Genomic DNA, 115,343 nt, shown 5'->3' with positions numbered 1-115,343 from the left:
CAGGTTGCTTTCGGCCCTCGTTTTTTCCTCGCTGATGGTCGCCGGACCTGCCTCCGCCCAGGACAACGGCCAGTACACGATGCAGGAAATCGTCGATGCCGGCCACTCCTTCTTCGGCTCCGCCAGCGGCGGACTTGCCAAGGTCGTCGAGAGTGCCTTCCAGAAATACGGCCTGCCGAATGGCTACATTCTCGGACAGGAAGGCGGCGGTGCCTTCATCGCCGGCCTTACCTACGGCGAAGGCCAGCTGAACACCAAGAATGCCGGCGAACATAATCTTTATTGGCAGGGCCCCTCGCTCGGCCTCGATTACGGGGGCCAAGGCTCACGCGTGATGATGTTGGTTTACGATCTGCCCTCCGTCAACGGCATCTATGCCCGCTTCGGCGGCGTCAGCGGCTCGGCCTATGTGATCGCCGGCTTCGGCATGACGCTGCTCAAGAACAATGACGTGCTGGTTGTGCCGATCCGCACCGGCGTCGGCGCTCGCCTGGGTATCAATGTCGGTTATCTCAAGATCACCCAGGCGCCGACCTGGAACCCCTTCTGAGGCCGAAAAGCCGCTGCAAAGCGCCGCCGTCCGCATCGGCGGCCTTGCCCATATGCGTCATGCGTGCTTAATCATCGCGGCTGACCTCTTATCAACCTTCGAATCGATGGCCGCGCCGTGATCGAATACGCTCTCTTGTTCGGATTGGGCTTCCTGACCGCGGCCTTCCTCGTCTTTCTGGTTTCGCCCGCCGTTCACCGACGTATCGTCTGGTATACCGAGAACCGGCTGAAGGCGACCATGCCGCTCAGCCCGCAGGAGGTTCGCGCCCAGAAGGATATGGTGCGCGCGCTCTATGCCGCCGAAAACGCCCGGACCACCCAGGACCTGCTGCGTGAGCGCGAGAAATCCCTGTCGCTCCAACTTCGCCACGACGCGCTCGCCGTCGATGCCGGCAGGCTTGCAGCCGAGATCAGCGAATTGCAGGCCCAGATCGGCGAGATGCATGTCGAGGCCGCCGAGCAGCGCTCGCGTTTGCGCAAGGATGAGAATTATATCAGCCAGCTGAAGACCAATCTGCATATTGCCGAACAGTCCGCGGCCAACAAGGAGAGCGAACTGGCGGCGATGAGGACGCGGCTGAGCAAGCTCGGTGAACAGACCGATGGGCTGAGGATCGATCTTGCCGCACGCGACACTGAGGCGGAGAGCCTCAAATTCCGCGCCAACGCGCTGCGCGACGAACGAGACACGTTGCGCCAGGACGTCAACCTCTTGCAGAAGCGCGCAAGGGATGCAGAACAGAAACTGACGCAGCAGCAGCACATGGTGATCCGCCTGGAGGACAAGGCCGCGCGCGACAACGCTTCCGCCGCCGAAAAGGAAACCCTGGTCACTCGCCGCCAGCAGGAGATCGCCAAGTTGAAGGAGCAGTTGAAAGCCGCCAATGCCGAGATCCGCAAGGTTAACCGCGTGCTGCGCGACGCCGGCCTAGCCGGGATGGCGGCGGAATTGACGGCTGAAGACACGACAACACTTACGCACGACAGCGCCGTCATGACGGCTGAGATCGGCGAGGATGTCCGCAAGCGCAGCGTCGCCCTTGCCGAGCGCCTGGAGAAGGCAAAGACCGTGACCGGAAGCGATGGTGCAATCCGTGAGGAGATCGCCTCGATCGCCGCCAACATGGTGGCGCTGACCGCACTCAACGAGGGTCCCTCCTCGCCGATCCGCGCACTTCTGCCGGATGCGGCGGAAACGTCCCCGAGTGATCGCGTCAGCCTTGCCGACAGGGCGACCGCCGTCATTGCCCATTCCCAGCGCTAACGCATGTCGCCCGGAAGCGTCCCACGGTTCCGGAATGACGATAGGCATCAAAACAAAGTACTGCGCGTTGCATCATTTAAATCGATGCGACGCGCTTTAAGATCGTAATTTAGATCCGACCCATCGCCGACGCCATGGAAAACAGCGCGATGCCCGTTGCCGTCGCGGCATTGAGGCTGTCGAGTTCCTCCGATTGCGGGATGTGCGCGCTCTGGAAGCGCGCCAGCAGCGCCTCCGGCAATCCCGCCCCCTCCGTACCGATGACGAGCGCCATGCGCGTTGAAGCCGGAATGGCACGGATATCGATCTTGCCGTGCGGCGAAAGCGTCCAGATGGCAAAGCCGCGTTCGGCAAGCGAAAGCAGCACATCCAGCGCCTTGCCGCCGCGCCGGTGCGGAACGCTCAGCACCGAACCGACCGAGACGCGCAGCGCCTTGCGATAGAGCGGATCACAGCAGGTTTCGTCGAGCAGCACCGCATCCGCCCGGAAGGCGGCCGCATTGCGGAACATCGAACCGGCATTGTCATGATTGGAAATGCCGCAGCCGACAAGCACCAGCGCCCGTTCCGGCAGCGCCCCGAGAAGGGCCGCCTCTCCGCGGGCCTCCCGCCGGCCGAGCGCCAGAACGCCGCGATGCAGATGGAATCCGACGACGCCGTCAAGCACACCGGCTTCGGCGACATAGACCGGCACATCGGCCGGGAACCGCTCCAGGATCGGCAGGACGCCGTCGACGCGGTTGCGCAGCAGCAGGATCTTCTCGGCAAAAAAGCCGCGGTCTTGCGCATGCGCCTCCGCCAGCATGCGCAGCACGACGGTGCCTTCCGCGATGAAGCGGTTTTCGCGGCCCGTTAGGTCGCGCTCTCTTATATCGCGGAATTCAGCGATGCGCGGATCGTCGGCGCTGTCGATGGCGATCGGGACGGCGGCCATGCCGGCCTCAATTGCCCGCGATGCTGACGTCGGCGACGGTGCGGCCGGTCACGACGTCGAAGACCAGCGCCTTGCTCTTGCCATCGACCGTTTCGCCGTAAAACAGGATCTGCCCTGCCGAAAACGAGGTGGACTGCACCTTGAAGCCGAGCGGCAGGGAAACTGTTGCCGCAAGCGGCGCATCCGAGGGCACCCCGGAGGCGGAAACGGCCGCCGTCTCCTTCGGTTCGCTGTGCATCGCCTTGTAGACAACCGCGCCGAAGACCGCCATAAGGCTCACGAACATGATGGCGCCGGAAACGATCTGCAGGCGGACCATCTTGCGCCGGACACTTTCCATCGCCGGATCAAGGGGCTTCTCTTCCTGGTCTTCTGGCTCGATTGCTGTCATCTGTGCGTCCCGTTCTAAAAAATGCGTCGGAGAAGAAGCGTCTTGAGCGACCCCTTTAAACAAGCCGCCGGCAATAGAAAAGTCCTGACCGCCGATGAAACCGCCGAAGGCCGGCTCGACGCCTGGCTGACGGCGCAACTCGGCGAGGAATTTTCACGCAGCCGCATCAAGGCGCTGATCAAGGACGGCCAGGTTTTCCTGCGCGGCGAACCCGTCACCGACCCGCAGCGTAAGGTGCGCAACGGTGACAGTTTCGAGATCACCCTGCCCGAGCCGGAAGACCCGACGCCGCAGGGCGAGGATATCCCGCTCGATATCCTCCATGAGGATGAAGACGTGATCGTCATTTCCAAGCCTTCCGGTCTCGTCGTCCATCCCGGCGCCGGCAACTGGACGGGGACGCTGGTCAACGCGCTGATCTATCATTGCGGTGACACCCTCTCCGGCATCGGCGGCGTGCGCCGCCCCGGCATCGTCCACCGTCTCGACAAGGACACGACGGGGGTCATGGTCGTCGCCAAGAACGACATTGCCCATCGACATCTCTCGCTGCAATTTGCCGATCATGGCCGCACCATGCCGCTGGAGCGGGCCTATCAGGCGGTCGTCTGGGGCCGGCCCCGCTCGCTGACCGGCACGGTCGACGCACCGCTCGGCCGCGCCACCGGCGATCGCACCCGTCGCGCCGTCAAACGTCCCGACAGTCATGATGCCGACGAGGCGATCACCCATTACGAGGTGATCGAGCGTTTCCAGGAAAATCCGGACGCGACGGCGCTTGCTTCCTTGGTCGAGTGCCATCTCGAAACCGGCCGCACCCACCAGATCCGTGTGCATATGGCCCATATCGGCCATCCGCTGCTCGGAGACACGGTTTATGGCGCCGGCTTCAAGACCAAGGCCAACCGCCTGCCCGAAGACATCCGCAAGGTCGTCAACGGTTTCAACCGCCAGGCGCTGCATGCCTTCATGCTGCAGTTCGAGCATCCCCGCACCGGCGAAATCATGCATTTCGAAGCGCCGCTGCCGGAGGATATGGTGGAACTGGTCGCGGCATTGCGGGGGTAGAGGCGTCGTCTCCGACCCCTCTCACACTCACGTGAGCGCCACCTTGAACCGCCGTTTCGCCACACTTATCTGTATATTGACTTAGTGCGGGCTCGCAATCAGAGCCGCATGTCCCGGTCTGCCATTTTTAACGCGAACGCGTTTCCAACGGGGGCCGGAATTCACTTTAGGAGGGTGCACTATGGCCCGAAATACCTTGCCGTCCATTACCGCCGGCGAAGCCGGTCTCAATCGTTACCTCGACGAAATCCGCAAGTTCCCGATGCTCGAGCCGCAGCAGGAATACATGCTCGCCAAGCGTTATGCCGAGCATGGCGATCGCGACGCCGCACATAAGCTCGTCACCAGCCATCTTCGCCTCGTCGCCAAGATCGCGATGGGTTATCGCGGTTACGGCCTGCCGATCGGCGAAGTCGTCTCCGAGGGCAATGTCGGCCTGATGCAGGCCGTCAAGAAGTTCGATGCCGAGCGCGGCTTCCGCCTTGCCACCTATGCCATGTGGTGGATCAAGGCCTCGATCCAGGAATATATCCTGCGTTCGTGGTCACTGGTGAAGATGGGCACGACCGCCAACCAGAAGCGCCTGTTCTTCAACCTGCGCCGGCTGAAAGGCCGCATCCAGGCGATCGATGACGGCGACCTGAAGCCGGAACACGTCTCCGAAATCGCCACCAAGCTGAAAGTCTCGGAGGAGGAGGTCATTTCGATGAACCGCCGCCTGTCCGGCGACGCCTCGCTGAACGCGCCGATCAAGGCGGCCGAAGGCGACAGCGGCCAATGGCAGGACTGGCTGGTGGACGACCATGACAGCCAGGAAGACGTGCTGATCGAACAGGACGAGCTCGACACCCGCCGGCGGATGCTGGCGAAAGCGATGAGCGTGCTGAACGAGCGCGAACGCCGTATCTTCGAAGCTCGCCGCCTCGCCGAGGATCCGGTGACGCTGGAAGACCTGTCGACGGAATTCGACATCAGCCGCGAACGCGTCCGCCAGATCGAGGTTCGCGCTTTCGAAAAGGTGCAGGACGCCGTTCGCAAGGAAGCCCAGGAACGCGCCAAGGCCGTGCGCGTCGTCGAAGCGACGGCCTGACAAGGCTGCCTCCTGTGAAAATTGAAAAGGCGGGTCCTTGCGGCCCGCCTTTCTGTTTCTTTTCTTTCGCAACGTCGTCCCCGTCGAAGGTCGGGAGTGCCGGTATTGCGGTTCATCGTCACTGGCTCGTCGACACATCCCCGAGCGCGGTCCATTCCTTGATCGCAGTATTGAAGGCATCCGTTCCCGAATTGCCCTTCTCCATCGTCAGCAGGGCGCGGCGACCGTTGCGGTAAGTGACCGGGATATCGATCCAGCTGCGGGTCGACATCAGGTCGAGATTAGCCTTGCGCGCATCGGGATAGTCATTGAGCGCGATCATATGGAAATCGTCAGTGATCTTGGCAGGAACCGCGATCAGCGCGTCACCGCGGTCCTGCTCGGTGCGCTTCATCGAGATGCGCTGGACGCTGTCGATACTTCCGCCTTCGAAATTCGGCGGCAGCGAGAAGACGATCTCGACGAGATGGCTTGCCGGCAGCGACGGATCGGAATTGCGTTTGAAGGTGACGAGAGCCGAGAGATTGCGCTCCGGCACGGTGACGTTGCCCTGCACCGTCGCCTCCTGCCGGCCGTTCTGGCCAGCCTCGTGCTGCACGCTCCAGACGACCGATCCCTCGATCGCCGTCGGCGAGCTTTGGCCAATGCGCTCCTCATAGAGGAACATCTTTTGCGACGAGCCGACGGGAGCGGCCTGCTGCGGCGATGCCGCCGAGCTGTTCGGCGTTGGCGTTTCGGCTGGTGCGACATCGCCCTGCGCGGCCGCCGGCGGCGTATCCGCTGCCGCGACATTCTGCTCGGCGACCGATTTTCCTTCCGCGGTCAGCGTTCCCGGCACCGTCGCCGGTCCGCTGTCGACCTCAGTGCCATCGGTCAGCAGCCGCTGGGTGAATTTCGAATTGGCCGCGGCGCCGTCATTGTTCATTGACGCCACCTGCGGGTTCGGCTGCGCCGGTGCCGCTGGCGTATTCTGCGCTTCCGGCGTGGTCGGCTGGGCCGGCGTTGCCGCGTCCGGCTCGGCAGGCGTCGCGGAGCCGGCCGGCGGCGTCGCCGCCTCGTTCCTGGTCGCCTGCGACGGTGCCGAACTGACGAGCCCGTCGACCATCGCCACCAGCGCCTCTCTGTTCATCCAGCCGGCATAGGCGCCGCCGCCGATCAAGATGAGCGCGAAGATGAGCGTGATCACGGTACCGATGCCGAAGCGGCGACGCTTCGGCTCCATCCGGAAACTCTTGCCCTGCAGCTTGGAAGCGACCATCTGATCGATATCCATCGCCGGATTGGCGTCATCGTCGTCAGCCGCAACCGAGCCGCGGCGGTCGTAGCCGCGTAGCGCCTTCGCCTCGCGCCAGTCCTCGCTCGGCGCGCCGCTGGCAGCCGCCGGCTTACCGTTGTGCACTTCCGCGAAGATATCGACATCGTCGAAATGCGAGGCGACCGGCGCCTTCTTGTTGCTGCCGGCCTCGATCGGCGGCAGATCGTCGAAGGCTGCGGTCTCCCAGGAGAAACTTTCCTTGGCCGCCGGCATGACGGCCGCCGGTGCCGCTTTTTCGAGGCTGGATATCACCTCTTCGAAGGCGCGCGCCGAGGTATCCGGGGTGATCGGCGCCGTCTGCGAATACTGCCGGAGTTCCTCTTCAGCCCATTCGGTCTCCGCATCCTTCGGCGCCGGAGCCGGCGTTTCGGCGGCAGGCTCGGCCCAGATGGGATCGAAATGCGCCGCCGCCTCGGCCTGTAGCGGCTCCTCGCGGCTGTGCTCGACGAATTCCTGCGGACGATCGAAATCGGCGACCGGCTCCACCAGCCGGTTGGATGCGTGCTCTATGCCACGTGTGATCGGCTCGAGCGGCGCGACGGGCTCGTTGGCCTCTTCGACCTCCGGCTCCTCGCTTTCTACTGCCGCCGGCTCGGCGGCGGTCTCATCCACCGGATGCTCGTCAGCATGATATTCGTCGGCTTCTTCGCCGCGATGCCCCGCAGTCGGCTGCCAGTCGTCATGCTCGGTTGTCGCCTCTTCGGCAGCAACGGCGCGCGCCTCGCTGGCATGCCATTCCTCGGCCGGCGCTTCCTCCTCATGCGAGGGGTGCCAGTATGTCTCGACGGGAGCGGCTTCCTCCGGCAAAGCCGATGCCTCGGCGGAAACAGTTGTTTCCGGTGAAACAAGTGTGTCTTCGGAGGGTGGCTTCTCGGCGATGACTTCTTCCGCGGCGTCCTCGGGCGCGGCGGCGGCTTCCGCGTGATCGGGCTCGCCGGCGGCCCCGGCCACCTGCGGTTCCGCATCGACTTCGTAGGCCGGCTCCTCGACCGGCGGCTCCTCGACGACCGTCTCCGGTGCAGGCGCCGGTTCGACTTCGTCGTGAACCGCTTGCTCTTCCACGGCCTCCGACGCGACTACGGCGGTAACCGGCTCATCGAGCGGCAGCGCCTCGGAGTGTTCGCCTTCCACTTCGCGGATGGCGGCCTCGAGCTTTTCGAGCTGGCGTTGCAGCATGGCTTCCGGCGGACGCGGCTTCATGTTCTCGAGCTGCCGCTGCACTGCGCCGCGGGCACGTTCATAGACCTTCACCCGCATCTCGGGGGTGTTTTCAGCCAGGCCGTCGACGGCCCGCCGAATAACTGCAATAAAATCCGCCATCAGTACTTTCTCAAGAAGTCCGGCACCCTACCGAACTGTCCTCCACAGTGACCCGTGAGCTTAATCCTCAAACGGATCGGTCACAAGTATGGTGTCATCCCGCTCCGGGCTGGTGGAAAGGAGCGCGATAGGCGCCCCGATCAACTCCTCGACCTGGCGAACATATTTGATCGCCTGTGCCGGCAGGTCCGCCCAACTGCGGGCGCCGACAGTCGATTCCTTCCAGCCTTCCAGCGTGATGTAGACCGGTTCGACCCTAGCTTGCGCTCCCTGGCTTGCCGGAAGATGATCAATCTGTTCGCCGTCCAGCATGTAACCGACGCAGATCTTCAGTTCCTCGAGGCCGTCAAGGACGTCGAGCTTGGTGAGTGCGATGCCGGTGATGCCGTTGGTGGCGATCGATTGGCGCACGAGTGCGGCGTCGAACCAGCCGCAGCGGCGCTTACGCCCGGTCACCACCCCGAACTCATGACCTTTTTCGCCTAGGAACTCACCGATCGCATCCTTCAGCTCCGTCGGGAACGGGCCTTCGCCGACACGTGTCGTATAGGCCTTGGTGATGCCGAGGATGTAGCCGAGCGAGCCTGGCCCCATGCCGGAACCGGCCGCGGCCTGACCGGCCACGGTGTTCGACGAGGTCACGAACGGATAGGTGCCGTGGTCGATGTCGAGCAGGCTGCCCTGGGCTCCTTCGAAGAGGATGCGGGAGCCCTTGCGGCGCTCCTTGTCGAGGAACAGCCAGACGGTGTCACGGAACGGCAGCACCCGATCGGCGATCGAGGTCAGTTCGTCCATGATCGTCTGGTGGCTGACTTCGGCGACGCCGAGGCCGCGGCGAAGCGCATTGTGATGGGTCAGAATACGGTCGACCTTGCCGGCAAGGCTGTCGAGATCGGCCAGATCCATCACCCGGATGGCGCGGCGGCCGACCTTGTCTTCATAGGCCGGACCGATGCCGCGGCGTGTCGTGCCAATCTTGGTACCGCTGTTCGACGCCGCATCCTCGCGCATCGCGTCGAGCTCGCGGTGCAGCGACAGAATGAGCGTCGCATTGTCGGCGATACGCAGATTTTCAGGCGTCACCGTCACGCCCTGCGCCTCCAGCCGGCCGATCTCGGCGATCAGCGCATGCGGATCGACAACGACGCCGTTGCCGATCACCGCCATTTTGCCCGGGCGCACGACGCCGGACGGCAGCAGCGACAGCTTGTAGCTGGTGCCGTCGATGACGAGCGTATGGCCGGCATTATGTCCGCCCTGATAGCGCACAACGATATCCGCGCGCTCCGAAAGCCAGTCGACAATCTTGCCCTTGCCTTCGTCACCCCATTGCGAACCGACCACGACTACGTTCGTCATCCAACTCTTCCTGTTACCGGCGGAAAACCGCGCACCTGCTCAAACCCGCGCATCTATAAAGCTTTGTTTTTGGGAAAGCGACCCTGTTGTCACAGTAGATTGGGCTTTTTACGTGACAAATCAGCAGCCGGCAGGCTATTGCCCGTCACAAAACGCCGCTTGGCGGTCGCGGAAAGACGGGAAGAACGCTCTTGCAAGCCACGGCCTACATCTGCCTCGTTATCGCCACCCTCTGCTGGGGCGGCAACTCCGTCGCCGGCAAGCTCGCAGTCGGGCATATCAGCCCGATGATGCTGACCTTCCTGCGCTGGTTCATCGCCGTGGCACTGATCGCCCTGATCTCGGTACCGCAACTCAGGAGGGACTGGCCGGTTGTCCGGAAGAACCTGCCGCTGCTGTTCTTCTACGGCGTCATCGGCTACACGCTTTTCAACGCCATGCTTTATTCGGCCGTGCAATATACGACGGCGATCAATGTCGCCATCGAGCAGGCCGGCATCCCGATGCTGATCTTCCTGTTGAATTTCATGTTCTTCCGCACCGGCATCTCGCTGGCGCAATGTCTCGGCTTCGGCATGACGCTGATCGGCGTCGCGCTAACCGCCGCTCACGGCGACCTGACAACGCTGTTGCAACTAAGCCTCAACCGCGGCGACGGGCTGATGCTGATCGCCATTGCCGCCTATTCGGTCTACACGATTTTCCTGCGCTGGAAGCCGCCGCTCGACTGGCGCACGCTGATGGCGTTCCCAGCGCTCGGCGCCATGCTGACCTCGGTGCCTCTGCTCCTTTGGGAAGGCAGCCGCGGTGCCGCGCTATGGCCGGACCAGGCCGGCTGGGTCATCACGTTCTACACGGCGACCTTCCCGTCGCTGCTGGCGCAGATCCTCTATATCAAAGGTGTCGAGGCGATCGGCGCCAATCGGGCCGGCCTGTTCATCAATCTCGTGCCGGTGTTCGGAACTTTGCTTTCCGTCGCCCTCATCGGCGAGAGGTTGCAATCGTTCCACGTGATCGCGTTGGCACTGACCTTGGGCGGCATTGCCATCGCCGAAAAAGGCCGGCCGAAAGCTTCGACTCCTGCCGTTCCGGCCTCACCTGTGGATTAGAACTTTCCTGGTCAGGAAAGCCTCTAACCAAGCTCCAGCGTCGTCACGCCGAAGACGTGCTTCAGCGGAATGGCCGGCGCTGGCCCACGATACATGCGCGTCGTCTCGAACACCTGCCGAAGGCCGAGGCCCTCGGCAAGCGCCACCGCCTCATGATTGTCGGCGGGGATATCGATGAAAACAGCCGCCCCTTTGGCTTCGGGGATCAATTCGGCAAGCAGTGCTGCGGCGCTGTCGGCATCGTTGGCAAAGAGCGGCCCGACCTTGTAACCCTCGTAGCAGCGGCGAATCGTGCCGTAACCGCGGATCTTGCCGCTCTTGCGCACCACAGCCGAGCGGCGGCCCTTGCGACCGGTGCACCAGGCGGCAAGGAAGGCATCCCGCGGCTGCGGAAAGATCGCCGAATCATAACGCTGCAGGCCTTCGAGACGCGAATCCATCACCGGCTGCGCGGCAAGCGCCGAGACCGGCGAACTGGTGGCGACGCCGCCATAGCGAATGGTGGAATAGGCGGGTTCGAAGCCGGCCTTGCGGTAGTTGTCCTGTTGTGCGGCCACGCCGTCGAGACCGATCGTGCGCACCCCCGCGCTGGCAATGCCCGTCTCCCAGATCGCCTTGCCGTATCCCTTGCCCCGGAAATCGGGATGGACGATGTAGAGGCCGAGGAAGGCGAAACTCTCGCCGTATTTGACGACCGAGATCGAACCGACCGGGACTTCACCGATGGCGCCGACGAAAAATCCCGACGGATCAGCCTCGATGAATGCGAGCGAATCGTCGAGGCCCGGGTTCCAGCCCTCCTGACGCGCCCATTCGAGCACGAGCTCGAGTTCGCCGGGCCGCATTGAACGAACGGCAAATTCCGAATTCATGCGACTTTCCCAGATTGAATGTCCCGCAAGTCCATCCCGGCAACGGCAAAGCAATTGTCAGGTCCCCAGTTCCCCGATTGCACCTGCGAATGATGGAGAGCCGCGCTCATGATCTTGATCACGCGTATAATCATTTTTCGATGCAATGCAGAAAGCTTCGTTTCCGCATTAGCATGAAACAATGCCGATGCAAGCTCAAGAAAATTACTTGCGCGCCATTTATCTTCCCTCGGCCGCGAAAGTGCGGCGGCGGGCTCCCGCTGACGGCTCACCGGGCCTTTCCGCTCATCGCGGCCTTCTGCTTTTCGGCCCCGCCCACTGGTGAGAAAAGACGAGCCGTCTCGGCCACCGGTGCAGGATAACCAAATGCGTAACCCTGCAGGCCATCACAGCCGAGTTCCGCCAGCACGACGGCATGCGCCTCGGTCTCGATGCCCTCGGCGATCACCTCGACATCGAGCGCCTTGGCGATTTCCACGATCGAACCGACCACGCGCCGCTGCTCGGCGGAACTGACGACTTCGGCGATGAGCTGCCGGTCGATCTTCAGCCGCTTCGGCCTGAGCTTGACGAGACCGATGAGCGAGGCATGGCCGGATCCGAAATCATCGATCTCGATGTCGATGCCCATCTGTTTGATATCGCCGATATGATCGAGCAGTTTTTCGTCGCTGTCGTCGAGGAAAATCGTCTCGACCAGTTCGAAGACGATCACGCCGGGCGGAATGTCGAGTTTCCTCAGCTTGCCGAGCAACGTCGGATCGGCAAGGCGCGACGCCGAGATATTGACGGCGATGCGCGGAACCGCAAGACCGCGCAACAGCCAGAACAGCCGGTCTTGAAGAACACGTTTGAGGATCGCCGCATCGATCTCCGCTGCAAGCCCGTGCTCGTCGGCGATCTTCAAGAATATCCCCGGGGCGAGCACGCCCTTCTCCGGATGCTTCCAGCGCGCCAGGGCCTCGAAGCCGATAACTTCCCGCGTCCGGGCGTCGAGCTGCACCTGATAATAGGGAACGATCTCGCCGCGCTCCAGCCCGAGCTTCAGCTCTTCGGCGAGGCGACGCTGGGCGCGCAGATCCTCCTGCAGTTGCCGCGTGAAGAATTCGACGCGGTTGCGCCCGAGCTTTTTGGCCTGATAGAGCGCCAGATCGGATTCGGCAAGCAGGTTGCGCGCCCGCCGGTCGCCGCTCCAGGAAACGCCGATCGAGGCGCCGGATTGCAGCATCTCCTGACCGAAGCGGATCTTCTTCCGCAGCCGGCGCTGAAGGTCGTCGGTAATCAGTTGCAATTCGGCGAGATCGCTGAAATTGACCAGCACGATGACGAACTCGTCGCCGCCTACGCGCGCGACCATGCCATTTGCGGGAATGGCGGCGGTAGTGCGAAGGGCCGCCGCCCTGAGAACCGCGTCGCCTGCGGCATGGCCGTGACTGTCGTTGATCTGCTTGAACTGGTCGAGATCGAGATGCAGGACGCCAAGCGTCGTGATACTCCTGTCGGCCGGCAGTTCCGCGAGCCGCTTGTCCAGCAAACGCCGGTTCGGCAGGCCGGTGAGATAGTCGTGATCGGCGACATGTTCGATGCGCGCATTGCTTTCCTCGAGCGCCAGCGCCCGCGCCTCAGCGACCATCTTCTGCCCTGCGAGTTCAGCGTTGAGCAAGACATCGGCGGTGACATCCCATTCGGCGCCGATGAAGGAAGGCAGCCCCTCCGCATCCACGTAGAAATGTGCGCGCGAACGCAGATGGCGGATTTCGCCGCTCGGCAGCACGATCCGAAATTGCGAATTATAGGCGCCCCGGGTCGCAATCGCCTCATCGAAGTCGCGTTCGGCCCGCTCGCGATCGTCGGGATGGATGGCGTTCGACCAAAGCAATGCCGGCACCAGGCGGCAGGTCTCGCCGGTCTCGTAAAGACGATGCATCTGCGCGTCCCACAAGATCCCGTCCTGCTCGATGCTGTGCTCCCAGACACCGATCTGGGATGCGTCGAGAGCGAGTTCGAGCCGGCGCAGAAGATCCTGAAACTCTCGTTCGGAGCGTGTGGCTTTGTTCTCTGGCAACGCGGTCTCGGCCTTAGAAGCTTTTCATAACGGCAATATGGTCTCAAGCCGGCATTAATGAAGCCTTCTCCCAATGACCGAACTAGTGACTAGGTGAACCGTTCGTTACGACTTCCTCTTTTGGATCAAGAGGCTCGCAGTTTCCAGCACGTCAGGATTAGTGGTTGTGCCGCGGCGGGTTTTTCGCGATCCGGCGGAATTCCGTCGCCCCCTCCAGGACCGCGCCGTCCGACAGTTGCGTCACCGAGCGGCGGTAGATCTGCTGCCACGGTGTCGCGTCCGCCGGCACCGGCGGAATACCCTCGCCCTTGCGCCGTTCGATCTCGGTCTTGTCAACCAGCATGTCGCAGCGCCCGTGATTGAAGTCGATACGGATGACATCGCCGGTGCGAAGCCAGGCAAGGCCGCCGCCAGCAGCGCTTTCTGGCGAAGCGTTGAGGATCGACGGGCTGTCCGCCGTGCCCGATTGACGGCCATCGCCGATCGTCGGCAGGCTGCTGATGCCGCGCTTCAGCAGATGATCGGGCGGCTGCATGTTGACGACCTCCGCTGAGCCCGGCCAACCGAGCGGCCCGGCGCCGCGAATGACCAGGATGGTATTCTCGTCGATGCCGAGTTCGGGATCGTTGATGCGCTTGTGATAATCCTCCGACCCGTCGAAAACCACCGCCCTGCCCTCGAAGACACCTTCTCGCCCAGGCTCCTGAAGGTAGCGCCGGCGGAAATCCTCCGATACGACGCTCATCTTCATGATTGCGAAATCAAAAAGATTGCCCTTGAGAACAAGGAAGCCGGCCCGCTCCTTCAGCGGCATCTGGAATGGCCGGATAACCTCGCGGTCGCGGGCTTCCTTGCCCTGCAGGTTCTCGGCCATCGTCCTGCCCGTCACCGTGGGACAGTCGCCATCGAGCTTTCCGGCCTGCAGCAGTTCCCACATGATCGCCGGCGTGCCGCCGGCGCGATGAAAGCGCTCGCCGAGATAGGCGCCTGCCGGTTGGACATTGGCTAGCAGCGGAATGTCGAAGCCGTGCACCTGCCAGTCATCGGGATGAAGTTCGACGCCGGCGTGCTTGGCCATCGCAGCCAGATGCGGCTGTGCGTTGGTGGAACCGCCGATCGCTGAATTGGTGCGGATGGCATTGAGGAATGCCTCGCGGGTCAGGATATCCGAGGGCTTCAGATCTTCGAAGACGATCTCGACGGCGCGCCGCCCGGTGCGATAGGCCATCTGGCCACGTTCGCGGTAAGCGGCCGGAATGGCGCCGCAGCCCGTTAGAGACAGGCCGAGCGCTTCGGCGAGCGCATTCATCGTCGAAGCCGTGCCCATCGTATTGCAGTGGCCGACTGATGGAGCCGAGTCGAGCGCTGCCTGCAGGAATTCTTCCCGGTCGATCTCGCCAGCCGCATATTTTCGCCGCATCCGCCAGATCACGGTGCCGGAGCCTGCCAGTTCCCCCTCGTGCCAGCCGTCGAGCATCGGGCCGCCGGAGAGCACGATCGCCGGAATATCGACCGTCGACGCCGCCATGATCGCCGAAGGCGTGGTCTTGTCGCAGCCGGTCGTCAGCACGACACCGTCGAGCGGATAGCCGTAGAGGATTTCAACGAGGCCGAGATAAGCGAGATTGCGGTCGAGTGCCGCCGTCGGACGTTTGCAGTTCTCGAAGATCGGATGTGTCGGAAATTCGATTGGAATGCCGCCGGCGTCGCGAATGCCGTCGCGCACGCGCTTGGCTAGCTCGACATGCACCCTGTTGCATGGCGTGAGATCGCTGCCGCTCTGGGCTATCCCGATGATCGGCTTGCCGGAGCGCAGTTCCTCCGGGGTGATGCCGTAATTCATGAAACGCTCGAGATAGAGCGCGGCCATGTCGATGTGGTCGGGATTGTCGAACCAATCCTGCGAACGCAGGCGCCGCTTCGGTGAATGGCTGTCGGTCACCTCTTACCTCCGGGCAAAGCATTCTTCTCCTCGAGATGCAGAAGCAGGCCACTATGATCCTTTTCGCCATGGCCGTTTGCGACGAATTCGCTGAATTCGGCGTGCACCGCCGCAGTCAGCGGCAGCGTCAGCGACAGGGCGTTGGCGGTCTCCATGGCCGCGTTCAAATCCTTCAGCTGGTTGCTGGACGAACCGCCTGGCGTAAACTGCCGCTCGACCATGCGTTTACCGTGCAGATCGAGGATACGGCTCTCGGCAAAACCGCCGCGAATGGCGTCGCGGAAGGCTGCCGGCGAGCCGCCGCCGGCCGTAATCAGCATCATCGCTTCGGCGACGGCGCCGATCGTCACCGCAACGATCTGTTGGTTGGCAAGCTTGGCCAACTGGCCCGCCCCGCTTGGGCCGACGCGGGTCACGCGCCCCATTGGCGCAAAGACATCGGCAAGCTTCTCGATCACCTCCTGGTCACCGCCCGCCATGATCGCCAGCGTACCGGCATCAGCCCCGACGACACCCCCGGAAACCGGCGCATCGACATGAGCAATGCCGCGCTCGGCGAGCCTGGCAGAATGGTCGCGGGCAAAATGCGGGGCGATCGAACTCATGTCGATAACGGTGGCGTCCGCCGACATCGCATCGGCCACCCCGCGGTCGAACAGTACGGTTCCGACCGCGTCGGCATTGGTCAGCATGGTGATGACGACGTCGGCGCCCGCAACGGCATCCATGGGTGTTTCCGCAAGGACCGCGCCATCCCCCGCCAGCGCCTCGGCTTTGCTGGGATCGCGATTCCAGACGATGACGGCAAAGCCCGCGCCCAGCAGCCGGCGAGCCATCGGCGCCCCCATCAAGCCGGTGCCGAGAAAGGCGATCCGCCTGCCGTGCTGACCTCTGCTCGAACCTGTCATTCAGTCCTCCCAACTGTTGTCCGTCTTTGATAGTCCCCTCGTCCACCGATGCAAATCGTTTTAATCGGCAGAACGCATTTTGTCGGGTGCCGAAGCATGCGCGAAACGATACGGGCGAGAACCGAAGTTCCCGCCCGATTTACTCGACAAAGGAAGGTTGAAATCCGTTTATTCCGCTGCGAGCCGGATGACTTCCGCCTCTTCTTCCTTGTGTTCGTCCGGCTTGTGCTGGACGAGCGGACGGTTGCCCGTCAGCCGCCGCAGCAGCACGTAGAACACAGGCGTCATGAAGATGCCGAAGAAGGTCACCCCGATCATACCCGAGAAGACCGCGACACCCATGGCCGCGCGCATCTCTGCGCCAGCGCCGGTGGAGAGCACGAGCGGCACCACACCCATGATGAAGGCGAGCGAGGTCATCAGGATCGGGCGAAGACGAAGGCGGCTGGCCTCGACCGCGGCCTCCCGCGGCGTCCTGCCCTCGAACTCCAGTTCGCGGGCAAATTCCACGATCAGGATCGCGTTCTTCGCCGATAGACCGACGAGCACCACAAGACCGATCTGGGTGAAGATATTATTGTCTCCACCGGTGAGCCAGACACCCGTCAGCGCGGCCAGCACACCCATCGGCACGATCATGATGATTGCAAGCGGCAGCGTCAGGCTTTCATACTGGGCGGCCAGCACCAGGAAGACGAGCAGCAAGGCCAGAGGGAAGACCACGATGCTCGAATTGCCGGCAAGGATCTGCTGATAGGTCAGATCCGTCCATTCGAAGTCGATGCCTGCGGGCAGGGTCTCATGAAGGATCTTCGTGATAGCCGCCTGCGCCTGGCCGGACGAGAAACCCGGTGCCGGACCGCCGTTGATATCGGCAGCGAGGAAGCCGTTATAGCGGTTCGCGCGCTCCGGGCCGGTGCTCGGCTCCACCTTAAGGAGAGCCGAAAGCGGAATCATCTCGCCCGATGCCGAACGGACCTTCAACTGGCCGATATCTTCCGGCTGGGCGCGGAATTTCGCGTCGGCCTGCACCCGGACGCTGTAGGTGCGGCCGAAGGCGTTGAAGTCGTTGACATAGAGCGAACCGAGATAGATCTGCAGCGTCTGGAAGACGTCGGTGACGGAAACCCCAAGCTGCTCGGCCTTGGCGCGGTCGAGATCGGCATAGAGCTGCGGCACGTTGATCTGGAAGCTGGAGAACAGCCCGGCCAGTTCCGGCGTCTGGTAGGCCTTGGCAAGCACCGCCTTGGTGGCCTCATCGAGCGCCTGGTTGCCAAGGCCGGCGCGATCCTCGATCTGCAGCTTGAAGCCGCCCGTCGTGCCGAGACCGTTGACCGGCGGCGGCGGGAACATGGCGATGAAGGCATCCTGGATGGCACCGAATTTCTGGTTCAGCGCCATCGCGATTGCTCCGCCTGCGAGATCCGGCGTCTTGCGCTCCTCGAAGTCCTTCAGCGTCACGAAGACGATGCCGGCATTGGACGAGTTGGTGAAGCCGTTGATCGACAGGCCCGGGAAGGCGATCGCATTGGCAACGCCCGGCTGGGCGAGTGCGATGTCGGTCATCCGCTTGATCACATCTTCCGTGCGGTCGAGGCTGGCAGCATCCGGCAACTGGGCGAAGCCGATCAGATACTGCTTGTCCTGAGACGGCACGAAGCCACCGGGAACCGTCGTGAACAGGCTGTAGGTCGCACCGACCAGCGCCAGATAGATCACCATGACGATGCTCTTGCGCGACAGCAAGCCGCCCACGCCCTTGCCGTAGGCATTCGAGCCCGCGCCGAAGACACGGTTGAAGCCACGGAAGAACCAGCCGAAGATGGCGTCCATGAACCGCGTCAGCCAGTCCTTCGGCTCATGATGGCCTTTCAGCAGAAGGGCTGCCAGCGCCGGTGACAGCGTCAGCGAGTTGAAGGCCGAAATGACGGTCGAGATCGCGATCGTCAGCGCGAACTGGCGATAGAACTGGCCGGACAGGCCGGAGATGAAGGCGAGTGGCACGAAGACCGCGACGAGAACCAGTGCGATCGCGACGATCGGTCCGGAGACCTCCCTCATCGCCTTGTAGGTCGCAGCCCGCGGCGACAGCCCCTGTTCGATATTGCGCTCGACGTTTTCAACCACCACAATCGCATCGTCGACGACGATACCGATCGCCAGCACCAGCCCGAATAGACTGAGCGCGTTGATCGAGAAGCCGAAGACATACATGACCGCGAAGGTGCCGATGATCGATACGGGAACTGCGATCAGCGGGATGATAGAGGCGCGCCATGTCTGCAGGAACAGGATGACGACAAGAACAACAAGCGCGATGGCTTCGAGCAGCGTGTCGATGACCTTCTCGATCGAGGCGCGCACGAATTTCGTCGTATCGTAGACGATCTCGTATTTGACGCCCTCAGGCATGCCTAGCTGCAGCTGATCCATCGTGGCGCGCACATTGTCGGCGATTTCGATGGCGTTCGAGCCAGGCGCCTGAAGCACGGCAACGGCAACCGCCGGCTTGCCGTCAAGCAGCGAACGCAGCGTGTAGTCCGCGGCGCCGAGCTCGATGCGGGCGACATCGCGAAGGCGGGTGATCTCGCCACTGGCGCCCGTTTTGACGATGATGCTGCCGAACTCCTCGGGCGTGCGCAGGCGGCCCTGGGCATTCACGTTGAGCTGCAGATCCACACCCGGCTGGCTAGGCGACGCGCCGATAATGCCGGCGGCGGCCTGGACGTTCTGGGAGCTGATGGCGCTGCTGATGTCGCTGGCGGCGAGATTATGCTCGGCCGCCTTCTGCGGGTCGATCCAGACGCGCATCGAATAATCGCCGGCGCCGAAGACCTGCACCTGACCGACGCCTGCGATGCGGGCGAGCCGGTCCTTGATATTCAGGGTCGCGTAGTTGCGAAGATAGGTGATGTCGTGATTATCGCCGTCGGAGACGAGGTTGACGACCATGATGAAGTTGGGCGAACTCTTGACCGTCGTAATGCCGAGCGAACGGACTTCCGCCGGCAGGCGCGGCTCGGCTTGGCTGACTCGGTTCTGCACGAGCTGCTGCGCCTTGTCGGGGTCAGTGCCGAGCTGGAAGGTGACGGTCACGTTGAGGACGCCATCGGATGTCGCCTGGCTGGACATGTAGAGCATGCCCTCGACGCCGTTGATCTGCTCTTCGAGCGGCGTCGCCACCGTTTCGGCGATGACCGACGGGTTGGCGCCGGGATAGGTGGCGCGCACGACGATCGACGGCGGCACGACCTCCGGATATTCGGAAATCGGCAGCGCCCGCAGGCCGATCAGGCCGGCTACCACGATGAGGACCGAAAGAACGCCGGCAAAGACCGGGCGGTCGACAAAGAATCTGGAGATGTTCATATCAAAGCCCTCTCCGGGGTGAACATGGATGCAACGTCCCTCTCCGGCGGTTTGGAAGCCGCCGGCGGGTCATATCATTTCGGCTATTGGCCCTCCCCCGCGGGGGAGAGCGAAGTCTTATTGAGCGGTCGCGACCTTCTCTTCCATCTGCGGTATGACGACCGCGCCTGGACGAATGCGCTGCAGACCGTTGACAACGATCTTTTCGCCCGCATTCAGGCCGCTTTCGACCACCCGCTGACCGTCGGCCAGTGTGCCGAGCTGGACCTGCCGGTAGGAGACCTTGTTCTCGCCGTCAACGACGAAGACGAATTTCTTGTCCTGGTCGGTGCCGACGGCGCGGTCGCTGATGACGATCTTGTTCTCGGCCTTCGGCTGGCCCATGCGCACCCGCACGAACTGGCCGGGGATGAGACGCCCGCCCGGATTGTCGAACACGGCGCGTACGGCGATCGTGCCGCTTGATGCATCGACCTCATTGTCGATCAGTTGCAGCTTGCCCTTGATCGGCGTGCCGCTGTCGGCCAGCGTGCCGACCTCGACCGGGATCTCTTCGACGGCAGGCAGGGCGCTGTCCGTCTCAGGAAGCTGGGCAAGAGCGCGCGTCACCATCTCTTCGCTGGCATTGAAGCTCGCATAGATCGGATCGACCGAAACGAGCGTCGTCAGTTCAGGCGAGGCGGAGCCGGCGGCAACAAGGTTACCGGCGGTCACCTCGATCTTGCCGATGCGGCCGGACACCGGCGCCCGCACCTGCGTATAATCGAGGTCGAGCTGCGCCGACTGCAGTGCGGCCTGCGCCGAACGCAGCCCCGCCTGCGCCTCGGCCAACGTGCTCTGGCGCTGATCGAGATCGCTCTGGGAGATGGTGCGGCTGTCGGAAAGCCTGCGGCCGCGATCGAGCTCGGTCTGCGCCAGGCTGACCTTGGCATCGGCCGAAGCGACTTGGCCCTGCGCCTGCGCCACGCTCGCCTGATAGGGAGCCGGGTCGATGGTGAAGAGCAGGTCGCCCTGCTTGACCAGCGCCCCTTCGCGGAAGGCCACCGACAGGATAGCGCCGGCAACGCGCGACCGAACTTGCACACGGTCGACGGCTTCGAGACGGCCGGAAAAACTCTCCCAGGCTGTTACGTCACGCGCCGTGACGACGGCAACCGTCACCGGCACAGCGGGAGGCTGCGCGGGGGCGGAAGCGGCCGTAGCGGTCGTGCTCATCGGCAATTCGAAAAACAATGCGGCGCCGGAAACGGACGCAACAAGGCCTAAGCCGGCGCCCACCAGGGCCCAGCGCTTACTTCTGGACGTCATCAGTGCTCTCCTTGCGGCCCCCCTGGGCCGCCGAAATATTAGATCTTCTTCAATGCAATTGCGGTTGGACGCTTAAATCTCGAAGGAAGCTTCCGAAATGGCGGCTGACGTTTTCCTGCCAGTCGTGCGCTCCGTCGGATTTCCCACCATAAATCGAGGGCCAGCCTGTCCCGGCGGGAAAGACATGCTGGCGCACACCGACGCCGGCCTTTGTCAGGCGAGCACCGTAACCAATTGTTTCGTCGTGCAGCGGATCGTCTTCCGCTGTGAATATCAGCGCCGGCGCGACGCCGGAAATACGCGAACAGAGGCAAGGCGCCGCATAGGGGTGACAACCGCCGCCGCTCAAGTAATGGCTCCAGCCTTCCGTCCAGCGCCGACGCATGCCGATGGCATCCGCCTTGCGGATCGACGACGTGCCCATGAACGGATCGAGCAGCGGCGAAATCAGCACCTGACCGTCGAGCGCATCCGGCATCTGATCGCGTGCCTTCAGCGCCACGCCGGCGGCAACATTGCCGCCTGCTTCTTCGCCGGCGACGAAGAGCAACGACTTGCGGTCGCCAAGACCGGCCCGCTTGTTGGCGAGATAGGTGAAAACCGAAAAGGAGACTTCCAGCGCCTGCGGAAATAGATTGCCGGAAAGGCTGCTGTAATCGGCGGCGACGACGATGGCGCCAGCCTTGGCCAAGCTCATCGCCACCGGCCGGTCGACGTTCGTCTCGCTATCGAGAAAAGCGCCGCCATGCAGGTAAAGCACGATGGGCGGACCCTTGCCGTAATCGGCGCCCTGGTAGATACGTGCGGAAACGGGGCCGATGGCCACCTTATCCAGCATCATATCTTTCCATGCCACCGTCATGCTTCCGGTCTCTTTCGCGTCTCACAAACAGACAACGCCTGCCGCTTGCATTTTGCACAAAAAACATATTGTTATTCCAACCAGGGAATAAGAAGCGATATCGCGATTACACTGTTCCAGATCTCGAACAATGGTGCAACGCAAACTGCGGACTTCAACCGATGGATCAGCTCTCGGCAATGCGCGTCTTCATCCGGGTGGTGGAGACGGGCAATTTCACCCGCGCCGCCGACATGCTCGCCATGCCCAAGGCGACGGTAACCAATCTCATCCAGGGCCTGGAGGCGCATCTGCGCACCAAGCTGTTGAATCGGACGACGCGCCGGGTCATGGTGACCACGGATGGCGCGCTTTATTACGAACGCGCCGCCCAGATCATTTCTGAACTGGAGGAACTCGACGGCAGCCTCTCCAATTCGCAGAGCCTGCCGAGCGGGCGACTGCGTGTCGAAATGGCCGGTGCTTTCGCCGATTGGATCGTCGTTCCCGCACTCTGCGATTTTTACCAGCGTTATCCCGATATCCGCATCGACCTCGGCGTCGGCGACCGCACGGTCGATTATCTTGCGGAAAATGTCGACTGCGCGCTGCGGGGCGGCACGCCGGCCGACCAGTCGCTGATCGCGCGCCGTGTCTCCGAGGTCGAGATGCTTACCTGTGCCTCACCGAGCTATATCCAGAAATTCGGCATGCCCGAGCGGCCGGAGGATCTGGAGGCCGATCATTACTCCGTCAACTATTTCCGCGCCCAGAACAACCGAACGCTGCCTTTCGAATTTCGCCGGAACAACGAGGTGATCGAGACCAGTCCGCGTTACATCGCTTCGGTCAACGATAGCCGTACCTATCTGACGGCTGCGCTCACAGGTCTTGGTATCGCGCAGGTGCCGATCTTCATGGCGCGTGAGCCGATGGCAAAGGGTGAACTCGTCCGCGTGCTCCCGGACTGGCGCCGCGATCCGCTGCCGCTCTACGTCGTCTACCCCCCGAACCGCCACCTCAGCAACAAGGTCCGCGTCTTTGTCGACTGGCTGGTGAAGCTTCTGGTGGAGGCCAGACTGAACGACTTCTGAGCGCAAAAAATACGGCCCGGAGGCAGGAAACCTTCAACGGACCGTAATATGTGCAACTTTGAACATCAAGCCTGTCGCACCGCAGGAAGGGCGCGGCAGGCTCTGGAGGTTCGGAAAAGAGCGGCAGGGAATTCCACTCTCTCGCGATAGAACAGATATACGGACTCTCCGCAGGATTGTAAGCGGAAATGCCGCAAGCCCGTTCACATAATTGCGATCGCGCCGCCTGCGTCAGACCACGCCGCCATTGGCGCGCAGCGCCTGACCATTGATCCAGCCGCCGTCGGGGCCGGCGAGAAAGGCCACCGCGGCGGCGATGTCCTCGGGCTTGCCGAGGCGCTCCAGCGGGTTCATCTTCGCCATGCGAGCGACGAGTTCCTCCGACTTGCCATTGAGGAAAAGATCGGTGGCGACGGGACCGGGCGCGATGGCGTTGACGGTGATATTGCGGCCGCGCATCTCCTTGGCCATGATCGCCGTCAACGTTTCGACTGCGGCCTTGGTGGCGGCATAGACACCATAGGTTTCGAGCTTCAACCCGACGACCGAGGTCGAGAAATTGATGATCCGGCCGCCGTCGCGCAGGCGCTTGGCGGCCTCGCGCAACGTATTGAAGGTGCCCTTGAGGTTGACGGCAATCTGGCGGTCGAAATTGGCATCATCGGCGTCGGCGAGAGAGGAGAGCATCATGATGCCGGCATTGTTGACGAGAACGTCGACCCCGCCGAAAACGGCTTCCGCGGCATCGAACATGCGGCGAACAGCTTGTGGATCGCTGACATCAGCTTTCTCAGTCAGCGCCTTGCCGCCGGCCTGCTCGATCTCCCTGGCGAGTTCCTCGGCGGGCGCCGCATTGCCGGAATAATTGATGACGACGGCAAAACCATCCCTGGCGAGACGTTGGGCGACGGCCGCGCCGATGCCGCGGGAAGCGCCGGTGACCAACGCGACCTTGCCGTTTTGTCTGGAAGCCATTGTCTTTCTCCTTTCATCGCGTTCCGATGAGAGGAAGATAAGCCCTTTCCTTCCACGAATAATCCGCCATCTTACGCCATCACTATCCGGGGACGACGAACAAACAGATGGACAGATTCGATGCCATGCGGGTGTTTTGCCGCATCATGGAACGCCGCAGCTTCACGCTTGCCGCCGAAGACACCGGCCTGCCGCGATCAACCGTCACCGATGCGGTGAAGCAGCTGGAGGCTCGCCTCGGCGTGCGCCTGCTCCAGCGCACCACACGCCATGTCAGCCCGACGCTCGACGGCGAAGCCTATTACCAGCGCTGCCTGTCCATCCTCGCCGATATCGAAGATGCCGAGGGCGCCTTTGCCGGCGCCAAGCCGAGGGGGATGCTGCGGGTCGACGTGCATGGCACCCTTGCCCGCCATTTCGTGCTGCCGAGCCTGCCATCCTTCCTGGAGACTTATCCCGACATCGAATTCTACATGAGCGAGGGCGACCGACTGGTCGACCTGGTGCGCGAAGGCATCGATTGCGTGCTGCGCGTCGGCACGCCCGGGGATAGCGACATGATCATCAGGCGCGTTGCCATGCTGGATGAGATTACCCTCGCCTCGCCTGATTATATCGCCAGCCACGGCCTACCGCAGCATCCGGACCGGCTTGCCGGCCACCGCATGGTCGGTTTCCGCTCCAGCGGCACCGGCAGCCCGCTGCCGCTCGAATTCATCGTCGACGGCGTGGTTCGCGAGATCACCATTCCCGCCACCGTCACTGTCAACGCCGCCGAAACTTATATTTCGGCGGCGAGAATAGGCCTCGGCCTGATCCAGATCCCGCGGTATCACGCCGAAAAAGATCTTGCCGAGGCAACGCTGATCCATGTGCTTGAGGATTTTCCGCTGACCCCGACGCCGGTTTCCCTGCTCTATCCGCGCAACCGCCAGCTTTCGCCGCGCGTGCGGGTCTTCATCGACTGGCTGGTGAAGGTCTTCGCTCGACAAAAGTCGGAAAACGCGCTTTGCTAATATGAGCGCTTGGGGGAACGGCCATGGCACTCAACGATATCACCGTCTACCAGACTGAAGACGGCTTCGTCGTCGAGTTCGGCGGCGAAGGCGTGGACAGCATTGCCGTGACGCTGCGAAGCACGCCGGAATTGACGCCGGAAAACGCCGTTTCGCGGGCCAAAGCCCTGCTTGCGGCGGCGATCGAACCCGCCCATGGCGACGGCGCGCGCGGCAAGGACCCCGCTCTTCTCGAAGAGGAACTGGAGGAAGGCCTGGAAGACTCCTTCCCAGCGAGCGACCCGGTCTCGGTCACATCGTCCTCGATCCCGATGCGCGATCCGAATGCCGGCCGTTAATGCCATGGCGCCAAAGCATGAAGCGGTTTCGGGATGACGGCGGGTGCACCGGATGTTATCTGCATCGGCCATGATCGATGGTGGAACGATATCGGGCGCGATCGGCACCGGCGCGCTGACCGGCGAAAGCCTCAAGGCGTTCTTCGAGCGCGACGCTATCGCCGTTGCCCGGGATCTGCTCGGCTGCCATCTCACAGTCGATGGCTCCGGCGGCCGCATCACCGAGACGGAAGCCTATTTCCCCGATGACGAGGCCTCCCACAGTTTTCGCGGTCCGTCCAAGCGAAACGGCGCCATGTTCGGCCGGCCCGGCAATGTCTATATCTACCGCATCTACGGCATGTACTGGTGCCTGAATTTCGTCTGCCATCCGGGCTCGGCCGTGCTGATCCGCGCGCTCGAGCCGGAAACGGGAATCCCTTTGATGATGGAGCGGCGCGGCAGCGATATACTGACCGCGCTCTGCAGCGGCCCCGGCAAACTCTGCCAGGCGCTCGGCATCGATATCAACCTCAACGACCGGCCGCTCGACCGCCCGCCTTACGCGCTCACGCCCTCCGCGCCTGTGCCCGTCGTCTCGGGAAAACGCATCGGCATCACGAAAAATGCCGAAGCACCTTGGCGCTTCGGCATTCAGGGGTCGCGTTTTCTTAGCAAGCCTTTTCGCTGATTATTCCACGACCGCGCTGTGGTCGACAGCAGGTGCCGCCTTCGGCTTGCGCAGCAGCAGCACCAGCGGAATGACCGCGAGCGACATCAGCATCAGCAGCTTGAAATCGTCCATATAAGCGATGATCGTCGATTGCAGCGTGATGATCTCGTTGAGCGAAGCGCGTCCGGCCGCCGTCAGCGGGCTGAGCCCCTGCGCCGCGACAGCGTTGAAGGCATGGTTGAACGGCGTCACATAGGATGCGATCGATTCATGATTGCTCTGCGTATTCTCGACGATCAGCGCTGAGACGATCGAAATGCCGACCGCTGAACCGATGTTTCGCGACAGATTGTAGAGGCCGGTGCCGTCGCCGCGCATATGAGCGGGCAGCGTGGCGAAAGCGATTGTCGTCAGCGGCACGAAGAGGAAACCGAGGCCGGCGCCCTGGATGAAGCCGACCGAGATGATCGTCCATTGCGAGACATCGGGCGTCCAGCCGGTCATGTCGTACATCGCCCAGGCGGTCAGGCCGAGACCGAGCACCAGCAGCAAGCGCGTATCGACCTTGCCGATCAGCCGTCCGACGATGAACATGCAGAGCATGGTGCCAAGTCCGCGCGGCCCCATGACGATGCCGGCTGTGATGACCGGATAACCCATCAGCGTCTGCAGATAGGGCGTCATCAACGCCAGCGACGCGAGATAGGTGACGCCGACCACGAAGATGAAAATCATGCTGACCGAGAAGTTCTGGTCGAGGAACAGCTTCGGATTGACGAAGGATTTCTCTGCCGTCAGCGTGTGCACCAGAAGCAGATAGAATGCGGCGGCGCAGATGATCGCTTCGAGCATGATCTCACCCGAGGAGAACCAATCGAGTTGCTCACCGCGGTCGAGGAAGAGTTGCAGTGCGGCGATGAACAAGCTCATCATTCCGAAGCCGAACCAGTCAAGTTTGGCGAGCGCATCCCGCTTCGTTTCCGAAACGAAGATGACGATACCGGCAAAAGCCAGCGCCCCGATCGGCACGTTGATGTAGAACACCCAGCGCCAGCTGATATTGTCGGTCAGCCAGCCGCCGATGACCGGCCCGAGGACCGGCCCGACCATCACCGAGACGCCGAAAAGCGCCATGGCCGAACCGCGCTCCTCCACCGTATAGATATCGAGAAGAATACCCTGGGAAAGCGGCACCAGCGATGCGCCGAACAAGCCCTGCAGCAGGCGGAAGGCGACGATCTGGTTCAGCGATTGCGCCAGGCCGCAGAGCACCGAAGCAACCACGAAACCGGCGATGGCGACGAGCAGCACACGCTTGCGGCCGAACTTGGCGGCGAGGAAACCCGAGGGCGGCGTCATGATCGCCGCCGCGACGATATAGGATGTCAGGACCCAGTTGATCTGGTCGGCCGACGCCGACACGCTGCCTTGGATATAAGGCAGCGCCACGTTGGCGATCGTCGTATCCAGCGCCTGCATGATGACAGCAAGGATGACGCAGACCGTGATCGCGCCGCGATTGGCGACCGAGGTCGCCGGAGATGTAGCAACGTTACTCATGGTCCTTGCCCTGAGGCCGGCCCAGAAGCTTGTTGACGAAGTCGGGCAGGCCGCGGGCATGGCCGGTATCGACATCGACGACCGTGCTCATGCCGACGCGAAGCGGCGGCTTGCCTTCGGCATCCTCGATGCTGACGCGCATCGGAATGCGCTGCACGACCTTCACCCAATTGCCCGTGGTGTTCTGCGCCGGCAGCAGCGAGAAGCTGGAGCCGGAGGCCGGGCTGATGCTCTCGACCTTGCCCTTCCACATCACGCCGGGATAGGTGTCGACGTAGATCTCGGCCGTCTGGCCGGGCTTGACATAGGTCAGCTCGGTTTCCTTCGGGCTGGCGGCGATCCAGAGGTGATCGGTGGCGACAAGCGAGAAGGCCTGCTGCGACGCCTGCAGGTAGGAGCCGACCTGCAGCGCATTGACATTGGTGACGATGCCGTCGAACGGCGCCTTGACGATGCTATGGTCGAGTTCACGCTGGGCGTTGTCGACCTGCGATTTGGCCTGCAGATAGAGCGGGTTTTCCTCGATCGGCTGGTCGGCCGAACCGCCGAGCTGGGCAAGCGTCGTTGCCGCTTCCGCCTTGGCGACTGTCACCTTCTGTTGCGCCGCCTCGAGATTGTGCTTGGCCTCGTCATAGGCCGATTGCGTCGCACTGCCATTATTGACGAGGTTCTGCTGCCGGTCGAACTGATCCTGGTAATAAGGCAGATCGGCTTGCGCCTGCGTGATCTCGGCGAGTGATTGCTGGTAGCTCGCCTTGAGGTTCATGATCTGATTGCGCTGCGCGCCGAGTTGCGCCTTGGCGCCATCGAGCGCGATTTTGAAGGAATCGGCTCTCAGGCTGAAGAGCACCTGTCCTGCCTTGACCGCCTCGTTCTCATGCACGTCGATCTTCTCGACGATGCCCGAGACATCGGTGGTAAGCCCGACCATATCGGCCTGGAGATAGGCGTTGTCGGTCGACATCACCTGGCCGCCATTGACGTAATAGTAGCCGCCGACGACGAGCGCCACCGGCAAGAGGGCGAACAGGATCGGCCGCGTGAGACTGCGCCGGCGGCGGACCTTGTTGCTGCCAGGCGCAGCCACGGCGGCAGCCGGCGCTGAATTGGATGAAGGCGCTTCGGCTACCGTTTCCTGCTGTTTGGCTTGGTTTTCTTCGACAGATGTCTTGGCATTGGCGTCGGCAACGACGCGGAGGGAGGGTTGATCAGCCATCGTTCGTCTCATTCTCTTCGACCGGTGTTCGGCAAGCCTGCACCAGGTTCGTCTTCATTACGGATAGGGTTTGGTAAAGCTGCTCGCGCTGCTCGGCCGAGACGCCGTCCAGCGCTTCTGCACGGGTTACATCGCCGAGATCGCGCATTTCGGCGAGCAGCGGATGGGCCTCCTCGCGCATGTAGAGCAGCCAGATGCGCCGGTCGGTCGGGTGCTGGCGGCGCTCGATCAACCCGCGTTCGGCGAGCTTGTCGAGGATGCGCACGAGCGTGATCGGCTCGACTTCGAGTATTTCCGCAAGCCCGCTCTGGTGGATGCCCTCGTTGTTCGAGAGGTAGGCCAGCGTCTGCCACTGCGAACGGGTCAGTCCAAGGCATTTCGCGCGTTGTTCGAACCGCTTGCGCAGCAGCCGTGCAACGTCGTGGAGAAGGAAGCCGAGGGTCGGCGTGGCACTCATGAAAACCTGCGATCGTTAATTTATAAGCATACTTATGATATCGGTAGATATATTGAGCATGCCGGCCACGCAAGGGCACGGCCGAAGGATTTCGCAGACGCCGCCAAAATGCCGCAGGTGCGGCCAGGAGGCTCGCAATCGTCGTGTCTTGCCGTGATGCAAGACTTCCGTCCGGTGGTCACAGCCCAGCTTCAGCCCTAATTTCAAGTAGAGATCGCCTCCGCCGGAGGTGGCAGGAGGGCTCGATGGCGTTCTTCGAAAGCATGCTGACGCTGCTTCTGGTGGCGATCGTCTTCCTGCAGTTTTCCAGGAAATTCCGCATTCCTTATCCAACCATGCTGGCGATCGCCGGGATCATCGTCGCCGCCGTTCCCTGGGCGCCCGAGGTCGCGATCGATCCCGAGCTGGCGCTGGCGCTGCTGATCGCGCCGGTGCTTTTCGACGCCGCCTATGATCTGCCGCCGCGGACGTTGCGACGCAACTGGCTGCCGCTGTTCTCGCTCGCCGCTATCGCCGTTATCCTGACGGCCGCAGCCGTCGCCGCCGTCGGCGTGACCATGGCCGGCCTGCCGCTTGCCGCAGCCGTGGCACTCGGCGCCATCGTCGCGCCGCCGGATGCCGCGGCTGCAACCGCCATGCTCGACCGCTTCGATCTACCCCGTCAGACCTATGTGATCCTGAAGGGCGAAAGCCTGTTGAACGATGCCGTGGCGCTCCTGATCTTCAGCGCCGCGGTGGCCGCCGCCGCAAGCCCCGCCTTCTTTACCGGCGTCCTGGCAAAACTGGCGCTGGCGGTGCCGGGCGGCCTCGTCCTCGGTTACCTCCTCGGCCGTCTCTATATGGTCGTCGGGTTGAAGCTCGCCGGCACGCTCGGCGGCACCCTGCTTGAATTTGTCGCCACCTTCGGCACGTGGATCATCGCCGAACGGCTGCACCTTTCGGCCATTCTGGCGATCGTCGTCTATGCGATGGTGATCGCCCGCTACATGCCCGAGCGCCAGACGGCCCGCCACCGCATTCATTCCTATTCGGTCTGGGAGGCCGCAGTCTTCCTGCTCAACGTGCTCGCTTTCCTGCTGATGGGCCTGCAGGTCCGCCAGATCGTCCTCGACCTCGATCCCGGCCGGCTGAGTTTTGCGATCACCTTGGCCGCTGCGGTCTTCATCACCGTCATCGTCACCCGCCTGGCCTGGGTGCTGTTCTATAACCGCGTCATCACCGTCCTCGCCAAGCGCGGCTATACCAAGCAAGCCGTTCCCACCTTCGCGACCAGCCTGCTTGCCGGCTGGTGCGGCATGCGCGGCCTCGTCACGCTGGCGACCGCGCTCGCTCTGCCGATCGACTTCCGCGATCGCGACATCATCCTGCTCAGTGCGCTTGCCGTTGTTCTCGGCACCCTCATCGTCCAGGGCCTGACGCTCGGACCACTGATCCGCTTGCTGAAATTCGAACCGGATACCTCACTCGACCGCGACCTCACCAGAGCCCGGGTCGCATTGATCGATGCGGCACTTGCCGAACTTGCCGGCGGCGAGGACAAATCCGCCCGCATCCTGCGCGACGTCTACACCTCCGAGCGCGAGATCGCCGCCGACGGCAAACACCCGCGCGAAGTCAGCAGGCTCGACAAGCGGCGTCGTAGCGTCATCGCCGCCAAACGTCGCAAACTGGCGGCAATGCGTCGTGCCGACGAGATCGACGACGATGTCTTCCACATGTTGGAACAGGAGCTCGATTGGGCCGAACTTGCCGTCCTGCCGCCCGGCCGCGACGAGATCGTCGAAAGCTGACACCATCCATGAAGTTTTGATGGATTTTGCAACCGCAGCCAATTGGCATTTGCTATTTTTCGCCGCTGCCGTTTATATCCGGTTCCATAGCGTTACGATTTTTCCGATGTTGCATTGCGTGCCGGCCTTCCTTTCCAAAGGATTGGACACCGGGGGAAATCGCGGGGGCCGAGGCCTTCGTTCTAAGCAAAGACCTGAATAGCATCACTTCATCTTAGCTTCGTCGGCAGTTGATCGGCCGTCGAGATTGGAGGACCGGTATGACTTACGTGCTTCGACAGATGTTGGCGCTTGGCTGCATCGCCACGTTCATGCCTCTGGCCGCGATGGCGCAGGGCGCACCGGCTGCTCCCCCTCCCGTCACCGTCGCAAAACCGGTGGTTCGCGATGTCGTCGATAATGACGAATTCATCGGCCGTTTCCAGCCGGTCGACGAAGTCTCCGTCCGCTCGCGCGTCGGCGGATACCTGCAGGAAGTCCATTTCGAGGACGGGGCCCTGGTCAAGCAAGGCGACCTCCTGTTCGTCATCGACCAGCGGCCGTTCATCACCGCGCTCAACCAGGCAAAGGCCGCGCTAGAAGCGTCGCAGTCGACCCTTGTCTTTGCCGATGCTCAGTACAAGCGCGCCCAGTCGCTCGCTTCGAGCGGCAGCCAATCCGCGCAGACGCTGGACGATCGCCGCCGCGACTTCGATTCTGCTGAGGCCAATGTCCGCGGCGCTCAGGCCGCGGCCGATCGCGCTTCCCTCGATATGGAATATACCGAGATCAAAGCGCCGCTCAGCGGCCGCATCGACCGCCGCCTGCTCTCGACCGGCAATCTCGTTCAGGCCGACCAGACGGTGCTCACGACGATCGTCTCCCTCGATCCGATCGATTTCTATTTCGACGTCGACGAGCGCCGCCTGCTGAATTTCGCCGACACCGCGCGCAAACAGGGCAAAGACCTGCAGCTTGGCGGGGGCGGCGTCGACGTATCGGTCACGATCTCCGACCCCACCGCCAAGCCTTTCATGGGCAAACTCGATTTCGCCGAGAACCGGGTCGACAATGAGAGCGGCACGATCCGCATTCGCGCCCGGCTTGCAAATCCCGATCTCGTCCTGCAGCCGGGCCTGTTCGGTCGTGTGCAAGTCGCAGCCTCCAATACCTACAAGGCTATTCTCGTCCCGGACGAGGCGATCGGCTCGGATCAGAATGAACGCGTCGTTTATGTCGTCGACGCGCAAGGCAAGGTTTCGACCAAGCCCGTGCGGCCCGGACCACGGCTCTACGGCTATCGCGTCATCCGTGAAGGCCTCGACGGCACCGAGACGATCATTGTCAACGGCCTGATGCGCGCCCGGCCGGGTTCGACGATCACGCCGCAGATGAGCGAACTGCCCCAAGAGCGGCAGGACACTCCGCCCGAATCCGCAAACGCGGAGAGCGGACAATGAGATTCGCCCATTTCTTCGTGGACCGGCCGATCTTTGCGGCCGTCATCTCGATCTTCTTTCTCGTGGTCGGTGGCATCGCCTATACGCAATTGCCGGTCTCCCAATATCCGGAGATCGCGCCGCCCACCATCGTCGTGCGCACCTCCTATCCCGGCGCCGACCCGCAGACCATCGCCGACACCGTTTCGACCCCGCTCGAGCAACAGATCAACGGCGTCGAAGACATGCTTTATATGTCTTCCTACTCCAGCGCCGACGGCGCCATGTCGCTGACGATCACCTTCAAGCTCGGCACCGATCTCGACAAGGTCCAGGTGCTGGTCCAGAACCGCGTTTCGATCGCCCTCCCCCGTCTTCCCGAGGAAGTCCAGCGGCTCGGCGTGACCACCGACAAGAGTTCGCCCGACCTGATGATGGTGGTGCACCTCCTGTCGCCCTCGCACCGCTATGACCAGCTTTATGTCTCGAACTATGCCCGCAACCGCATCCGCGACGTTCTTGTGCGCCTTGACGGCGTCGGCGACGTGCAGGTCTTCGGCGAACGCCAGTATTCGATGCGCATCTGGCTCGATCCGGAAAAGCTCTCGGCCTATGGCATGACGTCGGACGACGTCGTCTCAGCCCTGAGGGACCAGAACGTCCAAGTCTCCGGCGGCAAGATTGGGGCGCCCCCCGTCACCGGCAAGAACGCCTTCGAATATACGGTGCGAACGGACGGGCGTTTCTCCGATGTGCGCGAGTTCCGCTATGTCATCGTCAAATCGACGGGGGCGGGCCGGCTTGTGCAGTTGCAGGATGTCGCCCGCATCGAGCTCGGCGCACAGGATTACGTCACCAACAGTTACCTCAACAACGACCCTGCCGTCGCTCTCGGGATTTTCGCCCGGCCGGGAACCAATGCTCTCGATACGGCTCACCAGATCCAGACGCTGATGAAGGATATCTCCCAGACTTTCCCCGAGGGCCTGGAATATCGCATCGTCTATGACACGACCGAGTTCATCTCGGATTCGATCGACGAGGTTTACCGAACCATTGCCGAAGCGGCCATCCTGGTGGCCATCGTCGTTCTTGTCTTCCTGCAATCCTGGCGGACCGCGATCATCCCGATCGTCGCCATTCCCGTCTCGTTGATCGGCACCTTCGCCGTTTTGCTCGCCTTCGGCTTTTCGCTCAATATGCTGACGCTGTTCGGCCTCGTGCTGGCCATCGGCATCGTCGTCGACGACGCGATCGTGGTGGTGGAAAACGTCGAGCGCAATCTGGCGCGCGGTATGACGCCGAAGCAGGCGTCTCACGTCACGATGGACGAAGTTGGAACCGCTGTTGTGGCGATCTCGCTGGTGCTGATCGCGGTGTTCGTGCCGACGGCCTTCATCCCCGGCATATCGGGCCAGTTCTACAGGCAGTTCGCGGTGACGATCTCGGTCACAACGGCGATATCGGCATTGAACTCCCTCACGCTCTCGCCGGCGCTTGCAGGCATATTGTTGAAAGCCCATGATCACGAGACCAAGCGCAAGAGCATCGCCTCACGCTTTGGAAGCGGCCTGGCAAACGGCTTCAATCGCGGCTTCGACCGGATGAGCTCAGGCTATTCGTGGACCGTCCGGCACCTGGTCGGCAGCTGGGTAGGCTTGACCTGCTCGATGCTCGCTTTCGTCGGCCTTCTCGGCGCGACATGGTACATGACCACCCGGGTGCCCTCGGGTTTCATCCCGACCATGGACCAGGGTTACGCGATCGTCGTCGTGCAGCTTCCCGACGGCGCCTCGCTTGCGCGGACCGATGCCGTCGTCAAACAGGTGGGCGACATTGCCCGAACCGTGCCCGGCGTCGGCAATGCCGTGCAATTTGCCGGCTTCAGCGGCGCGACCTTCACCAATGCCTCGAATGCGGGCGTGGTCTTCGTTCCGTTCAAATCCTTTGCCGAACGCGAGGAAGGCGGAGAAAACGCCAACAAGATCATCGGCGAGCTCTTCGGCAAGCTGCAGAGCATCCAGGAAGCCTTCATCATCGCCATCCCGCCGCCATCCGTGCGTGGCGTCGGCAATTCCGGCGGCTTCAAGATGCAGATCTCCGATCTCGAAAACCCCGACATGACCCGCGTGCTCGGCCTTGCCCGCCAGATGATGGGGGCGGCGGCAACGACGGAAGGGCTGACCGGCGTCTTTACGACATTCTCCGATGCCAGCCCGCAATATTTTCTGTCGATCGACCGCGACAAGGCGCGCTTCCTGAACGTGCCGATCCCCAATATCTTCAATGCGCTTTCGATCAATCTCGGCGTCGCCTACGTGAACGATTTCAATGCGTTCGGCCGCGTTTACCAGGTTCGCGCCCAGGCCGACCGGCAATACCGCATGGACAGGGAGGATATTCTCGCCCTGAAGGTAAGATCGGCGACCGGCGCACTGGTGCCTCTCGGAACCCTGATGGATATTCAGGACTCCAGCGGCCCGGCGCTCGTTCAGCGCTACAACATGTATGTCTCGGTGCCGCTTCAGGGCAATCCGACGCCCGGCACCTCGACGGGCGATGCGCTGAAGAAGATGGAGGAACTGGCGGCCAAGATCCTTCCACCCGGAACGACCTTCGAATGGACGGAACTTGCTTATCAGGAGACCCATACCGGCAATACCGCCGTCTACATCTTCGCCCTGTCCGTCATTTTCGTCTTCCTGGCGTTGGCGGCCCAATATGAAAGCTGGGTTCTACCGCTCGCGATCATCCTCATCGTCCCGCTTGCCGTGCTCGCCGCGCTGATCGGGGTCTCGCTGAGGGGGATGGACAACAACGTCCTGACGCAGATCGGCCTGATCGTCCTGATCGGCCTTGCGGCCAAGAACGCCATCCTGATCGTCGAGTTTGCCAGACAGGCGGAAGACGAGGGCAAGTCGCCGGTGGAGGCGGCCATCGAGGCCAGCCATCTTCGCCTGCGCCCGATCCTGATGACGGCATTCGCCTTCATCTTCGGCGTTCTGCCGCTTGCCATCGCCACCGGCCCCGGCGCCGAAATGCGCCAATCGCTCGGCACGGCCGTCTTTTCGGGCATGCTTGGCGTGACGATCTTCGGCCTGTTCCTGACGCCGGTCTTCTACGTCGTGCTGCGCGGCTGGCGGCGTAGCCGGCCGGCGGAGAAACCGGTCGAGACCGCCCCGGTTGAAAGCGAGACGGTCTGACGCGCTTCGGCAGGCGGCCGACGAGGGAGGACGTCAGGTGGAAAAAAGATGCACCTGACCCTGCCACAGGCGGGCGACGGTCAGCTTGCCGCTGCGATAGGCGCGCGTATCGAGATTGAGCCGTCTCGACCTTATTTCGGGCGTGTCGTTCGGCGTATGACCGTGAACGACGAGCTTCGGCAACGGCACCCGGCTTTCGAGAAACCGCTGGCGGATCATGACGAGATCCTCGTCCGTCTGCTCGCCGAGCGGCAGTTTCGGATTGATGCCGGCATGCACGAAAATCACGCTTGGAGTCTCCAGCATGACAGGCAGCGCCCGCATGAAATCGATATGTGTGTGCGGCAGCGACTGGCGGAGGAAGGAATCGAGCTTTGCGCCGGACGGAAAGACCAGCGGCAAATGCTCCGGATCGAGTCCATAGGATTTGAGCGATTCTGCCGACCCCATCCGCATCCACTCGTCATAGGAAATCCAGCCATCGATATAGTCGAGCATGGCGATTTCATGATTGCCGGCAAGGCAGATACGGTCGAAATCATCCGGCGGCGGCGCCATGAGGTGAGCGATGACCTGAGCCGATGCCGGTCCACGGTCGATATAGTCGCCAAGCGTCACGATCAGCTTACGCCCCGGCAGCCGCGCGGCATCGCGCAGGATCGCCTCCTCGGCCTTCGCAAGCAGATCGTACCGCCCATGAATGTCGCCGATCGCATAGGTCGGGATCGCGGCAATATCCAGCGTCAGACGTGGTCTCGACTGGCGTGCCATTTTCGAAACCTCGCCGTTGCGAGCAAGAGTATCGCTCATCATGTTTCTCGATCAAGGAAGCCCCACTTGGCAGTAAGTAGAGTGGAGCACAAGGCAATCAAGCTGGTAAGAAAATTCAAAGCCTTGGGCTTTTGTAGAAAAACCGGCCTTATCATTCGAGGGCCGATCGCTCACTCCTGTATCCCTGCCATCGGCCCGACAATGGGAGCGATTTTTGGAAGGCACGAGGCGCCGAGTCGACGTGTTGCAGCCTTCTTTGTGGCCCGAAATGCGCAGAGCGCTGTAGGAAAGAGTGACCGATGGGAACGGTATCGCAGTTTCAGGACAGAAAGCGGCCTCCCGCGCATCGCATCGAAAGTGAAGAGGAGGCGATAACCACCGCCCGCGACCTTGCCGCCGCATTCCGGCATCAGGCGAGCGAACGCGACATCAACCGCGTGCTGCCCTTTGCCGAACTCGACGCGCTGTCGGTATCGGGACTGACGGCAATCACTGTTCCGCCCGACTATGAAGGGCTCGACGTATCGAACGCACTGCTCGCCGAAATCGTCGCAATCATTGCCGAGGGCGATGCCTCGATCGGCGAGGCGCTGGAAAACCATTTTTGCGTGCTGGAAATGCTGCGCACCCAGGCGACGGAGGATCTGCAGGCGTCGCTGTTTGCCCGCGTGCTGCTCGGTGACCGCTTTGCGAGGGCCACCTTCATCGAAGGAGCCGAGCTTACGGCCGAAGGCCCGGGTTATCGCCTGAGCGGGCGCACAGGGCAGGCATCCGGTATCTTGTTCGCCGACTGGATCGCCGCTGCCGCCACCGCCCCAGCCAGCCGTCCAGTGACCCTCTACCTTGCAGGCGACGACGAAGGCCTACAGGTGGTCGACGATTGGGACGGCTTCGGCCAGCGCACCAATGGATCGGCAACCGCGATCGTCGGCACACTTCACGTCAATGCCGATGCGATTGCGCCTGCCCCCGCCTCCGACCTTTCCACCGGCATCTCGCTCAGCCTCTTGCTCAAGGCAAGCGTCAGCCTGGGTATCGCCCGGGCCGCTTGGCGCGACCTGATGGCGGCAATTGGCGATCGCCGCACGGCCGTTCTTCCCCACATCGGCGAACGCGCCATCCGCATCGAAGCAACCGCGGCAGCCCTGGAAAGGGCTGGCCGTAAACTCGACATTGCCCAGGTCAATCCCGTAGAGGTCGCGATGGCGGACGCGCATTTCTCCGCCTCGGCGGCCGCGATCCTGGCTGGGGAAACGGCACTCGACACCGCAAACGCGCTGTTCGAACTGGCAGGGGGAATATCGGCCGGCATCGGGCTCAATCTCGACCGCCATTGGCGCAACGCCCGCATCCATGCGCTGTCGCTGCCGCGGGATAGGCTGCTGCAGAGTGCAGGCGAACATATGTCGAAGCACGGTGAGGCCTGACGCGGCCCGCCGTTCGCGCCGGACTTGTTAGAGTATGGTCAGCTGGCGGCGGAGATCGGCAATTCTTCCTTGGGGCCGTCGATGCGGCCGCCGGCGGCGACGAATTGCTCGAGGCTCATATTGTCGAGAATGGCGGCGATCGCGTCACGAACATCGGTCATCGAGCGCCGCACCTGACAGGTCTCCGGATCGGCACAGTCGTCGCAGGCCTCGTAAGCCGTACGGCTGGCACAGCGGATCGGCGCCAACGGCCCGTCGAGCGTGCGGATGACATGGCCGATACGGATTTCCGAGGCCGGCCGCGACAGGGAATAGCCGCCGCCCGGCCCCTTCTTCGAGCGCAGGATGCCGACGTTACGCAGTTCGAGCAGGATCGTATCGAGAAACTTCTTCGGGATATTGTTGCGGCTCGCGATATCATTGATGAAGGCGGTCTCGCCGGGCGCCAGCCGCGCCAGGTCGACCAGCGCCTTCAGCCCATATTTTCCCTTTTTCGTCAGCATCGTCGTGGCCCTGTAGAAAACGCAGTATTTATCCTGCCAATAGCAGGCAAATAGCGTCAAAAGCGTGAACATACAACAAAATAGCTATTATTTATAGCTTATCTCGGCAACGTCCACAGCCCACCCGGCAGTCTTGCACAGAACCGCCTTGCCGAGCAGCACAGACAGCCGGTCAGATCGTCTTCAGCATGCCGCCATCGACGAAATAGGTCGAGCCGATGCAGTAGCTCGCCCGTTCCGAACTCAGGAAGACGAAGACGTTTGCCAGTTCCTCCGGGGTGCCGAAGCGTTTGGAGGCGGCGTGTTCATTGGCAACACCCTGTAGGTAACCCTCCCAGTTCCCGCCGGATTCGGCCGTCAGCTGCTTGGCGGTTTTGATCCAGTCGGGGGTCAGGATCAGGCCGGCATTGACGCAGTTGACGCGGATATTGTCCTTGATGAGCTCGGTCGAGAGCGTCTTAGAAAACATCATCAGCGCCGACTTGCTGACATTGTAGATCGGTTCGTACCAGAGCGGCTGGACCGCGCAGATCGAGGCATTGTGCAGGATCACGCCGCCGCCGCGTCCCTTCATCTGCGGTGCAATACCGCGCGCAAGCCGCACGGCGGCCATCACATGCAGCTCCCAATAGGCCTGCCACTTCTCGTCTGGAGCTTCCATCACCGTCTCGTTCGAGCCGGTGCCGGCATTGTTGATGAGGATATCGGCGCCGCCTTTTTCGGCCGCCGCCGCGATGATCGCCTCGGTTCCGGCAACCGTCGCCACATCGGCGACAATAGCGGCGGCGCTGACGCCGTATTTCTCGGCGATGCGGGCGGCTTCCGCCTCGAGCCGCTCACCGCCGCGGGCCGCCAGCACGAGATTGGAGCCCTCAGCCGCCAGCCCTTCGGCGACCGCCAAGCCAATGCCGACAGACGCGCCTGTGATCACTGCGGTCTTCCCCTTCAGTCCCAGATCCATATTTTCCTCCGCGCCAGCGGCCGCGATTCCGGCCTGATGTGCCGAGTGTTCCGCCAATGAAACCAGGCGTCAAGCACTCTGACGCCTCTTGCGGCCGCCACCGATCTGTCGCAGCCTGCATCCACAATTGCGAGGGAGTGGTCATGCGACGTTATTCAGCCTGCATAGAGTGGCTGTTTGCCGAAGAAGGCGATTGCTTTCCCGATCGCATCCGCCGCGCCCAGGCCGGCGGTCTGACGGCGATCGAATTCTGGCGCTGGACCGACAAGAATCTGGACGCGGTCGAGGCGGCGTTGAAGGAAACCGGCCTTGCCGTCACCAGCCTCGTCGCCGAACCGATGATCGCGCTGACCGACGCCGGCAACCGGCAGACATGGCTGAAGGGCCTTGCCGGATCCATCGCAGCCGCAAAGCGCCTCGGCGCGCCGGTACTGATTGCCCAGGCCGGCGACGATCTTCCGGGCGTGCCCCGCGAGGAGCAGCGTCGGGCGCTCACAGAAACGCTGAAATCAGGCGCCGATATCCTTGCAGGCAGCGGTGTGCGCCTTGGGGTCGAGCCGCTCAACATCCGCATCGACCATATCGGCTATTTCCTCGATTCAACCCGCGAAGGCCTCGACATCATCGATGACGTCGCCCGCCCCGAGATCGGCATCGTCTACGACATCTACCATTCCGCCGTGATGGACGAACGCACGGAAGAGGTGCTGGAGGGCCGTCTCGACCGCGTCTTCCATGTTCATGTCGCCGATCATCCCGGTCGCAACGAACCGGGCTCCGGCGGCATCGATCTTGCCGACCGCCTCGGCTGGATCTTCGCCAACGGCTATGACGGCGCCGTCGGCCTGGAATATCGGCCGATCAGACCCGGCGCGGACGCAGTCAGGGCCGCGATCGCCTCGCTGGACGGTTAGGTCGGGTTTGCCCCTTCCGCAAAGGCTTCAAGCTCAGGGTCGAAATCGACCTCGACGACATTGTTGAAGACGGCGGTAGCCAGCATGATGCCGGCAAAGGCGACGAGATCGACCAGCACCTTGGTCTCGTAGCGCTCTTTCAGCTTCGCCCAGAGTTCGGGAGGAATTGCATTGGAATCGGCGACGATCGCCTTGCCGAAGGCGGCAAGCAGTGCTTCCTCCTCGGAAAGTTTCAGCACGTCGGGATTGAAACCCTTGTTGATCAGCGCCCGGCGAAAGAAGGTGATGGCGATCTTCGATTTCGCCGCCTTCGAGATCGCATGCGAAAAGATCCAGATCGCCCGGTCGCTGACGACGGGATCGAGCTCGGCCCGCAGCGTGAACCATTCGGCATAGATGCGATGGGCGACCGGCGAATGCAGCAGCGTCCGCTTCATATTGGTCATGCGTCCGCGCAGCCTGACTTCCTCGTCATGTGCCGCCCGAACCTCTTGCGAAGCCGTGTCGTAATCGATCTGCGGGAGGTGGCTCATCGGGTCCCTCTTTCTGATGCAAGAAGATAAATCCGCTTGGCCGCCGCGCCGCGCCCACCTAAATTGCTTAGATCGAAGGTGGAGACAAGGCATGAGCGACGATCACGAGCATCACCCCATCGACTGGCGGGAGCATGGCGTCAAGGTCATTCCCGCCAATTCGCTCGACCCGAACACCGCGCAGACGCCGGGCATGAACCGCGCGACAGCAATCAACAATGCGCGCGCCGGCGCCGAGAAGATCTGGGCGGGAACGGTGACGATCCATGCTAACGCCAAGACCGGCGCCCATCATCATGGCGATCTCGAAAGCATCATCTACGTAGTCAAGGGCAAGGCCCGCATGCGCTGGGGCGAGCATCTGGAATATACCGCCGAAGCCGGCCCCGGCGACTTCATCTACGTCCCGCCCTATGTGCCGCATCAGGAGATCAATGCCAGCCGCGACGAGACGCTGGAATGCGTGCTCGTGCGCTCAGGCCAGGAACCTGTTGTGGTCAATCTCGATATCGAGCCGGTCGAAAAGCCGGAAGACGTGCCCTGGATCGACCCGATCCATCGCTGATCCATGGCGACGCCCGTCAGGCGTGGACTGTATCCGCACCGCTCATGGCAGGGTTTTCGATGATCCGGCCGGTATCGGCGGCATAGAGGTGGATCGCATTATAATCGATCGCGATGCCGACCGGATCGCCCGACTTCACCTTCACCGCCTCGGTCAGCGCCACGGCAAAAGGCAGCCCGTCGAAATCGGCGTGAACGACGCGGCTCGCACCAAGCTCCTCGATGAAATCGGCCGTCGCCACCAGAGCGCCAGGCGCATCCGGCGCCACCAGACGGGCGGCCTCGGCGCGCACGCCGAGCACGACACGTTTGCCTTTCAGCGGCGCTGAGCGCTCGCGCGGCAGCACGATCCTGCGGCTCTGGTCGTAAACGAAGACGCCCTCGTCATTGATCGTGCCTTCGAGCAGGTTCATCGCCGGCGTACCGACGAAGCCGGCGACGAAACGCGAGACCGGATGATGATAGACCTCTTCCGGCGTGCCGACCTGCTCCACTTTGCCGCCGTTCATCACCACCAAACGGTCGGCCAGTGTCATCGCCTCGGTCTGGTCATGGGTGACGAAGATCGAGGTAGCGCCCAGGCGGCGGTGCAGGCGGCGGATTTCGGCGCGCATGGCGATGCGCAGCTTGGCGTCGAGGTTCGACAGCGGCTCATCGAAGAGAAACACCTTCGGTTCGCGGATCATCGCGCGGCCCATGGCGACGCGCTGGCGCTGGCCGCCGGAAAGGGCGGCCGGCCGGCGATCCAGGAAGGGTTCGAGGCTGAGCGCCTTGGCGACTTCGGCGACGCGCCGGCTGCGCTCGGCCTTCGGGACGCCGGCCACCTTCAGGGCATAACCGATATTCTCGGCGACGCTCATATGCGGATAGAGCGCATAGTTCTGAAACACCATGGCGCAGCCGCGTTCGCGCGGCTCCATCTGGTTGACGACGCGCCCGTCGATAGCGATTTCGCCGCCGCTGATTTCCTCGAGCCCGGCGATCATCCGCAACAGCGTGGACTTGCCGCAGCCTGACGGACCGAGAATGACGATGAATTCGCCGGACTGAATCTCCAGGTCGACGCCGTGAACGACGGGATTCTTGCCGTAGCTCTTTTTCACATCACGGATTGAGATCGGTGCCACAGGGCTATTCCTTCACTTCTCGGTGGAGATAAGGCCGCGCACGAACCAGCGCTGCATCAGGATGACGAGCACCAGCGGCGGCGACATGATGATAAGTGTGCCTGCCATGGCGACGTTCCAGTCGGGCAGGCCGAATTCGGACGGGATGAGGGTCTTGAGCTGCGTTACAGCAATGCCGAAATTCGGATCGGTGGTAATCAGCAGTGGCCAAAGATACTGGTTCCAGGCCCAGACGAACATGATCGTGAACAGTGCGATCATGTTCGGGCGCGACAGCGGCAGCAGAATGTCCCAGAAAAACCGGACCGGACCCGATCCGTCCATCTTCGAGGCCTCGGCAAGTTCGTCCGGAACCGTCAGATAAAACTGCCGGTACAGGAACGTGCCGGTCGCGGTTGCGACCAGCGGCAGAACGAGACCGGGATAGGAATTCAGCAGGCCCCATTCGAGCTTGATCCGGATGCCGGTAATCTGCGCAACGAGCCAGCTTAAGCCGGTCGCATCAAGAATTGTCTGGAAAGGCTGCAGCGCATTGGCCGCGATCGAATAGGTCGGCACGATGCGGACTTCGAGCGGCAGCATCAGCGTGATGAAGATGATCCAGAAAATCACATACCGGCCGCGGAAGCGGAAGTAGACGATCGAGAAGGCCGCCATGGCCGAAAGGATGACCTTGCCGGCGGCGACCGACGTGGCGAAGATGATGCTGTGGAGCAGCTTGTTGCCGAGATCGGCGCGCACCCAGGCTTCGTGTGCGTTTTCCCAGAAATGCGAGCTCGGCATCAGCGGCAACGGCACGCGATTGACCGTCTCCAGATCGAGTGTCGATGCGATGATGACGATGGCGAAAGGCAAAAGCGCGATCACCATGCCGAGCGCCAGAAGCGTATAGCAGATGAAGTTGAATATCGGCGTGCGTTCGATCATGTCCTCGACCTCACTTGTAATGCACGCGCCGCTCGATGAAGCGGAACTGGAAGATGGTGAGTAGGACGACGAGCACCATCAGGATGATCGACTGCGCGGCGGCGCCCGAATAATCGAGCCCCCTGAAGCCGTCGAAATAGATCTTGTAGACCATCAGTTCCGTCGCGCGGGCCGGCCCGCCCTGCGTCATGACGTCGACGATGCCGAAGGAATCCTGGAAGCTTTCGGTGATGTTGATGACAAGCAGGAAAAACAATGTCGGCGTCAGCAGCGGCAACTGGAGATCCCACATGCGCCGCAGCGGCCCGGAGCCGTCCATGGCCGCGGCCTCGATCAGCGAACGCGGAATGCCCTGAAGCGCCGAAAGGAAGAAAATGAAATTATAGCCGATATATTTCCACGAGAAGGCGACGATGACCGCAATCATTGCGTCCTTGCCGTCGAGCGCCGGGTTCCACAGGCCAGGCCAGACATGGTTGATGACCGAGAGAAGGCCGGCCTCCGGCGCCAGGATGAAGCGGAAGGCAAGGCCGAGAGCCGGAGCGGCAATCGCGTAAGGCCAGATGAACACCGACCGGTAGATTTTGTGGCCGCGCAGTTCACGATCCGTCAAGAGCGCCAGGATGAGCGCCATCCCCATGGCGATCGCCGTCGAGCTGAAGCCGAAGATCATGCTGCGGGTGATCGACTCCCAATAGATCGGATCACTAAGCAATTGCTTGAAATTGTCGAAACCGACCCAGACATTGCCGCCACCCCATGGCTGCTCGAGCGTGAACGCCCAATAGAGCGCCTGCGCACTCGGCCAATAGAAGAAGACGAAGATCAGCAGCAGCATCGGACATGCGAAGAGCAGTCCGATCGTCGTCGAGGAGAAAGTGACGCGCTTTTCCATGAGTGGTCGTTTTCGCCATGATTTGGTCTACAGCGCCGCGCGTCTTTCAGACGCGCAAAGGACGCTGTAGCACTTTGAGCTGTAGCGCCGCGGCAGTTCGCATCCGCGACTGATTAAGAGTGAGCTTACAAAGACGCACCCGGCGCGCGCAAGGCGACCGGGTGCGGCTCAAATCAGCAATCAGGGGAGCTGAACGTTCTTGTAGGTCTGCTGGAAGCGGCGCAGCAGTTGGTTGCCGCGTTCGGCAGCGCCGTCGAGAGAAGCCTGGACGTCGGCATTGTTGACGAAGATCGCCTGCAGGCTGTTGGCAATTTCGGTGCGGACCTGCAGCAGGCCGCCGAGGCGGATGCCGTGCGGAGCCGTGTCGTCGGCAGGCGATGCGGTCAGGCTCTGAATGGCGAGTTCACGGCCGGCGTAAGGAGCCTTATCGTAAAAGCCCTGCTTCTTCAGATATTCGAAGCCCGAGTTACGAACCGGGATATAGCCGGTCACGGTCGACCAGGTCAGAGCTTCTTCCGGCTTGGCAATGAAGTTGAAGAAGGCAGCGGCAGCCTTGTATTCGGCGTCGGAGTGACCCTTCAGAACCCAGAGCGAAGCGCCGCCAACATAGGAGCTGTGGCGGGTTGCGTTGCCATAGGTCGGGAGCATGGCAACGCCCCAGTTCATGCCCTGCTTGGCGGTGCGGCCGATATTGCCGTGGTCGCCGACCGAGGTGAGGATGACCTGGCAATCGCCGGCGGCGAAGGCTTCGACGAAGGTCTGGCCGACGGCCTTGTTCTTGATGAAGGCAAGCTTGTTGTCGTACCAGGACTTGAGATCCTTGATGTAGCTGACGAGCAGCGGGTTCTTGTTGTAGGTCAGCTCGGCGTCGAGGCCTTCAAAGCCGTTCTTCTTGGTGGCAATCGCTTCACCGTTAACGGCTTCGAACTGCTCGACGTATTGCCAGACTTCGTTGCTGGAGATGTCAAAGGCGAGCGGGCAAGCATAACCTGCATCCTTCAGAGCCTTGAAATCTTCGCCGGCTTCCTGCCAGGTGGCCGGCGCATGGTCTTTGCCGATCTTGGCGAAGGCGTCCTTGTTCCAGTAGAGCAGAGCGGTTGAGGAGTTGAAGGGGAAGGAATACATCTCGCCCTTCGACGTCGCATAATAGTTTGCGATACCGGAGAAATAATCCTTCCAGTCGACGGTATAGCCCATGTCGGTCATCAGCTGGTTGGCCGGGTAGTAGGCGCCGGACAGCATGATGTCGAGCGTGCCGGCGTCGGAGACCTGAGCGATGGTCGGCTGCTTGCCGGCGCGGAAGGCTGCAATGGTGTTCTGCAGGGAAGCGTCGTAGCTGCCCTGGCTGGTGCAGACAACTTCGTAATCGGCCTGCGACTGGTTGAACCGATCGCACTGTTCCTGGACACGCTTTGCAATGTCACCGGAATTGCCGAACCAGAAGTCAATCTTAGTCTTATCGGCGGCGGCAGCGGGAGCGGCAAGAAACGCTGTAGCGAGAAGGGCGCCAACGGCGCCGAGAAGCTTGGCTTGCATGAGAACCTCGAACGTAAAAGGGACGCGCACTTTCGGCGCACGCCCTATTAGCTGGTTCAAATTACCGCGGCCAATGAATATTACATGACATGAAACGATCGAAATCGCGCCGTCACAAAACCTTCATTCGGATGTTATTTGCCGCAGCCGAGGCTATATTTAGAGAAGCCTCGCCAGCCTCCCCCAGCGCACTGCCGAACAGACATATTTGTATTCGAATAATTATAATTTTCAAGGGGTTTCAATATTTGCCTCTATTGCGATGCAGCATCTCTATTCGGAGATATGGTCGCATGAAAACTTCCAAACCCGGCTATCTCTACGCCATTGCACTGCTGTGCAATGCCCGGTTTCAGCCTCTGATTCAGAGGGAATCCTTCAAAATTGCAGCGAAATGCGGATCGAATGCACGGTTGATCGGCCCGGCGGCAGCCCCGAGCGCCACCGACCAGGGATCGGCCATGCCGGGCTGCAGGCGCGGCAGCATGCGGCCAGGTCGTTCGGCGATCGAAGGCAGTAGCGGGCCGATGGCCACGATCAACCTGTTGACCAGCGCTTCCGGGGCACTACCGCAGAGGATCACCGTCTGCGGATCGAAGACCGTTTCGATCAGATGGATGCTCCAGCGCAGTTCCACGGCCGCCGTTTCGATCCAGGTCTCGATGCTTTGATCGCCCCTTGAGGCAAGATCGTTGATGCATGTATGCAGGTCGGGATCGGCGGGATCGGCCGAGAGATGCTGATAGAGCGAGGCGAGCGAAGCGCGATGTTCGAGCGGCGTCGTTTTACCGTCTGCAAACAGCAGCGCCATGCCAATCTCGCCGGCATTGCCATTGGCGCCGCGGTAGAGTTCGCCATTCAGGATAAGGCCGGCGCCGATGCCGTAGCCGACGAAGAGGCAGACTGCATGGTCGAGACCATGGGCGGCTCCCACCATGCGTTCGGCAGTCGCCGCCGCCGCCGCATCGTTCTGTAGGCCGACATCGAGCCCGGTACCGGCGGTCAGCGTTTCCAACAGCGGAAACTTCTGCCAGGCCTCCATCATCCACGGATCGTCGCCGCTGCCGGCGACCCCGAAGGGCCCGGGCATGGCGACACCGAGGCCGACCATTCGCTTTTCCGACTGCTGAACGATCCCGGCAAGCTTGGAACGCACTTCGGCGACGAGATCGAGGATAACCTTTGCTCCCGTCGATGGACCTCCTGTGGGAAGGCCGGCTTCTGCGCGCACCAGAACACTGCCGATCAGATCGACGGCGACCGCCCGCGTCACATGCCGATCGATCTGCAGGCCGATCGCGAAGGCGCCTTCAGGCACGAGCCGGTAGGGCGTCGAGGGCTGCCCCCTGCCCTTTCGCACCGGCTCCTGCGAACGGACGAGGCCATCGCGCTCGAGTTCCTCGATGATATTGGACACCGTCTGCTTGGTCAGCCATGTCGCCCGCGCCAGATCGGCGCGTGAAAGCTCACCGTTGATCCTCAGGGCATCGATTATCACGCGTCGGTTATGCGCGCTGGTGCCTTCGTGGTTAGTGCCGCTCTTGGCCCGGATCGGCCTGACGTCATTCATGCGCAATTGCCTCTTGACTCCAATAGAATGTTGAAGAACTAATAAGTCAAGACAATTGACTTAATAAGGGACCGAAGAGTTCCAGGGAACGCAGGACGCCAACAAGGCTCCGACGACGCCCCCGAGACGACTTTCGAACACCGACGGCGGAAGGCCGCCCTCGACAATGCGTAAATGTCACAAAACTGGAGGCTGTAATGCTGAAATCCCTTACCAAGACGCTTCTGGGTGCGGCCTTGATCGGCGCATCTCTTGCGCCGCATGCTTTCGCCGAAACGACACTGAACGCGCTTTTCATGGCGCAGGCCGCTTACAGCGAAGCCGATGTGCGCGCCATGACCGATGCCTTCGCCAAGGCGAACCCCGACATCAAGGTCAATCTCGAATTCGTTCCCTATGAAGGCCTGCACGACAAGACGGTGCTGGCGCAGGGTTCTGGCGGCGGTTACGACGTCGTGCTCTTCGATGTCATCTGGCCGGCCGAATACGCCACCAACAAGGTTCTGGTCGACGTCTCTTCGCGCATCACCGACGAGATGAAGAAAGGCGTACTGCCAGGCGCCTGGACCACGGTGCAATATGACGGCAAATATTACGGCATGCCGTGGATCCTCGATACCAAATACCTGTTCTACAATAAGGAGATCCTCGAAAAGGCCGGCATCAAGGCGCCGCCGAAGACCTGGGACGAGCTGGCCGACCAGGCAAAAGCGATCAAGGACAAGGGCTTGCTCGCCACGCCGATCGCCTGGAGCTGGTCACAGGCCGAAGCCGCCGTCTGCGATTACACCACGCTTGTCAGCGCCTACGGCGGCGACTTCCTGAAGGACGGCAAGCCGGCCTTCCAGACCGGCGGCGGCCTCGACGCGCTGAAATACATGGTCTCCAGCTATTCCTCCGGCCTGACCAACCCGAATTCCAAGGAATTCCTCGAAGAGGACGTCCGCAAGGTCTTCGAAAACGGCGATGCCGCTTTCGCGCTGAACTGGACCTACATGTACAACATGGCCAACGACCCGAAGGACAGCAAAGTCGCGGGCAAGGTCGGCGTCGTGCCAGCGCCGGGTGTCGCCGGCAAGAGCCAGGCTTCGGCCGTCAACGGCTCGATGGGCCTCGGCATCACCTCCGCCAGCCAGCACCCCGACGAGGCCTGGAAATACATCACCTTCATGACCTCGCAGGCCACGCAGAACGCCTATGCCAAGCTCAGCCTTCCAATCTGGGCATCTTCCTATGAGGACCCTGGCGTCACCAAGGGCCAGGAAGAGCTGATCTCCGCCGCCAAGGTCGGCCTTGCCGCCATGTATCCGCGCCCGACGACGCCGAAATATCAGGAACTGTCGACCGCGCTGCAGCAGGCGATCCAGGAATCCCTGCTCGGCCAGTCCTCCCCCGAGGACGCGCTGAAGTCGGCCGCGGAAAACAGCGGCCTCTGAGCCCGGCATGAAACCCCGGGCGGCGTCCGCCGCTGCCCGGTCTTAGAATCTATGAATGAAAAGGGTCGCCTCGATGTCGGGCACTTGGCTGACAACCCGCGCGTGGCTTTTGATGCTGCCGCTTCTCGTGGTGATGATCTCGGTGATCGGCTGGCCTCTGGTCGATACCGTCGGCCTCTCCTTCACCGATGCCAAGCTCGTCGGCACCGAGGGCAGCTTCGTCGGCATCGACAATTATGCCAAGATGCTCTCAGGCTCGAATTTCCAGCGCACGCTGATCACCACCGCATGGTTCGCGATCGTCTCGGTCGCCGCCGAAATGGTGATCGGCGTTCTTGCCGCTCTCCTGCTGAACCAGCAATTCCGCGGCCGCACCGCGCTGCGCGCCCTGATGATCCTGCCCTGGGCGCTGCCGACCGTTGTCAACGCCACGCTCTGGCGGTTGATCTACAATCCGGAATACGGCGCATTGAATGCCGCGCTGACCCAGCTCGGCTTGCTCGACGCCTATCGCTCCTGGCTCGGCGAGCCGGGCACGGCGCTCGCCGCCCTTATCGTCGCCGACTGCTGGAAGAATTTCCCATTGGTGGCGTTGATCGCGCTCGCCGCACTCCAGGCCGTGCCGCGCGACATCACCGCCGCCTCGCTCGTCGACGGCGCCGGCGCTTTCGCCCGCTTCCGCTTCGTCATCCTGCCCTATCTCGCTGGCCCGCTGATGGTGGCCCTAGTGCTGCGCACGATCGAAGCCTTCAAGGTGTTCGATATCATCTGGGTCATGACCCGCGGCGGTCCGGCCAACAGCACCCGCACGCTGTCGATCCTGGTCTATCAAGAGGCCTTCTCCTTCCAGCGGGCAGGCTCGGGCGCTTCGCTGGCCTTGATCGTCACCCTGCTGGTGACCCTGCTCGCCGCCGGCTACGCGGCGCTCGTGCGCAAGACCGCCGGGAGCGCCGCCTAATGGAACGCCGGAGCCCGCTTTTCTCAGCTTTCATTCACCTCTCGGCGATGCTGCTTGCCGCGGTCATCCTGGCGCCGATCTTGTGGCTCTTCATCATGAGCATCTCGCCGGCCGCCGATCTCGCGGCAAAACCGCTGCGCTGGTGGCCGCAGTCCGTCGATTTCTCGCGATACCAGGTACTGCTGTCGACGCTCGAAAACAGCGCTGGCGCCGCGTTCACCTCGTCGCTGCGCAACAGCATCGAGGTGGCCGGCATGGCGACGATCGCCGCCATAGCGCTCGCCATTCCGGCCGGCTGGGCCGTGTCGCGCACGCCTTCTGTCGGCTGGTCGCTGTCGATGGTGATCGCCACCTATATGCTGCCGCCGGTGGCGCTCGCCGTGCCGCTCTATATGGGCCTCTCCCATCTCGGCATGCTGAACAACGTCTTCGGCCTCGCCCTTGTCTATTTGACGATCCTGGCGCCCTTCACCACCTGGCTGATGAAGTCGGGCTTCGATGCCATTCCGCGCGAGATCGAATCCGCCGCGATGATCGACGGCGCCGGCCTGTTCCAGACACTCCGGATCATCACGCTGCCGCTCGCCGCTCCCGTGGTCGCGACATCGAGCCTCTTTGCCTTCCTGTTGGCCTGGGATGAATTCTTTTATGCGCTGCTCTTCACCTCAGACCAGCGCGCCAAGACGCTGACCGTCGCAATTGCCGATCTCGCCGGCGGCCGCGTTTCCGACTACGGACTGATCGCCACGGCAGGCGTGCTCGCCGCCCTGCCCCCGGTACTGATCGGTCTCGTCATGCAACGCGCCCTGATTTCGGGGCTGACCAGCGGCGGCGTCAAGGGATGAACATGGCAGAAGAAAGAACCCGCCCGGCCGGACTTGCCGCGATCGATCGCGAAATGGCGCGCCAGCACGCCGATGCAATCGCCTCCTATGAAGCTGCGACGCCAATGGCGGCGAAGGCCGCCGCCTCCTTGAAGCAGACCGGCCGCCTGCTGCTCATCGGCATGGGCGGTTCGCATGCGGTCAACCGCGCCGTCGAACCGCTCTACCGCGCGCACGGCATCGATGCCGTCGCCTTGCCGCTGTCCGAACAGCTTGGCCAGCCGCTGCAGGTTGCCGGCAAAACAATCTTCGTCACCTCGCAATCCGGCGAAAGCGCCGAGGTGGTGCGTTGGTTCGACGAGACCGGCGGCACGCAGGAGACCTTCGGTCTGACCCTCGAAAGCCGCTCCTTCCTCGCAAGAACCGCCCCGTCGCTGGTCGGCAGCGGCGGCACCGAACTTGCTTTTGCTGCCACCCGCAGCCTGACGGTGACCTTCGCCTTGCATCTGGCAATCCTCACCGCCCTTGGCGAAGATCCCGCGGCGGCACTTGCCGCCCTCAGCGCGCCCGTAGACCATGACATCGCCGCCGCCCTCGCCGCATTCGAAAATGTCTCAACCATCGTCACCTCAGGCCGCCGGCTGCAGGGTGTCGCCGAGGCATTGGCGCTCGGATTGACGGAGCTATCGCGCCGTCCGTGTTTCTCGCTCGAAGGCGGCCAACTCCGCCATGGGCCGATGGAAATGCTGGGGCCAGAAATCGGTGTCGTGCTGTTCCGCGGCCTGGACGAGACGGCCAGCCTGGTGACGGCGATGGCGGTCTCTGTCGTCGAGACCGGCGCCCCGGTCATCCTGTTCGACGCATCCGGGCAGGCGCCGGTCACTGGCGCAGTGACGATCCGCTTTGCCCCTGCAACGGGCCTTGCTGCAATCTTCGCCATGCTGCCGATCGCCCAGCGACTGATGATCGCCTTTGCCGACGCCCGCGTGGAAAATGCCGGGACGCCGGTCCGTTCCACCAAGATTACCCGGAGTGAATGAATGCGGCCGCTTGCAGTCATCGGCAACGTCAATGTCGACCTCATCCTTGGACCGGCCGCCCCCTGGCCGAAAGCCGGCACGGAAATCATCGTCGATCATGACGAACTCAGGGTCGGTGGCTCCGCCGGCAACAGCGCGCTCGCCTGGCAGGCGCTCGGCATCGAATTCGTGATCGCCGCCAATATCGGCAGCGACCAGTTCGGCCGCTGGCTTGCCGAAGCCTTCGGCCATCGGTCTGAGAACTGGCCGGTGCGCCCCGAGAGAACGACGCTTTCCGTCGGCATCACCCATCCTGACGGCGAGCGCACCTTCTTCACCACGACGGGCCATCTGCCGCGCTTCAGCCTTGCCGATGTCTTCGCCGTCATCGACGGTCCAAGGCTGCGCGGCGGTTACGCGCTTCTCTGCGGCGCCTTCCTGACCGACGATCTGGCAAAGGAATATGGTGCTTTCTTCGACTGGGCCGGCAGCCACGATATCACCGTCGCGCTCGACACCGGCTGGCCGCTCAACGGCTGGACGGAAGAGAATTGTGAGAAGACGCGCGCATGGCTCTCCCGCAGCGGCGTAGCGCTGCTGAACGAGGTCGAGACGACGACGCTTGCCGGCATTGCCGATCCGGTCGAGGCTGCGCGCGAGATCAGGTCGCACATGCCGGACGGCGCGATCGTCGTCGTCAAACGCGGCCCGGAGGGCGCCATCGCCATCGGCCCGGACGGCCTGCTGGTGTCGGTGGAGGCACCCCTCGTCGAAGTCGTCGATACGATCGGCGCCGGCGATGTCTTCAACGCCGCCTTCCTCGCCGCGCTCGCAAGGGATGAACCGCTGGTGTCCTGCCTGAAGGCGGGAACCGAGGTCGCCTCGCGCGCCATCTCTACCCTGCCCCGCAGCTATGGTGATCCCTCGTCCATCGAGGAGCCCGTGTCATGAGCGCGCTCGACATCCAGAATATCCGCAAGACCTATGGCGACGTCGAGACCCTGAAAGGCATCGACATATCGCTGGAGAGCGGCGAATTCCTCGTGCTGCTCGGCTCGTCGGGATGCGGCAAGTCCACACTCCTGAATATCATCGCCGGCCTCGCCGAGGCAACGAGCGGCGACATCAGGATCGCCGGGCGCTCGGTACTCGCGGTCCATCCGAAAGACCGTGACATCGCCATGGTCTTTCAGTCCTACGCCCTCTACCCCAATCTGACGGTGCACCGGAACATCGGCTTCGGCCTGGAAATGCGTAAAGTTCCGGCGGGCGAGCGCGACAGGGCGGTTCGCGATGCGGCGAAACTGCTGCAGATCGAAAACCTGCTCGACCGCAAGCCGAGCCAGCTTTCCGGCGGCCAGCGCCAGCGCGTCGCGATCGGCCGCGCGCTGGTGCGCAAGCCGGAAGTCTTCCTCTTCGACGAACCGCTCTCAAATCTCGACGCCAAGCTGCGCATGGAGATGCGCACCGAAATCAAGCGACTGCACCAGATGCTGAAGACGACGGTCGTCTATGTCACCCATGACCAGATCGAGGCGATGACCCTGGCAAGCCGTATTGCCGTCATGCGCGACGGCCGCATCGAGCAACTGGGCACGCCGGAGGAGATCTACAACCATCCGGCAACGCTCTATGTCGCTACCTTCGTCGGCGCGCCGCCGATGAACCTGCTGCAGGCGACGGCGCGCGACGGCCGGCTGGCGCTTTCACATTCCGAAACCAGCCTGCCCCTGCCCGCCCGTTTCCGCGATGCGGCCGGCAATGGCCGCGACCTCGTCCTCGGCATCCGTCCCGAGGCGCTTCGCACCAACGGTTCCGGCCCGTCGATCGAGGCAACCCTGGAGGTCGCCGAGCTGACCGGCCCGGAACTCGTCGTCACCGCCCTTGCCGGACATCAGCGGCTGATGGCCTGCCTGCCGCCGCGCACGCCGATCCGCGACAACGAAAAACTCACCCTCTTCTTCGATGAGGAGGCAATGCATCTCTTCGATCCGCAGACCGGTCTCAGCTGTCTCCACCAGCAGTGAAACAGCAATCCGGCCGATCGTGCTGATTGTTCAATTCGCGGCGTCGACAGGCTTCCGCTTGTAGACGTGAATATAGTCGACGAGCAGGATGGAAGGGTTCGGCGTTTCATCGATCGGCCAACCCGATCCGAGCGCCAGGTTCACCAGCGGATAAAACGGCATCTGGAACTCCTTCGGCGTATCGAAGCTCCAAAGGAACTGACGGTCGAAGTAGAAGCTCGTCTTGTCAGCCTGGATATCGACGCCATAGGTGTGATAGTCGCTGTTCAAAATTCCGTCCTGGACCTTATTCCAATAGCCGCCGGTGGTATTCTGCCCGCCCTGGCTCTGACGCCAGATATGAAAACCCATGCTGAATTCGTAGGGCGCGCGGCCGTAATATTCCAGCACGTCGATCTCGGCGGTGTATTTCGACCGGTCGAGGCCGATAAGCCAGAAGGCCGGCCAGACACCCTTGCCCGGCGGCAGCTTCATTCGTGCTTCGAAATAGCCGAACTGCTGCGAAAAGCCTTCACCCCTAGGGTTCACCGACGACAGCAGGCCCGAGCGCCATGTGCCATCGGCCTCTTTGCGCGCTTCGATCTTCAGGATTCCCTGATCGGTGGTAAACGGAAAACCGGGGGCCGGATCGGTGAAACGGGCATCACCGAAATCGCCGTTCCAGGGCGTATGGGCGATCCAGCGGGAGCTTTTCTCTCCCCAGGCCGAAACGTCGAGACTATCGAAACTCTCCTCGAAGGTCAGCTGGTATGCATTGATATTGAGCGGTTCCTGGGCGACGCTGGGCCGGCCGGGAAGCGCCCCCAGACCGAGAACGACGAGCAGACCCAAAGCCTTAGAAGATATCCCGTAACGCATTCCGCTTCTCCAAAAACGCCAGACCAACTCGTTTGGGCTGCACTTGTCTCAATCACGAGGTGAGAACCCCGTTTCGTCGCGGCATGAGCCGTTGAACGATGATGGTCTCGATGCCGCCGGGCCTTCCCAGAATCTGCCAGAGCAGCAGCGCGAAGGCCCAGAAGATTGTGGCTGCCGCCCCGCCGCAAGATGCCAGCGCGACGATAAGATTGAGGCCGAGAGGCATGGCAACGAGCGTAGGCTGCACCCAAAGCAGGAAAGCAATCATCGGCAAGCTTGCGACCAGGGGCCGGAAAAAGGAATTCAGCTGCGAGGCAAAGGTCGCGCCGATCAGCCGCCGCGTGATGACGAGCGATGCGGCATAGGCGACAAGCACCGCAACAACACGCGCGCCCAGCGCCCCCGCCACCTGAAAATAGGCGATGCCCAGAATGGTGACCGGAGCCCTGACGGCGAACTCGACGAACATCCGGAGAGCGACATAACGGGTATTGTTCATGACCATGGCCAATGGCGGCATCATGTTCGTGGGAAGACCGAGCAGGCTGACAAGGCACAGCCATTGCAAGATCGGTGCGGACGATGCCCATTTCTCTCCGACGAGGATACGCACGGTCGGCTCGGCGAGGAAGGCAAGCGCGATGAGCACGGGTGCCGCGACGAAGGTGATCGCATTCGTCGCTTTGAGATAGGCGGCGACCAGGTTGCGGCGGTCTTCGACAGTGGCGAATGCCGCCATCAGCGGGCGCAGCAACGGCCCGACGAAGGTCTGGTACGGAATAGCCGCGATATTGTCGGCGACGCTGAAGGCGCCGAACGTCGACAAGCCGGTAAAACGCGGCAGCAGCAGCCGGTCTAGCTGCCAATTGATCGAATTCAGCACCTGCGACACGGTATTCCAGCTGATCATGTCCTGAAAATGCGTCCATTCGGAAAGGCTGAACGTCGGTCGCATCGGCGCAAAGACATAGGACATGATCATCGCCGCAGTCGGGCCGGCGACCGCGCCGATCGCCAGCCCCCAATAGCTGCCTGTTGCCACAGCTACCCCTACCCCGAACAGCAATGTCGACCCTTTGGCGATCAGATCGAGCGCGAACTCGCGTTTGAAATCGAACCGCTGCATGAAAAGAACCATGCGGGGACTGATCGTGCTGCGCATGGCAGGCGCGATCGAGAGAACGGCGACAAGGGCGAAAAGCCGTGAATCGTCGTAGATCAGCGCCATCGGCCAGGAGATGAGCATCATCAGCAGGCTGATGGCCAGTCCTCTCAGCAGGCTGAGGGTGAAGGCCGTGGCGAACATCTCGTCCGACGGTGAGGATTGACGCATCAGCGCCTGCGTCAACGGCAGGTCCAGGATCGCCTCGACGATGACCAGCACCGATGTCGCGATGGCGACCAGGCCGAAATCCGCCGGGCTCAAAAGCCTTGCCAGGACAAGCAGGCTGACGAAATCCAGCACCCGCGCCAGGAATTTTCCGCTGATGGTCCAGATGCTCGCCGTCGCCGTCCTCTGAGCTACGCTTGACATGATCTATCTATCTATTCCTCGTCAAGGGTTTGAGACGCTTCGGTCACGGCGGCAAGGCAGGTAACGGCGTTCCTTCCCGTCAAGCGGACCGTCGTCTGAAGGTGTCGGCGGATCGGTCGTCATGGCTGGACAGCTGTTGCTCGATGAGGCTGGACAGACGATCGCGGAAGACGGCGGAGGAGAATTTCAGCGAATGCGCGCGGATTGCCTGCGGATCGATATCGTCCTCGACCTCTTCGAATGCTGCCATCGTTTCCAAAAGAGCTTCTGTCGTCTGCTCGGCAAAGCGGAAGCCGACCTGCGGCGCGGATACGGTCTCCCGGGCGCCGCCCGCATCGAAGGCCAGGACCGGCCGCCCTGATGCCATGGCTTCCACCGGCAGGATGCCGAAATCCTCCGTGCCCGGAAACAACAGGGCGCGGCATCGCGACAGGTGATCGCGCAGCACGTTGAAGGGCTGATGGCCGAGAAACTCGACGGTCGGCCCGGCGATCGACTTCAGATAAGGGAGTTGTTCGCCCTCGCCGATCACCACCAGTTTCCGGCCGGCCTCGGTGCAGGCGCGCACAGCGATATCCGGCCGCTTATAGGTGGTCAGCTGTCCAGCATAGAGGTAGAACTCGCCCTTCCCCTTGCCCACTGCAAAATCATCGGTCGCAACCGGCGGATGAATGACAATGGATTCCCGGTCGTAGAAGCGGCGGATGCGGCTAGCGACATAGTCGGAATTAGCGACGAACATATCCACCCGCGAGGCTGTCGTCACGTCCCAGGCGCGCAGCATCGGCGCGGTGATCGACATCAGGGCGCGGCCCACCCAGGGAAGCCCATGGCGGTAGACATGGAACTGATCCCAGATATAGCGCATCGGCGAATGGCAGTAGCAGACATGCAGAGCGTCGGCGCGCGTGATGATGCCCTTGGCAGGCCCGGATTCGCTCGAGAGCACCAGATCATAGTCCTGCAGATCGAACTGCTCGAGCGCAAAGGGCATCAGCGGCAGCATCTTGGTGTAATGCCGTTGCGCGCCGGGGATCTTCTGCAGGAAGGATGTGCGGATGTTGCGCGTCTTCAGAAAATCGCTGATGCGATCGCGGTTGCAGACGAGGGTGAAGATGTCTGCCTGCGGAAACATGCGGCATAGTTCTTCGACGACCTTTTCACCCCCGCGCATCGAAACGAGCCAGTAATGCACAATGGCGACACGAAGCTGCTTGGCGTCGCTTGCGCTTCCGGCCTCGGCGACACGTCGTTTCGCCATGACGGGCGCATCGGCGAGAAACGCCCTCGCATCGGGAAGGGAGGTTGTTGCTTTCAGGGTCAACGGAATACTCCTTGTGTCGCCATGCCGTCTACCGGCTCGAAAACCGCATTCGTCGAAAGCAGGCCGTGATATTCGGCAAGAAGCGCGTCGCGCCATTCCTCGTGTGTCGAGGCGAGATCCGGCGACATCTGGAAAGCCCGCTCGCTCATGGCGCGGACCTCATGCATCGGCATCTGGCTGTATCTCGTCAGAATATCGGCAAAGGCGCATTCGTCGGCCGTATCGCAGGCAAGTGCCATGCCGGCTCTTTCCATTTCCTCGGCGAGAAAGGCGCCGCGCGACATGATGACGGGCAGCCCGCTCCTGGCCGCTTCGATCGCGACGAGACCGAACGGCTCGGGATAGCGAGAGGGCATCAACAACGCACGCGCCTCGCGGATGGTCGGGCCGATCTCCGCATGCGACAGCCAGCCGACGGCTCTGACGTGATCTCCCGATGCTCTGACCAACGGCATCAGCGGCCCGTCCCCGATCACGCAGAGCCTGACGCCGGCTCTGCGCGTGGCAGCTATGGCGTCCTCAACGCCTTTCTCCTCGTCCAGCCGCCCGATGAACACGAACTCGTCGTTGGCCTCTGCTTCGATGCGGTTGATCGAGAGTGGCGCGACGGGATTGCGGATCGTCGATAGCCGTTCGGGTCGATAACCGGCGCCGACGAGAAAACTCGCCATCTTCTCGTGCAGCAGGATGATCCGGCCGAATTCGGTCTGCCCCTTCAAGAGCCGGAGGATATTGGAGCCGCGGGCTACCCGCCACAATTTGTGCGAATAACTTCTCTTGTCGCAAGCTGTCGCAATGCAGCCTCCGCCAAGCGGGCGTCGCTGGCAGATCTCCTGCGCCTGGTAGTCGAAGAACGCGCCGTTGGGGCAGGCCGTGAAGAAATCATGCGCGTGAACCACGCATCGTCCGGCGACCGGCAACAGCGCCCGGAAAATCGCGGGAGACAGGATCTGGTGCCAGCCATGCACATGGTAGACGGTGTTGGCGGTATCTTTTTCGGCAATCCAGTTCGCCACCATGCGGACGGCGGCGCGATTGTGAATGCCGGTGACCAATGCCTTCGCGCGATCGGCGCTGAGCAGGTCGCGGCTGTTCAGCCCGACCATTGAGACCCCGAGTGCGGCAAGCTCCGTATTGGCGGCGTCATCCCCGCTAATATAGGTTACGGGGATGCCAAGCCCGCGAAAAAGCTTGGCAGACAGCACCGCCAGGCCTGTCGCGCCGCCTCGGGCCACCGAATAGTCGTCGATGACGACCACCCGATCGATCGTCGTTGCGCGGGGGCCGGAAAACCGGCCGAAGCTTGCGGTGAATCGGGTGCGCTCGGAAAACGACGGGCGCATTACTTCACCGAAACCGCGCCGTTGGCACAAGCCTCCAGCGCCTTGCGGTTGAGAATGCGGATCTTGCCCTGCCCCCCGTCGATAATCTTGCCTTCTCGCAGGCGCCGAAGGCATTGATTGACCTTTTCGCGCGACGCCGGCAGCGTCGCTGCCAGGTCATTTTGCGAGATGACCAGTTCGTCCCCGCTATTTGCCGCGTCTTTTCCATAAACAGCCGAAAGTCGCAGCAGCGTGCTGGCCAGTCTCGACTGCAGGCTCGACGCCGCATTCGCAATAATGCGGAGTTCAAGCTCCGAAATACGCGCCAGCGCTCTGGAGAAGACCTTCTCCCGAAAGCTCGGATCGCTGGCATACATGTCGCGCAGCAGGCGGCCTTCGAAGAAATGCAGCTCACAGTTGGAGCTGGCTCGATATTCAAGACTCAATGTCTGCCTGCGCAGAACCTCAAGTTCGCCGATCAGGCCTGATTTCGGAATGATCTCGACGATAAATTCCCTGCCGTCGGGCAGCATTGTGCTTGCGCTGACCACGCCCGAATGCACGCGGGCGAACATATCGATCAGGACGCCGGCGCCGGCGATGACCTCGCCGCGCCGGAAACGCCGGACGCTCGACCGGCAGGAAAGGAATTCATCGTCGAGCACTATCCGGCTGCCGAGATGAATGCCGCCGCCAGTCGATATCGCCCCCCTGCCGATGCCGGCCTTACGATCTGATGCGTGTGTCGCTCCATCCATGCGCATAACTCCGAGTACTAGAATGATCATAGAAAATGCTGCACTGCATCATTTATATTGCCTTAATAGGCAAGTCAAATAACATCACCGATAATTAGCGTAAAGATAAAGTTTATACCCAGTTGAAAAACAGAAAATACATCATATACCGAAATCAAAATTCGATTCGTCCGCACAACTGCCACATAATTGGAGAGTCGTTCTTGCAAAAAGTCTTAGACACTAAAAATTGTCATGGCATCAAAAATATAAATGAATCTCCGTGAGTTAATCACCAGTAGGTAGCTTTGGTGGTGATTTAGAATGAAAATAAATAGAACAAGGTACAGTGACAATTCTCTTCCGCCATTTGGTAGCATAAAGAAATAATTAAGGATTATGACCTTGGTAACAGACAATCAGGGTGCGGCGCAGCAAAGTTTGAACGGTTCTTAATCGGAAAGTTTTGGAGACCACCGATGGCATGGCAAGCACATAGTTTCGAGGCATGGTCGCGTGTCGGACAGTCTGCGAAAGACGGCGACCTCCATGCGTCCCAGCCTCGTGCAGCAGGCAGATCGTCCAAGCGCGCCCTCGACATTCTGTTGGCAATCACCGCCCTGATCCTGCTTTCCCCGCTTCTGCTGCTCGTCGCGATGATCGTGAAATTCTCCGACCGCGGTCCGGTTTTCTATTCCCATACGCGCATCGGCTTCGGCGGAGCGCCGTTCGGATGCCTCAAGTTTCGCACGATGAAGACCGATGCGAGCGCTCAACTCGCCGAATTGCTGCAAAACAGTCCCGCTGCGCGCAGCGAATGGGAAGCAACCCGCAAGTTGAAGGATGATCCGAGGATCACGGTCGTCGGCGATATCCTGAGGCGGTCGAGCATCGACGAACTCCCCCAGCTGTTCAATGTTCTTCGTGGCGAGATGAGCCTGGTCGGCCCCCGGCCGATCACCGCCGAGGAATTGCCGCGCTACGGCGAGCATATATGGGCCTACATGGCCGTCCGTCCTGGATTGACCGGTCATTGGCAGACCAGCGGGCGCAACGATGTCAGCTACGAGCACCGGGTGTCCCTCGACGTTCACTACCTCAATAACTGGTCGCTTGGCCGGGACTTCATCATCATTGCCAAGACCATTCCCGCTCTGTTTTCGCAGCGTGGCTCGTACTGAGCATTAAAGGGGAGAGCTGCCGATCGTGGCCGATGTCGGAAGGCACGCTAGTCCCCCGTCCCCTCCAAGCTGCCAGTATCTCGTTACTCCGTAATCTCGCCATTTGGATTAGGACGACATGACCTCAAGCACGATCTTCAGCGGTGTTTCCCCGATATCCCTGCCTGCCTCCGCAGCCACCGGCGGGAACTCACCGCTGACCCTGCGGGACATGCTCTTTTTTCTCAGAATGCGCTGGCTCTGGATCGTGGCTACGATCTTTGCCTTTCTTGCGATGGCCGGCAGCTATCTTCTCACCGCCGAGCCGACTTACGTTGCCAGCACGCAACTTGTGATCTTCCCGCAGGTGAACAGCACCGAAGCTCAAAGAGCCTTCGCGGAAGACGCATTCATAGAAGGGCAGCTGGAGATCGCCAGATCGAGCGATGTCATCGGCGGGACGGTAAGAGCGCTCGATCTTGATAGCGATCCCGACTTTGTCGATTGGAAACCTTCGCTGCTCGACAAGGCAAAGGACTGGCTTCTTTCTGCTCAGACGGACACGCAGGAAGCCGCCGGCGTGGGAACGGGTGAAACGCCAACCAGACCCCGGACCGAGGAGGAACGGCTCCACGACCTGGCAATCGCCACGCTTCAGAACATGATGGACATACGCCGGATCGGGAGTTCGACGATCATCGAGATATCAGCTGCAGCGTCGAGCCCTCAGAAGGCCGTCGCCATCGCCGATACACTCGCCAGGCAATATATTCAGAAGAATATCGCAATGAAGGCCGATGCTTCCCGCCAATACAGCGACTGGCTGGAAAAATTCCTGAGGGAGCAGCAGCGCGGGCTCGCCGATGCCTCTAGCGCCTTGAACACATTCAACAGCAATCCGCGCGACCAGTTCAAGCTTGCGGAGCTGCAGAGCGCGACGGATGCCCGCCGCACCCTTTATGAAAGCACGCTGACCCAGCTTACCGAAGCCAAGCAGCGCATCACCTACCCCGTGTCCGACGCCACGATCGTCTCGCGGGCCACGCTGCCTCTTTCGAAGGCGAGGCCGCGCAGCACGCTCATCACAGCCTTTGCCGCGGCGGTCGGCCTCGGCGTCGGCTTGGCGCTCGCTATGATAAGGCACGCCAGCGACCGCCGGATCGTCCGTCCTCAGCAGATCGCGGATGCCGGCGGAGTGTCCATCGTCACCTTGCTGGCAAGATCGAAGCAGAGCCGGGATGGGGACCCTGCCCGCTTCCTCGCCGACGGCACGAGCAATACGGCAGCCTATCCTGTTATTCCCGGCATGGCGGAATTGAGCGCAACCATCGTCGGTCTTCGGCGCAAACGCCGCGTCGTCATTGGAATCGTCGCCGTCGATCCCGGCAGCGGGGCATCGACCATTGCATGCGAACTGGCGGTGCTGTCGTCGATTTCGGGGGCGGACACGCTGCTGATCGATGCGGCTGCGGAGAAATCCTCACTGAGCAAATCGATCGCGCCCCATAGTTCCACAGGTCTCATCGATGTGCTCGACAACGGCGAACTGATCCAGACGGCGGCGTTACCCCTCACCCCAACCCTGAAATTCCTTCCGCTCGGCAACGTGGAAGCAGTGACGCCGGCCGTTCGTCTAAGCTCCCGTCGCACGCAGCTGAGCTTCGCCGAGCTGAAAAAGGAATTCGACGCCATATTCGTCGATATTTCCGCATTCTCGACCTCCCCCGATGCCAATGCGATCGCGCCGGAGCTGGATGGCGTCCTCGTGGTCACCTCGCATGGGCGCACCTCGATCGACGATACCGTGCGCGTCATCGACACCATGCGCAATGTCGGCGCCGAGATCCTCGGCGTGATCATCAACCATGCACCGAAGAGAATAGAGTCATGATCTCACCTTCGGCAGGAGCAGCAAGACGGGACCGCCCATTGCGAATTGCCCTGGGGATCGCCTCGGCCGGGCGCCCTTCGATATTGCGGGAGACGATCGATTATCTCACCGGCCTGCCGGATCAAGCCGAACGGCTGATCGTCTGCGTGCCCGTCATCGAGGATGCGGCCGGGCTCGCCGGCCGCAGTGACGTGGAAGTCATCGTCGGCAGCCGCGGCCTGACCGTCCAGCGCAACAGGATCATGCAGGCCGCATCAGCCGATGCGGACGTGCTGATCTTTCTCGACGACGACTTCATTCCCGCCGCGACTTTCCTGTCGCGCATGGCGGCCGTCTTTGCAGCAAAGCCGGACGTGGCAATCGCCACCGGCGAGGTACTCGCTGACGGGGTCCTCGACGGGGGCCTCAGCATGACGAAGGCCCTGGAGGTTCTCGAAACGGCAGGCGAAGGCGCCGAGCATGTCGCGGATGTCTACAACGCCTATGGATGCAACATGGCGGTCCGCCTTGCGCCCGTTGTCGAGCACGCCCTGACCTTCGACGAGCAGCTGCCGCTTTACGGCTGGCTCGAGGATGTCGATTTCAGCAGGTCCATCGCCCGCCACGGCCGGTCCGTCTACGTCGAAGGCGCCCGCGGTGTGCATCTCGGCGTCAGATCCGGACGCCAGCCCGGCCGAAGGCTCGGTTATTCACAGATCGCCAATCCTGTCTACCTGATCCGCAAGGGCACGATGTCGAAAGGCCGTGCAATCGCGCAGATCGGCCGCAACATCCTGGCAAATATGTCGGGCGCCGTGCTGAAGGACCGCCTGATCGACCGGTGGGGACGTTTGAACGGCAATGTGCTGGCGCTAGCCGATCTTCTTGTCGGTCGTGCCTCTCCGTCCCGCATTCTCGAACTCGGCACTCCGTCGCCGCGCGAGATGCCTTCACCGTCGATCGCAACGAAACGGAGATAGACCAATGCAGCCTACATCCTTGTTCGATCGCCTCGTTTCCGTGGCACTCGCCTTGCTGGCGTTCGCCTGCCTGACCGGTTGGAGCGTCGCCCATGCGCAAACATTCACCCTCGTGCCGGAAGACAAGGTCAGACTACGCGTCGTCGAATGGCGCTCGTCGGATTCCCGCTATGCCAGCTGGGAGGCTCTCGACGGCGTCTATACCATCGATGATGCCGGCAATCTGTCGATCCCGATCGCTGGCCACCTGCAGGCGAATGGGAAGACGACCGAGCAGCTTGCCGATGCCATTGCCGGCGCGCTGGCCGAAAAATCGGCACTTCCGGGAAAGCCGTATATCGCCCTGGAGATTGCCGAACATGCACCGATTTTCGTGACCGGAACCGTGCAGACCCCCGGCCGCTATCCTTTTGAACCCAACATGACGGTGATGAAGGCCGTCAGCATCGCCGGCGGTTTCCTGCGGGAACGTGAAGACAACACCTATTTCGAGCGCGACCGGATCCAGGCTGCCGGCGCCTACCGGACGGCCGTTCTCAACCGGCGCGATCTGTTGATGCGGCAGGCGCGGCTGCGTGCCGAGATCGCCGGCGAGCAGAGTTTCGAAATCCCCGCCGAACTCTTGGGAACACCCGACGTCGACAAGCTCAAGGCCCAGGAACTGAACCTGATGCGGCTGCGGCGCGTCGACATCGCCAGCCAGATCGAAGCGGCGAACGACCTTACCCGCCTCTATGGGCAGCAGGCCGAGTCACTGGAGGCCAAGATCAGTTCGCAAAAGCGGCAGATCGACCTTGCCCAGAAGGAGCTGGACAATGTCAACAGCCTGGTCAGCAAAGGCTTGGTCAGCAATTCCCGCCAGGTCTCGGTCGACCGCTGGGTTGCGGATGCGCAAGGCACCCTGATCGATCTCGAAGTCGCCCTGACCACGGCTCGCCAGGGCCTCAGCGAAGCCGACCGTTCCAAGATCAACATCGTCAACAGGCAGAACAGCGAAAATCAGGACCTGCTGAACCAGGTTAATCTCGCGATCGGCAGGGCGGCGATCGATATTCAGGTCGCCCAGCTCCTCGGCGAGCAGGCTGGCTACGACGCTCAACTCGCCCAGATCAATACAGATGCGCCGGGTCTCGGCAGGGCACAGAAAAACTACAGGATCGTGCGTCGCAACGACGACGGAACCTCCCGTAGCATCGTGGCGGACGAGCAAACCGCATTGCTGCCGCACGATCTCGTCGAGGTCGGCTTGGACACGAACCTTCAGGCGCCATCTCCGTCGCCGCATACCGTTCCGCAGAAACAGAGTTCGATGGTCCCGTCATCCGATGTGGCCGGAGACAATCGCTCCGCTGCCGGCTGGATTTCCCAGACCGGATCGAATTAGGAGACGGTCGTGATCATCGACGCCTCGCCCATTCCGCCGAAAGGTGGATGCCGCTTTTCCGCCAAAGCGAGGCCTCGGCCGCTCGCTCTCCTGCTCGGGATCTGAAGCATGTCGATAGAGCCGATCGGTTTCATGGTTCTGCTGCTTGGCGTGCTCAGCATGCTGAACGGCGCGCGCTTTGCCATCACCGCGCTATGCCTGTCAACACTGCTCGGAGCAGCAGCGGCTCTGCAGCTGCCGGCGCTCGGCGGCAGCAGCATCCAGCCGAGCCATCTTCTGGTGCTCTTTCTCGTCATGGCCGCCTTGCTGCGCCCGGTTCAGATGCAGGCGACGCTCGCCAGCATCGCCTATCCGGGGCCGGGCTTCTGGTTTGCCTGCTACATCCTGTTTTCCGTGGTGTCGTCCTTCTTCCTGCCCCGTATCTTTGCCGGTGCGACCCTCGTTTACTCCTCCGCGAGAGACCCCTCGGGCATGATGTCGACGGTAGCGGCGCCGCTGGCTCCGGGTTCGTCCAATCTCAGCCAGTCCGTCTATCTGCTCGGCGACCTCGCCTGCTTCGCCGTCGTCGCCGGACTTGCCCGGCTCGGATATGGCCGTTTCATCGCGCAGCAGCTGATCGTCGCGTCGATAGCGTGTTTTGCCTTCGCGCTGATCGACCTCGCAACGTTCCAGATCGGCCAGGTCCAGCTGCTCGATATCATCAGAAATGCGAATTATACGATGCATACGGCCGAGACCATCCACGGCTTCAAGCGCATCGTCGGCCCCTTTCCCGAAGCAAGCGCTTACGGCGCCGTCGCATTGGCTTATTTCGGCTTTACGCTCATGCTTTGGCTGGAGCGCGTCCAAAGCCGTATGGCTGGATTGGCAACGCTTCTGATCGGCCCGACCATCGTGCTCTGCACCTCGACAACCGCCTATGTCGCGGGCGTCTTCGTTCTCTGCATGTTCGTGCTGTTCTGCCTGAAACGACTGATCGGCGGTCCCGCCACGACCGCGCACATGATGTTCCTGGCGATCACACTGTTCTTCATCCCCTGCGCCATCACCGCGCTCAGCCTTGTTCCCGATGCATGGAATTCCATCGCCGGCCTCCTGACCACCACCGTATCGGACAAGCTGCAATCGCAGTCCGGCGAGGAGCGCACCGCCTGGAACACCCTGGCATTGATCGCATTCGTCGATACCGCCACTTTCGGCGCCGGACTGGGCACCGTTCGAGCTTCCAGTTTCATCGCCGCATTGCTGTCCAATGTCGGATTGACCGGCACCGCCCTGTTCGCCGTCTTCGTGTACAGCCTGGTGAGGGCAGTCGGGCGGTATAAATCCGGCGATCGGGAGACCCACGCGATCGGAACCGCCGCCGTGATGGCATCCATCGCACAGATCGGCTCCGCAGCAATATCGGGCAGCGGCACGGATCTCGGCTTGCTGTTCAGCACCTCGGCGGGGCTGGCCGCGGGCTGCCTGGCCGGAGCTTATGTGCCGCGGCATCGGGCGGCCTCATCGCCCGCGAGGCGGCACCCCTTGGAGGCATCGGCATCTCCTGTGAGAGCGCCGATGTTTTCAACGCAATGACGCCCGCTCGGAACTTTCGTAATGGCGCCGAATGGCCGCCGGGCGCCGCCGGACACGGGCGAACGCGGGTGTGCGGCCGCTCGGCCGCACCGCATCCGCCAGGGATTGTCCGTGAAATCAGGCTGCCGGTCGAAAATGATCCCAAACCGCGATCCGGCGAAGGATATGCGGCAGCTTGCGTCTCAATGTCAGCCCTTCTGACGCTCGCTGGCGGCAGAGACACTGTCTGCAGAATTGCTCGCCCGCAGTCTGGCATTGCGCCGCAGGAGACCCGACAGGAATACACTCGTCAGATAGCCGATCTCCATCAGCACGAGGATCGCGATACCGGATCCGATCGCCGCAACCGCGGAAGACCCGTCCACAAAAACCACGCCGCCGAAGCCGATTGCCACAATGAATGCAAAGATTGCGAAAGCCCAGGCGCGGATGCAAGCACCGGCAGCTATCGAAACCACGGCGGCGATAAGCGCGGTGATCAGCATCCAAATACCTCTTCTCGCTGCAACCCGACATGCACCCCGGTAGCCATCGTCGTGCCGGGGAAGAAGATCTCGAAACGCCGCCTTGTCGCATGCAGGGCATTCTTCATGGTGAATATCTCGACAATGAAACACACGAAAACCGCCGGCAGCCGGACGCCGATCAGCCAACGACCGAGACTGCATCTCGGCAATATATACCCGACTGGGCTCTCATATGACAGGCCCCTCGGCTCAATCAACAACGGTTCCCTCGACTTGGAAAGCGACAGCGATTCATTCCTGTTGTGGGCGATCGGAAAGGTGAGGACATGAACAATCAGTGCGTCGTCTACGTCACCGATGTCGAATATTCATTTCCGACTATTCTCTCGGCGCTTCAGGCTCGCAAATTCGCAAGCCCGGCGACCGATGTCTGTGTTCTCATGTCGGAACGTCTCGATAATTTCGAAGAACTGAAAGCTCTGCTCGCAACGAGCGGGGTCGACTTGATCGACGCGACCGAAGCGCTGCAGGATTCGCTCGGCAAGCTCGACGGATCGCATTTCCAGGGACGCATCAGCGTCAGCACGATGGCCAAGCTGGTTCTTTGCGAGATCCTGCCTGCCAACTATAGCCAGATCATCTACCTTGACGGGGATACGCAGATCGTCAGCGATCTCGGCAGGCTCGAAAGTGCCTTTGTGCCCGAGGGCAGATTTTTCGCGGCGCGCGATTACACGGCGATCCATGACTTCCTCGACACCGGAAAGAACAGCCATTATTTCAACGCGGGGGTTTTGAAATTCCACCGCAACGGCTGGATCGGACAGGAGGCGCTCGAGCTTTTTGCTAGAAATCCCGAGGCCTGCGAGGGCAAACATGATCAGGGCGCATTAAATTATGTCTGCGGGTCATCGCTCATCCTCGTATCGAACCGCTGGAATTTTCCCAAACAGTTCCTTCACCTGGTGAACATGTCCTCCTTGTCGATCGTCCATTATATGGCGCATCCGAAGCCCTGGCATGGCACCTTCTTTCCCTGGACGGACAGGGAAAGCCAAGTCTATGTCGACCTGCGCAAAGCACATCCGATTTACAACTCGCTGTATCGCGGAATAAGCCTCGATCGTAAGGTCCTCTATAAGTACCGGTCGATGCGGGCGCGCATCAAACACGCAATCGAAACGGACGGACCCAGTCCGCGGGTTCAGAGCCTGCTGGTTGGCGATTACGCCGTGTGACGCATGTGGTCCGCCTGAGGATGAATATCCGCGTGACTGATCTCGGCATCGCGGTCGACCCTTGGATTGCAGGCGGAAGCGCAACTATTCATTCCAGGCTGGATAATGTTCAGGACAGAATATGAGTTATAGGGCCTCCGCCGCCAGTATCTCGCATTACGCAAAAGCTCGCCTGCGCCGCTCGCTCAAGGCTCGGCAGCTTCGCTACGACCTGCTGCGCAACGGGCTCAAGCAGGCGCGTCACGTTGTCATCTGCGTCATCCGCGACGAGGGGCACCGGCTGGCATTCTTCCTGCAGTATTATCGCGATCTCGGCTTCGAGCACTTCATTTGCATCGACAACGGCTCGACCGATGGCACGGCCGAGTTGCTATCCGGCTTCGACGATGTCTCCGTTCTTTCCGCCCACGGATCCTACAAGGCGGCGAGATTCGGAAACGACTGGATCAACGAAATCATCAACCGGCACTGCCAGGAGAAATGGGTTCTCTACGTCGACGCCGACGAGTTCCTGGTCTATCCGCATTGCGACACACGGCCGATCGATCAACTGACCGCCTATATCGATGCCACCGGCGGTCATTCGCTGCGCTCTGTCATGATCGACATGTACAGCCGGCATCCCGTTGTCGAAAACATATGCGAACCCGGCCGCAATCCGCTTGAGGTCTGCAATCTCTTCGACCGCTCCGGCTATGTCGCGCATTTCGACGAACGCAACGGGACGATATGGATCAAGGGCGGCGTTCGCGGGCGGGTCTATTTCCGCGACCGGCTCTGGGACGGTCCCGCGCTCAACAAGATACCTCTCGTCTATATCGACGGCGAACGTCTTTTTCTCAAATCATCACACCAGGTCTGGCCGCTCTCCCTGAATTTGGGCGACATGCGCGGAGCCCTCGGCGTATCGGGCGCCCTTCTGCATTTCAAATTCCTGTCGACCTTCGTGCACAAGGTTGCCGATGCGGCGCACCGGTCCCAACATACGGAGGAGTATGCGGTCTATTCGTCGAGCAAGGATAAGGATGACTTCGTCTACGACGATACGGGCACCTACAGAAGCTGGAAGGATCTCTCCGATCACGGGCTCATCCAGGGTGAAGGCTGGAAATACTGGAGGAATGCTTCGGAGAGCGAAGTCTAGTTTATCTCATCCTGAAGCGTGCGGCGGTTGCGGGAAAACATAAAACCCACCAGTGGCGGGTTTTATTGAGGTTTTCGCTGCCGCATTCTTTCGTCGAGGCGCCCGCCCCTCAAGCGATGGACGCTTCACCCTCGGCATAAGCTTCCAGCGCCTTCCGATTAAGAATGCGAATTTTACCCTGCGTGCCGTCGACCACTTTGCTCTCGCGCAAACGCCGCAGGCACTGATTGACCTTTTCGCGCGACGCCGGCAGCGTCGCCGCCAGGTCGTGTTGGGAGATGATCAGCTCATCGCCGCTATGTTGTCCGTCCACTTTGAACAAGGCAGAAAGGCGCAGCAGCGTCCGGGCCAATCTCTGCCTCAGGCTCGATCCGGCGCTGGAAATGATCCGCAGTTCGAGTTCGGAAACACGCGCCAGCGCCTTCGACAGGATCTTCACCTGAAATTGCGGATCGTTCGCACACAAGTCCCGCAGCAAACGACCATCGAAGTAATGCAGTTCGCAGTCCGATGAGGCCCGATATTCCAAGCTGAGGGACTGCTTGCGCAGCACCTCCAATTCGCCGATCAAGCCGCCTTTTGGAATAATCTCCACGATGAACTCTCGTCCATCTGCAAGCGGCGTGCTTGCGTTCACCATCCCACGATGCACGCGGGCGAACATATCGATGAGGACACCAGCGCTAGCAATCACTTCACCACGGCGAAATTTTCGAACACTCGTGCGGCTAAACGGGAACTCGTGATCCAAATTCGCCCCGCCGTCGTAAACAATAGCTGCAGGCCGGCAAGTAACCGCTTCGCCTTTTCGAGCGGCGTCGCCCCTAGTCCTGTCGTCTCTGATATTAATCGCCCCGTCCATACACGCAGCTCCACGCAGACTAATTGACTTATTTTTAGCTGAGGCATTCGTAATATGTTAAATTATAAAGTCAAATAATAATAAAGTAAAAATATCGTTCTGAAACTATACATAATTATGACGAATCCTCACATTTATATATCATAAAATTCATATTGGATTCTGTTGAATTCACACAATTGAGCCGACGGAATGTTTTTATACAAATTTATGACAAATGTAGCCCCAGAGAAAATCCAACAGGCAAAAGCATAACATTGTTGCCGCAAATATATATTGATAACATCTCAGATAAGTAAAAAATTACGCACAACAATTAAAGTTATTCTCGAAAATTTCTTCAAAAAATAAAGAATTTATTGGCGAATGTGACCTCGGTCACAGACTTCACACTTACATTCAAACAAGCTTTGGACTGTGATTTCCGGAATTCGCTCTACGGAGACGCGGATGGCGGGAAAAAATCATGGCATCAACCCAACCGAACCTTGGCGGGATGTCGCCGGGGCGCGACAGGAAAGACGTCCATTGAATTCGTCACAATCCCATGCGATCAGCAGAATTCTGAAGCGCCTATTGGACATCATCATTGCGGCAAGTTTTTTACTGCTTTTATCGCCGTTCCTTCTTTCGGTCGCCGTCATTATCGCGCTAGGTAGTTGGGGGCCAATTTTCAATTCCCAGCGTCGGATCGGTTACAACGGCAAGGAGTTTGGCTGCCTCCAATTCCGGACGACAAGAGCCGACGCAACCGCCAATGTGCATGTCACCGTCGTCGGCGATATCGTCAGGCGATCGAGCCTCGACGAGCTTCCCCAATTGATCAACGTGTTGCTCGGCCAAATGAGCCTCGTCGGCCCCCGCGCCATTAGCAAAGAAGAACTGCCCCGTTACGGTGAACATGCCTCTGCCTATATGGCCGTCCGTCCCGGGCTGACCGGTTATTGGCGAACCGCCGGGCACGCCGACCTCCGCTACCAGAACAGGGTTTCGGTCGACGTCGAGTATTTGTCCAAATGGACACTCGCCTTGGATTTCGCAATCATGGCAAAAACACTCTCCGCCCTGCTTTCCCGGCATGCCTTGCTGCCCGGGCAGGACTCCTAGAGCATTTTCCTTGCGCCTTGCTGGACGCGAAATCCCGCTCACACGTTTGCTGGAATTGCTCATAACGTTCTGACGCAAGCAGAATGAGATATACGCGCCAAGCGATCCTGCGGCCTCGGCAATGGCTCTATCCGTGGGGATGCTTGCCGGTCACAGGCGAGCGCTCGGCAATGGCGTCCTTTTTCCGGCGCTTTTGAATGTGCCCCCACAACGAGAAAGCAAAAAGGCCCGCCAGATAGCATATTTCCATCAATACAAGCACTTCGAGGCCAGAAGCAAGCGCTTCCGTCGAAGAGGAGCCTTTCAGCACACTCACGGCGCCCAAGGCCGTGACCAGCAGAAATGCAAAGAACGCAAAAGCCCAGGCGCGAATGGTCGCTCCGGCGGCGATGGAGATGGCGATCACGATGAGCGTGCTCTTCAGCATTATTCTGCTCCTCTCTTCACCTCCTTCAAGCCACCGCCAGCCCTCAACGACATGACAAAACCCAAAGTCGAAAGAAGTTCGATAAAAGTATTTTATCTATTATCGTTAAAATATTGCTAATACTTCGCCAGCAAGTCGACGAAACCGCGCGGTTGAATATCCGACTATTCATCCAGCGCGAACACTCCATCACCAAAGGCCAAGCAATTCGCGGCAATCACCACCGGAAAGATTGAGGTGTGGGAGGCTTATACAGGAGCCGGGAATGTAGCTGCGGTGTCCCCCCGAACCGAACATCCGCTCGTTATTCCTGAAAAGTGAGGCCGGGCATAGGTTTACGGTTCATCGGGCAGCAACTAGCCACGCCGCAACGAAATAGGGCTCACCGCCATGGCGATCCCTGCTGACCTCAGGCGATGGAGTTGCCGGCCTCGAGATCGACAAGCCTATTTCGAGACTGCGGCGGCCAATTGCCGTTTTGCGCCGCGTTGGAGGCTGAGGTTTTCAAGCCAGGTCACTTGTTTCCTCAATTTCAACGCCGGCTTTTCGATGAATCTCCACGAGAAGGCGGCAAAGCAGGTCGCAACGATGCTGCAGACAATACCGTTCAACCACCAGTTATGCGCCCAGGGCCCGAGCGCTACGAACGCCTGTTGAATGGGATAGCCGTAAAGGAAGACGCCGTAGGAATAGTCGGCCCCACTGAGAATGCCAAGTTTGCGGGGCGAGGTCAGGCCGAGGAAGACCGTGACATATCCCGTTGCCGGAATGGCAATGAAATCTCCAAAGGACGTGAACCAGTAGGCCCATAATATCATTGCCACCGAAGCAAGGAAAATTCTCATATCCCAGAGGACCTTGTCCTTGTAGAGATAAAAGGTCACCCCCACGAGAAACGCACAGATGAGCAGATTGCCCGACGCAGTCGTGGGCATCGTGGCCCAATCGCTCTCATGTTTCCAATACCTTGCGATACCGAAGCCGATGATCAAAGCCGGCGTTGCAATAAGGGCGATCACCCGCCGCCTGACCACGCCGAGCAGAAACAGGGCGGCGATCGCGGCATAGCACTCAAGCTCGAAGGGCACCGTCCAGAGCTGCCCGTTGACCATCGCGGCGTCGGGATTGTCCTGGAATACACCGGGGAGATTGAAGTGGATGTGGCCTGTGACATTCAGCAAATAGGTAAAGAACTGAGGATCGGTGAAATAGTCACGCAGGTCATACTCTGTATAGATCGCTCCGAGTATAAAGGCAGCCAGCAATACCTCCACCGCAAGAGCAGGGTAGATCCGAATAAATCGGTTACCGAGAAAGGAGATCAATGTCTTCGACCGTTCAAGACTGCCAGCCACCAGGAATCCGCTCAAGACGAAGAACATCGGCAGCACTGATTTCATGACAGGACGGAAAGATGACTCCCAAAGAAACAGGTCGTCGCCGTAGGTGACGCGGGCCGTATGTATCCAAAGCACTGAAAAGGCTAACAGTAATCGCATATAATCGAATCCTGTCGGTCGCCCCTTCGCTAGATCAAGCTTTTCGCCGAGAAACATCTGTGGCCCTTTCAGAAGTATTGACTCGATTTGGGTTGGCAAGCTGTCGCCGCCGGGCGGCGGCGGCATCTTTGCCGGGCCGCGGCCGCGTGTCAGTGACCAGAGGTACATCAGCAACAAATTGAACGAGAGAGCGCCCTCTCCCGACGACCAGACAACTGACCATCAACCCAATGGCCCGTGCTTCCCCAGGCGCCATGCGGTGGTCGGAGTTGGACCAGGCGATCGGGCGGCGGATTTGGATGAGGAAACTATGAAATTTCTGGCCACCCTGTTTTTGATTGTTCTCGCCTTTATCGGATTGGGCCTGATGGGAGGCGGCGCCTTGCTGCTCGGCCTCGGCGGCTCGCCCTATTACGCCTTTGCCGGGCTTGCTTATCTGGCTGCCGCGCTTCTGCTGTGGCGCCGCCGGATGTCAGGCGCCCTCATCGTCCTGCTTGTCGCCGTTTTCACCCTTCCCTGGGCAGTTTGGGAGTCGGGTTTCAATTTCTGGGCGCTCTTTGCGCGTCTGATGTCTCCCATCGCGCTGGCGGGCTTTGCACTTCTCTTTGCGCCGTCGCTTTCGCCAACCGCCAACCGTAAGCTCTTCTATGGCGGCACTCTGCTTGCGGCCATTCTTTTCGCTGCAGGTTTCAGCCTTGCTTTCACACCGCACGGGCGGATCCACCCTTCCGCCGACATCCCCGCCTACGAAACCGCCAAGGGCGACAACTCGCCCTCCGACTGGGCATCCTACGGCCGCAGTACGGCCGGAGATCGCTACGCCCCATTCGATCAGATCAACCGCGGCAATGTTGCCAAGCTCGATCTTGCCTGGACATATCGCACCGGCAAAAGCGATGGCGCCGATCAAAACACGCCTCTGCAGATCGGCGATACGGTCTATACCTGCACGCCGACGGACGTAATCGCAGCGCTTGACGCAGATACGGGAAAACCGCGCTGGACCTTCGATCCCAAGGCGACGGCGCCGTACTGGCAGCGTTGCCGCGGCCTCGGTTATTATAAGATGCCACCGGAGGTCCAATCCGCCGACGGTCTTTGCAATGAGCGTCTGGTGCAGACGACGATCGATGCCCGCCTCCTGGAGATCGACAGCAAGACCGGCGCACCCTGCAAGGGCTTCGGAGACAATGGCACCGTTGAGCTTTCCCAGGGCATGGGTGAAGTCAAGTCAGGTTACTATTTCCAGACTTCGGCGCCGCTGATTGCCCGAAATCTGATCGTCATTGGAGGCTGGGTCATAGACAATCAGGAGGTTGGCGAACCCTCGGGCGTCATCCGCGCCTTCAATGTCATTACCGGCGAGCTCGAATGGGCATGGGATCTCGGCAATCCCGAAATCACCAAACTCCCGCCGGCGGGCCAGACCTATACTAGGGCCACGCCCAACATGTGGACGACGGCGGCATTCGACGACGAGCTCGGCCTCATCTATGCACCGCTCGGCAATACCACCCCGGATTATTACGGCGTCAATCGCCCTGATTTCGCCGATCAATACAATGCTACTTTGGTGGCGCTCGATGTCACGACGGGACGGGAGAAATGGAAGTTCCAGACCGTGCATCACGATATCTGGGACTATGACCTGCCGGCCCAGCCGGCTTTGATCGACCTGCCCGACGGCAACGGCGCCACCGTACCGGCACTACTGCAGACCACCAAGCGCGGGCAGCTTTTCCTGCTCAACCGCCAGACCGGCATACCGCTTGCCGAGGTTCAGGAGAAGCCGGTGCCGCAGCAAGGCGGCGCCCCCGAGGAGAAACTGTCTCCGACACAGCCCTATTCCGTCGGCATGCCGACCATCGGTGCGGACCGGGTGACGGAGCAGACGGCCTGGGGTCTGACGATGTTCGATCAGCTGGCATGCCGCATCGCCTTTCGGAAGATGCGCTACGACGGCGATTTCACCCCGATCGGCCCGCAATATGCGATTCAGCAGCCGGGCAACCTCGGCGGCCTCAATTGGGGGAGCGTGTCGGTCGACCTGCCCAACAAACGTGTCTTTATGAACGATATCCGCGTGCCCAGCCTTTTCGCGCTCATTCCGCGCCAGGACTACATCGATTTTGCCCTGACCACGACCGCACACGGCCCCTCCGCCCCACAACGCGGCACGCCCTACGGCATGGCCACCGAAATGTGGACGTCGAGGCTCCGCGTTCCCTGCACGCAGCCGCCCTTCGGGACCGTCACGGCAGTGGATCTGAACACCCGCAAAATTGCATGGCAGGTCCCGGCCGGGACCGCCGAACAACTCGGACCGTTCAAGATCAAAACCAATCTGCCGATGCCGATGGGCCTGCCGAGTTACGCAGGTACGTCGGCGACCGCCGGCGGCGTCGTCTTCTTTGCTGGCTTCCAGGACTATTACATCCGCGCTTACGACGCTGAGAACGGTGATGAGCTCTGGAAATATCCTCTGCCGGTCGGCTCGAGCGCCACGCCCATGACCTACGTCTCGCCGAAAACCGGCAAGCAATATGTCGTAATCTCGGTTGGCGGAGCGCCATATTCCAGGGACGATGGCGACTACGTGTTCGCCTTTTCTCTGAAAGACGAAGATTAGCGCCGCCGCCGTCACACTGTGCTATTTTGGTCCGATGAGGAACTGAGGCTACGAGCGTGACGCGAAAACTGGCGGCGATCCTGATCGCGGATGTGGTCGGCTACAGCCGGCTTGCCGGTGCGGACGAGGATCGCATCCTGGCGCGGCTGCGAACGCTGCGCAGCGATCTGGTTGATCCGACCATCGCCGTGCACAATGGCCGTGTCGTCAAGCGCACCGGAGATGGAAGCATCATCGAGTTTCGCAGCGTCGTCGACGCCGTGCGCTGCGCGATCGAGGTACAGACGGCCATGGTCGAGCGCAATATCGGCGTACCGCCTGAGCATCGCATCGAGTTCCGGGTCGGGATCCATCTGGGCGACGTGGTCGAGGAGAACGACGGCGATCTGATGGGCGACGGTGTCAACATCGCCGCGCGGTTGGAGGGAGTTGCCCAGCCCGGCGCCATCTGTCTCTCCGAAGATGCCTACCGCCAGGTAAGAGCGCGGCTTGATCTCGCCGTGACCGATCTCGGGCCAATCCAGCTCAAGAATATCGCCGAGCCGATGCGGGCCTATTCGCTTCAGGTCGGACCCATTTCGCAGCCGGCCCCGGCACGGCAACCGGGAGAGCAGCACGCGGCGAAACTGCCTTCGGCTGCGTCCGTTCCTGACAAGCCCTCCATCGCCGTACTGGCGTTCAACAACATGAGCGGCGACGCCGAACAGGAATATTTCTCCGACGGGATCAGCGAGGACATCATTACCGACCTCTCGAAGCTGTCCGAATTGCATGTGATCGCCCGCAATTCATCCTTCGTCTACAAGAACGTAACAGCCTCCGTGCCTGAGATGGCTAAGGCGCTTGGCGTCCGTTATGTCCTCGAAGGCAGCGTGCGCAAGGCCGGCAACCGCGTGCGTGTTACGGCGCAATTGATCGACGCGAGCAATGGCGGGCATATCTGGGCAAGCCGGTTCGATCGCGACCTTACCGACATTTTTGCCGTTCAGGATGAACTGACCCAGGAGATCGTCACAGCGCTCAAGCTGAACCTCACGCATGGCGACCAGAATCGCTTAGCCCAGGGGCGCGCAGTCGATGTCCGCGCATATGAGCTTCTGTTGCGTGGCCGCGAACAGGCGTCGGCCCATAGCCGGACGGGAAATTGTGCCGCCCGCAGCCTGGCGGCGGACGCGATCGCCATCGATCCCGGCTATGCGGCGGCGCAGGCACTGATTTCCTTCACCCATGTGCTCGACTACATCAACGCTTGGAGCACCGATCCCGAAGCTTCGCTACGGATCGGACTGGATCTGGCGCAGCAAGCTGTGGAAATGGCCGAGCAACAGCCCAACGGCCATTTCGCCCTGGGCATGGCCTGCATGTGGAACCGCGAATTGGACCGGGCGCGGGCGGAAGTGCTGCGCGGCCTCGCGCTCTCGCCGAACTCCGCCGCACTCCTGATGCTGATGGCCCATATCCAGATATTCTCCGGCGATCCCGCAACTGCGCTTAAAACGCTCGACGCATCGATGCGGCTTGATCCGCACTATCCCGAGGTGCTGTTCCAATTTCTCGCCGACGCGCACTTTTCTCTCGGTGACTATGGGCAAGCAATCATCGCGATCGAGCAGCGGCTTCAGCAAAACGCTCAGTCGGAAACGGCCTATGCTCTGCTCGCGTCATGTTACGGCCATCTCGGCCGTAAAGAGGAGGGCCAACAGGCGTGGGAGAAGGCGCTCCAGATCAATCCCAATTTCTCCGTCGAGCGCCGCCGCCGCGTCCTTCCATTCCGCAACCCCGAGGATTTTGAGCGCCGCGTTGAAGGGCTGCGCAAGGCGGGAGTGACGGTCCCGGATGTCCGTCAATGCTAACAGCAACTGCGGCTCGGACCCCGAGAGCATGATTTCAGCGGCGCAAAGGCCGCTGTGATGCTGTAAATGGGCTGATGCGTCACCATCGAGCCGACCGATCATCGCAGCCCGTAGATTAGCCGCAACATTCATTTTTTCCCGTCCGCCAGCGCCTCTTTCCGCCGGCGACGCGGCAGGAGTGATTTGAGGTACCGCCACGCTGGCGAGATAACGTAGCCTGCAACCGGAATTGTGACCAAGCCGGCGACAATACCGACGATGCCTGCTCCTGCGGCCTCGACGGCCCAGCGCAGCACGGACGCAAGAACGGGAACGGCATGGACGGCCACCTCCCCGGCACCATGGATCAGATGCGCAAGGCCGCCTACGCCATAGGCCTCGAGCCCGTGAACGATGATGCCGCCGCCGACCCAGATCATGGCAGCCGTTCCGACAATACCGAGTGCTTTCAGAAAATAAGGCATGCCAGTGACCAGCCCTCGTCCGATCACGCGCAAGAACGGGCCCATCGGAGGCATCGCCTGCCCACGCGCCATCATCAGGCCCAGATCATCGGCCTTCACGATCAGCGCCACGCCACCATAGACCATGGCCGTTATACCCAGCCCAACAACAGCAAGGATGAAGGTCTGAGAGAATATGCTGCCTGACGGCACAGCGGCGAGCGTAATCGCCATGATTTCGGCCGACAGGATGAAATCGGTCTTGATCGCACCGGCGACCTTCTGGTCTTCGAGCGATTGCGCATCCAGGCTTGTCGCCTCGAGTGCCGATTCATGGGCATGGGCTGCATGCGGCAGCACCAGTGCGTAGACTTTTTCCACGCCCTCGTAGCAGAGAAAAAGCCCGCCGATCATCAGCAGCGGTGTGATCGCCTGCGGTGCAACAAGGCTGAGAATAAGCGCCGCGGGAAGCAGGATCAGAAGCTTGTTCTTCAGTGAACCCACCGCGATCTTGCCGATGATCGGCAATTCGCGTGCTGCCGAAAATCCGGTGACGTAGCGGGGTGTAACTGCCGCATCGTCGATGACGACGCCTGCCGCTTTCGCGCCTGCCTTGGCTGCTTGGCCGGCAATATCGTCAAGCGAGGCCGCAGCCACCTTTGCCAGGGCGGCGATATCATCAAGAAGGGCGATCAAGCCAACGCTCATTCGAGCCTCCATTGAAAAGACAGATAGTTACACAAAAAGGAATGGAAAACTCGACATCGAAGCGACACGTGGCATCCTCCCGGGAAGATGCCATGCACAAATCGTGACGGCAATGGCGGTTTCGACCGGCGTCGGGTTCACCCCACTCTTATCGGAGCGCACAGACGCCCGCCAATCGCCTCGGAAAACAGGCTCCCCTCGCATCGACTCGGATGGACAACCGGCAAGCTGCTGATCTTTGATTGCTGGGCCTGATTACCGAGACTAGCAATTATTCCACTGAGCCGACGCCGCTCGTCCAGACGAACTCCGATCGCGAGCGTTTCACCGCAATCACGGATGCTTGCCCTTTCCATAAAAGACGGTGTCGTCACGGAACTCCCCATTTAATCCTGTGCACATAGACTTCCACTTCAGCTTCAATGTCGCTGCAGAGCTGTTTATATTCCGCGATCAGTTTGCTGTTGCTCTCCAAGTTGAAGCTGAAGCGTTCGAGTGCGGTGGTGGCAAGCTCATACGACTCAAAAAGGTCGTCGATCGCATCGTTCGAAAGGAGCCGCAACTGCTCGCGCAAAGCTGGCAGCTTGAGCATAAGTTTCTTCCGTCCCCCCTCTTTGTTGCGGATGGAGTGCATGCCGTCCTCATCTTACGCCGTTGCAACATATATCAGATACGTAATGGGATCTGCCGCAGATCGTTCCACACCGCCTCATTTTCTGGGTTCGGATGCGGTAGTCGCGGTGGAATTGCGGTGGAAAATCGTGTCGATCCCGGCCGGAAAGTACTCGCCCCTCATGACGGTGGCTGCAATAGTCTCGCGGGAACCAATCAAACGGTTTGCAGAACCCTCCAGGCCGGGCCGGTCCCCATTCCGATCCGGCGGGGCTGCTGGGCGCCGGCATAGATGTTACGCGATGCTACAGGCCTTTGGAGTTTGCCGATGCTAGCTTAGCGACGGCGTCGGCGGTCAGTGAGGCTTGTCACGCCAAGATGCAGATTTGGAAACGAGGGGGTATCGGCCCGCGTGAAATTACTCGGTATACGTCCTCCAGGGGTTTATTGCAGGAACAGGTGCGGCCTCTTGCTGGCTCTGCTCATGCTGACGAGCTGTGGCCACCAGACCGGTGTCATGACGCCACTCGCGGCCACGGCGTCGACGCCTCCTACTGCAAAGGTCGACATGCTGGTCGCCACGACCCGCCAACCGTCCGGCGATCCGGCGACGCTTTTTAACGGTGAGCGAAGTGCCAAGCCGCATTTGACCGAGGTATCCATCACCATACCGACCAATCGCAAGTCGGGAACGGTTCAGTGGCCCGAGCGTCTGCCGCCCAATCCGGCAACGGACTTCGCAGTCACCCGGGTGCAGCAAGTCTCGACGATCGCTGAAGGCCGGGCGTGGTTCAGGCAGCATCCGAAAGGCGGTCACGCGCTGGTCTTCATTCATGGTTTCAACAACACCTACGAGGATTCGGTCTTCCGCCTGGCGCAAATCGTCCATGACAGCGGAATGCAGGCAACGCCGGTGCTGTTTACCTGGCCATCGCGAGCCGAGGTCGTCGCCTACCAATACGACAGGGAAAGCACGAACTATTCACGCACCGCTTTGGAGCAGGCCCTGCGCACATTGGCGGGCGACCCGAACGTCAAGGACATAACCATCCTCGCCCACTCGATGGGAACGTGGCTGGCAATGGAATCCCTCCGCCAGATGGGGATCCGCGATGGTCACGTGAACGCGAAAATTCACAATGTCATCCTCGCCTCGCCCGATATCGACATCGATGTCTTCGCCAAACAATATGTCGAACTGGGTGCGCCACGGCCGAAATTCACGATCTTCATGTCCCAGGACGACAAGGCGCTGGCCGTCTCGCGGTTCATCAGCGGGCGTGTCTCCCGCCTCGGAGCGATCGACCCGACGGCGGAACCCTATCGTACAAAGCTGGAGAAGGCGGGCATCACGGCGATCGATCTGACAAAGGTCAAGGCGAAGGATAGCCTCAACCACGGCAAGTTCGCCGAGAGCCCGGAGATCGTTCAATTGATCGGCCAGCGTCTGATGACCGGGCAGCCGCTGACGGATTCAAAAGTGACCCTTGGGCAAGGGATTACCGCCGTCGTCGGAGGCACGGTATCCACAATTGGCACTGTTGCGGCCTCTGCGGTCGCCGCGCCGGCAGTCATCGTCGAGCAGCCGTTGAACCGGAACAGGCGACCAGCCGCAGCCGCGGATCGGCTTGACGACAACCTGAAGCCCCAGCCGCTGACACAATAGCCGAGTCTGTCGCAGCTTCGTCTTTTCGGGGAGGGCCGTATTTTACGGTAAACTACTTCCTGCCGGCCTATGGAGCGGAGGAGTTATCGGCATTGTTTCACTTCGTATTCGGCAGCAGCCTCATCGCCGCCACCGTTGCTATTCAAGCAGCATCCATGTCCGCTGGTCTCAAGGTCTTTCGGCATCTGGAAGAGACCCGTCCCGAATTTCTGTCGAAACGGCCGACTACGATCACCGTGGTATGGGTCATCTATCTGATGATTCCGATCATGATCGATGTCTGCCTTTGGGCGGTATTTTACTCGGCGATAGAGGCTCTGCCGAGCTTCGAGGACGCCATGTATTTTTCGACCGTTACATTCACCACAGTCGGTTATGGCGATATTGTCTTGGCAAAGGAATGGCGCCAGGTCGCCACTTTCGAAGCGGTCAATGGCTGGATCATATTCGGATGGGCGACCGCTCTGATGATGGCAATCATTCAGCGCCTGTACTTCCGTTCAGGCACGTGAGGGATAAACCTTCAGGACGGCAAAGCAGGCGGCAAAAGAAACAGCGTAAGCCCGAAAATCGCATAGACGGCCAACGCCATGACGCCCATATACCAGACACCGCGACCGCCATTGGACAGGAAGGTCGCCGCCATGGTGGCGATGAGCATCATGGTGACCGCGCCGGGCCAGAATTGCAGTGACATCGGTTCCGGCCCGATGAAATAGCTGACGATGACGAGGATCGGTGCGACGAAGAGCGCGATCTGTGCGGCACTTCCCAACGCGATGCCGACACTGAGATCGAGGCGGTTGGCGCGCGCTGCCGAAAACGCGGTTGTCATTTCCGCCGCTCCCCCGACCAGCGCCACGACAATGAAGCCGACGAACGCCGGCGTCATGCCGAGGCGGTCGGCCGCTCCCTGAACCGAGCCGACGAAGATTTCACTGATCAGCGCGACGAAAAGCGTGACGACGACAAGGATGACGACGCTGACGGTGATCGGCCAGGAACCGTGATTCTCCTCGGCATGGCTGACGCTTGCAAACAATTCGCGGTGCGTTTTCAGGGAAAACACCATTCCCATCGCATAGACGGCGATGAGCAGCACAGCCAGACCCAGGCTCAGTTTCTGCGAAACGACGGACGTTTGATCCACATCGCTGATGATCGACGGCACCATGATGGCGACAGTCGCCAGGAATAACAGGCAGGCCTGGAAGCGCGCATTGACGCGGTTGAATTCCTGCACATGATGCTTCAGCCCTCCGAAGAGAAATGCACCTCCCAGCATGAACAGGGTGTTTGTGACGATGGCGCCGGCAAGTGATGCCTTGACCAGCAGATACTGGCCGGCCTGCAAGGCAGCCAGCGAGATCACCAGCTCGGTCAGGTTTCCCAAAGTGGCATTCAGCAAGCCTCCGACCGCATCGCCCGTCCGCGCGGAGACCGCCTCGGTTGCGCGACTTAAAAGCATCGCCAGCGGCACGATCGCACAGACCGACATGGCAAAAAGAAGCGTATGCGCTTGAGGAGAGGTCTGCTCCAGCAGAATGACGATCGGAACGAACACGATAAGCACCAGCAGCGGCGCTTGCCGAATCTCGGTCACTGCAGCCCTGGTTATCGCAGAGATGCGCGATGGCGCGATCGCGTTCCTCTCCTCGAGGTTACGCATGGCAATCTCCGTCTCTCCTGCCCATTTGGACAAGCATACCGACAGCACCGCCTTCGCGCATTGATCCCAGTCAAGTGCTTGGCTTCGTGCAGGAAAGAAGAGCGTGTCGGGCTCGGTATCCCAAGGCGGCGCTTTCGATTTCAGCCGGCGGACCGCAGCCAGGCATTGCCTGAAGGCCTGAGTGGGATCACCATCTTCATCAGTTGAGGGAGATTGCGAGCCTTCATCTTTGCCATGACATTTGGACGATGGACTTCGACGGTGCGGGCGCTGATGCCGAGTTCAAAAGCAATCTGCTTGTTTTGAAGCCCATCGACGATCCCGGTCAGCACCTGCTGCTCGCGCTGGGTCAATTGGTGAATACGCGCCAGCACGACATCGTCCCGCTGTTCCTCCGATATCTCCGAATGCGCTATCGCTTCCTTGATCGCGGCAATGAGGACATCTTCCTTGAAAGGTTTTTCAATGAAGTCGACGGCGCCCGCTTTCATTGCCTGAACTGCCAGTGCGATATCGCCGTCGCCGCTGATAACGATAGCCGGTATGCCGTTGTGATGCGCCTTCAGACATTCCAGCAGTTCCAGGCCATCAATCCCTTGCATCCTGAGTTCGGTGAGCAGGCAGCATTTTCCTTCCGAAAGAGGCTGATCCAGAAACGCAGTCGCCGACGTGTGTGTACGCACCGCAAAGCCGGCGCAGACGAGCAGGAAGGTCAGAGACTTTCTGAACTCCTCCTCATCGTCGACGATGTGTACGGTGATGTCGTTTTGCATGAACCCTCGCCCGTAGCGCATTCGACCAGGGGCGGCCTGAACAAATGCCCCAGCCAAACACTAGCATTGTCAGGCTGCAAGCGCCTGTAGCATCACGTAAGCTCTTGCGATGGGGGTTGACGCTACTGCCGGCTCGATATCGCGTCGGCGATCTGCCGGGCGATTTCTTCCTGGACGTCGAGAAGACTTCGGTCCTGAAAGGTTCTGTCATAAGCGCCTGTCCAGGTCACCGTTCCGTTGGCGCGATCGACCAGCCGGATTTGGACATGCAGCCTGGAACCTTCAGTTCCCAGGCTTCCCTGCAGCGAAAGCTGCGGTTGGTTTGACGCCGCGATCTGCGTTTGCGGACCGGCCGACTTGACGATGACGGACTTGTTCTTCGTCAACTGCGCGATCACCTCATCGGTCAGCCCCCGGGCAATGTCTGCATCGCCGTTCCCACGACCTGTTCCGACCAGAGGCTCCACGAGGATTTCAGCTTTCACTTGGTCTCCCTTGGAGGAGACCGGGGCGCCGGAGGGGATGGAGGAGCCGAAAAGCCCTTCGAGCGGCCGTATCAGAGAGAGGATCGCCATCAGGCCGAGAACAAGCGGCACGCCAATCGGCAGGAGAAGGTCCCGATAGGCAAATGACTGCTTCTGTTGTGCCGCCGGCGCCTCGTGCAACTGATTGCTCTTTGGCGCGGAACGGCTTCCTGGTGAGATGGCCGACTGATTTACGATGAAGTTCGGTACGTATCGGCCCTTGGGGATGGTGATCTGGATAGGATCGCCTCGCCCGACCACCAGATAATAGCGCTCCAGAGCCCGGCGAATACGCCCGGCCTCGATGCGAACGACCGGATCGTTTTGCGCATCGAAGGACGCATCCCGGCCGAAAACCGCCTGGGCAATCGCGTAGGCTTTCAGGTTTGTCTCTCGTCCCGCCAGGGTTTCATCGACGATATAGGCCAGAAACCGCCGGCTCCGATCCGGAGCCTGAAATTCCACGCTCGATAGGATGCGATCAAGCTGCGCACGGACCCTTGCGGGTTCAGCTATCGGATCGCCTTGCCCGCCTTGCGAGCCCATCGCGCCCTCCCGTGAATACGCCGTTTGACCTCACCGGTGCTCGATGCCGACGCTTGTGGTTTGGCAGCCTGTGCTTTGTGCTATTCCGGCAATGCAGTCTGGCGGAAGAAAGTCTCGATCGGCTCGTCCGGCGGGCCAAACCAGGTCGTGAAGAACGCCCGGAATTCCGGGGCGGCATAGGTCAGGCTGAGTGCCCGATCGACGCTGAGCCTGAAGTCCTCATCGCCCCTGGCCAACTCGAGCCCCAGCGGCTGGAAAGTAAAATGTCGCTTCAGGACGATGAGGTTGCCGGAATCATCGCTGCGTGCCGCAGCGTCCATCAGCAGCGACATATCGCCGAACAGCACCGCCGAACTGCCGTCACGAACGCGGTCGACGCCCTGCTGGTAGTTGTTGACCGGCACCGTCGTTGCGGCCAGCTGAAATGTCTCGATCCTGTCGGAGAGCCACCGTTCACTGGTGGTCCCGGCAATCGCCGAAAAAGTCTTGTGCTCAAGGATGGTGCGCGCTGGAGAGCCACGCCAGATCGGCCGGCTCGACGGCTGCCCGTATTCCAGGACCTCGCGCAAGGCCAGAGGCGCACTGGCTCTCAGCAGCGCGCCCGTGCCGCTCGGAAAAATCGGCAGCGAGAACGAAACCTCCTGCCTGCGGCTGATCGTCACCGGCTCAGCCGCGCAGACGAGATCCACTACGCCGTCCTGTATGGCCCGCGGCCGGGCATCGTTGCCGAGAGGAATCCATTCTATGTTCAACTGCGAGAGTTTCAGCTCCGCCCTCACGCTGTCGGCAATCTTGTTGCAAAGCGCGACCGCATAACCATCGGGCGCACCTTGGTCCGACTTGAACGAAAACGGCCTTGCATCGGGGTCATAACCGAGCTTCAGCGAACTGCTGCTGCGGATACGGTCCAGCGTCTGTGCCGCAGCTGGGGTAAAGGCGCCCGTCGCCAGCGCACCGATGAAGATGGAGGCGGCAATCGCTGTTAACCGCCCTTTGCTGATTGACATGGTTCTTCCTCCCCTGCGCTATTCTGCCGGCGCGCGGTTCGCGCCGCTTGTAAAGCGCGGCGCGATCAGGCCGTAAATGATGAAACCGATACCCGTGACCAGCATGCCGCCAAGCACGGCGTCCTTGCCGGAGGCGTAGATTGCGAACACGCTGTAGAGCATGCCGACAAGCGCAATGACGGCATTAAGCCGGTATTTCGCCTGCGGCACGCGCGCCGCCTTCATGATGACGAAGAGTGAGGACAGCGCGATGATGTATGGCAGCACATTGGTGACGACCGCGAGGTTGACGAGAGCGGAAAACTGTTCGCTGAGGGTCGGCGATATCGTCATCAGCGCCAGGCCCGTCTGCACGACGCCGAGGATGATCATACCCTGGACCGGCGCGCCCATCTCGTTCACCCGTGAAAACACGGTAGGGAACATCCGCTCTTCCGCAGCCGTCCGCGCGGTTTGTGCGATAGTGAACTGCCACCCGAGCAGCGAACCCAGGCAGGCAAGCACGGCAAGCGCCATGATGATCGAACCGATCGTCGGATTGAACATCGTGGCATAGGCGAGCGCGAACGGACCAGTTGATGCGGCGAGATCGGCATTCGGCACGATGCCTTGAATGACCGTCGTCGACAGGATGTAGATGACGGCGGCCCCAAGCGTGCCGAACATGCAGGCGAGCGGCACATCTCGTTTCGGGTTCTCGACGGCATCCGAATTCTGCGCAGCCGACTCCATACCGAGGAAGGCCCAGAGGGTCAGGGAAATGCTCGATCCCATCCCCTGCCCGAGCGACAGTCCCTGCGGATTCCAGGCGGCGGCAAAGGTGCTGGAACTGAACCAGAGCCATCCGATGATCGACAGCAGTCCGACCGGCAGGATAACGCCCCATACCGTGACCGAGCCGATGCGCCCCGTGATGCGCGGACCGCCGAAATTGGCGGCGGTCGTCAGCCAGAGAAGAATGATCAAGGCCACGCAGGTCATAACAGGCGTCGAGGTCAGCGCCGGGAAAAAACCGGCGAGATAGCCGACGGCCGAAATCCCTATCGCAACATTGCCGATGGCGAGCGACAGAAAATACAGGAAGAACACCATGAAATAGCCGTCCTTCCCATAGGCGTCCTCGGCATAGGCGGACATGCCGCCGGGTCGCTGATTGAACAGCCCGGCTTGCGCGAACCCATACGCAATCGCCATCGAGCCGACGGCGGTCACAATCCAGGAGAGCAGCGAGATCGCCCCGACCTGCGCCATGTTGGCGGGCAGCATGATAATGCCCGATCCCATCATGTTGACGGCGACGATGAAGGTGAGCTGCACCAGGTTCATCTTCTTCTTGGCGGTGGTTTCGGTCGCGAGATGCATTGTATTGTCGGTCATGATGAGATCCTCCGTCCCCTACTCGCGCACGACATACGTATAGAACTTGATCCGCCCGTCGATCCGTTCCTGGAACACGCCCTGGACCTCATAATTGAATCCCGGGAAGCGGTTGAAGGATTCCTCGAAGGCCAGGAAATAGTCCCGCATCGGCCGCGCCCGGTCGTCCCAGCGCTCTCCGGGCACTATGACACCGATACCCGGTGGATAAATCAGCGCCAGCGTCGCCGAAATGCGGCCGGCAGCCTCGGCGAGCGGCACGTAGTCGACATTGTTGGCGACCAGCGCTTCATAGGCCTGTTTCGGTGCGATCGCCGGCTCCGGAAAACTCTCGGAGCGGAAGCAGAGCCGCTGCAAGTCCTTGACGCCGGCACTACGATAGAAGGAATGCATCTCCTTGCAGACCTGCCGAACCGTGTAGCCTGCATAGCGTTCGCGGTTGGCCGCAAATACGGTCGGCAGCACCTCCGGCAATGGCGCATCGCGATCGCAGAGGTTCTTGAACTTCACCAGCTTGGCGACGAGCGTATTCAGCTTGCTTTCGTCCTCTGCCGGCGTCAGCAGGAAGAGCAGGCTGTTCAGATCGCATTTTTCCGCCACCACCCGCTGTTCGCGCAGGTAGTTAGCGACAACAGTCGCCGGGATGCCGAACTCACGATATTCGCCGGTCGTCCGGTCGATGCCCGGGGTGAGCAGTGTGAGCTTGTTGGGATCGACCATGGTGTAGCCGGGCGAATAGCCGGCATAACCATGCCAGCTCGCCTCCGGATCGAACCGCCAGCATTGCTGCTCGCGCTTCAGCACATCGGTCGGGATATCCTCCCATTTGGTATCGGCAAGATCGCCCGTATGTTTCGAGCCCACGACCGAGACCCTGTCCGGCACGAAGGGATCGAAGAACCATTGTTCCTCGGTGCTTGCGGCTTTGGACTCGTAATGATCGACGAAACCGCGCAGCTTCTTGCGAACCTCGATCCCGAGTTCGATACAGCGATCCCAAAGCATCTCGCCGGCCTTGCCCTCATGCACCTTGGCGTTGACGTCGAGCGAGGCAAACAGCGGATAGAAGGGAGAGGTCGAGACACTCATCAGCAGCGATTCATTGAAGCGCTTGTGTTCGACGAAGCGGCGCTGGCCCTTGATATGTTCGTCCCGCTTGTGGATCTGTGATGCCTGCGAGAAACCGGCGCCCTGCTTGTGGACCGACTGGGTGGAGAACAGCCCGGGCATATCAGCCGTGAGGCCTTTGAGACGCATCGGGCTATGGCCGTCGAAGAGCGGGTGGAAGGCGTTGTAGCCGATCCAGGCTTCGTCCCAGAGCACGTAGTCGCAGAGATGGCCGATTTTCTCCATGACTTGGCTGACATTGTAGATCGTGCCGTCATAGGTCGCGAGCTGGATGCAGGCGAGACGGAAAGGCCTCTCCGCCTTGGCGCGGCTCTTGTCGGTGACGAGTGGATGTTCCTCTATCTTTCGCCGCAGCAAGCCCTCGTCCCAGGCCGCCCAGTCGACTGCGCCGATCATACCGAAGGAATTGCGGGCAGTCGGCAGATAGATCGGGATGGCGCCGGCCTGCACGAGAGCGCCCTGATGCAGGGATTTGTGATTGTTGCGATCGAAGAGCACGAGATCGCCGCTGCGCAGCACCGCATTGGCGACAACCTTGTTGGAGGTGCTCGTGCCGTTCAGGATGAAATAGGTGCGGTCCGCTCCGAAGATGCGGGCCGCCTGCTTTTGGGCTTCGACGGCGGGACCTTCGTGAATCAGGAGATCGCCGAGATCGACGTCGGCATTGCATAGGTCGTTTCGGAAGATGCTCTCACCGAAATATTTGAAGAAGAGCTGGCCGGCCGGCGATTTCCGATAGAACTGGCCGCCCTGATGCCCTGGGCAATCGAAGGCGATGTTGGCCTCGCCGTCATAGGCCATCATGCCGCCGAAGAAGGGCGGCAGCAGCGACTTGCCGTAATTGACCGCACTGGACACGATCTGCTTGGCATAGAAGGTCGGCGTCTGCTGGCCGAGATAGACGAAACCATCCACCTCGCCGGCCATCTCGACGACATCCATATGCGCAATCGTCAACGTATCGGCCATTGCCCAGATTGGCGTACGGAAGCCGATGTCTCTGACGGAACGAAGGAAGCTGCGCGCCGAAGGAAGCCGCCCGCCCTCGACCGAGCCGATATAGGCGCCAACGTCCGCATCTTCGGACACGTCGGCTGAGTAGGCGTCGCGCTGCTCCACCTCGAAGCCCTGGGCGGTGATCTGTGACACCAGTTCCTGAGCCTGGGAATTGTCACGGTCGATGATCGCGACGATCTTCAACATCTTGTGGAAGGGTATGGCGACCGTCGGAGCCTTCACATCACGCGGGATCATTCTGCCGCTCCTCTGCAATGCAATCGACAAGATAGCGGCGTCCGTCGTCACCAGGCGCGAAGCGAAGGCCGTGAATATCGGTTTCGAAACCGGGGAACTTGCGGTCGAAAGCACGGGCGTAAAGCAGGTAATCCTGGATCGACTTCGTCGACTGGGTGATCTGCTCGCCCGGCATGATCAAGGGAATTCCAGGCGGATAGGGAACGATCATCACGGCGAGGATGCGGTCCATGAGATCGTCGATCTCGACGCTTTCGATCCGGCCCTTGACCAGCCGGTCGTAGGCATCGGCGGGACGCAATGCCATTTCGGGGAGGACCGTGTACATCTCGCGCTGTGCTTTCGGCACATCGTCCTTGCGATAGATCGCATGGATCTGCTCGCAGAGATCCTTCAGTCCCATCCCGGCATAAGCTTCCGGATGGGCTGCGGCGAGGGCCGGCAACACCCGGTTCAATGGCGCGTTGGCGTCATAAAGATCCTTGAAATTCAGGAGCTCGGTGACGAGCGTACTCCACTTGCCGCGGGTAATGCCCATCGAGAAAAGCACGAGGAAAGAATAGAGGCCGGTCTTTTCGATCTCGATGCGACGGGAAGACAGAAACTTGGTGATGACGGCCGCCGGTATCCCATGCTCGTCCATCACCCCGCTCGCCGACAGGCCTGGCGACAGGATGGTGACCTTGATCGGGTCGACCATGACGTGATTTTCGGCCAGGCCAGTGAACCCGTGCCAGGCATCATCAGGCTTCAGCACCCAGTCGGCATGGGTGTCGCTCGGCGTCTGCTCGGCAACCGTCGGCTCCCAGACATCGAACCACCAGCTGCCTTCCGTCTGTTTTCTCACTGCATTCATCGCCCGGCGGAAACTGATTGCCTCGTCGATCGTCTCCTGCACCAGCGCGCGCCCGGCCGGCTGCTCCATCATCGCGGCTGCGACATCGCAGGAGGCGATGATGCCATATTGCGGCGAGGTCGAGGTGTGCATCATGAAGGCTTCATTGAAGCGGGTGATGTCGAGACGCTTGGTCTCCGCATGCTGGATATGGATCATCGAGGCCTGCGAAAGCGCCGCCAGCAGCTTGTGCGTCGAGTGGGTGGCGAAGGTGATGGCGTTTTGCGACCGCGCGGGCTGGTTCGACGAAATCCCGTGGAACCCGTCGTAGAATTCGTGGAAATTCGCATAGGCATACCAGGCCTCGTCGAAATGCAGCACTTCGACGGCGTCGCCAAGCGATGCCTTGATCGCATCGATATTGTAGCAGAGGCCGTCATAGGTGGAGTTGGTGATGACCATCAGCCGCACCTTGCCGCTCGTCTGCTCGGCAAAGGGACTGGCCGCAATCTTGCGGGCGATCGCTTCGGGCGTGAACTGATCCTTGGAAATCGGACCGATGATGCCGAGCCCGTTGCGCGACGGCGTCAGATAGATGGGTGTGGCGCCTGTCATGATCAGCGAGTGCAGGATCGACTTGTGGCAGTTACGGTCGCAGAGCACGAGATCGCCGCGCCCAACCATGCCATGCCAGACGATCTTGTTGGAGGTCGACGTACCGCCGACAACGAAGAGGGTCTCATCCGTGCCGAAGATACGCGCGGCATTGCGCTCCCCCTCGGCGATCGGTCCAACATGGTCCAGCAGCGAACCGACACTGCCGACGGACACCGAAATATCGGATCTCAGCGTATTCTCGCCGAAGAAGCTGTAGAAGAGTTGCCCGACCGGGCTTTTCCGAAAGGCGACGCCGCCGCCATGGCCGGGCGTATGCCACGAATAGGCGCCCTCGAGCGTATAATCCATCAATGCCTTGAACATCGGAGGCGGCAGCCGATCGAGGTAATTGCGGGCGGCCTGCACGACGGCGCGCGCCATGAACTCCGCCGAATCCTCGAAAAGCCGCAGGAAGGCATTGGCGTGACGCAGCACACCGGCCGGGACATCCTCGGCGGTCGTGTCGTCGCCGAAGAGGAAGATCGGCAGCCGACCGTTCTTCCGGCGCTTCGCGCTCAGGACCTCTTCCAGCACTTGCCAGCGCGAGGCCTTGTCCTCGGTGCCGTCGACGGAAACGAGCCAGCAGGATTCCGTGTTGAAGATATGCACGAGCCGGCGCGCATCCTCATAGGAGAGACCGGAAACAATGCGGAAACCTTGGTTCTCGATCGCCGCCGCCAGATCGCGCATTCCGCGCCCGGCAGCACTCTTGCCGTCAAAATCCTCGTCGATGACGGCGACCGGAAATGCCTTATGGAATTCCATGCGCCCCTCCAGAACCCGGTGTTCAGAGGCAGCCGCGCGCCGCGCAGCCGCACTCGTCTCAGGCTGGAAAACCGTACATGCCGGGCGCACAATCGTCGTTGATCGCAATCAAGATGGGCGCAGAAGCTTGGTGAAGGCGAACGTGCAGGGAGCCCGGGACTAGCTATTCTGCCCATTCCGCATCGGCGGTGAAGGCAATCGTCAGCCAGCGATTGGCGCTCTCATCGCCGATTGCGGCGCCGATCTCGTCTCGAAGCGCATCCCATTCCTCGACCGTCTTCGCAGGCAGCCCCTCGGGCACGATGAAATAGAGTTCGATCTGCATTGCCCTGCCGACGCGAGCGACATAGGCGCGGTGCGAGAGGAAACCGAGGCGATGAACCACCGCCGCGGCAACCTGGTCGACATGCTCCTGGAGATCGACCGGCGCAATCAGCAGGATCTCGGTCAGCGCCTTCCAGACCGTGCCGATCGGAAGCGGGATCATCACCAGGCAGACCAATCCCAGAACCGCCGGGTCGACATAGCTGGCGACCCAGGCTAAAGGCGTCGGCTGCACGGCAAGGCCGATGAGAAAGGCGATCAGCAAGGCAAGCGCAATGCCGCCCGACATGATCCAGGCCTTGATGTCGAGGGATATGAAATCGGATTTCAGGCCGCGATTCAGCCTGATGCCCACAGCGGCCATGGCAGCACAAACAAGCACGGTCACGGCGGAATAGGCGATCGCGACGCCGAAATGGAGTTCATGCCCGCCGTTGAGGATGCTGATGATCGCGTTGATCAGTGCATAGACCGCGACCGTCATCAGCAGGCAGCCGTTAAGCATCAGCACGATCGGCTCCAGGTGCCAGAAGCCCATGGTGAAGCGGTTGCGGATTCTGCCCGACACCGCATCGCTCTGCGCCGATTTCACGATCAGGCTCGAAACCCATAGCGCAAGCCCGGTCATCGCTGCATCGGCCAGTGAATAGACCCCATCGAAGGCGATGGAGAAGGAACCCGAAAGAATGCCGAAGACGATGCCAAGGGCGGCAATCACCACGGTGGCCGCAATCGAGATGCGTAGAAACCCCTGCTCGCTCACATCGCCATCTCCCTGCGGCCGACCCGCCATTTTTATTCTAGCGTTTCCGTGCCGATCGTGAAGGGATCGAAGACGATCGACGACTACGCATTGAACCGGATTGCGACTGTTGATCGTTGGAGTGAAGATCACTCTTGGAAATGGCCGCCCGGGGAGCCATCGGCACCAGGCAGACGGCCTCTCGGAGGGGATCTGATGGCAATGTCGCCGAATGGCAAGAGCCTGGGACTGGCCGCCTGCACCGCCATCGTCGTCGGAAACATGGTCGGTTCCGGCTTTTATCTTTCGCCGGCCGCCGTTGCGCCCTACGGCAACCTTGCCATCATCGTCTGGATCATCATGGGAGCCGGTGCAATCTGCCTCGGCCTCACCTTCGCCCGGCTGGCCAGTCTCGTGCCGGCCGTCGGCGGTCCCTACGCCTATACGCGGCTGGCCTATGGCGATTTCGCCGGCTTCCTCATTGCCTGGGGCTATTGGATCTCCATCTGGACATCGCTTCCCGTCATTGCCATTGCCTTTGCCGGCGTGATGGTCGATCTCTTTCCTGCGCTCGGCAACCGCTTCACCGCGACATGTCTGACGCTCGGGGTGATCTGGGCGATCGTGCTCGTCAATCTCCGCGGTGTCCATGCGGCCGGACTGTTTGCGCAGGTTACCACCTACGCCAAGCTCATTCCCTTCGGCGCCGTTGCCATTATCGGCCTCCTATACATCGACACGTCGCATTTCTCCGAATTCAACCCCAGCGGCCAGCCGCTCCTCGGGTCGATCGCAGCGCTGGCGCCTCTGACCATGTTTGCCTATCTCGGGCTCGAATCGGCGACCGTTCCCGCAGGCGATGTCCAGGACGCGGAACGAACCATCCCCCGTTCAACCGTCCTCGGAATCTCGATCGCCGCAGCTCTTTATGTGCTCGGCACGATCGTCGTGATGGGCCTTGTGCCCCGCCAGGAACTCGTCCATTCGGTGGCGCCGTTCTCTCAGGCTGCAGGTATCATGTGGGGACGCGGCGGAGAGCTGGCGATCTCGATCGCCGTCATTCTCTCATCCATCGGCGCGCTGAATGGCTGGACGCTGCTGATGGGGCAGGTTCCGATGGCCGCCGCCCGGGACGGTCTGTTCCCTCCGCTCTTTGCACGGCTCTCGCCCCGCGGCGTTCCGGCCGTCGGCATGGTCGTCTCGGCCTCGCTTGCGACCCTCCTGGTCGTCGTCCAGGCCCTTGGCTCCGAGGGCTTTGCCGCCGTCTATCGCCTGATGGTCGGGCTGAGCACGATGACGGCGGTCGTCCCTTATGCCTTCTGCTCGCTTGCCAGAACCCTGGTAGCCGCCCGCTTGAGCAATGGACGGGGTTTCCCGCGCGTCACCGCGATCGAACTCATCGCCTTCATTTTCGCGATGTTCACCCTCTACGGTTCGGGCGCCGAGCCGGTGCTCTACGGTCTCGTCCTGCTCATGCTCGGGATCCCCGTCTATGTCTGGCAAAGACGAAACGCGGCAGCAGCGCCCGTCGACAGCGAGGAGATGGCAGCAGGGGCTGCAACGCGCCCGGCCATCTCCTGATGCAATGTCGGCACGCTCACGCGTGCCAGGTCAGCTCAGAGAAACGGCTGCTGATGATCGTCCCGCATTCGCCGCGCACCATCGCCGCAATATCGGCCAAGGCTCCGATTGCGGAGGCCTTTCCGGCCCCCTCGGCGAAATGGCATGCGGCATCGACCTTCGGTCCCATCGAACCGGCCGGGAAGGAAAATTGTTTCATATCTTCGGGACGGGCCTTGTGAATGGCCTTTTGAGACGGTTTGCCCCAATCCGTGCAGACGGCGCGGGCGTCGGTTGCCATGATCAGAAGATCGGCATCGAGTTCCCGCGCCAGAAGCTCCGAGCACAAATCCTTGTCGATCACGGCTTCGACGCCGATCAGCTTTCGGTCGCTGCCCGTTTCGTACATCGTCGGAATGCCGCCGCCGCCGGCGCAGATGACGATCGTTCGCTGTTCCAGCAGCCACCGCACCGGACGGATCTCGAAGATGCGCTTCGGCAACGGTGACGCGACCACACGCCGCCACTTCTCGCCGTCCTGCTTGAACACCCAGCCTTTTTCCGTGCCAAGACGGTCGGCATCGGCCTTGTCGTAAACCGGGCCGACGAATTTTGTCGGATTCTGGAAGCCGGGATCGGAGCCGTCGACCTCGACCATGGTCAGAAGCGTTGCCAGAGGCTGCTCGAACGGCAGCAGATTGCCGAGCTCCTGTTCGAGCATATAGCCGATCATGCCTTCGGTTTCCGCGCCGAGCACATCGAGTGGATAGGCCTCGTCGGGTTTGTAAGCCGCCCCTTGAAGCGCCAGCAGCCCGACCTGCGGTCCATTGCCGTGCGTTATGATCAGCTGATGGTCGGCGGCCAGCGGCGCGATCGCTTCCGCCGCGACCCGCGCGTTTTGCCTCTGGACATCCGCGGTCATGGCTTCTCCGCGCCGGAGAAGGGCATTGCCGCCAAGCGCGATAACGACACGCATCTTAGTCTCCCAAGGTCGCAACAAGCAGCGCTTTGATCGTGTGCAAGCGGTTTTCGGCCTGCTCGAAGGCGACATTGGCCTCGGACTCGAAGACGTCATCCGTCACTTCGAGGCCGTTATCCATGCCGTAGTCTTCGGCGATCTGCTTGCCGAGCACCGTCTCGCTGTCATGGAACGCCGGCAGGCAGTGCATGAACTTGGCCTGGGGATTGCCCGTTGCCTTCATCAGGGCCTTGTTGACCTGATAGGGCGTCAAAAGCTTGATGCGCTCACGCCAGACGTCCTTGGGTTCGCCCATCGAGACCCAGACATCGGTATGAACGAAGTCGACGCCGCGCACAGCCTCCTCGACATCTGCCGTGACCAGCAGCCGCGCCCCGGATCTTTGCTGCAGCTCCTTGGCGATCTGCATATATTCCTCCGACGGCCAGAGCGATTTGGGGCCGCAGATGCGCACATCCATTCCGACGAGGCAGCCGACGATCAACAGCGAATGTCCCATGTTCGAGCGCGTGTCGCCGACATAGGCATATTTGATATCGGCGATCGGCTTGTCGCTGTGTTCCCGCATGGTCATCACGTCGGCCAACATCTGGGTCGGATGGTATTCATCCGTCAGACCGTTATAGACCGGCACGCCGGCATAGCGGGCAAGGGTTTCCACGCCCTGCTGAGCGGATCCGCGATATTCGATCGCGTCGTACATGCGCCCGAGGACGCGCGCCGTATCCTTGAAGGATTCCTTGTGGCCGATCTGCGAGCCCGACGGATCGAGATAGGTCACGTTGGCGCCCTGATCCGAACAGGCGACTTCGAAGGCGCACCTGGTCCGCGTCGAGGTCTTCTCGAAGATCAGGCAGATTTCCTTGCCCTTGAGATGTTGCTGTTCGGTTCGGGCATATTTGGCGCGCTTCAGGTCGCGGGCGAGGTCCAGGAGATAGCGGAATTCGCGTGGAGTATAATCCTGCACGGTCAGAAGCGAACGATTGCGCAGATTGAAGCTCATTGTCTTGCTCCGTTGAGGCTGTTGCGTGTGTGCGAGACGTCAATATGCCGGGTCGCGCCATATGGGGCATGTCATGCAGTGCCCGCCGCCGCGGCCGCGGCCGAGTTCGGAGCCCCGAATGGTAATGACTTCGATGCCCGCCTTGCGAAGCAGCGTGTTGGTATAGGTGTTGCGGTCGTAAGCGACGACGACGCCGGGCTCGAGCGCGACGACGTTGTTGCCGTCATCCCATTGCTCGCGCTCGGCCTGGTAGGAATTGCCCCCGGTCTCGACGGTGCGCAGTTGAGGCAATCCAAGCGTTTCGGCAACGACATCGAGCATGGGCCGATTTTCGGGATGGACCTCGAATGTGCCGTCATCGTCTTTGGGATGCATGCTGTAGCAGCGGATCTGGTCGACCACCTCGGCAAACAGTGTAACGACGTCGCGATCGCAGAAGCTGAAAACCGTATCGAGGTGCATCGCCGCGCGGCTCTTCGGCATCAGACAGCCGATCACTCTCGTTGCCGCTTTGCTCCTGAACAGCGCTTGCGCCACCTGGCCGACGGCCTGATAGGTCGTGCGCTCGCCCATGCCGATCAGCACCGTGCCGTTGCCGATCGGCATGACGTCGCCGCCCTCCATCGAGGCATTGGCAAACTGCTGATCCGAATCGCCCCACCAAATCTGGAAATCGCCATCCTTGAAGGACGGGTGGAATTTGTAGATCGCACGCTGGAGCAGGGTCTCGGCCCGTCTTGCCGGCCAGAACATCGGATTGCATGTCACGCCGTTATAGATCCAGCAGGACGGATCGCGCTGGAACAGCGTGTTGGGAACCGGCGGTATGACGAATTCCGATTCCTCCAAGGCGCTGAGCATCAATGACTTGGCCTTGACCTCGGGAAGATCGGCGATCGAAATGCCGCCGATCATGTATGCCGCAAGCTGCATGGGGGGCATCTCGTCAAGCCAGGGCCGCATGGCTTCGGCGATCTGCGAGCCGAGCACATTCGGGGTGATCCGGCGATCCAGCACCAAATCGCGTGCCTGCTTGTCGGCAAGCGTCTGGCCGAGCAGATCATGAAGCTCGAGAACCTCGACGCCCCTCTCCTGCATCTTCAGGACAAAATCGAAATGATCCTTCTGTGCCTCGTGTACCCACAGCACATCGTCGAAGAGCAGGCTATGACAGTTGCCGGGTGTCAGACGCTGATGAGCCAGGGACGGTTTGCAGACCATCACGGTCCTCAGCTTTCCGACCTCCGAGTGAACACCGAAACCGCGCATGAGGTTCTCCCTGACTTCCTGTCTGGACCGTTGGGCATGTCTCGCGGGCCAACGGCATGTGCCCCGCGGGGCCAAACCGATCTGTGCCAGGTTAAGTTGCCGGGTCTGGTGGTGTCATTGATCGCGAGCAATGTTCGAGGCATCAAACGGCATGCCCATGGCTATATCAGTGACCGATTGCCCGGCCGCCAGCGTGGAACTCCTCGGCCAGCCACCGACGCCAATGGGTCGGGTGGACGTCCAGCTTATTGCCGCCTCTTGCATCGACCCAGCCACCGAATATTCTCTGACACGGAAAGACAAGGGCGTGGACGCCTTCGTCGTCGATCACGGCGAGCTCGATATCCTGCGCAAAAGGCGCGTCAATGATTGATCGCCACATCCTGGCACCTCACAGCAATGCTGAGGGCTCGGCGGCTCACCTGAAGTCAGTGGCGGCCGGGCCGGATTGAGGAATCCTAGCCTATCGGCTTGCAACGTTCCTTGATCCTGATCACTCCCGGAGACAGGAAATTCGAACTGCGAATCGACATCACGTACAATTACGTAGTGACCGTCCCCAATTTTCAGTGCCGCTCTTCCTTGTAAGAGTTCAGCTTCACGGGGGGACCAGCAATGTTGACCACGAGCCAGGCTGCCGAACGCTATATGCCGGAACCGAACCGCGTAAATGCAGGTGAGACCCGACGGTTACCGCCAAGCACTGTTTTATGGGTACTCCCGGGCCAGGGCATCTACCGCGAGGGCGAGCGGGCGTCATCACTCTACCAGGTCCAATCCGGTGCGGTGAGGGTCTATCGAATAATGCGGAACGGGCACCGCCACATTCTTGCATTCCACGGAACGGGAGAATGGTTCGGCCTGCAGGATGGAGACATCCATGATGATTTCGCCGAGGCGATCTGCAACTCCCAAATTCGCTCCATCCCCAAGGCCGGCGCGCCGATGCCGGCGATAAATTTGTTGGATATCGCCTTGTCCAGCCTGGCAATTGCGAATTCGCGCCAGCTTATCGTCGCCCGCCAGGGCGCCCTCGAGCGTGTGGCGACTTTTGTTCAGGAAATGTCGACCCGAAATGGCGGCGCTAATGAGTTTGAACTCATGATGTCGCGCACCGACGTCGCCGACTATCTCGGATTGACGGTCGAATCGGTAGCGCGCTCATTTACCAAGCTGCGGACCCGCCACATTGTCCAGCTATTCGGACGCGGCCAGCGATATGTCCAGATCCTCAACCGCACCAGGCTTGCCGCGCTCAGCACGTAGGCGACGTGCGGTTCAGGATGCGGTGAAGACACGCTCATTCGACGTAGAAGGTCAGATTGCCGTTACGGGCTCTCGTGACCCATTCAATATCGTTTGGCGTGAGCTTCTTCGCCTTCAGTTTGCCGACAAGCCATTTATTTGACCGAGCGGCCGCGCGAATGGCCTCGACGTCCTTTTCGCTGCCTTGCGGGGGATGACGGCCCGTCTCCGAAAAATCGGAAATTCTATAGCTGACAACGGTAAAGCGCTTGTCATGATATGTTCGTACCGCCTCCGGCAGGCTTTCGCTCCAATTCATCCTGCGGTATTCGCGCCGGCTCTGCTGAGCGTCGGCCTGCACTGATACCGTGATCGTCGAGATCGCGATTGCAAGTGCCAAAGATAACTTCATCATGTTGGCTACTCCCGAAAGAAGCATGGATTCTGCTTGAGGAATCTAGCCGAAGTGGCGCAATCAGGCATTGAGCGAAGTCAATGGGTGTGGCCTCGGCCGGAGAGGATGCCGGCATCAGCCTGATGGTCATGCCATTGAGGTGTCACCCGGAACCTCGACTTGCCGGCGCCCTCGAGAAGGCACGGGCAGCAAGCCAGTCGGGCCTCATGTATGATACCGTATCTTACTGCCATCCGAACCCATGACATTTTATCTCTATTGGTAAATCATGGAGGGCAAAGCGATGACCGGACCTGCTGCTTCTACCCCGTCAATGACCAGTGCAGAAGAGCTGCGCAAACGCGCGCTCGAACTGCAGCTTCTCGAGATGGAACGCCAAGAGAAGATACAGGCGCGCGAAGCCAAAAAACACGCTGAATTCGTTGAAGACTTCTTCCGCAAGCATATTGGCGACGCCGAGCGCACGGTGATCAAACGCCTCGTGTCGAAGGCGGCTGCCGACGGCAAGTTCGAGGCGATGATCTACAGTTTCCCCTCGAGCTTTTGCTCCGATAGCGGCCGCGCAATCAACAACTTCTTGCCCGGGTGGCAGAACACCTTGCAAGGAAAGGCGAAGGAACTCTACGACCTGTTCGAAGAGATCGGCAGACCGCAGGGCTATGGCCTGAAGGCATTGGTCATCAATTTTCCGGGCGGCATTCCAGGGGATATCGGTCTTTTCCTCACCTGGGAAAAACCGGTGGAGTGAACCGGCATGAAGACCGTCGAGATCGAGCGTAAGTTTCTCGTGCGCAGCGACGCTTGGCGCGCCAGCGCGACAAGCGTACATGTGCTCCGGCAGGGCTATCTTGCGCGAGGCACTGCCAGCAGTCTGCGTATTCGCCTGATCGATGATCTGACGGCACAGCTGGCGGTGAAGTTCGGCAAACGCGGCCTTACGCGCGAGGAATTCGAGTACGACATTCCCCTCGCTGAAGCCAAGGAAATGCTGCTTCATGTCCGTGGCAAGGTGCTCGAAAAGACAAGGTACCAGGTTGTCCATCGGGGCGATGTCTGGGAGATCGACGTCTTCGGCGGCGCCTATCAGGGTCTGACCATTGCCGAAATCGAAATGGCCAGCGAGAAGGCAAGTCCATCTCTGCCCTCCTGGCTCGGTCGCGAAGTGACTGGAGACAAACGTTATTCCAACCGGGCGCTGGCATTCCATCGCCCGGCAATGTCGCCACCATACGGCCTTTCGGGGATGCCCGAGTCTACAGCGCCCCGCATGAATCAAATTTGACGCGACGCGCCTTACTCTTCAACCAGACTCCAGTCCGCACCAGGGTTGAACTCCTTGATCGCCGCCGCCAGTTGCTCGGTCTGATCACCCAGATCGCGCTGGTAGATGACACCCATATTGCTGACCATGAAAGTCTGCACGCCAGTGACCCTGTAGGCCACGGGCCAGGCGATCAGAGCAAAACCAGCCGTCATGTTGCCATTGACGATGAAGCTCTGCTTGCCACCGACGACATTGGACCCTTGGCCCGTCAGGATGCGATAGCGATAGCCGTAATAGCCTTCTCCCCGCTTCGCATTGCCGAAGGCTGCCGTCTCGACGAGGCCGCCGGCGGGGCTCTCCTCTTCGAATGCTCCCGGCTCCCAGTACAGGCCGTCCCGCGCGCCCGCCGTGCTGACGAGTTTCTGTGCGAACTCGTAAACGCCGTCGCCGTCGCGATCTTCCCGCGCATACTCATACTGGGCAATAAAGTAGTCGGTCATCGTCTGGATGGTCGCCAGTTCGTTCCTACCGACCCTGCGGTTGATGATTTCCTGAAGGCCGATTTGCGTGTCGAAAGCCCATTTGCCGTCCCCGTTGCGGCTCAGCGGGAAAGGCAAAGGCCACAGTTGATCGCCGATCGCGACGACCTTGCGATCGCCAAGGTCTTGAAGAATGATCTGCTTGCCGGCGCCCTCCCGTATCAAGGCATAGGCGATCGTGGCCTCATTGCTCGCCTTCAGCTTGGCGGCGCTAAGGCCCAACAGATTTGCCAAACCGTCAATTTCGCCGGAGGCCAAGACCTGCTTGAATTGATCAACTGCGAGTGAGGGACTATCGAAGGCGGGTGGGGTTCCGGCTGCAAACTCCTTAAGGTTGCTCTGCTCCTGCGCGAGGGAAATCTGCGGCGCCGTCAAGGAAACCGCCGCACCCAGCATCAATGAAATCAGTCTCGATTGTCGTGTCATCGGTTCACCCCATGGTTTGGCCTTCACGAAAACATTCGCCTAAGTCAGCGGCGGCCGCCGCCGCCACGGCCGCCACCACCGCCGCGCCCGCCGCCGCGCCCGCCACCACCATGCATGGGCGGGCGAGACCGTTGCTGCGTCGCCCGAGGTGCACCGCGCTGGCCACCACCCATGCTCTGGCCGCCGCGCTGAGAGTTCACGACCTCACGACGACCCGATTGAACATTCCCGAGCGCGCTCTGCTGGCGGCTCCGGTTATCGGCCTTGGCGGCCATCTTGGGCTTGCCGGATTTCGGTTTCGCCTTCGGTGAAGAACTGGCCTGACGGTTGCCTGCGTTTGCAGGACGGGTGTCGGCGCGTGGCGCGTTTGCACGTTTGGCCGTATCGCCCACCGACGTTTTCGGATTTGACTTCAGCCCCTGCGCGGTATTCTGTCGAACGTCCGCAGCTCGGGCCCCGGCATCGCCCCTCGCCTGGTTTCGCTCCCTCTGGAGGTTGCCCGCCTGGTTTTTGAGCTGGTTGCGGTTGTCCGTCTGGAGATTGGACCGGATCGCCGACCGATCGAGCTTGTTCAGCTGGTCCTTGCCGATACTCAGCTTGCTACGATCGACATTCTTCCAGTCGACATCGTTCAAATTCATTTTTCCGTTGAAATTGCGGTTGTTGAAGCAATTGTCGCAGTCGACGTCGACGTCGCCGTTCCAACGTCCGCCCCACACGCCCCAGTCGTCCCAATTGACGATCGCCGCCCAGGCGACGCCGGTCACGGCAGCAGCGAAGAAGCCGGCCCCCGGATAGTAGTAGTTGTCGTAGGAATCCGGATAATAGGAGACTGGCGCGTAATCATAGTTCGGCTCGTACAGCATTTCCGGCGGATATTGCGGAATATAGATCTTCTCCGGGTTCGTGGGCTGGATGATGACATTGTCGCCCTCGTTGACAATGGTGACCTTATCGTCCGTCTTGATGATGTTCTTCGCGATGGCTTCGTCGCGGAGCTGCTGTATCGCGATCAGGACATCCTTCTGCTGATTGGTCAGTGCATCTCCGAGCGACTGGGTCCACTCGAGATCGTCGCTCATCATCTTGACGACCTCCGGGTAGTTCAGCAGCGAAATCACACTTCCGTCCCATTCGCTTTTCGGCTCGAGGCTGGTGTTCTTTTTCTTGGTTTCCAGGAAGCGGGCCGCCTCGACGATCTGCAGGGGAAACAGCGACGCCGCCGAGATTGCCGCGACGAGATCGTCTGGGTAAAGCGCAATACGCGCCACGAGAACCTCGAGTTCGTCGTCGGAAAGCCCGGCCGCTTCCGCGTCCGGCGCCGGCACGGGTTCGGCCTTGGTGGCCGGCACGGGCGTCTGCGCATAAGTCCACGGCACGGGCGGCAGGGAAGAGATTGCTATGGCTGAAAAGCCGGCCAGCAGCCTGAAATATCTCGCTTTCATCACGCGTTCGTCTCCTGGATTGCAAGTGGTTGCGATAACGCTGGCTATGGCATCGGATCGGTGGAACGCCTCAGTGCCACGACCTTCGAACGGCGAATTGCATCTCCTATTTCCTCGACAAGGCCCTCGACCAGGCTGCCGTATTCCTGACGTCGTACCTCCCGAATGCTGCTGGGAAGCAAGTCTACTTTGGTGAGCGCCTCGATGGCTGCTGCGAGGTCCTGGCACATGCTGTGGAAATTCTCGTCCACGTCGAGAAGCCGTTGTGCGAGCGGAAGATGCTCGGGCAGGTGGAGCTCAAGCAGCGCAAGGATGGCCATTTTTTCTGGATTGCCTGCCCCCATATCCATCCCGCTCTTTGTCTTCGTGCAAAGCAGATGAATTAATATATTGCATCCAGCTTATTTAGAGATGTAACATACAAGAAGCTACGGCCGGGGGTATAGCGGCTGGCTTCATCGGGGGGCGACGATGCAAAGCGTGAGAGCAAACGGGTCGCCAGGTGCGGCAATTCCCACCACATCGGAAACACGAGAACAGCTTGATCGCATCAGATCCAGCCAGGAGTTCCACGCCCCTGACCGTGGGCGTCGGTTTCTTGACTATATTGTCGAAGAAACCCTCGCTGAACGGGGCACCTATCTAAAGGCCTATACAATCGCCCTGGAGGTGTTCGGCCGAGACGCCTCGTTCGATGCCCAGAACGATCCCGTCGTCAGGATCGAGGCCGGCCGCATACGCCGCGCTCTGGAACGATACTATCTGGTCGCGGGGCAATTCGATAAGGTCATCATTACCATCCCTAAAGGCGGGTATGTGCCTTGCTTCAGACACAGTGACGCCTGCCCTGCGACAGACCTCGGTCCACTGGCGGAGACGGGCGATAGTCCCGACCCTGTCTTGCAAACTGCCACGCCTTCGAAACCTGCGGATTTCTCACCCCGGAACGAGAGCACTGTTCAATCCTCCCCGGCGCCCCGGTCATTCTACCTGACGGCGGTTTCCCTGGGTCTGATGACGCTGATTATCGCCTTCGGCATTCCTTTTCTTTTCAGCCCTCAGACTCAATCGTCTACCTCCCCCGCGGATCGGCCAGATTTTCCCCAGGTCCTTGTGGAGCCATTCCAGGACCTTTCGGAAGCCGGCGTATCGGCAGGTATAGCCCGAGGATTGACGGACGAGGTCATTGGTCACCTGGCAAAATTCCGGGAAATTGTTGTGATTTCGAATCTGCCTGCGGCACTGCGCGGGCAGCCGCAGACGAAAGGATTGAAGGAACCGCGTTTTGCCTTGCAAGGTCGCGTGCGCGTAGAGGACAGCAGGCTGCGGCTGACCGCACGGTTCGTAAACCGTGATGATGGATCGGTGATCTGGGCCAACAGCTACAACAAGGACCTTCGCATACAGGACGTCTTGCAGGTTGAGGCCGACCTGGCCCAAGAGGTGGCGACCGCACTCGCCCCGCCATATGGCGTCATTTCCCAGAGCGACACCGCGACAACAAATCCATCCAATTCCGATGAGCGGGATGACTATGCCTGTACGCAGTCTTACTACAGCTACCGGGTCGACCTCAACCCGAAGGGCCATGCCGCGGTCCGGGCCTGCCTTCAACGAGCAACGGAGCGCAACCCGCGAAATTCGACTTATTGGGCCTTGCTGTCGATGACCTACCTCGATGAACTCCGCTTTCAATTCAGCCTTAATAGAGTGCCTGCCCTTTCCACTTTGAAATCTGCTGTGGAAACCGCGCGCCGCGCGGCCGACCTCGATCCGCAGAATGCCCGCGCCTTGCAGGCGCTGATGCTTGCCAACTTCTTTAACGGTGATGTCGAGGCCGCGTTGAGAGTGGGAGCTGCTGCCTATGAGCTAAACCCCACCGATACGGAGGTGGCCGGCGAATATGGCTTCCGCCTGGCACTTTCCGGCAAATGGGATACCGGCTGCGAATTGATGTCCAGAGCCGTCAACAAAAACCCCGGCCCGAAAGGATATTACGAAGTGGGTCTGGCCATGTGCGCCTATATGCGGGAGGACTACCAGGCAGCAGAACTATGGGTAAGGATGGCCGATCTGCGATACAATCCCATCCACCACCTCGTCCTGCTTGCGATCCTTGGCGCCGAGGGCAGGCTCGATGAAGCCCGCGAGGAGCAGGATTGGCTCAAGGCGAACGCACCGGCGTTGCTGACCAACATTCGCAGCGAGATCGCCATACGCTTGCCTCGCCCGGAGGATCAGCAACGGATCCTTGCGGGGCTGAATGCGGCCGGAGTTGCAATCACTTCACACTAGTCGGCCGAACTCGGGCGGCCCTGCCTTCTTCCATAGATGTTACGTGATGCTACACGCGCTCGGCTGCTAACGGCGTTACTATCTGCCTTCACTTGACGCCGAACGGTTCGGCCATATCAAGCCGAAAGCGGAAGGGGGGAGCCGTGTTTCTCGACTATTTTGCACTCGGGGTGTTGATTTTCACGCTCGTAACGCTCTTCTACGCCGTGATCGCCATCCACGACATTCCTCACATCATCGCGAAGAAACGCAATCACCCGCACCAGGACGCCATTCATATTGCCGGCTGGGTCAGCCTGTTCACCCTGCACGTCATATGGCCGTTCCTGTTCATCTGGGCCTCCCTCTACCGAGAGGACCGCGGTTGGGGAATCAAGCCCGACGGCAAGCTTCAGCATGAAGTGGAGGCGAACGCAGAAATCGCCCGCCTTCAGGCTCGGATCGCCGAACTGGAAGCCCAACCTCTGGAGAAGGAGAAAGCCTGATGGACCTGCTCCTAATCCTCACCTATGCCGCAATCTGCTGGACGGTCTTCAAAGTCTTCCGAATCCCGGTAAACCAATGGACGCTTTCAACCGCGGTCCTTGGCGGCATCTTCCTGATCTCAGCGCTGCTCCTCATCATGAGCTACAATCACCCCTATTCGGGCGACGGACGCATTTACTTTACTTCTGCGCCAGTCATTCCTGTTGTCGGCGGGCAGGTCGTGGAGGTCCCGGTCCAGCCCAATACGCCGTTGAAGAAGGACGACGTTCTCTTCCGCATCGATCCGCGCCCCTATCAGTTCGTCGTCGATCAGAAGAAAGCCGCTTTGGCGGAAGCCAAGCAGACTGTCCTTCAATTGAAATCTGCGCTCGATGCCGCGAACTCCGCGGTGAGCGGTGCCGAGGCATCCCGCGACCGTTCCCTGCAAAGCTTCGAGAAATTCCAGCAATCGAACGAGAACGCCAAATCGAGCGGCAAAGGCGCTGTCTTTTCCGAACTTGAAGTCGAGAACCGCCGAGGCATCTACCTGACCTCAGAAGCTGCGGTCGAGACCGCAAGGGCGCAGGCCATGCAAGCCAAGCTCGCTTATGAGTCCGAGATCAACGGCACCAATCCGACGGTCGCACGCTTGCAGGCCGAATTGGGCAATGCGGAATACGACCTCGACCAGACGACGGTTCGCGCCCCGAGCAACGGCTATGTGACACAGGTCTTTCTGCGGCCGGGAATGATGGCAAACCCGCTGCCCTTGCGACCGGTCATGGTCTTCATCAACAGCGAAGACCGGACGTTGGCTGCCGCCTTCATCCAGAATTCGCTGCAGCGCGTCCGGGTTGGCGATGCCGCGGAGGTCTCGTTCCGGGCAGTGCCCGGCAAGATTTTCAAGGCCCGGGTTCAGGGCATCATCGATGTGATGGCGCAGGGCCAGCTTCAGCCGACAGGAGCCCTGATCGATCCGCAGTCGCCCGAACGCGCCTCCCCGGGTCAAACGCTGGCCAGCATCGAGATCCTTGAAGATACCAGCAAATACCAGCTGCCGGGCGGCGTCGTCGCAGATGTCGCCGTCTACACCGAGCATTGGCATCACGTCGCCGTTCTCCGCAAGGTTCTTCTCAGGATGAGCAGCTGGATGAACTTCGTTTTCCTCGAGCATTGAGACGGATGGGCTGAGGCCCGGCTGGAATTTCGGGAGACGTCGAAGCACATCCAGGGGAGTAATACGGTGATCGGAAGTTTCGGCATACCGATGCTAAAGGGGCTGGAGGGCTTCAATCGAAACTGGCTTCGAAGCGACATCCCAGCCGGGCTGTCGATTGCCGCAGTCGGCCTGCCGAGCGCCATCGCCTATCCCGCGATCGCCGGCCTGCCTCCCGAGACGGGAATCTATGCGAGCATCGTCGCGCCGATCGCCTACGCCATTTTCGGGCCATCGCGCCTGCTGGTCGTCGGGCCGGATGCCGCAACCATGACCGTTCTCGCCGCCGCGATGGCAGCAATCATCGCAGCCGAGCCGGCCGCCGCGGGCGTGGACCGGATCGCGATAGCATCCGCCTTGGCGCTCGGCGTCGGGGTGTTCTGCCTCGCCGCCAGATTTCTGAGACTGGGGGTCGTCGCCAACTTTCTCTCCCGCCCAATTCTCGTCGGATTTTTTGCCGGCGTATCGCTGTCGATCCTCGTCGGCCAGATCAATCGTTTCACCGGGGTCAAGATCGAGTCCGACGGGCTCGTTCCGCCGATCCTCGAAATATTGCGCAAGAGCGCTTCTATCCACTGGCCGTCACTGATTTTTGGCCTGTCGATGTTCGCTTTATTGTGGGCGGTAAAGGCCGCACGTCTCAAGGTCCCTGGTCCTGTTCTGGTCGTTGTCGTCTCGGTGATCCTGTCTGCCGTCTTCGACTTCCAGGGACGCGGCATAGCCGTCGTCGGCGACATTCCTCGCGGCTTGCCGATGTTCTCGCTGCCTGCGCTTTACGAGATGCCGCTCGACAAGATCGTCCTTGGCTCCGCCGCCGTTTTCCTCGTCAGCTTTGGAGCGGGGATCGTCGCCGCCCGCAGTTTCGGCACGCGCGCCGGGCAGGAGGTGGACGCGAACCAGGAATTGATCGGCCTCGGGGCGGCAAATTTCGCCCCCGGCCTCTTTGGTTCGTTTCCGATCAGCGTCTCGGATTCGAGAACGGCAATCAATATGTCTGCAGGCGGCGTCTCGCAGGCGGCTGGACTTGTATCCGCGGCCACGTTGATCGCTGCCCTCGTCTTTCTGCACAGCGCCTTGCGGATATTACCGCTGCCGGCACTTGCCGCCATCCTGGCAATGGCGGCCATCGGCCTGATCGACGTCGGCGAACTGAAAAAAGTCTGGCGCATCAGCCGGATGGAGTTCGTCTTCGCATTGATCACCATGTGGGGCGCAATCAGCTTCGGTGTTCTCAACGGCGTCATTGTCGCGATTGCCGCAACCCTCGTCTATCTCCTGCGCAAGACCATGTATCCGCGCGACAGCCTTCTCGGCAGGATCGAAGGGCGGGAGGGCTTCTTTGATCTCGCCCGTTTTCCGCAGGCGCGCCCGCAAGAAGGTGTCGCGATATGCGTGATCCAGGGCAACATCCTGTTCTTCAACGCCGACTACGTGCGCACACGGCTGCAGACCATCGGTAAGGAGCTTACACGCGGGACCAGAGCCCTGTTGCTGGACGCGAGCGCCATCTCCCATGTCGACAGTACCGGCGCCGCGGCTCTCGATGCCGTCGCCGAAACACTCTCGAAACAGAACATCACCTTCGCGATAGCCGATCTCAACGAGGAAAGCAGGCAACTGCTCGACCGCGCCGGCGTGATCACGGCTATCGGCTCATCCAACATTTTCAACGACAAGGACGAGGCGGTGGCAGCCCTTGGATCGGCACGCGACGCAATTTTCGACAAGGCGGAAGAAACGAATGGCCCCGTCCTCGGGCCATGAACGGAGGGAGCTATGAACAAGGGTTATGACGCAAATCTGGAAGAGGCAGTGGCCGAGGCGAAACGGAACGACAAGGACAAGAGCAAGGGCAAGAAAAAGAAGAGGTCTTGGGACTACGAGAAAGAGATCCTTCGTCTGCAGGTGGAGATCGCTCATTTGCAGGCTTGGGTGAAGAAAGCAGGCGCCCGGATCGTCATCATCTTCGAAGGCCGCGATGCCGCCGGCAAGGGCGGAATGATCAAGCGCATTACCGAAAAGGTCAGTCCACGCGTCTTTCGCGTCATCGCGCTGCCCGCCCCGACCGACCGCGAGAAGTCGCAGATCTACATGCAGCGCTACATCAATTACCTGCCGGCCGCAGGTGAAGTCGTGATCTTCGACCGCAGCTGGTACAACAGGCCGGGAGTGGACCGGGTGATGGGCTTCACCAGCGAAAAGAAGGCCGAGCGTTTTCTCGAACTCGCTCCTCGCTTTGAGGCAGCGATCGTCGAAAGCGGCATCATTCTGCTCAAATACTTCCTGACCGTTAGCGAAGAGGAGCAGGAACGGCGCTTCAAGCGCCGGATCGACGATCCGCTTCGGCAGTGGAAACTGAGCCCGATGGATGTCGAATCCTATCAGCGCTGGTGGGATTATACGCGGGCCTACGATGCGATGCTGCGGATGACCGACAGCAATCACGCGCCGTGGTGGATCGTTCCGTCGGATGACAAAAAACAAGCGCGCATAAACTGCATCTCCCACATTCTGCAGTCGATACCTTATGAGCGCGTCAAGTTCGAGGCGCCGGATCTCGGCAAGCGGCAGAAGCGCCCGGGCGGATATGTCGAAGATCAGACCATTCGGCATGTCGTTCCCGACGTAACCGCGCGCTGAATGGCGGACCGATCGACGGCAAACCAGACGGGCTGACCATTATGAATCTCGAGCAGACACGGGGCGAGGCATTGAAGCCCGTAGACATCATGCAGACTTCGATCGAGACGCGGGTCAGCGATCTCGTGCGGCTGGGGATAATCGCACTTTTCGCCTACTGGTCCTTCCGTCTGGTCGCTCCGTTCGCACTGATCGTCATCTGGTCGGCGATCCTGGCTATAGCATTGTTTCCTTTGCACGAGATGCTTGCGCGCGCTCTTGGAAACCGTCCGGCCATTTCGGCAACGACCATCGTCGTCGCCTGTCTGGTCCTCGTCATCGCACCCTTATCGCTTGTTGCCGTCAATTTTGCTGATGCGGCACAAGATCTCATCGCAAGATTAAGGACGGACAGCTTTGCCTTGCCCTCTGCTCCTCAGAGCATTCGGGAGTGGCCCGTCGTCGGTGAACGGGTCTATGCCGCCTGGAACCAGATCGCCAGCAACCTCGCCGCATCGATTACGAAGTTTCAGGCGCCTCTGCGCGAGATCGCCGGCGTCGTCGTCACCAAACTCGCCTCGATCGGCGCTGGCCTCCTGGGCTTCATCGTCTCCGTTGTTCTGTCCGGCTTCCTGATGGCAACAGGCGAACGACTGAGCTCGATCGTGTCAGCGCTTGCCAACAGAGTTGCCGGCGACAGGGGCGTTGGTTTCGCCAAGCTTGCGGCCACCACCGTGCGCAACGTCTCACGCGGTGTGATTGGCGTTGCCTTCCTGCAAACCCTGTTATGTGGGCTCTGCTTCGTCATCTTTGATCTGCCGGCAAGAGGCGCGTTAACCTTTGCGGTCTTTATCCTGTGCATCATGCAAATCGGCCCTGGCCTCGTCCTGATTCCCGCGATCATCTGGGCCTGGTTTTCTTGGCCGGTTTCGACGTCCCTGGCATTTACTCTCATCGCAACACCCATCACGCTTCTGGACAACGTGCTCAAACCTCTTCTCATGGCGCGAGGCCTGACGACACCCATGCCGGTGATCCTTATCGGCGTCATCGGGGGCACGCTGTCCTATGGCTTGCTTGGGCTTTTCCTCGGCCCGATCGTCCTCAGCGTATTTTATGAACTGCTGCGAACATGGGCTTGGCCCGCGCCACAAAGCGACAGCCCGACAGGCGGGGTCGAAGGCGATGGCATCGTCGATCGGAGCGATACCTGCTGAAGTTTCCGAAGCTGAAGTGAGGAGAAAACATGTCGAAAGCTTCGACCCACTGGAGCGACAAAGCGCTGATAATTGTGCTGCGGATGCTCTTGATCTTCGCCGTGATTGGGGCGTTTTCAGTCCTGATCAAATTCATTCGGGCATTCCTGTGATCATCTCAATTGCTCTCCCGCATGGCCCTGTTCTTCTCAGCTCCGTCGACAAGCGTGTGACGATAACCACCTTCGGCGAAGCGCAATATACTGTCCGCCGCGGCAGGCGCCGCAAACCGCTCCGGCCGACCTTGCCCAAGACCCACTTCAAGCTTCCGTTTCGAAGGACCGCAGAATGAGATGGATCGCGGCAATATCGCTTTTTCTTGCCCTTGCGATCAATGCGCAAGCGCAGACGCCCGCCACGCCGGGGCAGCAGAAGATCGATGAGCTCATCCGATTGCTCCAGGATCCCGAGGTGCAGTCCCTGCTCGAAGCTCGAAAATCTCAGCCTGCTTCGGCACCGCCCGAGGAAATGTTGTTTGCGTGGAAAGCCGCTATGCGAGCGCGCTTCGACGCGACGCTGGCTGCCCTTCCTCGCATACCGGCAGAGGTCGGGGCGGCCGCAACGCGAACGAGACAAGACGCACTCTCCGCAGGATATGCGCCTGTTTTCCTGATCCTGCTGTGCCTCCTGGCCGCGGGTGCGATCGCCGAGAGGCTCTATCTCCGGGCACGGGCCGGGGCCGCGTCGTTGACGGTCAGGCTTCTGTCCCTGGCGGTGTTCACCTTCTCGATGGGGCTGATCTTCTTTACGCTGCGGTGGCCGCCACTCACCGAGGCGACTTTGATGCTCGCCCTCACCGGCATCATCGCCTTTCGCGCAGCGGCGATCGCTATCGACTTCGCCGTCGCCCGCCCTGAAATCCGGATACGAATCCGGCTTTTCCTCGGGGTGCTTTTCGTCGCGATCGTGAGCGCCATGCTCGGAAAGCCGATCGGTATCGATCCGGCCGTGTCACGTGCCATGTCCTGGTGTTTTTCGCTCGTCCTCGTGATCCTTGCAATCGAAGGCGTCGTGTCGGGAGTGGCCTTGAGCCTCAAGGCGAGGCTGGCTGTCGTCGTCTCCGTTCTGATCCTCTGGGTGCTATGGTCGGTCGGCCTCACCGGGCTATTCCTGATCGGCGTCTACCTGCTCCTTCTGCCGCCGCTGCTGAAGGTCGTCGGCAACGCCGCCGAGACTGCTAGTTCGGCCGAGCCGCGAAGCGTTCGGCAGGTCCTCTTTGTGCGCGGAAGCCGCGCGATCGTGCTTCTGCTTGCGGTGGCCTCGCTTGCTGCCGTCTCGAGAGCGAGCACGACGTCCCTTATCGCAGGCAATCCCGCTGCGCAGGCAATCGCATATGGTCTCCTGAAGAGCATGATTGTCCTGCTCCTCGCCGACCTGGTCTGGCACCTTTCAAGGGCGTGGATCGATCGGATGCTGGTTTCGGCACCTGAAGGCGCCGCACCCTCCCCTGCCGAGAGCGCCCGCCGCGCGCGCGTGCGCACGCTGCTTCCGATCTTCCGCAACATGTTGGCCGTATTGGTCGCGGTGATGGCGGCACTGATCGTTCTTGCGCAGCTCGGCGTCGAAATCGGGCCGCTCATCGCCGGCGCCGGGATATTCGGTGTGGCGCTGGGTTTCGGGTCGCAGACCCTCGTCAAGGACGTCATCAGCGGCGTCTTCTATATGCTCGACGACGCCTTCAGGGTCGGCGAATATATCCAGAGCGGCAGCTACAAGGGCACGGTCGAAGGGTTCAGTCTCCGCTCCGTCCGCCTTCGTCACCATCGCGGCCCAGTCTTTACCGTGCCTTTCGGCGCACTTGGCGCGGTGGAGAATATGAGCCGCGACTGGGTGATCGACAAGTTCAGGATATCGGTCGGATTCGACACCGACATCAACAAGGCGCGCAAGATCGCCAAGGCGATCGGCGCCGAACTGCAGGCAGATCCCGAGGTCGGCCCGATGTTCATAGAACCGCTCAAGATGAAGGGGGTCGAAGAATTCGGCGACTACGGCATCGTGCTGAGTTTCGCGATGACGACGGTTCCCGGCCAGCAGACCTACATCCGCCGCAAGGCCTATTTGATGATCCGGGAGGCATTCAAGGCTGCCGGTATCGCATTCGCAACGCCGAGTGTGCAGATCGGAGGCGATGACAAAACCGCAGCAGCGGCCGCAATGCTTGCCACACGGGACCGCCAGGAAAGGAGCGCCACCGGAACGGAGGGCTGAGGCCCACCCGGCCGGCCATCAGTTTTACGACCCCCGATGCGAAATTGGGATTTTTGCGCCCAGAAACACAAAAAGCCCCTTGCGGGGCTTTTGGGGGATACAAAGGGAAAGTTGGTTGCGGGGGCAGGATTTGAACCTGCGGCCTTCAGGTTATGAGCCTGACGAGCTACCGGGCTGCTCCACCCCGCGGTACCAGGTTTTTGCCGAGAGGCAAATACCGACTGCACTGCATTATAACACGAAAGGCCGCTTTGTGAGCGGCCCTTTGTTCGGCTTTGGGCCGTTTTTGTGATGAGAAGATTGATTTCATGAAGTTGCGATTTGCAGACCTGGCAGCGACCTACTCTCCCGCGTCTTAAGACGAAGTACCATGGGCGCAGGGGCGTTTCACGGCCGTGTTCGGAAAGGGAACGGGTGCAGCCACCCCGCCATAACCACCAGGTCGGCAAAGCGCAACTTAATTGTTTGAGAAGCTGGTGCAGGCCGAAGGCCTGCTTATTTAAACACGTCAAAGGCTCAAACCGGACAAACACTTGCGTGTTTGCCGGGCCCGTCGCAAAGGCTGACGCCTTCGCTCTGTCGGGAGGAATGCGATGCATTCGCCCTGAGATGAGCATAGTCAATGAGAACGATCAAGCCGATCGAGCTATTAGTACCGGTAAGCTTCATGCGTTGCCGCACTTCCACACCCGGCCTATCAACGTGGTCGTCTTCCACGGCTCTGATAGGGAATACTCGTTTTCAGGTGGGTTTCCCGCTTAGATGCCTTCAGCGGTTATCCCGTCCATATATAGCTACCCTGCTATGCCCTTGGCAGGACAACAGGTCCACCAGAGATATGTCCATCCCGGTCCTCTCGTACTAGGGACAGATCCTGTCAATATTCCTACACCCACGGCAGATAGGGACCGAACTGTCTCACGACGTTCTGAACCCAGCTCACGTACCGCTTTAATTGGCGAACAGCCAAACCCTTGGGACCTGCTCCAGCCCCAGGATGCGATGAGCCGACATCGAGGTGCCAAACAACCCCGTCGATATGGACTCTTGGGGGTCATCAGCCTGTTATCCCCGGCGTACCTTTTATCCGTTGAGCGATGGCCCTTCCACGCGGGACCACCGGATCACTATGACCGACTTTCGTCTCTGCTCGACTTGTCAGTCTCGCAGTCAGGCGGGCTTATGCCATTGCACTCGACGACCGATTTCCGACCGGTCTGAGCCCACCATCGCGCGCCTCCGTTACTCTTTCGGAGGCGACCGCCCCAGTCAAACTACCCACCATACACTGTCCCGGACCCGGATGACGGGCCGCGGTTAGACATCCATGACGATAAGGGTGGTATTTCAAGGATGGCTCCACGGAAACTGGCGTCCCCGCTTCAAAGCCTACCACCTATCCTACACATGCCGACACGAATGCCAGTGTAAAGCTATAGTAAAGGTGCACGGGGTCTTTCCGTCTGACCGCAGGAACCCCGCATCTTCACGGGGAATTCAATTTCACTGAGTCTATGTTGGAGACAGCGGGGAAGTCGTTACGCCATTCGTGCAGGTCGGAACTTACCCGACAAGGAATTTCGCTACCTTAGGACCGTTATAGTTACGGCCGCCGTTTACTGGGGCTTCGATTCAAAGCTTGCACCTCTCCTCTTAACCTTCCAGCACCGGGCAGGCGTCAGACCCTATACGTCGTCTTGCGACTTCGCAGAGCCCTGTGTTTTTGATAAACAGTCGCTACCCCCTGGTCTGTGCCACCCCACAAGAGTTGCCTCATATGGGGTCACGCTTCTTCCGAAGTTACGCGTGCAATTTGCCGAGTTCCTTCAACATAGTTCTCTCAAGCGCCTTGGTATACTCTACCTGACCACCTGTGTCGGTTTCGGGTACGGTCTATACGGTGGAGCTATTTCCTGGAACCGCTCCGCTGCCCTGATAATCCAATAAACCAGAACAACTTGTGCAATCCGTCACTACCACCAGGCCCACGAATATTAACGTGGTTCCCATCGACTACGCATTTCTGCCTCGCCTTAGGGGCCGGCTAACCCTGCTCAGATTAACTTTAAGCAGGAACCCTTGGTCTTTCGGCGAGAGGGTCTCTCACCCTCTTTATCGTTACTCATGTCAACATTCGCACTTCCGATACCTCCAGGAGCCCTCACAGGTCTCCCTTCATCAGCTTACGGAACGCTCCGCTACCACGTGTATTGCTACACATCCTCAGCTTCGGTGCATGGCTTCAGCCCCGTTACATTTTCGGCGCAAAGACCCTTATTTAGACCAGTGAGCTGTTACGCTTTCTTTAAATGATGGCTGCTTCTAAGCCAACATCCTGGTTGTTTTGGGATCCTCACATCCTTTCCCACTTAGCCATGACTTGGGGACCTTAGCTGGAGGTTAGGGTTGTTGCCCTTTTCACGACGGACGTTAGCACCCGCCGTGTGTCTGCCGAGTAGTACTCCCCGGTATTCGGAGTTTGGTTAGGATCAGTAAGACGGTGAGTCCCCATAGCCCATCCAGTGCTCTACCCCCGGGGGTATTCGCTCGACGCTCTACCTAAATAGATTTCGCGGAGAACCAGCTATTTCCGAGTTTGATTGGCCTTTCACCCCTAGCCACAAGTCATCCCAATCTATTGCAACAGATGCGGGTTCGGTCCTCCAGTTGGTGTTACCCAACCTTCAACCTGCTCATGGCTAGATCACTCGGTTT

97 protein-coding genes, 1 tRNA gene and 2 rRNA genes (2 of these 100 only partly in view) are annotated in these 115,343 nt (G+C 60.8%); 46 read left to right on the top strand and 54 right to left on the bottom strand.

Annotated features, from left to right (window positions below; translation table 11 throughout):
* A protein-coding gene (locus FFM81_RS04425) for a DUF1134 domain-containing protein (protein ID WP_003566030.1) crosses the window boundary here: on the top strand, positions 1–550 show its 3' portion. The gene continues 38 nt to the left of window position 1, outside the view; the window shows 550 of its 588 coding nt (coding positions 39–588); the start codon falls outside the window, past its left edge; the stop codon is at positions 548–550.
* A gap of 117 nt (positions 551–667) precedes the next feature.
* Positions 668–1,816 carry a coiled-coil domain-containing protein gene (locus FFM81_RS04420; RefSeq protein ID WP_138384912.1) on the top strand — a complete coding sequence of 383 codons (1,149 nt, stop codon included), beginning with the start codon at positions 668–670 and terminating at the stop codon, positions 1,814–1,816.
* A gap of 109 nt (positions 1,817–1,925) precedes the next feature.
* Here FFM81_RS04420 and FFM81_RS04415 read toward each other — a convergent pair whose 3' ends face one another.
* Together FFM81_RS04415 and FFM81_RS04410 are read right to left on the bottom strand one after the other, a co-directional pair.
* Positions 1,926–2,750: a TrmH family RNA methyltransferase gene (locus FFM81_RS04415; protein ID WP_138384911.1), complete on the bottom strand. Its 825-nt coding sequence runs from the start codon at positions 2,748–2,750 to the stop codon at positions 1,926–1,928.
* Positions 2,751–2,757: 7 nt separating this feature from the next.
* Positions 2,758–3,141, bottom strand: a complete 384-nt coding sequence (locus FFM81_RS04410; RefSeq protein ID WP_003566036.1) for a hypothetical protein — start codon at positions 3,139–3,141, stop codon at positions 2,758–2,760.
* Between the two features lie 42 nt (positions 3,142–3,183).
* Between FFM81_RS04410 and FFM81_RS04405 the strand changes: the two genes are divergently transcribed.
* Both FFM81_RS04405 and rpoH read left to right on the top strand, forming a co-directional pair.
* Positions 3,184–4,209 carry an RluA family pseudouridine synthase gene (locus tag FFM81_RS04405; protein WP_003566038.1) on the top strand — a complete coding sequence of 342 codons (1,026 nt, stop codon included), beginning with the start codon at positions 3,184–3,186 and terminating at the stop codon, positions 4,207–4,209.
* Between the two features lie 181 nt (positions 4,210–4,390).
* Positions 4,391–5,299 carry an RNA polymerase sigma factor RpoH gene (gene rpoH, locus FFM81_RS04400; protein WP_003566040.1) on the top strand — a complete coding sequence of 303 codons (909 nt, stop codon included), beginning with the start codon at positions 4,391–4,393 and terminating at the stop codon, positions 5,297–5,299.
* A 118-nt stretch (positions 5,300–5,417) separates the two neighbouring features.
* Here the strand turns inward: rpoH and FFM81_RS04395 are convergent, their stop codons facing one another.
* The gene (locus FFM81_RS04395) at positions 5,418–7,934 is read right to left on the bottom strand and encodes a RodZ family helix-turn-helix domain-containing protein (RefSeq protein WP_138384910.1); all 2,517 of its coding nucleotides are present in this window, start codon (positions 7,932–7,934) and stop codon (positions 5,418–5,420) included.
* Between the two features lie 60 nt (positions 7,935–7,994).
* The gene (locus FFM81_RS04390) at positions 7,995–9,293 is read right to left on the bottom strand and encodes an adenylosuccinate synthase (RefSeq protein WP_138384909.1); all 1,299 of its coding nucleotides are present in this window, start codon (positions 9,291–9,293) and stop codon (positions 7,995–7,997) included.
* A 191-nt stretch (positions 9,294–9,484) separates the two neighbouring features.
* Between FFM81_RS04390 and FFM81_RS04385 the strand changes: the two genes are divergently transcribed.
* Positions 9,485–10,402, top strand: a complete 918-nt coding sequence (locus FFM81_RS04385) for a DMT family transporter (protein ID WP_138384908.1) — start codon at positions 9,485–9,487, stop codon at positions 10,400–10,402.
* 23 nt (positions 10,403–10,425) lie between these two features.
* Here the strand turns inward: FFM81_RS04385 and FFM81_RS04380 are convergent, their stop codons facing one another.
* The 8 genes from FFM81_RS04380 to FFM81_RS04345 all read right to left on the bottom strand — a co-directional run bounded on the left by FFM81_RS04380 (position 10,426) and on the right by FFM81_RS04345 (position 21,728).
* Positions 10,426–11,274, bottom strand: coding sequence for a GNAT family N-acetyltransferase (locus tag FFM81_RS04380; protein ID WP_138384907.1), 849 nt, complete (start codon positions 11,272–11,274; stop codon positions 10,426–10,428).
* Positions 11,271–11,546 (bottom strand): hypothetical protein, encoded by a 276-nt coding sequence (locus FFM81_RS04375; RefSeq protein ID WP_128398122.1) that lies wholly within the window; start codon positions 11,544–11,546, stop codon positions 11,271–11,273. The genes FFM81_RS04380 and FFM81_RS04375 overlap by 4 nt, the downstream gene beginning before the upstream one ends.
* Positions 11,543–13,339 (bottom strand): putative bifunctional diguanylate cyclase/phosphodiesterase, encoded by a 1,797-nt coding sequence (locus FFM81_RS04370; RefSeq protein WP_138384906.1) that lies wholly within the window; start codon positions 13,337–13,339, stop codon positions 11,543–11,545. The genes FFM81_RS04375 and FFM81_RS04370 overlap by 4 nt, the downstream gene beginning before the upstream one ends.
* Before the next feature lie 157 nt (positions 13,340–13,496).
* Positions 13,497–15,281, bottom strand: coding sequence for an IlvD/Edd family dehydratase (locus tag FFM81_RS04365; protein WP_025416903.1), 1,785 nt, complete (start codon positions 15,279–15,281; stop codon positions 13,497–13,499).
* The gene (locus FFM81_RS04360; RefSeq protein WP_097533947.1) at positions 15,278–16,189 is read right to left on the bottom strand and encodes an NAD(P)-dependent oxidoreductase; all 912 of its coding nucleotides are present in this window, start codon (positions 16,187–16,189) and stop codon (positions 15,278–15,280) included. Before FFM81_RS04360 ends, FFM81_RS04365 begins: the two co-directional genes overlap by 4 nt.
* Positions 16,190–16,357: 168 nt before the next feature.
* Entirely contained in the window at positions 16,358–19,558 is a 3,201-nt protein-coding gene (locus FFM81_RS04355; protein ID WP_003566057.1) for an efflux RND transporter permease subunit, read from the bottom strand.
* A gap of 117 nt (positions 19,559–19,675) precedes the next feature.
* Complete coding sequence (locus FFM81_RS04350) at positions 19,676–20,866, bottom strand: efflux RND transporter periplasmic adaptor subunit (protein ID WP_097533951.1); 1,191 nt, start codon at positions 20,864–20,866, stop codon at positions 19,676–19,678.
* A 49-nt stretch (positions 20,867–20,915) separates the two neighbouring features.
* A complete protein-coding gene (locus tag FFM81_RS04345; protein WP_128398125.1) occupies positions 20,916–21,728 on the bottom strand; it encodes an alpha/beta hydrolase fold domain-containing protein in 813 nt (270 codons plus the stop codon).
* Positions 21,729–21,889: 161 nt separating this feature from the next.
* Between FFM81_RS04345 and FFM81_RS04340 the strand changes: the two genes are divergently transcribed.
* Positions 21,890–22,801, top strand: a complete 912-nt coding sequence (locus FFM81_RS04340) for a LysR family transcriptional regulator (RefSeq protein ID WP_003566062.1) — start codon at positions 21,890–21,892, stop codon at positions 22,799–22,801.
* Positions 22,802–23,032: 231 nt separating this feature from the next.
* Here the strand turns inward: FFM81_RS04340 and FFM81_RS04335 are convergent, their stop codons facing one another.
* Complete coding sequence (locus FFM81_RS04335) at positions 23,033–23,776, bottom strand: SDR family oxidoreductase (protein WP_003566064.1); 744 nt, start codon at positions 23,774–23,776, stop codon at positions 23,033–23,035.
* A 107-nt stretch (positions 23,777–23,883) separates the two neighbouring features.
* On the opposite strand from FFM81_RS04335, the gene FFM81_RS04330 reads away from it, so the two are divergent.
* The 3 genes from FFM81_RS04330 to FFM81_RS04320 are packed head-to-tail and all read left to right on the top strand — an operon-like array spanning position 23,884 to position 25,800.
* Positions 23,884–24,792, top strand: coding sequence for a LysR family transcriptional regulator (locus FFM81_RS04330; RefSeq protein WP_128398127.1), 909 nt, complete (start codon positions 23,884–23,886; stop codon positions 24,790–24,792).
* Between the two features lie 23 nt (positions 24,793–24,815).
* A complete protein-coding gene (locus FFM81_RS04325; RefSeq protein WP_003566069.1) occupies positions 24,816–25,130 on the top strand; it encodes a hypothetical protein in 315 nt (104 codons plus the stop codon).
* Positions 25,131–25,182: 52 nt separating this feature from the next.
* Positions 25,183–25,800 carry a DNA-3-methyladenine glycosylase gene (locus FFM81_RS04320; protein ID WP_003566071.1) on the top strand — a complete coding sequence of 206 codons (618 nt, stop codon included), beginning with the start codon at positions 25,183–25,185 and terminating at the stop codon, positions 25,798–25,800.
* On the opposite strand, the gene FFM81_RS04315 is transcribed toward FFM81_RS04320, so the two are convergent.
* The 3 genes from FFM81_RS04315 to FFM81_RS04305 are packed head-to-tail and all read right to left on the bottom strand — an operon-like array spanning position 25,801 to position 29,015.
* Complete coding sequence (locus FFM81_RS04315) at positions 25,801–27,342, bottom strand: DHA2 family efflux MFS transporter permease subunit (protein WP_138384905.1); 1,542 nt, start codon at positions 27,340–27,342, stop codon at positions 25,801–25,803.
* On the bottom strand, positions 27,335–28,558 hold the full coding sequence (locus FFM81_RS04310) for an HlyD family secretion protein (RefSeq protein ID WP_138384904.1): 1,224 nt from the start codon (positions 28,556–28,558) through the stop codon (positions 27,335–27,337). Before FFM81_RS04310 ends, FFM81_RS04315 begins: the two co-directional genes overlap by 8 nt.
* Entirely contained in the window at positions 28,551–29,015 is a 465-nt protein-coding gene (locus FFM81_RS04305; protein ID WP_097533956.1) for a MarR family winged helix-turn-helix transcriptional regulator, read from the bottom strand. The genes FFM81_RS04310 and FFM81_RS04305 overlap by 8 nt, the downstream gene beginning before the upstream one ends.
* Before the next feature lie 245 nt (positions 29,016–29,260).
* Between FFM81_RS04305 and FFM81_RS04300 the strand changes: the two genes are divergently transcribed.
* The 3 genes from FFM81_RS04300 (at position 29,261) to FFM81_RS04290 (ending at position 35,426) form a co-directional block, all read left to right on the top strand.
* A complete protein-coding gene (locus tag FFM81_RS04300) occupies positions 29,261–30,805 on the top strand; it encodes a cation:proton antiporter (RefSeq protein ID WP_138384903.1) in 1,545 nt (514 codons plus the stop codon).
* 260 nt (positions 30,806–31,065) lie between these two features.
* Complete coding sequence (locus tag FFM81_RS04295) at positions 31,066–32,244, top strand: efflux RND transporter periplasmic adaptor subunit (protein ID WP_025416910.1); 1,179 nt, start codon at positions 31,066–31,068, stop codon at positions 32,242–32,244.
* A complete protein-coding gene (locus FFM81_RS04290) occupies positions 32,241–35,426 on the top strand; it encodes an efflux RND transporter permease subunit (protein ID WP_138384902.1) in 3,186 nt (1,061 codons plus the stop codon). The genes FFM81_RS04295 and FFM81_RS04290 overlap by 4 nt, the downstream gene beginning before the upstream one ends.
* A 33-nt stretch (positions 35,427–35,459) precedes the next feature.
* Here FFM81_RS04290 and FFM81_RS04285 read toward each other — a convergent pair whose 3' ends face one another.
* A complete protein-coding gene (locus FFM81_RS04285; RefSeq protein ID WP_025416912.1) occupies positions 35,460–36,236 on the bottom strand; it encodes a metallophosphoesterase in 777 nt (258 codons plus the stop codon).
* Between the two features lie 260 nt (positions 36,237–36,496).
* Here FFM81_RS04285 and FFM81_RS04280 point away from each other — a divergent pair, with 260 nt between their 5' ends.
* A complete protein-coding gene (locus FFM81_RS04280) occupies positions 36,497–37,624 on the top strand; it encodes an acyl-CoA dehydrogenase family protein (protein WP_138384901.1) in 1,128 nt (375 codons plus the stop codon).
* A 38-nt stretch (positions 37,625–37,662) separates the two neighbouring features.
* Here the strand turns inward: FFM81_RS04280 and FFM81_RS04275 are convergent, their stop codons facing one another.
* Positions 37,663–38,127, bottom strand: a complete 465-nt coding sequence (locus tag FFM81_RS04275; protein WP_025416914.1) for an RrF2 family transcriptional regulator — start codon at positions 38,125–38,127, stop codon at positions 37,663–37,665.
* A gap of 172 nt (positions 38,128–38,299) precedes the next feature.
* Positions 38,300–39,088, bottom strand: a complete 789-nt coding sequence (locus FFM81_RS04270) for an SDR family NAD(P)-dependent oxidoreductase (protein ID WP_138384900.1) — start codon at positions 39,086–39,088, stop codon at positions 38,300–38,302.
* 143 nt (positions 39,089–39,231) lie between these two features.
* On the opposite strand from FFM81_RS04270, the gene FFM81_RS04265 reads away from it, so the two are divergent.
* Positions 39,232–40,002, top strand: a complete 771-nt coding sequence (locus tag FFM81_RS04265) for a TIM barrel protein (RefSeq protein ID WP_097533962.1) — start codon at positions 39,232–39,234, stop codon at positions 40,000–40,002.
* Here the strand turns inward: FFM81_RS04265 and FFM81_RS04260 are convergent.
* On the bottom strand, positions 39,999–40,535 hold the full coding sequence (locus tag FFM81_RS04260; protein WP_003566092.1) for a carboxymuconolactone decarboxylase family protein: 537 nt from the start codon (positions 40,533–40,535) through the stop codon (positions 39,999–40,001). The genes FFM81_RS04265 and FFM81_RS04260 overlap by 4 nt on opposite strands.
* A 91-nt stretch (positions 40,536–40,626) precedes the next feature.
* Here FFM81_RS04260 and FFM81_RS04255 point away from each other — a divergent pair, with 91 nt between their 5' ends.
* Entirely contained in the window at positions 40,627–41,100 is a 474-nt protein-coding gene (locus FFM81_RS04255; RefSeq protein ID WP_003566093.1) for a cupin domain-containing protein, read from the top strand.
* Positions 41,101–41,116: 16 nt separating this feature from the next.
* Here the strand turns inward: FFM81_RS04255 and FFM81_RS04250 are convergent, their stop codons facing one another.
* The 5 genes from FFM81_RS04250 to FFM81_RS04230 form a co-directional block, all read right to left on the bottom strand.
* A complete protein-coding gene (locus tag FFM81_RS04250) occupies positions 41,117–42,226 on the bottom strand; it encodes a sn-glycerol-3-phosphate import ATP-binding protein UgpC (protein WP_097533964.1) in 1,110 nt (369 codons plus the stop codon).
* A gap of 12 nt (positions 42,227–42,238) precedes the next feature.
* Positions 42,239–43,153 carry an ABC transporter permease subunit gene (locus FFM81_RS04245; RefSeq protein WP_003566095.1) on the bottom strand — a complete coding sequence of 305 codons (915 nt, stop codon included), beginning with the start codon at positions 43,151–43,153 and terminating at the stop codon, positions 42,239–42,241.
* Between the two features lie 10 nt (positions 43,154–43,163).
* A complete protein-coding gene (locus FFM81_RS04240; protein ID WP_003566096.1) occupies positions 43,164–44,048 on the bottom strand; it encodes a carbohydrate ABC transporter permease in 885 nt (294 codons plus the stop codon).
* A 180-nt stretch (positions 44,049–44,228) separates the two neighbouring features.
* The gene (locus tag FFM81_RS04235) at positions 44,229–45,584 is read right to left on the bottom strand and encodes an extracellular solute-binding protein (RefSeq protein ID WP_003566098.1); all 1,356 of its coding nucleotides are present in this window, start codon (positions 45,582–45,584) and stop codon (positions 44,229–44,231) included.
* 364 nt (positions 45,585–45,948) lie between these two features.
* The gene (locus FFM81_RS04230) at positions 45,949–47,154 is read right to left on the bottom strand and encodes an ROK family transcriptional regulator (protein WP_003566100.1); all 1,206 of its coding nucleotides are present in this window, start codon (positions 47,152–47,154) and stop codon (positions 45,949–45,951) included.
* A gap of 197 nt (positions 47,155–47,351) precedes the next feature.
* Here FFM81_RS04230 and FFM81_RS04225 point away from each other — a divergent pair, with 197 nt between their 5' ends.
* From FFM81_RS04225 to FFM81_RS04200, 6 genes are all read left to right on the top strand, one after another.
* Positions 47,352–48,590, top strand: a complete 1,239-nt coding sequence (locus FFM81_RS04225) for an extracellular solute-binding protein (RefSeq protein WP_003566102.1) — start codon at positions 47,352–47,354, stop codon at positions 48,588–48,590.
* A 73-nt stretch (positions 48,591–48,663) separates the two neighbouring features.
* Positions 48,664–49,548, top strand: coding sequence for a carbohydrate ABC transporter permease (locus FFM81_RS04220; RefSeq protein WP_003566104.1), 885 nt, complete (start codon positions 48,664–48,666; stop codon positions 49,546–49,548).
* On the top strand, positions 49,548–50,393 hold the full coding sequence (locus tag FFM81_RS04215) for a carbohydrate ABC transporter permease (protein WP_138384899.1): 846 nt from the start codon (positions 49,548–49,550) through the stop codon (positions 50,391–50,393). The genes FFM81_RS04220 and FFM81_RS04215 overlap by 1 nt, the downstream gene beginning before the upstream one ends.
* Positions 50,390–51,412, top strand: a complete 1,023-nt coding sequence (locus FFM81_RS04210; protein WP_025416922.1) for an SIS domain-containing protein — start codon at positions 50,390–50,392, stop codon at positions 51,410–51,412. The genes FFM81_RS04215 and FFM81_RS04210 overlap by 4 nt, the downstream gene beginning before the upstream one ends.
* On the top strand, positions 51,413–52,342 hold the full coding sequence (locus FFM81_RS04205; protein ID WP_003566110.1) for a PfkB family carbohydrate kinase: 930 nt from the start codon (positions 51,413–51,415) through the stop codon (positions 52,340–52,342). It begins immediately after the preceding gene.
* Positions 52,339–53,418, top strand: a complete 1,080-nt coding sequence (locus tag FFM81_RS04200) for an ABC transporter ATP-binding protein (RefSeq protein ID WP_003566112.1) — start codon at positions 52,339–52,341, stop codon at positions 53,416–53,418. The genes FFM81_RS04205 and FFM81_RS04200 overlap by 4 nt, the downstream gene beginning before the upstream one ends.
* Positions 53,419–53,448: 30 nt before the next feature.
* Here FFM81_RS04200 and FFM81_RS04195 read toward each other — a convergent pair whose 3' ends face one another.
* From FFM81_RS04195 to FFM81_RS04175, 5 genes are all read right to left on the bottom strand, one after another.
* A complete protein-coding gene (locus FFM81_RS04195; RefSeq protein ID WP_003566113.1) occupies positions 53,449–54,276 on the bottom strand; it encodes a glycoside hydrolase family 16 protein in 828 nt (275 codons plus the stop codon).
* Positions 54,277–54,328: 52 nt separating this feature from the next.
* Positions 54,329–55,810 carry a lipopolysaccharide biosynthesis protein gene (locus FFM81_RS04190; RefSeq protein ID WP_003566114.1) on the bottom strand — a complete coding sequence of 494 codons (1,482 nt, stop codon included), beginning with the start codon at positions 55,808–55,810 and terminating at the stop codon, positions 54,329–54,331.
* Positions 55,811–55,889: 79 nt separating this feature from the next.
* Positions 55,890–57,134, bottom strand: coding sequence for a glycosyltransferase family 4 protein (locus FFM81_RS04185; RefSeq protein WP_138384898.1), 1,245 nt, complete (start codon positions 57,132–57,134; stop codon positions 55,890–55,892).
* A complete protein-coding gene (locus FFM81_RS04180; protein WP_138384897.1) occupies positions 57,131–58,477 on the bottom strand; it encodes a glycosyltransferase family 4 protein in 1,347 nt (448 codons plus the stop codon). Before FFM81_RS04180 ends, FFM81_RS04185 begins: the two co-directional genes overlap by 4 nt.
* Positions 58,477–59,214: a Crp/Fnr family transcriptional regulator gene (locus FFM81_RS04175; protein ID WP_128398138.1), complete on the bottom strand. Its 738-nt coding sequence runs from the start codon at positions 59,212–59,214 to the stop codon at positions 58,477–58,479. Before FFM81_RS04175 ends, FFM81_RS04180 begins: the two co-directional genes overlap by 1 nt.
* Positions 59,215–59,672: 458 nt before the next feature.
* On the opposite strand from FFM81_RS04175, the gene FFM81_RS04170 reads away from it, so the two are divergent.
* From FFM81_RS04170 to FFM81_RS04150, 5 genes are all read left to right on the top strand, one after another.
* On the top strand, positions 59,673–60,374 hold the full coding sequence (locus FFM81_RS04170) for a sugar transferase (protein ID WP_128398139.1): 702 nt from the start codon (positions 59,673–59,675) through the stop codon (positions 60,372–60,374).
* A gap of 211 nt (positions 60,375–60,585) precedes the next feature.
* Positions 60,586–62,244 (top strand): GumC family protein, encoded by a 1,659-nt coding sequence (locus FFM81_RS04165; RefSeq protein ID WP_246401195.1) that lies wholly within the window; start codon positions 60,586–60,588, stop codon positions 62,242–62,244.
* Entirely contained in the window at positions 62,241–63,203 is a 963-nt protein-coding gene (locus FFM81_RS04160) for a glycosyltransferase family 2 protein (protein WP_138384895.1), read from the top strand. Before FFM81_RS04165 ends, FFM81_RS04160 begins: the two co-directional genes overlap by 4 nt.
* A gap of 4 nt (positions 63,204–63,207) precedes the next feature.
* Positions 63,208–64,587, top strand: a complete 1,380-nt coding sequence (locus FFM81_RS04155) for a polysaccharide biosynthesis/export family protein (protein ID WP_003566121.1) — start codon at positions 63,208–63,210, stop codon at positions 64,585–64,587.
* A gap of 108 nt (positions 64,588–64,695) precedes the next feature.
* Positions 64,696–66,165: a hypothetical protein gene (locus FFM81_RS04150; protein ID WP_003566122.1), complete on the top strand. Its 1,470-nt coding sequence runs from the start codon at positions 64,696–64,698 to the stop codon at positions 66,163–66,165.
* Positions 66,166–66,353: 188 nt separating this feature from the next.
* Here FFM81_RS04150 and FFM81_RS33310 read toward each other — a convergent pair whose 3' ends face one another.
* Positions 66,354–66,650 carry a hypothetical protein gene (locus FFM81_RS33310; protein ID WP_003566123.1) on the bottom strand — a complete coding sequence of 99 codons (297 nt, stop codon included), beginning with the start codon at positions 66,648–66,650 and terminating at the stop codon, positions 66,354–66,356.
* Between the two features lie 308 nt (positions 66,651–66,958).
* Between FFM81_RS33310 and FFM81_RS04140 the strand changes: the two genes are divergently transcribed.
* The gene (locus FFM81_RS04140) at positions 66,959–67,870 is read left to right on the top strand and encodes a glycosyltransferase family 8 protein (RefSeq protein WP_003566125.1); all 912 of its coding nucleotides are present in this window, start codon (positions 66,959–66,961) and stop codon (positions 67,868–67,870) included.
* A 121-nt stretch (positions 67,871–67,991) separates the two neighbouring features.
* Complete coding sequence (locus FFM81_RS04135) at positions 67,992–69,014, top strand: glycosyltransferase family 2 protein (protein WP_003566126.1); 1,023 nt, start codon at positions 67,992–67,994, stop codon at positions 69,012–69,014.
* Between the two features lie 109 nt (positions 69,015–69,123).
* On the opposite strand, the gene FFM81_RS04130 is transcribed toward FFM81_RS04135, so the two are convergent.
* Entirely contained in the window at positions 69,124–69,876 is a 753-nt protein-coding gene (locus FFM81_RS04130) for a Crp/Fnr family transcriptional regulator (RefSeq protein WP_138384894.1), read from the bottom strand.
* 450 nt (positions 69,877–70,326) lie between these two features.
* Between FFM81_RS04130 and FFM81_RS04125 the strand changes: the two genes are divergently transcribed.
* Positions 70,327–70,983, top strand: a complete 657-nt coding sequence (locus FFM81_RS04125) for a sugar transferase (RefSeq protein WP_025416933.1) — start codon at positions 70,327–70,329, stop codon at positions 70,981–70,983.
* A 127-nt stretch (positions 70,984–71,110) separates the two neighbouring features.
* Here the strand turns inward: FFM81_RS04125 and FFM81_RS04120 are convergent, their stop codons facing one another.
* On the bottom strand, positions 71,111–71,410 hold the full coding sequence (locus tag FFM81_RS04120) for a hypothetical protein (protein WP_003566132.1): 300 nt from the start codon (positions 71,408–71,410) through the stop codon (positions 71,111–71,113).
* Positions 71,411–71,856: 446 nt separating this feature from the next.
* Positions 71,857–72,966 carry an acyltransferase family protein gene (locus FFM81_RS04115; RefSeq protein WP_128398143.1) on the bottom strand — a complete coding sequence of 370 codons (1,110 nt, stop codon included), beginning with the start codon at positions 72,964–72,966 and terminating at the stop codon, positions 71,857–71,859.
* Between the two features lie 253 nt (positions 72,967–73,219).
* Between FFM81_RS04115 and FFM81_RS04110 the strand changes: the two genes are divergently transcribed.
* Positions 73,220–75,538: a membrane-bound PQQ-dependent dehydrogenase, glucose/quinate/shikimate family gene (locus FFM81_RS04110; protein WP_003566136.1), complete on the top strand. Its 2,319-nt coding sequence runs from the start codon at positions 73,220–73,222 to the stop codon at positions 75,536–75,538.
* Positions 75,539–75,594: 56 nt separating this feature from the next.
* Positions 75,595–77,391, top strand: a complete 1,797-nt coding sequence (locus FFM81_RS04105; protein WP_138384893.1) for an adenylate/guanylate cyclase domain-containing protein — start codon at positions 75,595–75,597, stop codon at positions 77,389–77,391.
* Positions 77,392–77,519: 128 nt separating this feature from the next.
* Here the strand turns inward: FFM81_RS04105 and FFM81_RS04100 are convergent, their stop codons facing one another.
* Complete coding sequence (locus tag FFM81_RS04100) at positions 77,520–78,542, bottom strand: DUF808 domain-containing protein (protein ID WP_138384892.1); 1,023 nt, start codon at positions 78,540–78,542, stop codon at positions 77,520–77,522.
* A gap of 370 nt (positions 78,543–78,912) precedes the next feature.
* Positions 78,913–79,176, bottom strand: a complete 264-nt coding sequence (locus tag FFM81_RS04095) for a hypothetical protein (protein ID WP_097533989.1) — start codon at positions 79,174–79,176, stop codon at positions 78,913–78,915.
* 462 nt (positions 79,177–79,638) lie between these two features.
* Between FFM81_RS04095 and FFM81_RS04090 the strand changes: the two genes are divergently transcribed.
* Together FFM81_RS04090 and FFM81_RS04085 are read left to right on the top strand one after the other, a co-directional pair.
* Complete coding sequence (locus FFM81_RS04090) at positions 79,639–80,820, top strand: alpha/beta hydrolase (RefSeq protein WP_003566144.1); 1,182 nt, start codon at positions 79,639–79,641, stop codon at positions 80,818–80,820.
* A gap of 92 nt (positions 80,821–80,912) precedes the next feature.
* Entirely contained in the window at positions 80,913–81,332 is a 420-nt protein-coding gene (locus FFM81_RS04085; protein ID WP_003566146.1) for a potassium channel family protein, read from the top strand.
* An 11-nt stretch (positions 81,333–81,343) separates the two neighbouring features.
* Here FFM81_RS04085 and cax read toward each other — a convergent pair whose 3' ends face one another.
* From cax to FFM81_RS04045, 8 genes are all read right to left on the bottom strand, one after another.
* Complete coding sequence (gene cax / locus FFM81_RS04080) at positions 81,344–82,489, bottom strand: calcium/proton exchanger (RefSeq protein ID WP_003566147.1); 1,146 nt, start codon at positions 82,487–82,489, stop codon at positions 81,344–81,346.
* A 140-nt stretch (positions 82,490–82,629) separates the two neighbouring features.
* Positions 82,630–83,262 (bottom strand): response regulator transcription factor, encoded by a 633-nt coding sequence (locus FFM81_RS04075; protein WP_138384891.1) that lies wholly within the window; start codon positions 83,260–83,262, stop codon positions 82,630–82,632.
* A 122-nt stretch (positions 83,263–83,384) separates the two neighbouring features.
* A complete protein-coding gene (locus FFM81_RS04070; RefSeq protein WP_003566149.1) occupies positions 83,385–84,332 on the bottom strand; it encodes a hypothetical protein in 948 nt (315 codons plus the stop codon).
* Between the two features lie 80 nt (positions 84,333–84,412).
* Complete coding sequence (locus FFM81_RS04065) at positions 84,413–85,339, bottom strand: amino acid ABC transporter substrate-binding protein (protein WP_025416940.1); 927 nt, start codon at positions 85,337–85,339, stop codon at positions 84,413–84,415.
* Positions 85,340–85,357: 18 nt separating this feature from the next.
* Positions 85,358–86,716, bottom strand: a complete 1,359-nt coding sequence (gene potE / locus FFM81_RS04060; RefSeq protein ID WP_003566151.1) for a putrescine-ornithine antiporter — start codon at positions 86,714–86,716, stop codon at positions 85,358–85,360.
* Positions 86,717–86,734: 18 nt separating this feature from the next.
* The gene (gene speC, locus FFM81_RS04055) at positions 86,735–89,098 is read right to left on the bottom strand and encodes an ornithine decarboxylase (protein WP_003566152.1); all 2,364 of its coding nucleotides are present in this window, start codon (positions 89,096–89,098) and stop codon (positions 86,735–86,737) included.
* Positions 89,085–91,355 (bottom strand): arginine/lysine/ornithine decarboxylase, encoded by a 2,271-nt coding sequence (locus tag FFM81_RS04050; protein WP_138384890.1) that lies wholly within the window; start codon positions 91,353–91,355, stop codon positions 89,085–89,087. Before FFM81_RS04050 ends, speC begins: the two co-directional genes overlap by 14 nt.
* Before the next feature lie 163 nt (positions 91,356–91,518).
* Positions 91,519–92,472, bottom strand: coding sequence for a cation diffusion facilitator family transporter (locus tag FFM81_RS04045; RefSeq protein ID WP_138384889.1), 954 nt, complete (start codon positions 92,470–92,472; stop codon positions 91,519–91,521).
* Between the two features lie 165 nt (positions 92,473–92,637).
* On the opposite strand from FFM81_RS04045, the gene FFM81_RS04040 reads away from it, so the two are divergent.
* Positions 92,638–94,002: an amino acid permease gene (locus tag FFM81_RS04040; protein WP_138384888.1), complete on the top strand. Its 1,365-nt coding sequence runs from the start codon at positions 92,638–92,640 to the stop codon at positions 94,000–94,002.
* A gap of 16 nt (positions 94,003–94,018) precedes the next feature.
* Here the strand turns inward: FFM81_RS04040 and arcC are convergent, their stop codons facing one another.
* From arcC to arcA, 3 genes are read right to left on the bottom strand one after another with little or no spacing between them, the layout of a single operon-like run.
* Complete coding sequence (gene arcC / locus FFM81_RS04035) at positions 94,019–94,957, bottom strand: carbamate kinase (protein ID WP_003566160.1); 939 nt, start codon at positions 94,955–94,957, stop codon at positions 94,019–94,021.
* Between the two features lies 1 nt (position 94,958).
* A complete protein-coding gene (locus tag FFM81_RS04030) occupies positions 94,959–95,963 on the bottom strand; it encodes an ornithine carbamoyltransferase (protein WP_025416945.1) in 1,005 nt (334 codons plus the stop codon).
* Between the two features lie 39 nt (positions 95,964–96,002).
* A complete protein-coding gene (gene arcA / locus FFM81_RS04025; protein ID WP_138384887.1) occupies positions 96,003–97,232 on the bottom strand; it encodes an arginine deiminase in 1,230 nt (409 codons plus the stop codon).
* Positions 97,233–97,389: 157 nt separating this feature from the next.
* Between arcA and FFM81_RS33305 the strand changes: the two genes are divergently transcribed.
* Together FFM81_RS33305 and FFM81_RS04015 are read left to right on the top strand one after the other, a co-directional pair.
* Positions 97,390–97,605 (top strand): hypothetical protein, encoded by a 216-nt coding sequence (locus FFM81_RS33305; protein WP_173883757.1) that lies wholly within the window; start codon positions 97,390–97,392, stop codon positions 97,603–97,605.
* A gap of 242 nt (positions 97,606–97,847) precedes the next feature.
* Positions 97,848–98,498 carry a helix-turn-helix domain-containing protein gene (locus FFM81_RS04015; protein WP_138384886.1) on the top strand — a complete coding sequence of 217 codons (651 nt, stop codon included), beginning with the start codon at positions 97,848–97,850 and terminating at the stop codon, positions 98,496–98,498.
* A 34-nt stretch (positions 98,499–98,532) separates the two neighbouring features.
* Here the strand turns inward: FFM81_RS04015 and FFM81_RS04010 are convergent, their stop codons facing one another.
* Positions 98,533–98,892, bottom strand: coding sequence for a hypothetical protein (locus FFM81_RS04010; protein WP_025416948.1), 360 nt, complete (start codon positions 98,890–98,892; stop codon positions 98,533–98,535).
* 283 nt (positions 98,893–99,175) lie between these two features.
* Here FFM81_RS04010 and FFM81_RS04005 point away from each other — a divergent pair, with 283 nt between their 5' ends.
* The gene (locus tag FFM81_RS04005) at positions 99,176–99,640 is read left to right on the top strand and encodes a hypothetical protein (RefSeq protein WP_025416949.1); all 465 of its coding nucleotides are present in this window, start codon (positions 99,176–99,178) and stop codon (positions 99,638–99,640) included.
* Between the two features lie 6 nt (positions 99,641–99,646).
* The gene (locus FFM81_RS04000; RefSeq protein WP_128398151.1) at positions 99,647–100,174 is read left to right on the top strand and encodes a CYTH domain-containing protein; all 528 of its coding nucleotides are present in this window, start codon (positions 99,647–99,649) and stop codon (positions 100,172–100,174) included.
* Between the two features lie 11 nt (positions 100,175–100,185).
* Here the strand turns inward: FFM81_RS04000 and FFM81_RS03995 are convergent, their stop codons facing one another.
* The 3 genes from FFM81_RS03995 to FFM81_RS03985 are packed head-to-tail and all read right to left on the bottom strand — an operon-like array spanning position 100,186 to position 102,916.
* Entirely contained in the window at positions 100,186–101,121 is a 936-nt protein-coding gene (locus FFM81_RS03995) for a DUF2950 family protein (protein ID WP_138385011.1), read from the bottom strand.
* Between the two features lie 44 nt (positions 101,122–101,165).
* Positions 101,166–102,566 carry a DUF3300 domain-containing protein gene (locus tag FFM81_RS03990; protein WP_173883814.1) on the bottom strand — a complete coding sequence of 467 codons (1,401 nt, stop codon included), beginning with the start codon at positions 102,564–102,566 and terminating at the stop codon, positions 101,166–101,168.
* A 44-nt stretch (positions 102,567–102,610) separates the two neighbouring features.
* A complete protein-coding gene (locus FFM81_RS03985) occupies positions 102,611–102,916 on the bottom strand; it encodes a hypothetical protein (protein WP_025416953.1) in 306 nt (101 codons plus the stop codon).
* 121 nt (positions 102,917–103,037) lie between these two features.
* On the opposite strand from FFM81_RS03985, the gene FFM81_RS03980 reads away from it, so the two are divergent.
* The 8 genes from FFM81_RS03980 (at position 103,038) to FFM81_RS03945 (ending at position 112,628) form a co-directional block, all read left to right on the top strand.
* A complete protein-coding gene (locus FFM81_RS03980) occupies positions 103,038–104,861 on the top strand; it encodes a hypothetical protein (RefSeq protein ID WP_138384884.1) in 1,824 nt (607 codons plus the stop codon).
* 143 nt (positions 104,862–105,004) lie between these two features.
* Positions 105,005–105,346, top strand: a complete 342-nt coding sequence (locus FFM81_RS03975) for a DUF3302 domain-containing protein (protein ID WP_128398154.1) — start codon at positions 105,005–105,007, stop codon at positions 105,344–105,346.
* A complete protein-coding gene (locus FFM81_RS03970) occupies positions 105,346–106,503 on the top strand; it encodes an HlyD family secretion protein (RefSeq protein ID WP_128398155.1) in 1,158 nt (385 codons plus the stop codon). Before FFM81_RS03975 ends, FFM81_RS03970 begins: the two co-directional genes overlap by 1 nt.
* Before the next feature lie 90 nt (positions 106,504–106,593).
* The gene (locus tag FFM81_RS03965; protein WP_375164583.1) at positions 106,594–108,306 is read left to right on the top strand and encodes a SulP family inorganic anion transporter; all 1,713 of its coding nucleotides are present in this window, start codon (positions 106,594–106,596) and stop codon (positions 108,304–108,306) included.
* Positions 108,307–108,318: 12 nt separating this feature from the next.
* Entirely contained in the window at positions 108,319–109,182 is an 864-nt protein-coding gene (ppk2, locus tag FFM81_RS03960; RefSeq protein ID WP_003566185.1) for a polyphosphate kinase 2, read from the top strand.
* Positions 109,183–109,223: 41 nt separating this feature from the next.
* Positions 109,224–110,378 carry an AI-2E family transporter gene (locus tag FFM81_RS03955; protein ID WP_003566187.1) on the top strand — a complete coding sequence of 385 codons (1,155 nt, stop codon included), beginning with the start codon at positions 109,224–109,226 and terminating at the stop codon, positions 110,376–110,378.
* Positions 110,347–110,709, top strand: coding sequence for a hypothetical protein (locus FFM81_RS03950; protein WP_157214758.1), 363 nt, complete (start codon positions 110,347–110,349; stop codon positions 110,707–110,709). Before FFM81_RS03955 ends, FFM81_RS03950 begins: the two co-directional genes overlap by 32 nt.
* The gene (locus FFM81_RS03945) at positions 110,706–112,628 is read left to right on the top strand and encodes a mechanosensitive ion channel family protein (RefSeq protein WP_138384883.1); all 1,923 of its coding nucleotides are present in this window, start codon (positions 110,706–110,708) and stop codon (positions 112,626–112,628) included. Before FFM81_RS03950 ends, FFM81_RS03945 begins: the two co-directional genes overlap by 4 nt.
* Before the next feature lie 112 nt (positions 112,629–112,740).
* Here FFM81_RS03945 and FFM81_RS03940 read toward each other — a convergent pair.
* The 3 genes from FFM81_RS03940 to FFM81_RS03930 all read right to left on the bottom strand — a co-directional run.
* Positions 112,741–112,817, bottom strand: a tRNA-Met gene (locus tag FFM81_RS03940).
* Between the two features lie 138 nt (positions 112,818–112,955).
* Positions 112,956–113,070, bottom strand: a 5S ribosomal RNA gene (gene rrf, locus FFM81_RS03935).
* Positions 113,071–113,256: 186 nt separating this feature from the next.
* Positions 113,257–115,343 (bottom strand): 23S ribosomal RNA (locus FFM81_RS03930) (it continues 713 nt past the right edge of the window).

This window comes from Rhizobium hidalgonense (assembly GCF_005862185.2).
GTDB lineage: Bacteria > Pseudomonadota > Alphaproteobacteria > Rhizobiales > Rhizobiaceae > Rhizobium > Rhizobium hidalgonense.
Note: the sequence above shows the minus strand (reverse complement) of the source record. Positions and strands in the feature narration are given on the sequence as shown.

Excerpts from the sequence above, each read along its gene's own strand:
- FFM81_RS04150 (WP_003566122.1), top strand. The coding sequence starts at position 64,696 with ATGTCGATAGAGCCGATCGGTTTCATGGTTCTGCTGCTTGGCGTGCTC.
- arcA (WP_138384887.1), bottom strand. The coding sequence starts at position 97,232 with ATGCGCGGTTTCGGTGTTCACTCGGAGGTCGGAAAGCTGAGGACCGTG.
- FFM81_RS03980 (WP_138384884.1), top strand. The coding sequence starts at position 103,038 with ATGCAAAGCGTGAGAGCAAACGGGTCGCCAGGTGCGGCAATTCCCACC.
- FFM81_RS03985 (WP_025416953.1), bottom strand. The coding sequence starts at position 102,916 with ATGGATATGGGGGCAGGCAATCCAGAAAAAATGGCCATCCTTGCGCTG.
- FFM81_RS04095 (WP_097533989.1), bottom strand. The coding sequence starts at position 79,176 with ATGCACTCCATCCGCAACAAAGAGGGGGGACGGAAGAAACTTATGCTC.
- FFM81_RS04130 (WP_138384894.1), bottom strand. The coding sequence starts at position 69,876 with ATGGACGGGGCGATTAATATCAGAGACGACAGGACTAGGGGCGACGCC.
- FFM81_RS04195 (WP_003566113.1), bottom strand. The coding sequence starts at position 54,276 with ATGCGTTACGGGATATCTTCTAAGGCTTTGGGTCTGCTCGTCGTTCTC.
- FFM81_RS04065 (WP_025416940.1), bottom strand. The coding sequence starts at position 85,339 with ATGTCAATCAGCAAAGGGCGGTTAACAGCGATTGCCGCCTCCATCTTC.
- FFM81_RS04415 (WP_138384911.1), bottom strand. The coding sequence starts at position 2,750 with ATGGCCGCCGTCCCGATCGCCATCGACAGCGCCGACGATCCGCGCATC.
- FFM81_RS04395 (WP_138384910.1), bottom strand. The coding sequence starts at position 7,934 with ATGGCGGATTTTATTGCAGTTATTCGGCGGGCCGTCGACGGCCTGGCT.
- FFM81_RS04110 (WP_003566136.1), top strand. The coding sequence starts at position 73,220 with ATGAAATTTCTGGCCACCCTGTTTTTGATTGTTCTCGCCTTTATCGGA.
- FFM81_RS04205 (WP_003566110.1), top strand. The coding sequence starts at position 51,413 with ATGCGGCCGCTTGCAGTCATCGGCAACGTCAATGTCGACCTCATCCTT.
- FFM81_RS04005 (WP_025416949.1), top strand. The coding sequence starts at position 99,176 with ATGACCGGACCTGCTGCTTCTACCCCGTCAATGACCAGTGCAGAAGAG.
- FFM81_RS04290 (WP_138384902.1), top strand. The coding sequence starts at position 32,241 with ATGAGATTCGCCCATTTCTTCGTGGACCGGCCGATCTTTGCGGCCGTC.
- FFM81_RS03945 (WP_138384883.1), top strand. The coding sequence starts at position 110,706 with ATGAGATGGATCGCGGCAATATCGCTTTTTCTTGCCCTTGCGATCAAT.
- FFM81_RS04180 (WP_138384897.1), bottom strand. The coding sequence starts at position 58,477 with ATGCGCCCGTCGTTTTCCGAGCGCACCCGATTCACCGCAAGCTTCGGC.
- cax (WP_003566147.1), bottom strand. The coding sequence starts at position 82,489 with ATGCGTAACCTCGAGGAGAGGAACGCGATCGCGCCATCGCGCATCTCT.
- FFM81_RS04220 (WP_003566104.1), top strand. The coding sequence starts at position 48,664 with ATGTCGGGCACTTGGCTGACAACCCGCGCGTGGCTTTTGATGCTGCCG.
- FFM81_RS04010 (WP_025416948.1), bottom strand. The coding sequence starts at position 98,892 with ATGATGAAGTTATCTTTGGCACTTGCAATCGCGATCTCGACGATCACG.
- FFM81_RS04260 (WP_003566092.1), bottom strand. The coding sequence starts at position 40,535 with ATGAGCCACCTCCCGCAGATCGATTACGACACGGCTTCGCAAGAGGTT.
- FFM81_RS04210 (WP_025416922.1), top strand. The coding sequence starts at position 50,390 with ATGAACATGGCAGAAGAAAGAACCCGCCCGGCCGGACTTGCCGCGATC.
- FFM81_RS04285 (WP_025416912.1), bottom strand. The coding sequence starts at position 36,236 with ATGAGCGATACTCTTGCTCGCAACGGCGAGGTTTCGAAAATGGCACGC.
- FFM81_RS03965 (WP_375164583.1), top strand. The coding sequence starts at position 106,594 with ATGCTAAAGGGGCTGGAGGGCTTCAATCGAAACTGGCTTCGAAGCGAC.
- FFM81_RS04045 (WP_138384889.1), bottom strand. The coding sequence starts at position 92,472 with ATGGCGGGTCGGCCGCAGGGAGATGGCGATGTGAGCGAGCAGGGGTTT.
- ppk2 (WP_003566185.1), top strand. The coding sequence starts at position 108,319 with ATGAACAAGGGTTATGACGCAAATCTGGAAGAGGCAGTGGCCGAGGCG.
- FFM81_RS04190 (WP_003566114.1), bottom strand. The coding sequence starts at position 55,810 with ATGTCAAGCGTAGCTCAGAGGACGGCGACGGCGAGCATCTGGACCATC.
- FFM81_RS04255 (WP_003566093.1), top strand. The coding sequence starts at position 40,627 with ATGAGCGACGATCACGAGCATCACCCCATCGACTGGCGGGAGCATGGC.
- FFM81_RS04235 (WP_003566098.1), bottom strand. The coding sequence starts at position 45,584 with ATGCAAGCCAAGCTTCTCGGCGCCGTTGGCGCCCTTCTCGCTACAGCG.
- FFM81_RS04275 (WP_025416914.1), bottom strand. The coding sequence starts at position 38,127 with ATGCTGACGAAAAAGGGAAAATATGGGCTGAAGGCGCTGGTCGACCTG.
- FFM81_RS03990 (WP_173883814.1), bottom strand. The coding sequence starts at position 102,566 with ATGAAAGCGAGATATTTCAGGCTGCTGGCCGGCTTTTCAGCCATAGCA.
- FFM81_RS33305 (WP_173883757.1), top strand. The coding sequence starts at position 97,390 with ATGGCTATATCAGTGACCGATTGCCCGGCCGCCAGCGTGGAACTCCTC.
- FFM81_RS04320 (WP_003566071.1), top strand. The coding sequence starts at position 25,183 with ATGTTATCTGCATCGGCCATGATCGATGGTGGAACGATATCGGGCGCG.
- FFM81_RS04270 (WP_138384900.1), bottom strand. The coding sequence starts at position 39,088 with ATGGATCTGGGACTGAAGGGGAAGACCGCAGTGATCACAGGCGCGTCT.
- FFM81_RS04280 (WP_138384901.1), top strand. The coding sequence starts at position 36,497 with ATGGGAACGGTATCGCAGTTTCAGGACAGAAAGCGGCCTCCCGCGCAT.
- FFM81_RS04115 (WP_128398143.1), bottom strand. The coding sequence starts at position 72,966 with ATGTTTCTCGGCGAAAAGCTTGATCTAGCGAAGGGGCGACCGACAGGA.
- FFM81_RS04345 (WP_128398125.1), bottom strand. The coding sequence starts at position 21,728 with ATGACGGTGGCATGGAAAGATATGATGCTGGATAAGGTGGCCATCGGC.
- FFM81_RS04240 (WP_003566096.1), bottom strand. The coding sequence starts at position 44,048 with ATGGAAAAGCGCGTCACTTTCTCCTCGACGACGATCGGACTGCTCTTC.
- FFM81_RS04245 (WP_003566095.1), bottom strand. The coding sequence starts at position 43,153 with ATGATCGAACGCACGCCGATATTCAACTTCATCTGCTATACGCTTCTG.
- FFM81_RS04410 (WP_003566036.1), bottom strand. The coding sequence starts at position 3,141 with ATGACAGCAATCGAGCCAGAAGACCAGGAAGAGAAGCCCCTTGATCCG.
- FFM81_RS03970 (WP_128398155.1), top strand. The coding sequence starts at position 105,346 with ATGGACCTGCTCCTAATCCTCACCTATGCCGCAATCTGCTGGACGGTC.
- FFM81_RS04040 (WP_138384888.1), top strand. The coding sequence starts at position 92,638 with ATGGCAATGTCGCCGAATGGCAAGAGCCTGGGACTGGCCGCCTGCACC.
- potE (WP_003566151.1), bottom strand. The coding sequence starts at position 86,716 with ATGACCGACAATACAATGCATCTCGCGACCGAAACCACCGCCAAGAAG.
- FFM81_RS04170 (WP_128398139.1), top strand. The coding sequence starts at position 59,673 with ATGGCATGGCAAGCACATAGTTTCGAGGCATGGTCGCGTGTCGGACAG.
- FFM81_RS04310 (WP_138384904.1), bottom strand. The coding sequence starts at position 28,558 with ATGGCTGATCAACCCTCCCTCCGCGTCGTTGCCGACGCCAATGCCAAG.
- FFM81_RS04225 (WP_003566102.1), top strand. The coding sequence starts at position 47,352 with ATGCTGAAATCCCTTACCAAGACGCTTCTGGGTGCGGCCTTGATCGGC.
- FFM81_RS04070 (WP_003566149.1), bottom strand. The coding sequence starts at position 84,332 with ATGGGCTCGCAAGGCGGGCAAGGCGATCCGATAGCTGAACCCGCAAGG.
- FFM81_RS04135 (WP_003566126.1), top strand. The coding sequence starts at position 67,992 with ATGAGTTATAGGGCCTCCGCCGCCAGTATCTCGCATTACGCAAAAGCT.
- FFM81_RS04350 (WP_097533951.1), bottom strand. The coding sequence starts at position 20,866 with ATGACGTCCAGAAGTAAGCGCTGGGCCCTGGTGGGCGCCGGCTTAGGC.
- FFM81_RS04200 (WP_003566112.1), top strand. The coding sequence starts at position 52,339 with ATGAGCGCGCTCGACATCCAGAATATCCGCAAGACCTATGGCGACGTC.
- FFM81_RS04015 (WP_138384886.1), top strand. The coding sequence starts at position 97,848 with ATGTTGACCACGAGCCAGGCTGCCGAACGCTATATGCCGGAACCGAAC.
- FFM81_RS04120 (WP_003566132.1), bottom strand. The coding sequence starts at position 71,410 with ATGCTGAAGAGCACGCTCATCGTGATCGCCATCTCCATCGCCGCCGGA.
- FFM81_RS03950 (WP_157214758.1), top strand. The coding sequence starts at position 110,347 with ATGGCATCGTCGATCGGAGCGATACCTGCTGAAGTTTCCGAAGCTGAA.
- FFM81_RS04360 (WP_097533947.1), bottom strand. The coding sequence starts at position 16,189 with ATGACAGGTTCGAGCAGAGGTCAGCACGGCAGGCGGATCGCCTTTCTC.
- FFM81_RS04265 (WP_097533962.1), top strand. The coding sequence starts at position 39,232 with ATGCGACGTTATTCAGCCTGCATAGAGTGGCTGTTTGCCGAAGAAGGC.
- FFM81_RS04155 (WP_003566121.1), top strand. The coding sequence starts at position 63,208 with ATGCAGCCTACATCCTTGTTCGATCGCCTCGTTTCCGTGGCACTCGCC.
- FFM81_RS04050 (WP_138384890.1), bottom strand. The coding sequence starts at position 91,355 with ATGGAATTCCATAAGGCATTTCCGGTCGCCGTCATCGACGAGGATTTT.
- FFM81_RS04175 (WP_128398138.1), bottom strand. The coding sequence starts at position 59,214 with ATGGATGGAGCGACACACGCATCAGATCGTAAGGCCGGCATCGGCAGG.
- FFM81_RS04325 (WP_003566069.1), top strand. The coding sequence starts at position 24,816 with ATGGCACTCAACGATATCACCGTCTACCAGACTGAAGACGGCTTCGTC.
- FFM81_RS33310 (WP_003566123.1), bottom strand. The coding sequence starts at position 66,650 with ATGCTGATCACCGCGCTTATCGCCGCCGTGGTTTCGATAGCTGCCGGT.
- FFM81_RS04125 (WP_025416933.1), top strand. The coding sequence starts at position 70,327 with ATGGCGGGAAAAAATCATGGCATCAACCCAACCGAACCTTGGCGGGAT.
- FFM81_RS04340 (WP_003566062.1), top strand. The coding sequence starts at position 21,890 with ATGGATCAGCTCTCGGCAATGCGCGTCTTCATCCGGGTGGTGGAGACG.
- FFM81_RS04000 (WP_128398151.1), top strand. The coding sequence starts at position 99,647 with ATGAAGACCGTCGAGATCGAGCGTAAGTTTCTCGTGCGCAGCGACGCT.
- FFM81_RS04100 (WP_138384892.1), bottom strand. The coding sequence starts at position 78,542 with ATGAGCGTTGGCTTGATCGCCCTTCTTGATGATATCGCCGCCCTGGCA.
- FFM81_RS04380 (WP_138384907.1), bottom strand. The coding sequence starts at position 11,274 with ATGAATTCGGAATTTGCCGTTCGTTCAATGCGGCCCGGCGAACTCGAG.
- rpoH (WP_003566040.1), top strand. The coding sequence starts at position 4,391 with ATGGCCCGAAATACCTTGCCGTCCATTACCGCCGGCGAAGCCGGTCTC.
- FFM81_RS04390 (WP_138384909.1), bottom strand. The coding sequence starts at position 9,293 with ATGACGAACGTAGTCGTGGTCGGTTCGCAATGGGGTGACGAAGGCAAG.
- speC (WP_003566152.1), bottom strand. The coding sequence starts at position 89,098 with ATGATCCCGCGTGATGTGAAGGCTCCGACGGTCGCCATACCCTTCCAC.
- FFM81_RS04330 (WP_128398127.1), top strand. The coding sequence starts at position 23,884 with ATGGACAGATTCGATGCCATGCGGGTGTTTTGCCGCATCATGGAACGC.
- FFM81_RS04355 (WP_003566057.1), bottom strand. The coding sequence starts at position 19,558 with ATGAACATCTCCAGATTCTTTGTCGACCGCCCGGTCTTTGCCGGCGTT.
- FFM81_RS04030 (WP_025416945.1), bottom strand. The coding sequence starts at position 95,963 with ATGAGCTTCAATCTGCGCAATCGTTCGCTTCTGACCGTGCAGGATTAT.
- FFM81_RS04160 (WP_138384895.1), top strand. The coding sequence starts at position 62,241 with ATGATCTCACCTTCGGCAGGAGCAGCAAGACGGGACCGCCCATTGCGA.
- FFM81_RS04230 (WP_003566100.1), bottom strand. The coding sequence starts at position 47,154 with ATGAATGACGTCAGGCCGATCCGGGCCAAGAGCGGCACTAACCACGAA.
- FFM81_RS04165 (WP_246401195.1), top strand. The coding sequence starts at position 60,586 with ATGCTCTTTTTTCTCAGAATGCGCTGGCTCTGGATCGTGGCTACGATC.
- FFM81_RS04305 (WP_097533956.1), bottom strand. The coding sequence starts at position 29,015 with ATGAGTGCCACGCCGACCCTCGGCTTCCTTCTCCACGACGTTGCACGG.
- FFM81_RS04335 (WP_003566064.1), bottom strand. The coding sequence starts at position 23,776 with ATGGCTTCCAGACAAAACGGCAAGGTCGCGTTGGTCACCGGCGCTTCC.
- FFM81_RS04140 (WP_003566125.1), top strand. The coding sequence starts at position 66,959 with ATGAACAATCAGTGCGTCGTCTACGTCACCGATGTCGAATATTCATTT.
- arcC (WP_003566160.1), bottom strand. The coding sequence starts at position 94,957 with ATGCGTGTCGTTATCGCGCTTGGCGGCAATGCCCTTCTCCGGCGCGGA.
- FFM81_RS04090 (WP_003566144.1), top strand. The coding sequence starts at position 79,639 with ATGCTGACGAGCTGTGGCCACCAGACCGGTGTCATGACGCCACTCGCG.
- FFM81_RS04295 (WP_025416910.1), top strand. The coding sequence starts at position 31,066 with ATGACTTACGTGCTTCGACAGATGTTGGCGCTTGGCTGCATCGCCACG.
- FFM81_RS04315 (WP_138384905.1), bottom strand. The coding sequence starts at position 27,342 with ATGAGTAACGTTGCTACATCTCCGGCGACCTCGGTCGCCAATCGCGGC.
- FFM81_RS04300 (WP_138384903.1), top strand. The coding sequence starts at position 29,261 with ATGGCGTTCTTCGAAAGCATGCTGACGCTGCTTCTGGTGGCGATCGTC.
- FFM81_RS03995 (WP_138385011.1), bottom strand. The coding sequence starts at position 101,121 with ATGACACGACAATCGAGACTGATTTCATTGATGCTGGGTGCGGCGGTT.
- FFM81_RS04215 (WP_138384899.1), top strand. The coding sequence starts at position 49,548 with ATGGAACGCCGGAGCCCGCTTTTCTCAGCTTTCATTCACCTCTCGGCG.
- FFM81_RS03955 (WP_003566187.1), top strand. The coding sequence starts at position 109,224 with ATGAATCTCGAGCAGACACGGGGCGAGGCATTGAAGCCCGTAGACATC.
- FFM81_RS04075 (WP_138384891.1), bottom strand. The coding sequence starts at position 83,262 with ATGCAAAACGACATCACCGTACACATCGTCGACGATGAGGAGGAGTTC.